This is a genomic window from Nocardioides sp. (genome assembly GCF_035503875.1).
Classification (GTDB): domain Bacteria; phylum Actinomycetota; class Actinomycetes; order Propionibacteriales; family Nocardioidaceae; genus Nocardioides.
In genome coordinates this window covers 1-113,831 of the sequence record NZ_DATJTA010000087.1, presented here as the reverse complement: position 1 = coordinate 113,831, position 113,831 = coordinate 1, and the positions used below count along the sequence as shown (strand labels likewise).

At 71.5% G+C, this 113,831-nt stretch carries 104 protein-coding genes (1 of these 104 running past the window's edge); 60 read left to right on the top strand and 44 right to left on the bottom strand.

Annotation, left to right across the window (positions count from 1 at the left end; all coding sequences use genetic code 11):
- Positions 1–37, top strand: the final stretch of a protein-coding gene (locus VMF51_RS20660; RefSeq protein ID WP_325476359.1) for a phage tail protein. The gene continues 440 nt to the left of window position 1, outside the view; only the last 37 of its 477 coding nucleotides appear in the window; its start codon lies beyond the left edge, outside the window; its stop codon occupies positions 35–37.
- Positions 38–304: 267 nt separating this feature from the next.
- On the opposite strand, the gene VMF51_RS20655 is transcribed toward VMF51_RS20660, so the two are convergent.
- A complete protein-coding gene (locus VMF51_RS20655; protein ID WP_325476358.1) occupies positions 305–2,716 on the bottom strand; it encodes a hypothetical protein in 2,412 nt (803 codons plus the stop codon).
- Between the two features lie 292 nt (positions 2,717–3,008).
- Here VMF51_RS20655 and VMF51_RS20650 point away from each other — a divergent pair, with 292 nt between their 5' ends.
- The 7 genes from VMF51_RS20650 to VMF51_RS20620 are packed head-to-tail and all read left to right on the top strand — an operon-like array spanning position 3,009 to position 10,027.
- Positions 3,009–4,064, top strand: coding sequence for a hypothetical protein (locus VMF51_RS20650; protein ID WP_325476357.1), 1,056 nt, complete (start codon positions 3,009–3,011; stop codon positions 4,062–4,064).
- A complete protein-coding gene (locus tag VMF51_RS20645) occupies positions 4,064–4,720 on the top strand; it encodes a LysM peptidoglycan-binding domain-containing protein (protein ID WP_325476356.1) in 657 nt (218 codons plus the stop codon). The genes VMF51_RS20650 and VMF51_RS20645 overlap by 1 nt, the downstream gene beginning before the upstream one ends.
- Positions 4,720–6,486 (top strand): phage baseplate assembly protein V, encoded by a 1,767-nt coding sequence (locus tag VMF51_RS20640; RefSeq protein WP_325476355.1) that lies wholly within the window; start codon positions 4,720–4,722, stop codon positions 6,484–6,486. Before VMF51_RS20645 ends, VMF51_RS20640 begins: the two co-directional genes overlap by 1 nt.
- Positions 6,486–6,920, top strand: a complete 435-nt coding sequence (locus tag VMF51_RS20635; RefSeq protein ID WP_325476354.1) for a GPW/gp25 family protein — start codon at positions 6,486–6,488, stop codon at positions 6,918–6,920. Before VMF51_RS20640 ends, VMF51_RS20635 begins: the two co-directional genes overlap by 1 nt.
- 13 nt (positions 6,921–6,933) lie before the next feature.
- Positions 6,934–8,886, top strand: coding sequence for a putative baseplate assembly protein (locus VMF51_RS20630; protein ID WP_325476353.1), 1,953 nt, complete (start codon positions 6,934–6,936; stop codon positions 8,884–8,886).
- Entirely contained in the window at positions 8,883–9,470 is a 588-nt protein-coding gene (locus tag VMF51_RS20625) for a phage tail protein (protein WP_325476352.1), read from the top strand. Before VMF51_RS20630 ends, VMF51_RS20625 begins: the two co-directional genes overlap by 4 nt.
- A complete protein-coding gene (locus VMF51_RS20620; RefSeq protein ID WP_325476351.1) occupies positions 9,467–10,027 on the top strand; it encodes a hypothetical protein in 561 nt (186 codons plus the stop codon). Before VMF51_RS20625 ends, VMF51_RS20620 begins: the two co-directional genes overlap by 4 nt.
- A gap of 607 nt (positions 10,028–10,634) precedes the next feature.
- Here VMF51_RS20620 and VMF51_RS20615 read toward each other — a convergent pair.
- Positions 10,635–11,105, bottom strand: a complete 471-nt coding sequence (locus tag VMF51_RS20615) for a thioredoxin family protein (protein WP_325476350.1) — start codon at positions 11,103–11,105, stop codon at positions 10,635–10,637.
- 189 nt (positions 11,106–11,294) lie between these two features.
- Here VMF51_RS20615 and VMF51_RS20610 point away from each other — a divergent pair, with 189 nt between their 5' ends.
- Positions 11,295–11,495, top strand: coding sequence for a hypothetical protein (locus VMF51_RS20610; protein ID WP_325476349.1), 201 nt, complete (start codon positions 11,295–11,297; stop codon positions 11,493–11,495).
- Between the two features lie 452 nt (positions 11,496–11,947).
- On the top strand, positions 11,948–12,166 hold the full coding sequence (locus VMF51_RS20605; protein WP_325476348.1) for a hypothetical protein: 219 nt from the start codon (positions 11,948–11,950) through the stop codon (positions 12,164–12,166).
- On the opposite strand, the gene VMF51_RS20600 is transcribed toward VMF51_RS20605, so the two are convergent.
- The 4 genes from VMF51_RS20600 to VMF51_RS20585 all read right to left on the bottom strand — a co-directional run bounded on the left by VMF51_RS20600 (position 12,160) and on the right by VMF51_RS20585 (position 18,119).
- The gene (locus VMF51_RS20600; protein WP_325476347.1) at positions 12,160–13,449 is read right to left on the bottom strand and encodes a DUF1501 domain-containing protein; all 1,290 of its coding nucleotides are present in this window, start codon (positions 13,447–13,449) and stop codon (positions 12,160–12,162) included. The two genes, VMF51_RS20605 and VMF51_RS20600, sit on opposite strands and share 7 nt — an antisense overlap.
- An 8-nt stretch (positions 13,450–13,457) precedes the next feature.
- Positions 13,458–15,080: a DUF1800 domain-containing protein gene (locus VMF51_RS20595; protein WP_325476346.1), complete on the bottom strand. Its 1,623-nt coding sequence runs from the start codon at positions 15,078–15,080 to the stop codon at positions 13,458–13,460.
- 7 nt (positions 15,081–15,087) lie between these two features.
- Positions 15,088–16,377, bottom strand: a complete 1,290-nt coding sequence (locus VMF51_RS20590; protein WP_325476345.1) for a DUF1501 domain-containing protein — start codon at positions 16,375–16,377, stop codon at positions 15,088–15,090.
- Between the two features lie 128 nt (positions 16,378–16,505).
- Positions 16,506–18,119, bottom strand: a complete 1,614-nt coding sequence (locus VMF51_RS20585) for a DUF1800 domain-containing protein (RefSeq protein ID WP_325476344.1) — start codon at positions 18,117–18,119, stop codon at positions 16,506–16,508.
- Between the two features lie 429 nt (positions 18,120–18,548).
- On the opposite strand from VMF51_RS20585, the gene VMF51_RS20580 reads away from it, so the two are divergent.
- The 5 genes from VMF51_RS20580 (at position 18,549) to VMF51_RS20560 (ending at position 23,318) form a co-directional block, all read left to right on the top strand.
- Positions 18,549–19,025 (top strand): DUF4395 domain-containing protein, encoded by a 477-nt coding sequence (locus VMF51_RS20580; protein ID WP_325476343.1) that lies wholly within the window; start codon positions 18,549–18,551, stop codon positions 19,023–19,025.
- 87 nt (positions 19,026–19,112) lie between these two features.
- Positions 19,113–19,961 (top strand): sulfurtransferase, encoded by an 849-nt coding sequence (locus VMF51_RS20575; RefSeq protein WP_325476342.1) that lies wholly within the window; start codon positions 19,113–19,115, stop codon positions 19,959–19,961.
- Entirely contained in the window at positions 19,961–20,257 is a 297-nt protein-coding gene (locus tag VMF51_RS20570) for a DUF1416 domain-containing protein (protein ID WP_325476341.1), read from the top strand. The genes VMF51_RS20575 and VMF51_RS20570 overlap by 1 nt, the downstream gene beginning before the upstream one ends.
- Positions 20,258–21,028: 771 nt before the next feature.
- A complete protein-coding gene (locus VMF51_RS20565) occupies positions 21,029–21,451 on the top strand; it encodes an Ig-like domain repeat protein (protein ID WP_325476340.1) in 423 nt (140 codons plus the stop codon).
- 121 nt (positions 21,452–21,572) lie between these two features.
- Positions 21,573–23,318, top strand: coding sequence for a DUF4012 domain-containing protein (locus VMF51_RS20560; protein WP_325476339.1), 1,746 nt, complete (start codon positions 21,573–21,575; stop codon positions 23,316–23,318).
- Positions 23,319–23,383: 65 nt separating this feature from the next.
- Here the strand turns inward: VMF51_RS20560 and VMF51_RS20555 are convergent, their stop codons facing one another.
- Both VMF51_RS20555 and VMF51_RS20550 read right to left on the bottom strand, forming a co-directional pair.
- Positions 23,384–24,760: a polysaccharide biosynthesis tyrosine autokinase gene (locus tag VMF51_RS20555; RefSeq protein WP_325476338.1), complete on the bottom strand. Its 1,377-nt coding sequence runs from the start codon at positions 24,758–24,760 to the stop codon at positions 23,384–23,386.
- A 163-nt stretch (positions 24,761–24,923) separates the two neighbouring features.
- Complete coding sequence (locus VMF51_RS20550) at positions 24,924–25,883, bottom strand: asparaginase (RefSeq protein WP_325476337.1); 960 nt, start codon at positions 25,881–25,883, stop codon at positions 24,924–24,926.
- A gap of 40 nt (positions 25,884–25,923) precedes the next feature.
- Between VMF51_RS20550 and cysC the strand changes: the two genes are divergently transcribed.
- A complete protein-coding gene (gene cysC, locus VMF51_RS20545; protein ID WP_325476336.1) occupies positions 25,924–27,963 on the top strand; it encodes an adenylyl-sulfate kinase in 2,040 nt (679 codons plus the stop codon).
- On the top strand, positions 27,960–28,955 hold the full coding sequence (locus tag VMF51_RS20540) for a sulfite exporter TauE/SafE family protein (RefSeq protein WP_325476335.1): 996 nt from the start codon (positions 27,960–27,962) through the stop codon (positions 28,953–28,955). The genes cysC and VMF51_RS20540 overlap by 4 nt, the downstream gene beginning before the upstream one ends.
- Here the strand turns inward: VMF51_RS20540 and VMF51_RS20535 are convergent.
- On the bottom strand, positions 28,940–30,106 hold the full coding sequence (locus tag VMF51_RS20535; protein ID WP_325476334.1) for a nucleotide sugar dehydrogenase: 1,167 nt from the start codon (positions 30,104–30,106) through the stop codon (positions 28,940–28,942). The two genes, VMF51_RS20540 and VMF51_RS20535, sit on opposite strands and share 16 nt — an antisense overlap.
- A gap of 226 nt (positions 30,107–30,332) precedes the next feature.
- Here VMF51_RS20535 and cysD point away from each other — a divergent pair, with 226 nt between their 5' ends.
- The 5 genes from cysD to VMF51_RS20510 all read left to right on the top strand — a co-directional run bounded on the left by cysD (position 30,333) and on the right by VMF51_RS20510 (position 36,556).
- A complete protein-coding gene (gene cysD / locus VMF51_RS20530; protein WP_325476333.1) occupies positions 30,333–31,247 on the top strand; it encodes a sulfate adenylyltransferase subunit CysD in 915 nt (304 codons plus the stop codon).
- Entirely contained in the window at positions 31,247–32,524 is a 1,278-nt protein-coding gene (locus VMF51_RS20525) for a sulfate adenylyltransferase subunit 1 (protein ID WP_325476332.1), read from the top strand. The genes cysD and VMF51_RS20525 overlap by 1 nt, the downstream gene beginning before the upstream one ends.
- A gap of 413 nt (positions 32,525–32,937) precedes the next feature.
- Positions 32,938–34,146, top strand: coding sequence for a polysaccharide pyruvyl transferase family protein (locus VMF51_RS20520; protein WP_325476331.1), 1,209 nt, complete (start codon positions 32,938–32,940; stop codon positions 34,144–34,146).
- Positions 34,147–34,222: 76 nt separating this feature from the next.
- Positions 34,223–35,263, top strand: a complete 1,041-nt coding sequence (locus VMF51_RS20515) for a nitroreductase family protein (protein ID WP_325476330.1) — start codon at positions 34,223–34,225, stop codon at positions 35,261–35,263.
- Between the two features lie 57 nt (positions 35,264–35,320).
- The gene (locus VMF51_RS20510; RefSeq protein WP_325476329.1) at positions 35,321–36,556 is read left to right on the top strand and encodes a hypothetical protein; all 1,236 of its coding nucleotides are present in this window, start codon (positions 35,321–35,323) and stop codon (positions 36,554–36,556) included.
- On the opposite strand, the gene VMF51_RS20505 is transcribed toward VMF51_RS20510, so the two are convergent.
- The 4 genes from VMF51_RS20505 to rfbA form a co-directional block, all read right to left on the bottom strand.
- Positions 36,462–37,784, bottom strand: coding sequence for an O-antigen ligase family protein (locus VMF51_RS20505; RefSeq protein WP_325476328.1), 1,323 nt, complete (start codon positions 37,782–37,784; stop codon positions 36,462–36,464). The genes VMF51_RS20510 and VMF51_RS20505 overlap by 95 nt on opposite strands.
- Before the next feature lie 47 nt (positions 37,785–37,831).
- Positions 37,832–39,025 carry a glycoside hydrolase family 99-like domain-containing protein gene (locus VMF51_RS20500; protein ID WP_325476327.1) on the bottom strand — a complete coding sequence of 398 codons (1,194 nt, stop codon included), beginning with the start codon at positions 39,023–39,025 and terminating at the stop codon, positions 37,832–37,834.
- A 23-nt stretch (positions 39,026–39,048) separates the two neighbouring features.
- Complete coding sequence (locus VMF51_RS20495; protein WP_325476326.1) at positions 39,049–39,927, bottom strand: glycosyltransferase family 2 protein; 879 nt, start codon at positions 39,925–39,927, stop codon at positions 39,049–39,051.
- Between the two features lie 214 nt (positions 39,928–40,141).
- Positions 40,142–41,005 (bottom strand): glucose-1-phosphate thymidylyltransferase RfbA, encoded by an 864-nt coding sequence (gene rfbA, locus VMF51_RS20490; RefSeq protein ID WP_325476325.1) that lies wholly within the window; start codon positions 41,003–41,005, stop codon positions 40,142–40,144.
- Positions 41,006–41,118: 113 nt separating this feature from the next.
- Here rfbA and rfbB point away from each other — a divergent pair, with 113 nt between their 5' ends.
- Positions 41,119–42,117, top strand: a complete 999-nt coding sequence (gene rfbB / locus VMF51_RS20485; RefSeq protein WP_325476324.1) for a dTDP-glucose 4,6-dehydratase — start codon at positions 41,119–41,121, stop codon at positions 42,115–42,117.
- A gap of 122 nt (positions 42,118–42,239) precedes the next feature.
- The gene (locus tag VMF51_RS20480) at positions 42,240–43,646 is read left to right on the top strand and encodes a bifunctional dTDP-4-dehydrorhamnose 3,5-epimerase family protein/NAD(P)-dependent oxidoreductase (protein WP_325476323.1); all 1,407 of its coding nucleotides are present in this window, start codon (positions 42,240–42,242) and stop codon (positions 43,644–43,646) included.
- A gap of 159 nt (positions 43,647–43,805) precedes the next feature.
- On the opposite strand, the gene VMF51_RS20475 is transcribed toward VMF51_RS20480, so the two are convergent.
- From VMF51_RS20475 to VMF51_RS20450, 6 genes are all read right to left on the bottom strand, one after another.
- Complete coding sequence (locus VMF51_RS20475; RefSeq protein ID WP_325476322.1) at positions 43,806–44,156, bottom strand: phosphomannose isomerase type II C-terminal cupin domain; 351 nt, start codon at positions 44,154–44,156, stop codon at positions 43,806–43,808.
- 152 nt (positions 44,157–44,308) lie between these two features.
- On the bottom strand, positions 44,309–44,596 hold the full coding sequence (locus tag VMF51_RS20470; RefSeq protein WP_325476321.1) for a DUF2516 family protein: 288 nt from the start codon (positions 44,594–44,596) through the stop codon (positions 44,309–44,311).
- Between the two features lie 116 nt (positions 44,597–44,712).
- Positions 44,713–46,170, bottom strand: coding sequence for a sugar transferase (locus VMF51_RS20465; RefSeq protein ID WP_325476320.1), 1,458 nt, complete (start codon positions 46,168–46,170; stop codon positions 44,713–44,715).
- 167 nt (positions 46,171–46,337) lie between these two features.
- The gene (locus tag VMF51_RS20460) at positions 46,338–47,285 is read right to left on the bottom strand and encodes a GDP-mannose 4,6-dehydratase (protein WP_325476319.1); all 948 of its coding nucleotides are present in this window, start codon (positions 47,283–47,285) and stop codon (positions 46,338–46,340) included.
- 1 nt (position 47,286) lies between these two features.
- On the bottom strand, positions 47,287–48,267 hold the full coding sequence (gene gmd, locus VMF51_RS20455) for a GDP-mannose 4,6-dehydratase (RefSeq protein ID WP_325476318.1): 981 nt from the start codon (positions 48,265–48,267) through the stop codon (positions 47,287–47,289).
- A 570-nt stretch (positions 48,268–48,837) separates the two neighbouring features.
- Positions 48,838–49,008 (bottom strand): hypothetical protein, encoded by a 171-nt coding sequence (locus VMF51_RS20450; protein WP_325476317.1) that lies wholly within the window; start codon positions 49,006–49,008, stop codon positions 48,838–48,840.
- 165 nt (positions 49,009–49,173) lie between these two features.
- Here VMF51_RS20450 and galE point away from each other — a divergent pair, with 165 nt between their 5' ends.
- From galE to VMF51_RS20435, 3 genes are all read left to right on the top strand, one after another.
- A complete protein-coding gene (gene galE / locus VMF51_RS20445; protein ID WP_325476316.1) occupies positions 49,174–50,178 on the top strand; it encodes a UDP-glucose 4-epimerase GalE in 1,005 nt (334 codons plus the stop codon).
- 192 nt (positions 50,179–50,370) lie between these two features.
- On the top strand, positions 50,371–50,769 hold the full coding sequence (locus VMF51_RS20440; protein WP_325476315.1) for a helix-turn-helix transcriptional regulator: 399 nt from the start codon (positions 50,371–50,373) through the stop codon (positions 50,767–50,769).
- A gap of 29 nt (positions 50,770–50,798) precedes the next feature.
- On the top strand, positions 50,799–51,413 hold the full coding sequence (locus tag VMF51_RS20435; protein ID WP_325476314.1) for a hypothetical protein: 615 nt from the start codon (positions 50,799–50,801) through the stop codon (positions 51,411–51,413).
- A gap of 82 nt (positions 51,414–51,495) precedes the next feature.
- On the opposite strand, the gene VMF51_RS20430 is transcribed toward VMF51_RS20435, so the two are convergent.
- A complete protein-coding gene (locus tag VMF51_RS20430; RefSeq protein ID WP_325476313.1) occupies positions 51,496–52,107 on the bottom strand; it encodes a TetR/AcrR family transcriptional regulator in 612 nt (203 codons plus the stop codon).
- A 194-nt stretch (positions 52,108–52,301) separates the two neighbouring features.
- Between VMF51_RS20430 and VMF51_RS20425 the strand changes: the two genes are divergently transcribed.
- The 6 genes from VMF51_RS20425 (at position 52,302) to VMF51_RS20400 (ending at position 57,893) form a co-directional block, all read left to right on the top strand.
- Positions 52,302–53,192 carry a glucosyl-3-phosphoglycerate synthase gene (locus tag VMF51_RS20425; protein WP_325476312.1) on the top strand — a complete coding sequence of 297 codons (891 nt, stop codon included), beginning with the start codon at positions 52,302–52,304 and terminating at the stop codon, positions 53,190–53,192.
- Complete coding sequence (gene folP, locus VMF51_RS20420; protein WP_325476311.1) at positions 53,189–54,052, top strand: dihydropteroate synthase; 864 nt, start codon at positions 53,189–53,191, stop codon at positions 54,050–54,052. The genes VMF51_RS20425 and folP overlap by 4 nt, the downstream gene beginning before the upstream one ends.
- Before the next feature lie 14 nt (positions 54,053–54,066).
- A complete protein-coding gene (locus VMF51_RS20415; RefSeq protein WP_325476310.1) occupies positions 54,067–54,570 on the top strand; it encodes a hypothetical protein in 504 nt (167 codons plus the stop codon).
- Positions 54,571–54,572: 2 nt separating this feature from the next.
- Positions 54,573–55,250, top strand: a complete 678-nt coding sequence (locus VMF51_RS20410; RefSeq protein ID WP_325476309.1) for a dihydrofolate reductase family protein — start codon at positions 54,573–54,575, stop codon at positions 55,248–55,250.
- Positions 55,251–55,482: 232 nt separating this feature from the next.
- Positions 55,483–56,889: a cytochrome ubiquinol oxidase subunit I gene (locus VMF51_RS20405; RefSeq protein WP_325476308.1), complete on the top strand. Its 1,407-nt coding sequence runs from the start codon at positions 55,483–55,485 to the stop codon at positions 56,887–56,889.
- Positions 56,886–57,893 carry a cytochrome d ubiquinol oxidase subunit II gene (locus tag VMF51_RS20400; RefSeq protein WP_325476307.1) on the top strand — a complete coding sequence of 336 codons (1,008 nt, stop codon included), beginning with the start codon at positions 56,886–56,888 and terminating at the stop codon, positions 57,891–57,893. Before VMF51_RS20405 ends, VMF51_RS20400 begins: the two co-directional genes overlap by 4 nt.
- 164 nt (positions 57,894–58,057) lie before the next feature.
- Here VMF51_RS20400 and VMF51_RS20395 read toward each other — a convergent pair whose 3' ends face one another.
- Complete coding sequence (locus tag VMF51_RS20395; protein ID WP_325476306.1) at positions 58,058–58,357, bottom strand: GIY-YIG nuclease family protein; 300 nt, start codon at positions 58,355–58,357, stop codon at positions 58,058–58,060.
- Between the two features lie 345 nt (positions 58,358–58,702).
- Here VMF51_RS20395 and VMF51_RS20390 point away from each other — a divergent pair, with 345 nt between their 5' ends.
- Positions 58,703–59,464, top strand: a complete 762-nt coding sequence (locus VMF51_RS20390; protein ID WP_325476305.1) for an enoyl-CoA hydratase-related protein — start codon at positions 58,703–58,705, stop codon at positions 59,462–59,464.
- Positions 59,461–60,519, top strand: a complete 1,059-nt coding sequence (locus VMF51_RS20385) for an App1 family protein (RefSeq protein ID WP_325476304.1) — start codon at positions 59,461–59,463, stop codon at positions 60,517–60,519. The genes VMF51_RS20390 and VMF51_RS20385 overlap by 4 nt, the downstream gene beginning before the upstream one ends.
- Positions 60,520–60,694: 175 nt before the next feature.
- Here the strand turns inward: VMF51_RS20385 and VMF51_RS20380 are convergent, their stop codons facing one another.
- The 4 genes from VMF51_RS20380 to VMF51_RS20365 form a co-directional block, all read right to left on the bottom strand.
- Entirely contained in the window at positions 60,695–61,408 is a 714-nt protein-coding gene (locus VMF51_RS20380; protein ID WP_325476303.1) for a helical backbone metal receptor, read from the bottom strand.
- 10 nt (positions 61,409–61,418) lie between these two features.
- Positions 61,419–61,913 (bottom strand): thioesterase family protein, encoded by a 495-nt coding sequence (locus VMF51_RS20375; protein WP_325476302.1) that lies wholly within the window; start codon positions 61,911–61,913, stop codon positions 61,419–61,421.
- A 399-nt stretch (positions 61,914–62,312) separates the two neighbouring features.
- Entirely contained in the window at positions 62,313–65,456 is a 3,144-nt protein-coding gene (icmF, locus tag VMF51_RS20370; protein WP_325476301.1) for a fused isobutyryl-CoA mutase/GTPase IcmF, read from the bottom strand.
- Between the two features lie 452 nt (positions 65,457–65,908).
- Positions 65,909–66,409 (bottom strand): MarR family winged helix-turn-helix transcriptional regulator, encoded by a 501-nt coding sequence (locus VMF51_RS20365; RefSeq protein WP_325476300.1) that lies wholly within the window; start codon positions 66,407–66,409, stop codon positions 65,909–65,911.
- A gap of 52 nt (positions 66,410–66,461) precedes the next feature.
- Here VMF51_RS20365 and VMF51_RS20360 point away from each other — a divergent pair, with 52 nt between their 5' ends.
- From VMF51_RS20360 to VMF51_RS20345, 4 genes are all read left to right on the top strand, one after another.
- Complete coding sequence (locus tag VMF51_RS20360) at positions 66,462–67,781, top strand: MFS transporter (RefSeq protein ID WP_325476299.1); 1,320 nt, start codon at positions 66,462–66,464, stop codon at positions 67,779–67,781.
- A 145-nt stretch (positions 67,782–67,926) separates the two neighbouring features.
- Positions 67,927–68,817 carry an LLM class flavin-dependent oxidoreductase gene (locus VMF51_RS20355; protein ID WP_325476298.1) on the top strand — a complete coding sequence of 297 codons (891 nt, stop codon included), beginning with the start codon at positions 67,927–67,929 and terminating at the stop codon, positions 68,815–68,817.
- 31 nt (positions 68,818–68,848) lie between these two features.
- A complete protein-coding gene (locus VMF51_RS20350) occupies positions 68,849–69,763 on the top strand; it encodes an LLM class flavin-dependent oxidoreductase (protein ID WP_325476297.1) in 915 nt (304 codons plus the stop codon).
- A gap of 38 nt (positions 69,764–69,801) precedes the next feature.
- Positions 69,802–70,431, top strand: a complete 630-nt coding sequence (locus tag VMF51_RS20345; RefSeq protein WP_325476296.1) for a hypothetical protein — start codon at positions 69,802–69,804, stop codon at positions 70,429–70,431.
- A gap of 15 nt (positions 70,432–70,446) precedes the next feature.
- On the opposite strand, the gene VMF51_RS20340 is transcribed toward VMF51_RS20345, so the two are convergent.
- The 4 genes from VMF51_RS20340 to VMF51_RS20325 form a co-directional block, all read right to left on the bottom strand.
- On the bottom strand, positions 70,447–70,869 hold the full coding sequence (locus tag VMF51_RS20340; protein WP_325476295.1) for a hypothetical protein: 423 nt from the start codon (positions 70,867–70,869) through the stop codon (positions 70,447–70,449).
- 28 nt (positions 70,870–70,897) lie between these two features.
- Positions 70,898–71,902, bottom strand: a complete 1,005-nt coding sequence (locus VMF51_RS20335; RefSeq protein WP_325476294.1) for a TIGR03617 family F420-dependent LLM class oxidoreductase — start codon at positions 71,900–71,902, stop codon at positions 70,898–70,900.
- 70 nt (positions 71,903–71,972) lie between these two features.
- Positions 71,973–73,328, bottom strand: coding sequence for an MFS transporter (locus tag VMF51_RS20330; protein ID WP_325476293.1), 1,356 nt, complete (start codon positions 73,326–73,328; stop codon positions 71,973–71,975).
- A 29-nt stretch (positions 73,329–73,357) separates the two neighbouring features.
- Entirely contained in the window at positions 73,358–73,699 is a 342-nt protein-coding gene (locus VMF51_RS20325) for a DUF1330 domain-containing protein (protein ID WP_325476292.1), read from the bottom strand.
- A gap of 87 nt (positions 73,700–73,786) precedes the next feature.
- Here VMF51_RS20325 and VMF51_RS20320 point away from each other — a divergent pair, with 87 nt between their 5' ends.
- The 13 genes from VMF51_RS20320 to VMF51_RS20260 all read left to right on the top strand — a co-directional run bounded on the left by VMF51_RS20320 (position 73,787) and on the right by VMF51_RS20260 (position 89,268).
- Positions 73,787–74,569 carry a helix-turn-helix transcriptional regulator gene (locus VMF51_RS20320; protein ID WP_325476291.1) on the top strand — a complete coding sequence of 261 codons (783 nt, stop codon included), beginning with the start codon at positions 73,787–73,789 and terminating at the stop codon, positions 74,567–74,569.
- 360 nt (positions 74,570–74,929) lie between these two features.
- Entirely contained in the window at positions 74,930–75,871 is a 942-nt protein-coding gene (locus tag VMF51_RS20315) for an SDR family NAD(P)-dependent oxidoreductase (protein WP_325476290.1), read from the top strand.
- Positions 75,868–77,655: an AMP-dependent synthetase/ligase gene (locus VMF51_RS20310; RefSeq protein WP_325476289.1), complete on the top strand. Its 1,788-nt coding sequence runs from the start codon at positions 75,868–75,870 to the stop codon at positions 77,653–77,655. The genes VMF51_RS20315 and VMF51_RS20310 overlap by 4 nt, the downstream gene beginning before the upstream one ends.
- Positions 77,652–78,506: an enoyl-CoA hydratase-related protein gene (locus VMF51_RS20305; RefSeq protein ID WP_325476288.1), complete on the top strand. Its 855-nt coding sequence runs from the start codon at positions 77,652–77,654 to the stop codon at positions 78,504–78,506. The genes VMF51_RS20310 and VMF51_RS20305 overlap by 4 nt, the downstream gene beginning before the upstream one ends.
- 65 nt (positions 78,507–78,571) lie before the next feature.
- Positions 78,572–80,122, top strand: coding sequence for a sugar ABC transporter ATP-binding protein (locus tag VMF51_RS20300; RefSeq protein ID WP_325476287.1), 1,551 nt, complete (start codon positions 78,572–78,574; stop codon positions 80,120–80,122).
- Positions 80,119–81,171: an ABC transporter permease gene (locus VMF51_RS20295; protein ID WP_325476286.1), complete on the top strand. Its 1,053-nt coding sequence runs from the start codon at positions 80,119–80,121 to the stop codon at positions 81,169–81,171. Before VMF51_RS20300 ends, VMF51_RS20295 begins: the two co-directional genes overlap by 4 nt.
- A 98-nt stretch (positions 81,172–81,269) precedes the next feature.
- Positions 81,270–82,412: a sugar ABC transporter substrate-binding protein gene (locus tag VMF51_RS20290; RefSeq protein ID WP_325476285.1), complete on the top strand. Its 1,143-nt coding sequence runs from the start codon at positions 81,270–81,272 to the stop codon at positions 82,410–82,412.
- Positions 82,409–83,584 carry a thiolase family protein gene (locus VMF51_RS20285; protein WP_325476284.1) on the top strand — a complete coding sequence of 392 codons (1,176 nt, stop codon included), beginning with the start codon at positions 82,409–82,411 and terminating at the stop codon, positions 83,582–83,584. Before VMF51_RS20290 ends, VMF51_RS20285 begins: the two co-directional genes overlap by 4 nt.
- 4 nt (positions 83,585–83,588) lie before the next feature.
- Positions 83,589–84,629, top strand: a complete 1,041-nt coding sequence (locus VMF51_RS20280; protein WP_325476283.1) for an LLM class F420-dependent oxidoreductase — start codon at positions 83,589–83,591, stop codon at positions 84,627–84,629.
- Positions 84,626–85,822: a CaiB/BaiF CoA-transferase family protein gene (locus tag VMF51_RS20275; RefSeq protein ID WP_325476282.1), complete on the top strand. Its 1,197-nt coding sequence runs from the start codon at positions 84,626–84,628 to the stop codon at positions 85,820–85,822. The genes VMF51_RS20280 and VMF51_RS20275 overlap by 4 nt, the downstream gene beginning before the upstream one ends.
- Complete coding sequence (locus VMF51_RS20270) at positions 85,819–86,988, top strand: acyl-CoA dehydrogenase family protein (protein ID WP_325476281.1); 1,170 nt, start codon at positions 85,819–85,821, stop codon at positions 86,986–86,988. The genes VMF51_RS20275 and VMF51_RS20270 overlap by 4 nt, the downstream gene beginning before the upstream one ends.
- Positions 86,989–87,224: 236 nt before the next feature.
- On the top strand, positions 87,225–88,031 hold the full coding sequence (locus tag VMF51_RS20265; RefSeq protein WP_325476280.1) for an enoyl-CoA hydratase/isomerase family protein: 807 nt from the start codon (positions 87,225–87,227) through the stop codon (positions 88,029–88,031).
- Positions 88,032–88,059: 28 nt separating this feature from the next.
- Complete coding sequence (locus VMF51_RS20260) at positions 88,060–89,268, top strand: thiolase family protein (protein WP_325476279.1); 1,209 nt, start codon at positions 88,060–88,062, stop codon at positions 89,266–89,268.
- Between the two features lie 72 nt (positions 89,269–89,340).
- Here the strand turns inward: VMF51_RS20260 and VMF51_RS20255 are convergent, their stop codons facing one another.
- The 3 genes from VMF51_RS20255 to VMF51_RS20245 are packed head-to-tail and all read right to left on the bottom strand — an operon-like array spanning position 89,341 to position 91,484.
- Positions 89,341–89,718 carry a nuclear transport factor 2 family protein gene (locus tag VMF51_RS20255; RefSeq protein WP_325476278.1) on the bottom strand — a complete coding sequence of 126 codons (378 nt, stop codon included), beginning with the start codon at positions 89,716–89,718 and terminating at the stop codon, positions 89,341–89,343.
- Between the two features lie 28 nt (positions 89,719–89,746).
- A complete protein-coding gene (locus VMF51_RS20250; protein ID WP_325476277.1) occupies positions 89,747–90,637 on the bottom strand; it encodes an acyl-CoA thioesterase in 891 nt (296 codons plus the stop codon).
- The gene (locus VMF51_RS20245) at positions 90,615–91,484 is read right to left on the bottom strand and encodes a 3-hydroxyacyl-CoA dehydrogenase family protein (protein ID WP_325476276.1); all 870 of its coding nucleotides are present in this window, start codon (positions 91,482–91,484) and stop codon (positions 90,615–90,617) included. The genes VMF51_RS20250 and VMF51_RS20245 overlap by 23 nt, the downstream gene beginning before the upstream one ends.
- 88 nt (positions 91,485–91,572) lie before the next feature.
- On the opposite strand from VMF51_RS20245, the gene VMF51_RS20240 reads away from it, so the two are divergent.
- Genes VMF51_RS20240 through VMF51_RS20230 form a run of 3 tightly spaced genes read left to right on the top strand, consistent with a single transcriptional unit; the run spans position 91,573 to position 94,354 of the window.
- Positions 91,573–93,099 carry a class I adenylate-forming enzyme family protein gene (locus VMF51_RS20240; protein WP_325476275.1) on the top strand — a complete coding sequence of 509 codons (1,527 nt, stop codon included), beginning with the start codon at positions 91,573–91,575 and terminating at the stop codon, positions 93,097–93,099.
- The gene (locus tag VMF51_RS20235; protein WP_325476274.1) at positions 93,096–93,911 is read left to right on the top strand and encodes an enoyl-CoA hydratase/isomerase family protein; all 816 of its coding nucleotides are present in this window, start codon (positions 93,096–93,098) and stop codon (positions 93,909–93,911) included. The genes VMF51_RS20240 and VMF51_RS20235 overlap by 4 nt, the downstream gene beginning before the upstream one ends.
- Positions 93,911–94,354, top strand: a complete 444-nt coding sequence (locus VMF51_RS20230; protein WP_325476273.1) for a PaaI family thioesterase — start codon at positions 93,911–93,913, stop codon at positions 94,352–94,354. Before VMF51_RS20235 ends, VMF51_RS20230 begins: the two co-directional genes overlap by 1 nt.
- Positions 94,355–94,923: 569 nt before the next feature.
- Here the strand turns inward: VMF51_RS20230 and VMF51_RS20225 are convergent.
- Complete coding sequence (locus VMF51_RS20225) at positions 94,924–96,507, bottom strand: class I adenylate-forming enzyme family protein (RefSeq protein ID WP_325476272.1); 1,584 nt, start codon at positions 96,505–96,507, stop codon at positions 94,924–94,926.
- A complete protein-coding gene (locus VMF51_RS20220) occupies positions 96,504–97,523 on the bottom strand; it encodes an LLM class F420-dependent oxidoreductase (protein WP_325476271.1) in 1,020 nt (339 codons plus the stop codon). Before VMF51_RS20220 ends, VMF51_RS20225 begins: the two co-directional genes overlap by 4 nt.
- 143 nt (positions 97,524–97,666) lie before the next feature.
- Between VMF51_RS20220 and VMF51_RS20215 the strand changes: the two genes are divergently transcribed.
- Both VMF51_RS20215 and VMF51_RS20210 read left to right on the top strand, forming a co-directional pair.
- Complete coding sequence (locus VMF51_RS20215; RefSeq protein WP_325476270.1) at positions 97,667–99,547, top strand: AMP-binding protein; 1,881 nt, start codon at positions 97,667–97,669, stop codon at positions 99,545–99,547.
- A complete protein-coding gene (locus VMF51_RS20210) occupies positions 99,544–100,209 on the top strand; it encodes a nitroreductase (protein ID WP_325476269.1) in 666 nt (221 codons plus the stop codon). Before VMF51_RS20215 ends, VMF51_RS20210 begins: the two co-directional genes overlap by 4 nt.
- A gap of 6 nt (positions 100,210–100,215) precedes the next feature.
- Here VMF51_RS20210 and VMF51_RS20205 read toward each other — a convergent pair whose 3' ends face one another.
- Genes VMF51_RS20205 through VMF51_RS20185 form a run of 5 tightly spaced genes read right to left on the bottom strand, consistent with a single transcriptional unit; the run spans position 100,216 to position 105,218 of the window.
- Positions 100,216–100,950, bottom strand: coding sequence for an ABC transporter ATP-binding protein (locus tag VMF51_RS20205; protein WP_325476268.1), 735 nt, complete (start codon positions 100,948–100,950; stop codon positions 100,216–100,218).
- 40 nt (positions 100,951–100,990) lie between these two features.
- Positions 100,991–102,211 carry an ABC transporter substrate-binding protein gene (locus VMF51_RS20200; protein ID WP_325476267.1) on the bottom strand — a complete coding sequence of 407 codons (1,221 nt, stop codon included), beginning with the start codon at positions 102,209–102,211 and terminating at the stop codon, positions 100,991–100,993.
- Between the two features lie 50 nt (positions 102,212–102,261).
- Complete coding sequence (locus tag VMF51_RS20195; RefSeq protein ID WP_325476266.1) at positions 102,262–103,446, bottom strand: branched-chain amino acid ABC transporter permease; 1,185 nt, start codon at positions 103,444–103,446, stop codon at positions 102,262–102,264.
- Positions 103,439–104,338 carry a branched-chain amino acid ABC transporter permease gene (locus tag VMF51_RS20190; RefSeq protein ID WP_325476265.1) on the bottom strand — a complete coding sequence of 300 codons (900 nt, stop codon included), beginning with the start codon at positions 104,336–104,338 and terminating at the stop codon, positions 103,439–103,441. The genes VMF51_RS20195 and VMF51_RS20190 overlap by 8 nt, the downstream gene beginning before the upstream one ends.
- Before the next feature lies 1 nt (position 104,339).
- Positions 104,340–105,218, bottom strand: a complete 879-nt coding sequence (locus VMF51_RS20185) for an ABC transporter ATP-binding protein (protein ID WP_325476264.1) — start codon at positions 105,216–105,218, stop codon at positions 104,340–104,342.
- 271 nt (positions 105,219–105,489) lie between these two features.
- Here VMF51_RS20185 and VMF51_RS20180 point away from each other — a divergent pair, with 271 nt between their 5' ends.
- Together VMF51_RS20180 and VMF51_RS20175 are read left to right on the top strand one after the other, a co-directional pair.
- Positions 105,490–106,152, top strand: a complete 663-nt coding sequence (locus VMF51_RS20180) for a TetR/AcrR family transcriptional regulator (RefSeq protein ID WP_325476263.1) — start codon at positions 105,490–105,492, stop codon at positions 106,150–106,152.
- Positions 106,153–106,191: 39 nt separating this feature from the next.
- Positions 106,192–106,947, top strand: a complete 756-nt coding sequence (locus VMF51_RS20175; RefSeq protein ID WP_325476262.1) for a hypothetical protein — start codon at positions 106,192–106,194, stop codon at positions 106,945–106,947.
- Between the two features lie 287 nt (positions 106,948–107,234).
- Here the strand turns inward: VMF51_RS20175 and VMF51_RS20170 are convergent, their stop codons facing one another.
- From VMF51_RS20170 to VMF51_RS20150, 5 genes are all read right to left on the bottom strand, one after another.
- Entirely contained in the window at positions 107,235–108,269 is a 1,035-nt protein-coding gene (locus VMF51_RS20170) for a LacI family DNA-binding transcriptional regulator (RefSeq protein ID WP_325476261.1), read from the bottom strand.
- 19 nt (positions 108,270–108,288) lie between these two features.
- Positions 108,289–109,761, bottom strand: coding sequence for a glycoside hydrolase family 1 protein (locus VMF51_RS20165; protein WP_325476260.1), 1,473 nt, complete (start codon positions 109,759–109,761; stop codon positions 108,289–108,291).
- Entirely contained in the window at positions 109,758–110,585 is an 828-nt protein-coding gene (locus VMF51_RS20160; protein WP_325476259.1) for a carbohydrate ABC transporter permease, read from the bottom strand. Before VMF51_RS20160 ends, VMF51_RS20165 begins: the two co-directional genes overlap by 4 nt.
- The gene (locus VMF51_RS20155) at positions 110,582–111,583 is read right to left on the bottom strand and encodes a sugar ABC transporter permease (RefSeq protein ID WP_325476258.1); all 1,002 of its coding nucleotides are present in this window, start codon (positions 111,581–111,583) and stop codon (positions 110,582–110,584) included. Before VMF51_RS20155 ends, VMF51_RS20160 begins: the two co-directional genes overlap by 4 nt.
- A gap of 107 nt (positions 111,584–111,690) precedes the next feature.
- Positions 111,691–112,992 (bottom strand): ABC transporter substrate-binding protein, encoded by a 1,302-nt coding sequence (locus VMF51_RS20150; protein ID WP_325476257.1) that lies wholly within the window; start codon positions 112,990–112,992, stop codon positions 111,691–111,693.
- 284 nt (positions 112,993–113,276) lie between these two features.
- On the opposite strand from VMF51_RS20150, the gene VMF51_RS20145 reads away from it, so the two are divergent.
- Positions 113,277–113,831, top strand: a 555-nt coding sequence (locus VMF51_RS20145; RefSeq protein WP_325476256.1) for an ATP-binding cassette domain-containing protein, incomplete at its 3' end; no start/stop codon positions are given.

Sequence of the window (113,831 nt, the reverse complement as noted above, 5' to 3'; positions counted from 1 at the left end):
CACGCATCACGGTTTTAGAGCGAAGACCCAGACCTGAGACCCCTGCGCGTGACACCCTGGCAGCGATCATGACCGAGATGACGACCGAGGCTCCCCCCGCTTCGCCCAGCGAAGAGCCGTCGCACTGGCTGGGCGCCGCTGCCGTGCGCCGGATGCGGCTGCCCGGACCGCCGCTGGGACGTCCGCTGCCGTCGCGGATCGGCAGCCTCGCCTCCGGCGTCTCGCGCTTCGCCGCGTCGACCTCCCGTCCGGTCGAGGTACGCCGCGCGCTGGCCGGCCCTGACCCGTCCGCCTCGCTCACCGGCTACGTCCGCCCGCCGCGCTGGTGGGTCCCGATGCCCGCCTCGCCGGAGGTCGCCGCCGCTCCGGCCGAGGCTCCCGGCCGGGCCGTCGGGCTGCGCCGCTCGGTCGCGGCCGCCACGTCGGCCCCGCGCTGGCTCGCCCCGTCGCGGTCGGTGCCGGTCGAGCAGCTGGGCGGTCGGGAGCTGCCCCGGGCCGCCCGGTCGGTCCCGAACGAGCAGAGCTGGAGCCCCGGCAGCATCGTCGGCGGCCTGCAGGCCGAGGTCGCGAACGTACGCCGCCACACCGAGACCGCCGCCGCCGGCCCGATGCTGATGGCCGCCGACCAGGCGCGCCTGCACGCCGCGACCGCGGCCCGGAAGGCGGCTGAGGCCGCCGCGGCACCGTCGGCCCCGGCGCCCGCGGTTCGTCGTACTCCCGCGGCGGCGCCGCCGGCTGCGTCGGCGCCGCCCGCTGCTTCCGCCCCGCCGGCCGCTCCCGTCGCGCCCACCGCGCGGGTCGCGCCCCGGACTCCGGGTGACTCGGGGGCGCGGACGAGCGGTCCCGCGTCCTCCTCGCGTTCGAGCGCCGGCGACGCCGGCGCGGAGGGTGAGCGCGGCGGTCCTTCCGGTCCGTCGCCGGTCTCGGCCACCGCCCCGTCGACCGCGGGCTCGGCCTCGAGCGCTGCGGCCAGTCCGTCCGCCGAGGTACGCCGCTCCGCCTGGCAGCTCTCCCCGTCGCGTCCCCGGTTCACCAGCGTCGTACGCCGAGCGCCCGTCGCCGGTCGCGGTCCGCAGGCGGTCGAGCAGCTTGCGACCGCGCCGACCAGCACCGGCGACCGCCACCTCACGTCGGCCGTGTCGTCGCCGGTCGCGATCCGGCCCGGCGGCTCCGACCTGATCACCCGCTCGCACACCGCCGCCCCGTCCTCCCGCCGCGACCTGTGGGGCGCCACCAGCGTGGTCATGCGCCAGGCGGCGATCCGGCGCGAGGCCGCTGCGGCAGCACCAGCACCAGCACCAGGGGCTGCGCCCGCGCGCCCGACGGCCGCAATTGCAGCCGTTGGACAGCCCGTGGCAGGCATCTCCCGCTCTACGGCCGCAATTGCAGCCGTGGAGCGCGCTGCCGAGGACGCTGCCCCGAGCGCGTCCGCCGGCGCGGCGGCGAAGCCGAGCTCCGGTGGCACTCCCGCGATCGTCCCGTCCGCGCCGGCCGCGAGCGCCTCCGCACCCGCCGCGCCGGACTCCCACGCGCCGGCCACCTCCGCACGTGTCGCCCCCGAGCCCTCGGCGACGACCGTTCCCGGCGGTCCGACGATCCACCGCCTGCCCGCCGACCCGTCCGCTCCGGTCCCGGCGAGCGAGGCAGCGCGGTCCGTCGGCACGGGTACGGCGAGCGCGGCCGCCGCTCCTGCTGCTCCCGGGGACGCGGCCGGTCCTGCGACGTCGGCTTCCTCGGCGGCTCCGGCGGCTCCGGTGACGCCGGCTCCCCAGCAGACGGCTCGCGAGATGCTCGCAGCGCCGCTCGGCGGTGTGCCGGGCAACCTGTTCCGCACGACGGCGCGCTCGATCCGGCGGATGTGGAGCCCCGAGGTCGTCGACACGGCGATCCGTCCGGCCACCCAGGTCGGGCGCTCCACGGTCGCCCCGGGGATCGCAGCCGCGGCGGCCACCACGTCCGCCGGTTCGGCGCCTGTCGTTCCTACCCCTTCCGGATCGGGCCGGCCGGCCGCGCCGGCGCAGCCGGCGTCCGGCAGCCGCACTACGAGCCCGACGGCCTCCGCCGCCGCTCCGACCGAGATCCGACGCACCCCCGCCGGCCCGGTCGCTCCCAGCACGGTCGCTCCCAGCACGGCCACTCCGAACCCGGTCGCTCCCAACCCAGCCGGGTCCAGTCCTGCCGCGTCGGCTCCGGCGACACCGACGTCGACCACGCCGACCTCGGCGACACCGTCCCCGTCCGCACCGTCCCCGGCCATCCCGGCCTCACGTGCGTCGACCTCGGCCACGTCGACCTCGGCCACGTCGACCTCGGCCACGCCGACCTCGGGCACGCCGACCCCCGGCTCCTCGGCTCCCACCTCCCCGGGAGCGGCTCCGGCCTCGTCGGTCACGCAGGCCCCGGCGGCCGCGACCAGCACGGACTCGCCGGGCGCGTCGATCGCGACGCCGTCGGCACCCGCGGCGGTCCGCCGGGTCGCGGACCTCGGAGTCGCGCCCACCCCGGCTCCGACCCACCAGCCGGGAGCCCCGCGCCCGGTGGCGTCCCTGCTCTCCGGCGCGATCGCGCACGCCGCGCCCACGACGGGCGGGGCGATCGCGATGCCCGAGCTGATGACCGTGCGACGGCGGGCCGCGTTCGGCGTCGACGGCACCCGTTCCCTCGCGTCCGGGTTCGCCGGTGCCGCGGCGATCCGCCCGGTCACCGGTGCGACCACGGCCGGGTCCGTCGGCCGCCCTCTCGTCACACCCACGCCGCGCGCGCACCCCGCGCACGCCGCAAGTCCGTCCGCGACGTCGACGAACCGGTCTGCCGCACCCGCAGGGACGGCTCCCGCGGGGTCGCCCACCCCGTCCGCCTCCACCCCCGCAGGTCCGGCGCTACGCCGCACCCCGACTTCGGCGCCTGCTGCCTCGGCGCCTGCCGCCTCCACGGCTCCCGCCCCGACGACCACCACCGCCGCCGACGTGTTCCGGAGCACGCAGACCGCCCTCGAGGCGCCTCCGCGGTTGATCGATCGCTCGACCAACGCGCCGACCACCCCCGGCAGCCCCGCAGGTCCCGCTGGTCCCGCAGGTACGACCGCACCGACGTCGACGCCGGCGGGCTACCCCACCCCGGCGCCCCCGCGCGAGATCGCCACCCCGGCGACCTCCCCGAGCACCGTCCTGCGCTGGGCGCACATGGTGCCACGCACGCCAGGCACGCCCGGCACGGTCAGCGGCCACGCCGCGCCCACCCTCGGCATCGCCCGCGCAGCCGCGGCCGCACCGCCGATGCCGGGCGGTGTCCCCGTCCCCGGTCTGCTCGCCCGCGCCGAGCGCGGCGGCGAGCCGCTGCGCCGTACCCCCGCAGGCCCCGCGAGCACCCCGACGGCGCGCTCGGCCGTGAGCCCCGCGACCACCCCCGTGCCGAGCGCGGCAGGCCCGTGGACCACCGCGACGCCGACCGATGCGCCTACCGGCCCGCCGGTGCCGGCCGTCGGCCGGCTCACCCCCAGCGGCGCCGGCCCCGCCGCGAGCCCCACCGCGAGCCCCGGCTCCTCCAGCTCGGCCGGCGACGGCGGCCGGATCAGCCGGATGACCGTCGCCCCGCCTCGGATCAGCATCACCCCGGGCCGCAGCGACGGCGCCCCCGCACCCGCGGTCCCCGCGGTCGCGACGAGCAGCGCCCCCACGGGAGCGACGCCCGCCAGTGCTCAGCCCGGCGCCGCCCGCTCGCTGGTCGAGTCCACCGCCCACCTGTTCAGCTCGGTCCCCGAGGGCGTCGTACGACGTCTCCTCGACGAGGGAGGAACCCCCATGTCCGGTCACCAGCACGAATCGTGGTCGTCCGAGGGGCCGGCCCCGTCCACGCCGGGCACCGTGGTCCGCCGCTGGGCGACGCCGTCCGGTGGGTCGTCCGCGACCACCCTGACCGGCCCGGGGCCGTCCGAGACGAGCGAGGCGCTGCAGCCGGGCGGCGCGCTGGACGCCCTGGTCGACGCGGTCGTGGAGCGGGTCGAGCAGCGCGTCATCGACGAGCTCGAACGGCGCGGCCGGCGCCAGGACTGGGCGGCGTTCTGATGGCCGAGCTGGAGAAGGCGTTCCTGGAGACCGAGGACGGCACCCGCCTGCCGTGCCTCTACAACCCCGAGACCCTCAGCATCGGGCGCCGCAACAACTGGGTCGCCAACCCGATGCCGGGCAAGGGCGTCTCGACCCTGAAGTACGCCGGCGCCGGGTCCGGCTGGATGGCCCTGGACCTGATCTTCGACACGACCGACGTCGGCACCGCGGTCACCGCGCACACCGGCAAGATCCTGCAGCTGATGGAGATCGACCCCAACCTCCCCGGCTCCGACGAGACCACCAACAACGCCCGCCCGCCGACGGTCACCTTCCACTGGGGCGACCTGCACTCCTTCAAGGCGGTCGTGCAGGACCTGCGGCTGAGCTTCACCTACTTCTCCTCCTCGGGCGTCCCGCTGCGCGCGCAGCTGCACCTGGAACTGATGCAGTACGAGCGCTCCAACGCGTTCGGCCCGCAGAACCCCACCTCCGGCACCCCCAAGCCGAGCCGCGTCCACCGGGTCCTGCCGGGGGAGACGCTGGACCGGATCAGCGCCCGCTACTACGGCGACGCCACCCGGTGGCGGGTGCTCGCGAACGCCAACGGTCTCGAGGACCCGCTGGCCGTGCGGCCGGGTGCGCTCCTCGACATCCCGCGGCTGGAGGGCTGATGGCCGACACCGTCGCCGACACCGCGCCGGTCCTCAAGGTCGCGGGCGCCCCGATGTCCGCGCGGGCGCTCGACAGCCTGCTCAGCGTCCGGGTCGACCGGGCGCTGGGGCTCGTCGGCCGGGCCACGCTGCGCTTCGTCGACCATGGCTATGCGCTGGCGTCCTCCGGAACCTTCGCCGTCGGCAAGGAGGTCGAGGTCCTCGCCGGGACCAAGTCGCTCTTCAAGGGCGAGGTGACCGGCGTCGCGCTGGAGCAGGACGAGCGCTTCAACCCCGAGCTCGTCGTCACGATCGACGACAAGGCCCACCGCCTCGGCTCCTCGGCCAAGAGCCGCGCCTTCCTCAACCAGACCTTCGGCGACGTGATCAACAAGCTGGTCGCCGGCACCGGCCTCTCCGCGTCGGTCTCGGGAACCACCACCACCCACCCGTACCTCCTGCAGACCGGCACCGACCTGGCCTACCTCAACGCGGTCACCGCTCGCGCCGGCCTGGTCTGGTACGTCGACGGCACCAGCCTGAAGGTCGAGAAGGCCGGCACCTCCAGCGGCGAGGTGCCGCTGGAGCTCGCCAAGGCCGGCGAGCTCCGTTCGTTCTCGGTGCGTGCGACCGCCTCAGGGCCCGACAAGGTGTCGGTGACCGGGTGGGACCAGGCCCAGCAGGCGGAGGTCCTGAGCGAGGTGTCGACCGGCGGTACGGCCGAGTCGGACTTCGTCGGCAAGGCCTCCGGTCGCAGCGGCGGCACCAGCCGGGGGTGGAGCGGCACCGCCCTGGTCGCCGACCCGACGCCGCTGGACGCGAACGAGGCGAAGATCATCGCCACCTCGATGCTCGCCGAGTCCCAATCGTCGGCCGTGGTCGCGCGCGGTACGGCGTACGTCAACGCCGGGCTCAAGCCGGGCGTGACCCTGAAGGTCGCGAACGCCGGACCCGCGTCGGGCAAGTACCTCATCAGCCACGTCGAGCACGTCTACAGCGCGTCGGGCTTCGACACCCGCTTCACCGCCGGCCCGCACCGGCCCTCCGGTCTGGTCGACGTGCTGGGGTCCAGCCGGCCCGACCCCGGCTTCTCCATGCAGGGCGTGCTCCCCGCGCTGGTCACCGACCTGAAGGACCCGGACAAGCAGGGTCGCGCCAAGGTGAAGTACACGACGATCTCCGGGGCGATCGAGTCGCACTGGGCCCGCCTGGTCATCCTCGGCGCCGGCAAGGAGCGCGGCATCGCGTGGCACCCCGAGGTCGAGGACGAGGTGCTCATCGCCTTCGAGCAGGGCGACACCCGGCGGCCGGTGATCCTCGGCGGGCTGTTCTCGAAGAAGAAGGGCGTGCCGACCACCGACGACGTCGACCAGAACAAGGTGAAGTTCCGCCGGATCACCTCGCGGCTCGGTCACGTGATCGAGCTGGCGGACGGCGACAAGCCCGCCGAGCAGCACCTCCTGCTGACCCTGAAGGGCAAGAAGCACAGGATCCGGCTGGGCGAGGACAAGTTCGACATCGAGGTGGACAAGAAGCCGGTGACGATCACCAACGGCCAGGCCACGATCAAGTTCAGCGACAGCGGGGACGTCACGATCGAGGGCAACAACATCACGCTCAAGGCCAAGCAGAAGGTCCAGGTCAGCGGCGGCACCGAGGTGGGCGTCAAGGGCACCACGAAGGCCTCCCTCGAGGGTGCCCAGGTGGAGGTCAAGGCCAGCGCCATGGGCAAGGTCGAGGCCGGCGGAGCGCTGGCCATCAAGGGCGCGACGGTGGCGATCAACTGATGTCCGAGATCGCCGTACCCGGCAACACCGGGGATGCCAGCGCGTTCGTCGGGCGCGGCTTCGGCTGGCCCCTCGGTGTCGACCACACCGGGTCGATCCGGCTCTCCGACGGCGTACCCGAGCTGGACCGCTCGATCGAGATCGTGCTGATGACCGCGCCCGGCGAGCGCCTGATGCGCCCGCAGTTCGGCTGCCGGATCTGGGACCTGCTCTTCGAGCCCGTGACGCCGAACCTGCTGGGCCTGATCTCCCAGGCGGTCCGCGACGCGCTGGCCCAGTGGGAGCCCCGGGTCGTCGTCGAGGACGTCAACCCGACGCCCGACCCGGACAACCCGTCGCTGGTCCTGATCGACATCACCTTCCGGGTGCGGGCGACCAACGACCGCCGCAACCTGGTCTACCCGTTCTACGTCATCCCGCACGACGCCGAGTGAAGAGCGAGCCCTGATGCCACTGCCGACCCCCGGACTCGACGACCGGACCTTCCAGGACATCGTCGACGAGGCGAAGCGGCTGATCCCGCGCTACTGCCCCGAGTGGACCAACCACAACGTCTCCGACCCGGGCGTGGCGCTCATCGAGCTGTTCGCCTGGATGAGTGAGATGGTGCTCTTCCGCGTCAACCAGGTGCCCGAGCGGCTCTACACCCACTTCCTCAACATGGTGGGCATCGAGCCGTTCCCGCCGGCGGTCGCGAGCACCAACCTGACCTTCTGGCTCTCCGCGGTCCTCGACTCGCCCGTCGTGGTGCCGGCCAACACCGAGGTGATGACGGTCGCCGGCGCCGCGGAGCGGGCCGACGCCGTGGTGTTCAGCACCGACACCGAGCTCGTCATCGCCCCGCCCGTCCTGGAGTCCGCCCAGGTCGTCACGGTCGGCGACGGCCGGACGCGCGACGTGTGGGAGGACCTGCGGTTCAACCCGGCGGGGGTCCCCGTCTTCGCGTCCGAGCAGATGACTCCGGGCGACGCGTTCTGCCTGGGCTTCCGCGACTCGCTCGCCGGCATGGTGCTGCGCATCTCGGTCGAGGCCGAGGCCGAGGGCATCGGCGTGGACCCGCGGCGTCCCCCGCTGGTGTGGGAGGTCTGGAACGGCGACGCCTGGATCGCCACCGACATCTACGAGGACACCACGGGCGGGCTCAACCGGGCCGGCGAGATCGTGCTCATGGTGCCGACCGTGCACGTGCCGATGAGCGTCGGCAACCACTCGGCGTACTGGCTGCGCACCCGGCTGCTCGCGCCGATCAGCGGGCAGCCGACGTACAAGGCCTCGCCGCGGGTGCAGAGCATCGAGGTCGCGGCCCTGGGCGGCACCGTGCGGGCCGAGCACGCCGAGACCGCGCCGTCCGAGGTGATCGGCCGCAGCGACGGGGCGGCGGGACAGGTGTTCGGGGTGTCCCGGGTGCCGGTGCTCCCGCGCCGGTCCGACGAGGTGGTCCGGGTCGTCGACGGCGACCACACCCAGGACTGGACCGAGGTCGCGGACTTCTCGGAGTCGCGCGCCGGCGACCAGCACTACGTGTGGGACAGCGGCGCCGGCACCATCCACTTCGGCCCGCGGGTGCGCTACCCCGACGGGTCGGTGCGCCAGCACGGCGCGATCCCGCGCGACGGAGCCCGGATCGAGGTCACGTCGTACCGCCACGGCGGCGGCACGCGCGGCAACGTCGGCGCCCGCACGCTGAGCCTGCTCCGGACGACGCTGCCGTTCGTCAGCGGTGTGGTGAACCTGGAGGCGGCGACCGGCGGCGTGGACGCCGAGACGGTCGCGGAGGCGAAGGTCCGCGGGCCGCTGACGCTGCGCACCGGGCAGCGGGCGGTCACGGCCGGCGACTACGAGCGGCTCACCCTGGAGGCCTCGCCGCAGGTGGCGCGGGCGCGGTGCCGCTCGGCCCGCCGCGGCAATGGCACCGTGCAGCTGCTGGTCGTCCCGCACGCGCGCGGCGACGTCGGCGGGCACCAGATCGACGACTACGCGATCTCGCAGGAGCTGATGGAGGAGATCTCCGAGCACCTCGACCAGCACCGGGTCATCGGGACGGCCGTCGAGGTGACGACGCCCTTCTACCAGGGCGTGTCGGTCGTGGCGCGCGTGTACGGCGCCGCCGGACGTCCGCCGGGCATCGTCCGGCAGCGCGCCGTCGACGCCCTGAACCGCTACATCAACCCGCTCGTCGGCGGCCCCGACGGCACCGGCTGGCCCTTCGACGCCGACCTCAACATCGCGACGGTCACCCAGATCCTGGAGTCGGTCGAGGGCGTGGACCGGGTCGAGGAGGCGCTGCTCTTCGAGTACGACCTGCGCTCGGGCCGTCGTCTCGGCGCCGCCAAGGACGTGATCCGGCTGGACCGGCAGTCGCTGTTCCTGTCGGCCGTGCACCAGGTCGTGGTGCGGTGACCTCCCTGGTCCGGGCGTCCGCGGCCCTGACCAGCGGGCACCGGACACCGCGGCGGGCCGACGACTGGATGCTGCGCCAGCTGCCGGTGCAGATGCTGAGCGAGGACTTCTTCGTCCGGTTCGTCTCGATCTTCCAGGAGGTCGCCACCACCCTGCTCGAGGACGCCGACAGCGTCGAGCACGTCGCCGACCTGACGGTCGCGCCGGAGGGCTCGATCGCCTGGCTGGGCTCGTGGATCGGCGTGGACAGTCTGGACAACTCGATGCCGGTGGCCCTGCGGCGACGTATCGTTGCGACCGCGGCTCACACCCTCGCCACCCGGGGGACCGTGAGCGGTCTGCGTTCCTTCCTCGAGCTGCTCAGCGGCGGCCCTGCGGAGGTCCGGGAGGGCGGCGGCGTGTGGCGAGCCGGCGACGTACCGGACGACACCGCGTGGGTCTCCATGGCCGTCGAGGACACCGGCTCCCTGGAGCGGGAGGCGTTCGTGGACATGGTCAAGGACGAGGTTCCGGCGCACGTGCGGGCCGAGTTGTACGTCGGCTCCGAGCGGGTCTGGAGCTCCGAGGAAGACGAGGACTGGTGAGCGACACGATGAGTGCGGGCAAGCACCTCGGCGACGACCCGTCGGTCGAGCCCCCCGCGGTCGAGCCCCCCGCCCCCGCCGACGACACGATCGTCTTCAGCGAGACCCAGGGCGCCCGCCGCGAGGTGGTCTGCCCGGAGTGCGGCACGACCGCCACCATCACCGTCAACCGCCGCGAGGCCGAGGACTTCTGCCGCCGCTGCGACTTCCCGCTGTTCTGGACCCCTGCCGCGATCGTCCTCGACACCTCCAGCGGCCCGTCCTCCGACGCCCTGCGCCGCCTGCCCGGCACCGCCGGTCGGGTGACGGTCGGCAAGCTGGACTGCCCGCACTGCCGGGAGTCCAACCCGGTCACCGAGACCCACTGCCTGCGCTGCCAGGGCGACCTGCACCCCGTCATCGCCCCACCACCCGCCCCGCCCGTCGCCCTCCCCCCGCCCCCCACCCCCGAGCCCGCCCCCGAGCCGGACCCGGTCACCCCCTGGTGGGTCTGGGCCGGCATCGCCCTCACCGTCCTCCTCGCGATCGCCCTGGTCATCTACTTCATCCAGCGCTGACCCCGGTGGTCGAGCAGCGAAGGACGGAGTCCTGAGCGCCCGTCGAGACCCCCGCAGCGTGCAGGTGACCGGCGGTTCCCGTCGTACGTCGGCCCACGGGGTCTCGACGGGCGTCAGGCGCAGAGCGCCTTCCTGCTCGACCACCGGAGTTCGGCGTCGGCGCTATCGGTGGTCGAGCAGCGAAGGACGGAGTCCTGAGCGCCTGTCGAGACCCCCGCAGGGTGCAGGTGACGGTGGTTGCCGTCGTACGTCGGCTCACTGGGTCTCGACGGGCGTCAGGCGCGCGGGCATCGGTGGTCGAGCAGCGAAGGACGGAGTCCTGAGCGCCCGTCGAGACCCCCGCAGCGTGCAGGTGACGGTGATTGCCGTCGTACGTCGGCCCACTGGGTCTCGACGGGCGTCAGGCGCAGAGCGCCTTCCTGCTCGACCAGCGGAGTTCGGCGTCGGCGCTATCGGTGGTCGAGCAGCGAAGGACGGAGTCCTGAGCGCCCGTCGAGACCCCCGCAGGTAGCAGGCGACGGTGGTTGCCGTCGTACGTCGGCCCGTCGGGTCTCGACGGGCGTCAGGCGCAGGGCGCCTTCCTGCCCGACCCCCGCTGGCTCGCCACTCAGTCAACAGGCAGCGCGGCGAGCACCTGCTCCTTGCGGGGCGCGCCGGCCGCGCGGGCGATCTCGGCGCCGGAGCCGTCCAGGATCAGCGTGGTCGGGGTGCGCAGGATGCCGAGCGTGCGGACCAGGTCGAGGTGATGCTCGGCGTCGACCTCCACGTGGGCCACGCCGGGGACGAGCTCGGCGATGTCGGCGAGGGTGCGACGGGTCGCGCGGCACGGCGCGCAGAAGGCGCTCGAGAACTGCAACAGCGTCGCTCGGTCGCCGGGGGAGGCACCCGGGAGGGCACGGGTGACGGCGGTCCAGAGGGTGTCGGTCGGGACGGCGGGGTTCGAGGCTCGCTCCTCAGGAATCGTTGGTTCCGGCGTGGTGTGAACAGCACGGAAGCGGCCATCGGCGTACTGCCGGTAGAACCCGAAGGCCACCGCCAGTACGACGGCGACGACAGCTGTCCAGAGTCCGGCGCTCACCTCAGGTCGAGCGTCGGGGAGTCGATGGGTATTCCTGGACGACCGATCTACCGGCCCCGAGCCGGGAATCGGGCGTCGGAGGGCGGGATCCCGAGTCAGACCGGGACCCTCGCATCGAGCGCCCCACCGCGGACCGGGTCCACGGTGGGGCGTTTCGATCGGGTGCGGCCCGCTCCCTAGGATCGGTCCATGCGCCGCGACCTCGCACTCGTCGTGGCAGCCGCGCTCACCGGCCTGATGATGCTGCTGATCGCCGGTCATGGTCCGTGGGCCGGGGACGTGATCTGGTCGCTCGGGGGCGGTCACGGGCTGAACAGCGGCGACCTGCCGGTGCTGGGATTGTGGGTCGTCGGCATGGCCGCCACGGTGCTGCTCGCGCGGCGCGACTGACGGCCGGGCGCGCCGCCGTACGGCGCCGACTGGCGTCACCTGCTGGCTGCGGGGGTCTCGACGGGCGCTCAGGACTCCGTCCTTCGCTGCTCGACCACCGGTGCCTGAGGGCCGGGCGCGCCGCCGTACGGCGCTGACTGGCGTCACCTGCTGGGTGCGGGGGTCTCGACGGGCGCTCAGGACTTCGTCCTTCGCTGCTCGACCACCGGTGCCTGAGGGCCGGGCGCGCCGCCGTACGGCGCCGACCGGCGTCATCTGCCGGTTGCGGGGGTCTCGACGGGCGCTCAGGACTCCGTCCTTCGCTGCTCGACCACCGGTGCCTGGTCTCGACGGGCTCGACCACCGGTGCCTGGTCTCGACGGGCTCGACCACCGGTGCCTGACCCTCCCCGAAATAGGGGAGAAGCAGCGATCCCCCTTCACCCCGCGCCGGCCGGGGAGGTGAATGGTTCCATGAGCCTCCTGTCGCACCGGGCGCCGAAGCTGTGCCCGACGTGCCAGCACCCGGCGACGGGTGTCGTGGGTCGGCTGGTCGAGCCGCTGATCTGGGCGAACGCCTGCTGCCACGAGCTGGTCGAGGACCCGTGGTCGTACCACGGCGGCGACGAGTGCGGGTGTCGCGACGAGGCCCACGGGCCGCGTACCCGGGCGTCGCGGGCCGGCGCCTACTGACCGACCATCACCCCGACCCGTTCGCGCTGGAACCCGGGGAAGACCGCCGCGGTGGACGCCGACGTCCGCGCGGCGACCACCTCGGCGAGCACGCTGCGGTAGTCGGTGGTGACGGCGAGGTCGGCGTCGAGGGTGTTCTGCAGGCCGGGCCAGGTGCCGTAGTACCGGCCGCCCTTCACCCCGGCGCCCGCGACGAGCATGACGTTGCCCCAGCCGTGGTCGAGGCCCTGGTTGGCGTTCTCCTGCACGCGGCGGCCGAACTCGCTGACGGTCACCAGGGTCACCCGGTCGCCGACCGGACCGAGGTCGGCGAAGAACGCGGCGACCGCGTTCGCGAGCTCGGTGGTGTTGCGGACCATCCACCCGGACGTGGCGGTGCCCATGCCGACGTGCATGTCCCACGACTGGGTGTCGATGGTGACCGCGGTGACGCCGAGGTCGGCGCGCAGGGTGCGGGCGACGGAGGCGAGTCCCTTCCCCAGGTCGCTGGAGGGGTACGACGCCGCGCGGTCGGCCTGCGCCTTCGCGGCGTCCAGGTCCACGACCGCTCCGAGCGCGGTCCGCATCCCGCCGCCCAGCTCGCGACCGCCGGCTCCCCAGAGGGTCCGGAGCGACTTCAGCCGGGTGCCGTGGGTGTCCCACTTGTCGTCTCCGGCGACGACGGCGGCGTCGAGGGTGCGGAAGGACATCACCGTCTCGGGACCGAGCAGGGCCGTGGGCAGCGAGCTGCCGACGGCGACGGCCTGGAGCGCACCGGTCCCGGTGTCGGCGCCGACCATCCGGTTCAGCCAGCCGACCCGGGCGGCGGAGCCGGGATCGGCGTCCTCGAGCTCCTCCATCGCGGAGAAGTGCGAGCGGTTGGCGACCGGCAGGCCGGTGGCGTGTACGGCGGCCAGCCGGCCCGAGCTCCACAGCGGCAGCAGCGGGGCGAGCGCGGGATGCAGCCCGAAGAACCCGTCGCGGGCGAGCAGCGACTCCCGCGGTACGGCGATCCCGGGCCGCGCCGCGTAGTACGCCGGGTCTCCGTGCGGCACGACCAGCGAGAGCCCGTCCGCCGCCCCGCGCAGCGAGATGACGACGACGACCGGCCGGCCGGTGGCCGGGGCGGCCGCGGCGGGAGCGGAGGTCATGGTCACGACGGTCGAGCCGAACATCGTGCTCATCCCGGCGAGCGCGGCGGCGCCGAGCACCCCGCGCCGGGTCGCCCCGAGACGGCCGGCGGCCAGCGCCGTACCCTCCGGGCACGCGCACTCGGTGAGGTCCGTGGCTGTGGTGGCGGTCATCGGGATCCTCAGTGGTAGTAGAAGTCGGGGCTGTCGAGGAACACCGCGCACAGCCGGACCCAGCGCCAGGTGAACAGGTCGGACGTCGCCGTCACGACCTTGGTCGGCGTGCACTCGGTGGCCGCGCAGCAGGCGCGCAGCAGCGCCTCGGTCGACGGGCGCTGGAGGAAGAGCCGGGACAGGTGGTCGACCAGGTCGCGGAACGGCAGGGACCGCGCCGGCAGGTACGACGGCGGCAGCTTCCGGGTGAGCTCGGCCTTGGGCCAGTAGCCGCCTGCCATGTTCCAGTGCAGCGACAGCGACGCGAGGGCCCGGGTCGGGGACGACCAGGCCGCGTTGGCGACGGGCTGCCCGTCCGGGCGCGGCCAGTTGTACGGCGCGAGCCCGAGCGCCGAGACCTGCCAGTTGACCTGGTTGGCCGCTGAGCTGCCGCTCGCGGGCCGGCTCGGGACCGCGCCGAGGACCCGGTACGTCGCGGCGACGTCCTCGTCCGCGTCGCGCAGCCGGCCGTCGACCGCGGCGGCGAACTCCGGCGCGCGGACGAGCGCCCGCAGGACCGGCTTGATGGCGGTGTCGTGGTCGAGGTAGACGGCGGCGAGCCGGTCCACCAGCGCGGCGGGCGCGACGTCGGAGACGAACTGGCGCACCAGCTTCGTCGCGATCCGGCGCGCGGTGTCCGGGTGGCGCGCGAGGTAGGTCAGGTAGCGCGTCGTCAGGTCGCGGCCGTCGGCGGCCGTGTTGGGATCGCTGAACTCCTTGACCCGGACCTCGCCGGTCCAGTGGTCGGAGGCGCTGTAGTACGGCTCCCAGGTGCCGTACGTCCGCGCCCGCCAGCCGGTGAGGATGCGCGCCGAGTTCTTGACGTCCTCCTCGGTGTGGTTCCCGAGGCCGACCGTGTGCAGCTCGAGGAGCTCGCGGCCGAGGTTCTCGTTGGGGTGCCGCTTGGTCGAGGAGGTGTTGCCGAGGTACCACAGCATCGCCGGGTGCAGGACGGCCGCGGACAGCAGGTCGGCGAACCGACCGAGCGCGCCGGCCCGGATCACCTCGCCGTACGCCGCCCGGTAGACCGCGATGTTGTCGGCGTTGGTCGGCACGTGCAGGTGGTTCTCCCAGAACTCCGTCATCACCTCCAGCACCTGGTCCGGGGAGGTGATCCGGCGCATCATCGACCGGCGGCCGATGTCGTGGGCGACCTCCCAGGTGCCGCGGACCTTGTCGACCTGGCGCTGGTACATCGTCTTGGCGTCCAGGGTCAGGTCGGGCCACCACGCGTCGTACGGGTCGGTGCGCGGGCGGCGCTCCAGCTGCTGGTCGAACCACGCCAGGTGGCCGCCGGCGGCGGTGACCTCGCGGGTCAGGCCGGGCGTGATGCCGTAGCTGAACCGGTTGACCAGGTGCCGGGCCGCGGTGGGGAGGACGGGCGTGGCGGCGTACCGCCCGGGGGCGTACGACGTCGGCGGCTTGGGGGCCTTCGGCGGCCGGGGCTTCGGCTTGGGCTTGGGCTTGATCTTGGACTTGTGCCGCCGCTTCTTCGGCCTCTTCTTGGGCCGGGTCCTGCCGCGGTGCTTGCGGGGCGGGCGCTTCCGCTTCCGCTGGGGCTTGGGGCGCGCGGCGCCGAGGGGATTCGACATGACGCCGCTACCGGCCGGCCATCACGCCGACGTGCTCGGGCCGGAAGCCGGGGAACACCGCCGCGGTGGAGGCGCCCATCCGTGAGGACACGACCTCGGCGAGCACGCTGCGGTAGTCGGTGGTGACGGGGAGGTCGGCGTCGAGGGTGTTCTGCAGGCCGGGCCAGGTGCCGTAGTACCGGCCGCCCTTCACCCCCGCGCCCGCGACGAACATGACGTTGCCCCAGCCGTGGTCGAGGCCCTGGTTCGCGTTCTCCTGCACCCGGCGGCCGAACTCGCTGACCGTGACGACGGTGACCCGGTCGCCGACGGAGCCGAGGTCCTTGAAGAAGGCGGCGAGGCTGCGCGCGAGGTCGGTCGCGTTGCGGACCATCCAGCCCGAGGAGTGCGTGCCGAGCTCCAGGTGCATGTCCCAGTCGCCGGAGTCGACGGTGACGGCGCGGACGCCGACGTTCGCGCGCAGGGTCCGGGCGACCGAGGCGAGCGAGAGGCCGAGGTCGGAGTTCGGGTAGAGGCCCGCGCGGTCGGCCTGGGCCTGGGCGGGGCCGAGGTCGCTGACGGCGCCGAGGGCGGTACGGAAGGCGGCGCCCATCTCGCCGGGCGCGTGCGCCCACTGCTTGCGCATCGAGGCGAAGCGGGCGTTGGAGGAGCGGGCACGCAGGTTGACCCCGGCCACGCCCGCCGAGTCCAGGGAGGAGAACGACATCACGGCGGCCGGGCCGACGAGGGAGGTCGGCAGGGTACTGCCCAGCGCGACGGCGCCCAGGGCGCTGCGCCTGCCGGACGCGCCGACCATCCGGTTGAGCCACCCGACTCGGGCGGCGGAGCCCGGGTCGGCGTCCTCCAGCTCCTCCATGGCGGCGAAGTGCGAGCGGTTGGCCACCGGCAGACCGGTGGCGTGGACGGCGGCCAGCCGGCCGGCGTTCCAGAGCGGGAGCAGGGGAGCCAGGGCGGGGTGCAGCCCGAAGAAGCCGTCCGCCGCGACCAGGCGCTCCTTCGGTACGGCGATCTTGGGCCGCGCGGCGTAGTACGCCGGGTCGGCGTGCGGGACGACCAGCGAGAGCCCGTCGGCGGCGCCGCGCAGCGAGATCACGACGAGCGCGGCTTCGGAGGTGGCGGCGCCCGCGGCCGCGGGCGCGCCGCTCATGGTGACGACGGTCGAGCCGAACATCGTGGTCGCGCCGGCGAGGGCGGAGCCCTTCAGTACGCCGCGGCGGCTGGCCCGCAGGGTGGAGGTGAGCGGGCCGCCGTCGGGGCAGCCGCACTCGGCGACGTCGGTTGCTGCGGTCGTGGTCATGGTCGTTCTCCGTGGGGTGGGTGCTGCGCAGTGGGGTCGTGTGGGGTCGTCGAAGCGCCGCTGGTCGCGGGCAGCGGTGGCGGCCGGGCGGGGTGGCCGGTGAGACGTGTGGGGTCAGGTGGGCGGGGTCAGTGCTGGAAGAAGGCGGGACTGTCCAGGAAGGTCGTGATCAGGCGCTGCCACTTGCCGCGGAACAGGTCGGACCTGGCGGTGACCCGGTCCTTCGGGGCGTAGCCCGTCGCTCGGCAGCAGGCCTTCAGCAGCGCCTCGTTCGAGGGCCGTTGGAGGATCCGCCGCGAGAGGTGGTCGACGAGGTCGCGGAAGCGCATCTCGGGCTCGGGGAGGAAGTCGACGGGGCGGGTGAACCTGATCTGCGACGCCGGCCAGCGCCCGGCCAGCTCCCAGTGCAGCGAGATCGAGGCCAGCACGCGGGTGGGCGAGGCCCACGAGCGGTTGTCCAGCGGCTGCCCGTCCGGGCGTGGCCAGGTGAACGGCGAGAGCCCGAGGGCGCCGGCCTGCCAGAAGGCGGTGTTGGCGGCGGAGAACTCGTCCTTCGGGCGGGTCACCCGCGCGCCGAGCAGCCGGTACGTCGCCACCACGTCCTCGTCGGCGTCGCGGACCTTGCGGTCGACGGCGTTGGCGAACTCACGCGAGCGCACCAGGGCGCGGAGGACGGGCTTGATCTGGGTGTCGTTGGCCAGGTAGACGGCGGCGAGCCGGTCGACCAGAGTGGCCGGCACGTCGTCGGAGACGAAGACCCGCACCAGCTTGGTCGCGATCCGCCGTGCGGTTTGCGGGTGGTGTGCGAGGTAGCGCAGGTAGCGGATGGTGAGGTCCCGGCCGTCGGCCGCGCCATTCGCGTCGGCGAACTCCTTGACCCGCACCGGGCCGGTCCAGTGGTCGGGAGCGCTGTAGTACGGCTCCCAGGTGCTGTAGAGCCTGACCCGCCAGCCGGTCAGGATCCGCGCGGAGTTCTTGACGTCCTCCTCGGTGTGGTTCCCGATGCCGACGGTGTGCAGCTCGAGGAGCTCGCGGCCGAGGTTCTCGTTGGGGTGGGTCCTGGTGGAGCTGGCGTTGCCCAGGTACATCAGCATCGCCGGGTGCAGCACCGTCTCGCGGAGCAGGTCCTCGAAGCGACCCAGCGCGCCGGCCCGGATGCGCTCGCCGTAGTCGGCCCGGAACACCGCGACGTTGTCCGCGGTCAGCGGGACGTGGAGGTGGTTCTCCCAGAACTTCGTCATCACCTCCAGCACCGGCCGGGGCGACTGCATCCGCCGGACCATGGTGCGCGAGCCGATGTCGTACCCCACCTCCAGCGAGTGCCGGACCATGTCGTTCTGCCGGCGGAAGACGGTGGCCGGGGGCAGGGCCAGGTCGGGCCACCAGTTCCGGAAGCCGTCGGCGCTGCCGTCGTACGCCGTGGCCAGCTGCCGCTCGAACCAGGCCAGGTGGCCGCCGGCCGCTCTGACCTCGGCGGTGAGCTCGGGGGTGATCCCGAAGCTGAACCGGTTGACCAGGTGCCGGGCGGGCCGCGACAGCACGCGGGTCCGCCGGTAGCGGCCGGGGGCATACCTGCGCTTCCTGCGCCTGCCCCTCCGCTTCTCCTCCAGGGTGAGCGGGGCGGCGCCGGCCTCGGGAGCGGCGAGCGGAGAGGTGGTTCCGACCGCGCCGACGGCGGCGGCTGCGCCTCCGGCGAGTCGCAGTGCGCGACGGCGTGAGGGCATGGCGAGATTGCTCGACATGGCGTGTGCCTTCCTTGGCGTATCACCTGTCCCGGTTCCGTCCGGGATGTGTCGCCTAGGAATCGACCGTAGGACCGGGCACTTGAGGTGGTGCCCGTCGAAAGCGCACTCTCCTCAACGTTGGGGAGGCCTGAGACACGGCCTCCGATGCGCGTCGATCTCAGATCGTGGTACGACCATCCAGGATGCGAGATGCCGATTCAGCGGGTTGTGGGTCCGCGCTCTACCGTGGACGCATGTCCTCGACCTGGCTGACCAAGCGACGCGCAGTGGATCACTGCCGCGTGCGCTCGTCGCTGTGTCGGATGTCCTGACGGGATCGGTTCCCAGCTTCTTTAAGTCGAGCAAGTTACTGCAGTAATGTCGCAGTCCTCGACGCTGACCGATCCCGTGCCTCGCGCCCGGGCCCGTTCCCTGCAGGAGACCACCATGAGCACCACCATCGACCGTCACACCGCCGTCTCGGCGCGCATCGACGCGCGCGGTCCGCAGTTCACCGCCGCGGTCACCGCGCTCGTCCTGATCGCCGTCCTCGCCCTGCCCACGCCGGCGGCCACCGTGCTGATCGGCGTGCAGGCGTTGCTGTTCGCTGCCGGCGCGCTGCTGGGCGTCCAGCACACGCCGACCGCGTGGCTCTTCCGCCGCGTCGTCCGCCCGCGCCTCTCCGGCACCACCGAGTTCGAGGACCCGCGCCCGCCGCGGTTCGCCCAGGCGGTCGGCCTCGGGTTCGCGGCCGTCGCGTTCGCCGGCTTCGCCAGCGGCCTGGACGCCGTCGGCCTGGTCGCGACCGGCTTCGCGCTGGTCGCCGCCCTGCTCAACGCCCTGTTCCGCTTCTGCCTCGGCTGCGAGCTCTACCTCCTCCTGAAGCGAGCCACGGTGGTCGAGCAGCGAAGGACGAAGTCCTGAGCGCCCGTCGAGACCCCCGCAACCCACCACAGACCTCCATCACCCACAGACCCCGCGTCGACCACGACGCAACAGAAAGGTAGAAAAATGACTCGCGAGAACTCCCTCGTCTCGACCCAGTGGGTCGAAGACAACCTCGGCAAGGACGGCATCGTCTTCATCGAGGTCGACGAGGACACCACGGCGTACGACAAGGGCCACATCAAGGGCGCCATCAAGCTCGACTGGACCACCGACCTCCAGGACCAGGTCCGCCGTGACTTCGTGAGCAAGGACCAGTTCTCCGCGCTGCTGTCCGAGCGCGGCGTCTCTAACGACGACACCGTCGTGCTCTACGGCGGCAACAACAACTGGTTCGCCGCCTACGCGTACTGGTACTTCAAGCTCTACGGCCACCAGGACGTCAAGCTCATGGACGGCGGCCGCAAGAAGTGGGAGCTGGACTCCCGCGAGCTGGTCTCCGAGCTGCCGACCCGTGCGGCGACGACGTACACCGCCTCCGAGCAGGACCGCTCGATCCGCGCCTTCCGCGACGACGCGGTCGCCGCCATCGGCGTACAGAACCTGATCGACGTGCGCAGCCCCGACGAGTACGCCGGCCGCCTCCTCGCGCCGGCCCACCTCCCGCAGGAGCAGTCGCAGCGCGCCGGCCACGTCCCGACGTCGCTGAACGTCCCGTGGAGCAAGAACTGCAACGACGACGGCACCTTCAAGTCCGACGCCGACCTGAAGGCGCTGTACGCCGAGGCCGGCATCGACGAGAGCAAGGACACCATCGCGCTGTGCCGCATCGGTGAGCGCTCCTCGCTGACCTGGTTCGTGCTCAAGGAGCTCCTGGGCCACCAGAACGTCAAGAACTACGACGGCTCGTGGACCGAGTACGGCTCCCTCGTCGGCGTTCCGATCGCGCTCGGCGACGAGCCCGGTGACGCCTGATGTGCGGCGCGACTGAGGGCGGGCTCTCCCTGGACGGCGTGAACGTCGCCAAGGAGGCCGTCATCCAGGGCCAGGTCCTGCGCGGCGACGCGCCGGTCGGCAACGCCTACGTCCGGCTCCTCGACCGCAGCGGCGAGTTCACCGCCGAGGTCCCCACCTCCGCGTCCGGCCACTTCCGGTTCTTCGCCGGCGAGGGCGAGTGGACCCTCCGCACCCTCGCCCCGAAGGCCGACCCCGTCGACCGCACGGTGCAGGCCGCGATCGGCTCCGTCGCCGAGGTCACCGTCAACATCTGACGGCCGGTGGTCGAGCCCCAGCCGGTGGTCGAGCAGCGAAGGACGAAGTCCTGAGCCCCGTGCCCGGTGGTCGAGCAGCGAAGGACGAGGTCCTGAGCGCCCGTCGAGACCCCCGCAGCCCGCCCACCACCAGTAGTCGAGGTGCGAGGCGCTGGTTGAGGTGCAAGGAACGCCACCCGCTGGTCGAGGTGCGAGGAGCTAGCGCGGCCACCCGCTGGTTGAGGTGCGAGGAGCTAGCACGGCCACCCGCTGGTTGAGGTGCGAGGAGCGCTAGCGACGAGCCTCGAAACCCCGCAAGCCAACAATCGGCCTCCACCACGCACGGCCGCGACATCGAAACAAAACACGAGCGCCGCCCGGATCCCCGGGCGGCGCTCGCTGCGTCCGAAGCGGTTCGGAGTGCATTCCACCCCTTCTCGAGAGAATGGGACCTCCGTCGAACTCGCACTCTCGCAGCCACACGGATCGAGCCGCCGGTCGTGGGCCGGATGCGACCGACCTGGTCCTCCGGGCGCCGCAGAGGTGCTGCCCAGGTCCCGCTTCAGGCCGCCAGCGCTAGACCAGTGGTGTAGTGCACACGCCCGCGCCCCGCCCGCGCGAACCCCAGGTAACGTGCGGGTTTCACCGGAAACCCGTCGTATTAAATTCCTCAGCTTCAGCGCCCGGATCCCGAAACCCATGTGCGGGACTCTGTCCGCCTGTGGTTTCCTGAGACCTCGAAGTATTCAACGGGCACCACCCTCCAGTGCCTACCACGGGGAGTCTGACACCATGAAGAAGCTCATCGCCGGCCTGTTCGCGGCCATCCTGACGACGGCCGGTCTCGTGGCCGTGACCTCCACCGCACCCGCCTCCGCGGCCTGCACGCGGTACGTCTGCAACAACACGAGCTCCACGGCCAAGCCGGCCCCGAAGACGATCAAGGCCGGCAAGCCGGCCAAGGTCAAGGTCGCGGTGAAGACCCGCGGCAACGTGAAGCCCAAGGGCACCGTCACGATCACGATCAAGGGCCCGGGCGGCGTCAACAAGACGATCCGTAGGGCCTACAACGGCAAGAACCTGAACCTCAACCTGGGCAAGCTCCGCAAGGCGGGCAGGTACAAGGTGACCGTGACCTTCAAGGGCGCCGAGGGCTTCAAGGACTCGAAGTCCACGACCACGATCACCGTGAAGAAGGCGAAGAAGCGTCGCTGACCGCGCACTCGCAGCTTGACCGATGGCCCCGCGGAACTGACCGCGGGGCCATCGGTGTCCTTGGGTACAGCGCCGGGGGATCCGCCGCGCGCGGCCCCCGCTGATCGATAGGGTCCCTGCCATGCGACGGATGCCCTCGTGGCGAGCCCTGCTCTTCATCGTCCTGGGGTTGGCCCTCGTCGGAGGCGTCTGGGCGGGTTGGCAGGTCTGGCAGGTCAACAAGGACCTCAACGCCGCCGTCGACGAGGTCGACCTGCTGCGCTCGGCGGCGGAGTCCGGCGACGTCGAGGCCATGGACGACTCGCTGGACCACCTGGAGGAACGCAGCGCACGTGCTGACGCCCGGACCTCGGGCGTCACCTGGTCGGCGCTGACCTACGTGCCCTGGGTCGGGGACGACGCGCGCGGGGTCCGGGTGGTCAGCTCGGTCGTGCACGACCTCGCCGCCGAGGGGGCTCGCCCGCTGGTCGACGTCTCCCGGAGCCTGGAGGACATCCTCCCGCGCGGCGGCCAGGTCTCGGTCGAGGCGGTGGCCGAGCTCCAGGAGCCCGTCGCCGAGGCGGAGCGCTCGCTCGCGGCGGCGGAGGCCGCGCTCGGCGAGGAGGATCCCGCCGGCTTCGTGCTGAGGCTCCGCGACAAGTACCGGGACCTCGCCGGCACCGTGCGGAGCACCCACCGTTCCTTGGCATCTGCCTCGACGGCGTTGCAGGTGATGCCCACCATGTTGGGCGGCGACGAGGGGCGGAACTATCTCCTGGTCTTCCAGAACAACGCCGAGATCCGCGCCACTGGCGGCCTGCCCGGGGCCGTGGCCCTGCTCCGGGCCGCCGACGGACGCATCGAGCTCGCGCGGCAGGTCGGCGCGAGCTCGATCAGCAGCCCCGGCCGGCCCTACCTGCCGCTGACTGCGGCCGAGGAGGAGCTGTACGGCGACCTGCTCGGTACCTACTTCGTGAACGCCAACATGACGCCCGACTTCCCCCGTGCGGCGAGCCTGATGAAGGCCGGCTGGGAGAGCGAGCTCCCGGAGCGGATCGACGGCGTCATCGCGATCGACCCGGTGGCCCTGTCGTACCTGCTCGCGGTCACCGGCCCGGTCCAGGTGCGTGACACGACCGTCACCGCCGAGAACGTGGTCGACGAGCTCCTGCACGGCGTCTACCTGCGCTACGAGGATCCTGCCGACCAGGACGCGTTCTTCCAGGAGGTGGCGAGCGCCGCGTTCGACCAGGTGCTCGGTGGCGCGGACGAGCCCCAGGGGGTGCTGCGGGCGCTGGCCCGCGGCGCGGACGAGTCCCGGATCTACGTGCACTCCTTCGACGCCGCCGAGCAGGATGTCCTGAGCGGGAGCGCGGTGGCCGGCGAGCTGGCGACCGGTCGCGCCGAGCAGCCCGAGGTCACGGTCGCGCTCAACGACTCGACCGGCGCCAAGATGTCGTACTTCCTGCGGTACGACGTGCGCGTGGAGGCGACGTCCTGCGGAGACGGGGTCCAGAGCTACGTCGGCAGCGCGGTTCTCGAGTCGACGGCGCCGGCCGACGCGGCCACCACTCTTCCCGACTACGTCACCGGTGGTGGGTTGCTGGGGGCGGACCCCGGCACCCAGTTCGTCAACGTCCAGATGTTCGCCCCTGCCGGCGGCTCGGTGACGGACCTGCGGGTCAACTCGTCGCGGATCGAATCGGCGGTGGTGGACCAGGACGGACGTCCGGTCGACACGCTCGCCATCCAGCTGGAGCCGGGCCAGAAGGTCCGGGTCGGCTGGCGGATGACCTCGGGTCCGGAGCAGGTGGGGGCGACCCAGGTCTCGGTCACCCCGGGCATCGAGGCGCGGGGATACTCGTCGATCGCGCCCTCGGCCTGCTGAGGCACCTGGCCCGGGAGCGACCCGCGGGTTCCGGGCGGGCTCAGCGCTGAGCGGCGCGGGCCGCCTCAGGCCTCGGAGGCCTGGGGCGCGTAGCCGTATCCGTAGCCGTATCCGTAGCCGTAGCCGTACCCGCTGGCCTTCCGGTTCGCCGGCACCATGTTGAGCACGACGCCGAGCGGCCTGGCGCCGACCTGCTCCAGCCGCTCGAGCGCGGAGCCGAACTGGTCGCGCGTGGTCTTGCCCCAGCGCACCACGACGACGGCCCCGTCGGCCTGCGAGGCGAGGAGGGCGGCGTCGGTGACCGGCAGCAGCGGGGGAGCGTCGATGATGACGTGGTCGTAGTCGGCGCGCAGGCCGGCCAGCATGTCGGCCATCGCCCGCGACTGCAGCAGCTCGGCCGGGTTCGGCGGTACGGCGCCGCTGGCGAGCACGTCGAGGCCGCTCGGCTCATGGCGCTGGAGGGCGTCGCGGACGGAGACCTTGCCGACCAGGACGGTGGTGACGCCGACGGCGTTGTCGATCCCGAGGGCGCCGGTCGCCTTCGGGCGGCGCAGGTCGCACTCGATCAGCAGGGTCCGGCCACCTGCTTGGGCCAGGGTGAGCGCGAGATTGAGGGCGGTGGTCGTCTTCCCCTCCTCGGGGACCGCAGACGTGACGACGAAGACCTTGGACTGCTGGTCGACGTCGACGAACTGGATGTTGGTCCGGAGCACCCGGAACGCCTCGACCCGGGGTGCGTGCGGCTCCAGGTCGGTGACCAGCGGACGGGCGCGGGTGTTGGCGTCGTAGGCGATCCCGCCCAGCAGCGGCGCATCCGTGCGGCTCGTGAGGTCCTCGGGGGTCTTGACCGTCGTGTCGAGAAGCTCGCGCAGCACCGCGAGACCCACGCCGAGCAGCAGGCCGAGGACGAGGCCGAGGGCGAGGTTGCGCACGGGCTGCGGGGAGAAGGGGTTCTCAGGGAGCGTCGCGGGGTCGACGATCGTCGCCTTCAGCACCGCTGTCGTCTCGCCGGGAGGGGTCTCGAGCTCGTCGACGAGGTCCTGCATCTGCTCGGCGTACTTCTGGGTGATCCGCTGGGCCTCGCGCGCATCGGGGTCGGTGACCCGGATCAGGAGGTTGTTGGTCTCCGGAGTGACCTCGGCGGAGACCTTGGCGGCCAGCTCGTCGGCCGCGAGGTCGAGGTCGAGGGCGTCGATCACGCTCCGAGCGCGGGTCTCGCCCTTGACGAGGTCGGCGTACGACGAGACGCGCTGGGTGGTGAGGTTGCTGCCCTGGATAGCGTCGGTGGCAGACGTCGTCGAGACGAACAATCGCGCCGTGGACTGGTACATCGGCGTCGCGGTGAACGTGTAGGCGCAGGCGAGCACCGCCACCACGGCGGTGACCAGCGCGATCATCAGCCATCGGCGTCGCAGGATACGAAGGTAGTCCCGCAGTTCCACGAAGGCTCCGTTCGCTTGGTGACCGACGCAGACCCGCCGGTGGAGGCCGGCGAGTCTGTGCTCGGCACTCTATCGGTGCGAGCGACGACGGTCGGCAGCGTTTGGGAGTGACGTGTTCAACGTCGGCGGCGCCGCCGTCGTGGCTCGTCGGCGCGTGAGACGCCTAGAAGACAGCCCGGATCTCGCCGACCGGGATGCCGCCGCCGAGGAGCGGGTGCGCCCCCGTGGACCGGACCGCGGCGACGTCCACTCCCTCGGCCAGGTCGATTCCGGCCCTGCGGAGCGCGGCGGCCATCAGCACCGGCCGCGCCCGTGGTGCGCCGTCGTCCGTCTTCAGCGCGAACGCTCGTCCGTCGGGGAGCGCGACGGCGTAGCAGGACTCGGCGCCGGCCTTCCCGATGGCACCGGGGATGGCGCCGAGCAGCGTCCGCTCGTCGCGGTGGGTGCCGGAGACGTACGCCGGGTGGCTGCGGATCGCGTCGGCGATCCGATGCTCGAGCCCGCTGGTCGCGACGGCGAGAGTCCGGAAGGCACGCGCCAGGCCGACGAGCGACGTCGACAGGAGCGGGGCGCCGCACCCGTCGACGGCCTCGACCTCGATCGACTCTCCGGTGAGCTCGGCGAAGGTCGAGGCGATCCGCTGCTGGAGCGGATGGTCGGGGGCCAGATAGGTCGAGGTGTCCCAGCCGTTGACCACGCAGGTCGCGAGCATGGCGGCGTGCTTGCCGGAGCAGTTCATGTGGATCCGCGACCGGCCGCCACCCGCCCGCAGCAAGTCATCGCGGACTGCGTCGTCGAGCGGGTAGTCCTCGGGAGTCTGCAGCGCATCCTCGTCCAGCCCCACCGAGGCCAGGATCCGCCGTACGCCCGCGACGTGGAAGTCCTCCCCGGAATGCGACGCGCACGCGAGTGCGAGCAGGTCAGCAGGCAGGTCGAGCCCCGCCCGGACCATGCCGAGCGCCTGGATCGGCTTGTTGCACGAGCGCGGCAGGATCTGGTGCTGCGCGTCGCCGATCGACCACGCGACGGAGCCGTCGGTGTCGAGCGCGACGACCGAGCCGTAGTGGCGGCCCTCGACGAAACCCGAGCGCACGATCTCGGCCACGACCACCGGTGATGACATACAGCGAGCCTAGGTGGCGGCGCGTGTCAGGATGACGCCCGTGCCTCCTGCCGTCCCGCAGCACTGTCCGACCCCCCGCGAGCTCGACGACCTCGAGCTGCTCGTGTCCGGAGCGCTGCACCCAACGCAGCGGTACGACGAGCCCGCCAGCCCGGTGACCCTGAGCCTGCCGCCGGCGGTCGAGGCGGAGGCGCGGGAGGCGGGACAGGTCGAGCTCGTCGACCCCGAAGGTCTGCCGCTGGCGCGGGTGAGCTTGCCGGGCGGTGAGATCGAGCCGCTGACGCACGCGCAGTTCGGTCCCTTCCGCCGGCTCTACCTCTCGCCCGCGGTCGCCCGTGAGCGTCTCGCCGGCCGCACGTTCGTGCCGGTCGTCGACGCCCTGACGACGGGGCAGGTCGAGGCGCTGCGCGCGGTCGGTCCGGTCGCCCTCGTGGCCCTCGTCGGTGCGGGGACGCCCGAGCTGTCGCCCGTCGCGCTGATCCGAGCCACCCTCCGGGCGGCCGACCTGCTGGCGGACGCCGAGGTGCTCGCGGTGCCGCTCGCGGCACACGACGACCCGGAGGCCGACCACGAGCTGGGCGCGCGGGTCCTCGCGAACTACGCCGGGCCGGACCCCGTCCTCGGGCTCGCCGAGGCGGCCGAGGACGACGAGCTGCCGCCCACGGTGGCCGAGGTGGTCGAGCAGGACCAGCCGGCCGCGGACCGGCAGGGTCTGGTGCTGTTCTTCACGGGACTCTCCGGCAGCGGGAAGTCCACGCTCGCCCAGGCGCTGATGGACCGGCTCCTGGAGCAGGGCACCCGGACGCTGACGAGTCTCGACGGCGATGTCGTACGCCGGAACCTCTCGGCGGGCCTGACCTTCTCCAAGGCGGACCGGGAGACGAACATCCGTCGCATCGGCTGGGTTGCCGCGGAGATCTCGCGGCACGGCGGCGTGGCCGTCTGCAGCCCGATCGCTCCCTTCGACGAGACCCGGCAGCAGGTCCGGGCGATGGTCGACGAGGCCGGTGGGGCGTTCTTCCTCGTCCACGTGGCGACGCCGCTCGAGGAGTGCGAGCGCCGCGACCGCAAGGGGCTCTACGCGAAGGCCCGGCGGGGGGAGATCCCGGAGTTCACCGGCATCTCTTCGCCGTACGAGGCGCCGACGGACGCCGATGTCGTCGTCGACACCACCGGGCGCACGATCGAGGACGCGCTCCAGGACGTGATTGCCGGGCTGCGAGAGGCGGGGTATCTCGACCTGACGGAGGGCGCGGAGGCTGCGGGGGTTTCGAGGCTCGTCGCTAGCGCTCCTCGCACCTCAACCAGCGGTGGGGCCGACGCTGGCGCTCTTCGTACCTCAACCAGCGGTGGGGCCGTGGCTGGCGCTTCTCGCACCTCAACCAGCGGTGGGGGCGTCGCTGGCGCTCCTCGCACCTCAACCAGCGGTGGGGCCACCTCGACCAGCGAGTCGGTGGTCGAGCAGGGAGGAGCGCCAGCGACGAGCGCCCGTCGAGACCCCCGCAGCCCGCAAGCGACCTCGGCCGAGCCGACGACCCCCCTCAACGTCCTCTTCGTGTGTACGGCGAACATCTGCCGCTCGCCGTTCATGGAGCGGCTGGCCCGCCACCTGGCAGGCCCGGATGCGCCCGTCGTCTTCGCGAGCGCCGGCACGCACGGCTTCCGTGCGCACGCCATGGACGAGGTCATGGCCGCGACCATGGGCTCGCGCGGCGTGGCGGACGACGGCACCTTCGCGTCACGACCCCTCGATCGCGACATCCTCGAGGCCGCCGACGTGGTGCTGACCGCCGAGGCGGCGCACCGGACGTTCATCCTCGACGAACAGCCCCAGCTGTTCCGCAAGGTCTTCACCCTCGGTCAGTTCGCCGAGGCCGTCGGGGCGCTCGACCCCGCCCTGTCGGGTCGTGAACTCGTCACGGAGGCCGCGCGCCGACGGGGAGCGGCCGACGCGCAGCTGGACGTCCGCGACCCGTACCGCCTCGGGCCGGACGCCGCCGAAGCGGCCGCGGCAGGGATCGAGACCCTGCTGCACGTCGTCGTCCCGGCTCTCGCCGGAACCCGGGTCTCCGCCTCATGAGCGACCTCGTCACGATCACCGCACTCTCGATCCTGGTCGCGGGCTTCCTGGTCGGGATCGTCGTCGGTCTGACGGGGATGGGCGGCGGCGCGCTGATGACGCCGGCGCTGATCTTCCTCGGTGTCGGCGAGACCGCGACGGTGGTGACCGCCGACCTGACCGCGGCTGCGATCTACAAGTCCGGCGGCGCCGTGGTGCATGCCCGGGAGGGCTCGCCCAACCTCGGGCTCGCCAAGTGGCTGATCATCGGCTCCGTGCCGACGGCGCTCCTGGGGCCGCACGTCCTCGCCTGGTTCACCGATCCGGACGAGCTCGACCAGGCCCTGATCATCAGCATCGGCTTCGCCCTTTTGCTGGCGGCGTCGACGTACGCCCTACGGCTCTACCTCAACCTGCGCCGGGTACGCGCCGGGGGACCCACCGGCGACCCTGACCCGCCCGTGCGGCCGATCCCCACGCTCCTGGTCGGTGCGCTCGGCGGCCTGCTGGTCGGCATCACGAGCGTCGGCTCGGGCTCGGTGATCATGGTGGCCCTGCTGATGCTCTACCCCGGGCTGTCCGCGGTGAAGCTGGTCGGCACCGACCTGGTCCAGGCCGTGCCCCTGGTGCTGGCGGCGGCCATCTCCAACATCGCCCTCAACGGCATCGACTTCGGCATCCTCATCCCGCTCGTCCTCGGCTCGGTGCCCGGCACCCTGATCGGCAGCACGATCGCGCCGCGGGTGCCGCAGTCCTACATCCGGCGCGGCATCGTGGTCGTCCTGACGATGTCCGGCGTCGCCCTGCTCGACAAGTCGAACTGGTCGCTGCTGGGTGCCGACGAGACCCACCCGATGCTCATCGCCGGGGTCGGGATCGCCACGCTGGTCCTGGTGCCGATCGTGTGGGGCTTCCTACGCAAGGAGCAGGGGCTGCCGATGTTCGGCGCGCCCACGGTGGCCCAGCTCGAGGACCCCGAGTATCTGGCCCGCGAGCGTCAGTCGCGACCGTAGATGTCGCGGGTGTAGACCCGGTCGGCGACATCGGCGAGGACGTCGGTACGCCGGTTCGCCACGATGACGTCGGCGCGCTTCTTGAACTCGTCGAGGTCGCGCACCACCTCGGAGTTGAAGAAGAGGTCGTCCTCCAGCGCCGGTTCGTAGACGACGACCTCGACGCCCTTGGCCTTGATCCGCTTCATCACGCCCTGGATCGACGACATCCGGAAGTTGTCGGAGCCGGCCTTCATGATCAGTCGGTAGATCCCGACCGTCCGCGGCTGCCGGCTCAGGATGTCGGAGGCGATGAAGTCCTTGCGCGTGGTGTTGGCCTCGACGATCGCGCTGATCAGGTTCTGCGGCACCTTGCGGTAGTTGGCCTGCAGCTGCTTGGTGTCCTTCGGGAGGCAGTAGCCGCCGTACCCGAAGCTCGGGTTGTTGTAGTGGCTGCCGATCCGCGGGTCCAGCCCGACGCCCTCGATGATCTGGGCGGTGTCGAGTCCGTGCGTCAGTGCATAGGTGTCGAGCTCGTTGAAGTACGCCACCCGCAGCGCCAAGTAGGTGTTGGCGAAGAGCTTGATCGCCTCGGCCTCGGTGGAGTCGGTGAGCAGCACCGGGACGTCCTCGGCCTCGGCGCCCTCGACCAGCAGGTCGGCGAAGGCCCGGCCGCGCTCGCCGCGGTCGCCGACCACGATGCGCGAGGGGTAGAGGTTGTCGTAGAGCGCCCGGCCCTCGCGGAGGAACTCCGGGCTGAACAGGATCGCCGCCTCCGGGTGCTGCTCGCGCATCCGGGCGGTGAAGCCGACGGGGACCGTCGACTTCACGACCATGGTTGCGGTGGGTGCCAGCTCCAGGACGTCGGAGATCACGGCCTCGACGGACCGAGTGTCGAAGTAGTTGGTCCGGTCGTCATAGTCGGTCGGTGTCGCGATGACGACGAGGTCGACGCCGGCGTAGGCCTCCCGCTTGTCGAGGGTCGCCAGCAGCTGCAGCGGGCGCTCGGCGAGGTACTCCTCCAGCTCGGGGTCCTCCAGTGGGGACTCGCGCCGGTTGACCATGGCGACCTTCTCGGCGTCGAGGTCGATGGCCCGCACCTCGTGACGCTGGGCGAGGACGACCGCGTTGGAGAGGCCGACGTACCCGATACCCGCGATGGCGATCTTCACGGTCCGAGGGTACGGCGCCGCCAGGTGGCCGTTGTGAGACCCGCAAGAACGTCACCACATCGGGCGAGCACGCCGCGAGGTGCCCCATCCCACACGACCACCCTTCGGGACTCGGTCGACGGGTCAGAAGTGAGCCAACACACTAGGACTTGTCCGCTTTGAGGGCGCAGGCGCGCCGGCGGATACGATGGTCGCTGCTGTCCCGACGAGAGGTCCCCCGTCAGTCATGACCGAAACGCACGCCGACTACCGGCTGAGTCAGCTCGACCAGCTGGAGGCGGAGTCGATCCACATCTTCCGTGAGGTCGCCGCCGAGTTCGAGAAGCCCGTCCTGATGTTCTCGGGCGGCAAGGACTCCATCGTGATGCTCCGGCTGGCCGAGAAGGCCTTCTACCCGGCCAAGATCCCCTTCCCGGTGCTTCAGGTCGACACGGGCCTCGACTTCCCCGAGGTCCTCTCGACACGCGACAACTGGGTGAACCGCCTGGGCGTCAAGCTCGTCGTGGCGAGCATCGACGACGCGATCGCCAACGGCGTCGTGGTCGACGACGGGAAGACCTCGCGCAACCGCCTGCAGATCGGCACCCTGCTGAACGCCATCGAGGAGAACGGCTTCACGGCCGCCTTCGGCGGCGGCCGGCGTGACGAGGAGAAGGCGCGCGCCAAGGAGCGGGTCTACTCCCACCGCGACGAGTTCGGCCAGTGGGACCCGAAGAACCAGCGCCCCGAGCTGTGGAGCCTCTACAACGGCCGCCTGCACGCCGGTGAGCACATGCGCATCTTCCCGATCTCGAACTGGACCGAGCTCGACATCTGGGACTACATCGGCCGCGAGGGCATCGAGATCCCCCAGATCTACTTCTCCCACCAGCGCCGCGTCTTCGTGCGCGACGGCATGCTGATGAGCGAGACCCCGCTGAACCCGCTGCGGGAGGGCGAGGTCGTCGAGGAGCGGACCGTGCGGTTCCGCACGTGCGGTGACATCACGCTGACCGGGTGCGTGGAGTCCACGGCCTCGACCATCCCCGAGATCATCGACGAGATCTCGATCGCCAAGCTCACCGAGCGTGGTGCCACCCGTGGTGACGACCGGTTCTCCGAGGCCGCCATGGAGGACCGGAAGAAGGAAGGCTACTTCTGATGAGCGCCACGAACCCCGCCACGAACATGGACCTCCTCCGCTTCGCCACCGCGGGCTCCGTCGACGACGGCAAGTCCACGCTGATCGGGCGCCTGTTGCTCGATTCGAAGTCGATCTTCGAGGACCAGCTGGAGGCCGTCGAGGCCACCAGCCAGTCCAAGGGCTACGACTACACCGACCTGGCGCTGCTGACCGACGGTCTCCGCTCGGAGCGCGAGCAGGGCATCACCATCGACGTGGCGTACCGCTACTTCGCGACGCCCAACCGCAAGTTCATCATCGCCGACACCCCGGGCCACGTGCAGTACACCCGGAACATGGTCACCGGCGCCTCGACCGCCGACCTCGGCCTGGTGCTGGTCGACGCCCGCAACGGCCTGACCGAGCAGTCGCGCCGGCACGCGGTCATCCTCAGCCTGCTGCGGGTCCCGCACCTGGTGCTCGCGATCAACAAGATGGACCTCGTCGACTACTCCCAGGAGGTCTACGAGCGGATCCACGCCGAGTTCACCCAGTTCGCGACCAAGCTGAACATCCCCGACCTCGAGGTCATCCCGATCTCGGCCCTGGCGGGCGACAACGTCGTGAACCGCTCGGAGAACATGAGCTGGTACTCCGGTCCCACGCTCATGCACCACCTCGAGCACGTGCACGTGGCCTCGGACCGCGACCTGATCGACGCGCGCTTCCCGGTCCAGTACGTCGTACGCCCGAAGTCGGACGAGCACCACGACTACCGCGGCTACGGCGGCATGGTCGCCGGCGGCGTCTTCAAGCCCGGCGACGAGGTCGTCGTGCTGCCCTCGGGGATGACCTCCACGATCGCCGGCATCGACCTCTTCGACCGCGAGATCGCCGAGGCCTTCCCGCCGATGAGCGTGACGATCCGGCTCGAGGACGACGTCGACGTCTCCCGCGGCGACATGATCGCCCGCGTCCGCAACGCTCCGCAGCCCAGTCAGGACATCGACGCGATGGTCTGCTGGATGACCACAACCCCGCTCAAGCCCCGGCAGAAGCTGGCCATCAAGCACACCACCCGCACCGCGCGTGCGCTGGTCAAGGACATCCAGTACCGCCTGGACGTCAACACTCTGCACCGCGACCAGGAGACCAAGGAGCTCGGCGTCAACGAGATCGGCCGCGTCCAGCTGCGCACCACGGTGCCGCTGCTGTGCGACCCGTACTCGCAGAACCGGACCACCGGGTCGTTCATCCTGATCGACGAGGCCACCGGCGTGACCGTGGGGGCCGGGATGATCAACAGCGGGTCCTGAATAGCCCCGGGTGCCATCGCTGACGCGGGCGCCTCACCGTTCGGTCTGACCGCCCGTCCGGCGGTCAGACCGATGTGCGCTCTCGTTGACCATCGAGTGGCGAAGGACCCCAGTGTTGTGGCAACAGCCCGGAAATGATGCGCTGGAAGGGTTAGTGCTGTGGGTCGGTACTTGCAGGAGTCGACGGACCTCATCCGTCGACTCCCCGATGAGAGCCGCGGCGGTCAAGGCAGTCCTCACGCGCCGGTTCGATCAGCCACGGGACGGGGCCGCGCGCGACTTCGGCCACAAACGCCCGGTATCGGCTCCCGGCGTAGCCGTGCCCGACTACCGTCCTCTGTCGAGGCAGCAACTCCGCCCCCACGTCAGAAGGAGCCACAGCAGATGATGCACCCGGCCCGGCAGGAAAGCCGGTGAGCGGCCAGAAGCGCCTCGTCGTGGGTCTGCTCTCCCACTACCTGGAGGACGCGAACCTCGGTTGCGTTGCCTTATCGGTCAGCAACATGGCCCTGATGGACGAGGTGGCCAAGCAGCAGGGGATCGACTTGGAGTACCGGATCCTTCTGAACGAGAAGGCGCCAGCGGCCGCACCCACGCACTCGGCCACCCCGTATGAGTACCGACGGTTCGACAGCAGCAAGCAGACCCTGCGCCACCCGCTCCGGTATTGGCGCAGCTCGGTCTTCGATGGCTGCGACCTCGTCGTCAACATCAACGCGGGTGACGGGTTCACCGACCTGTACAGCTTCAATCGGATGATTTCCGAGAGCTACATGATGCTGCTTGCCCAGCGCAAGAAGGTCGCGACCGTGATGGCCCCGCAGACGATCGGCCCCTTCGAGAAGCCCGCGTCGCGGGCTATTGCGCGACGGGTCATGAGCCGATGCGTCACGGTCTTCTCGCGTGACCGCCTGTCTACCCAGCTCGCGGAGTCGCTGTCGGCTCGTGGCAACGTCGTTGAGGTCATCGATGTCGCATTCGCGCTGCCCTTCGAAAAGACGCCTATTGAGCCGCTTCCCGGCCAAGCGCTGCACGTCGGTATCAACGTGTCGGGGTTGCTCTACCGGGGCGGATACAACGGCGACAACTACTTCAACCTCGCCATCGACTACAAGGCCTTCATTCACGCGCTCATCACTGAGGTGCAGGCCCAGGGCCACCGCGTCCACCTGATCTCGCACGTCATTGCCGAGCCCGGTTCCGTCGAGGACGACTACTCGGCGTGCGAGGAGGTCGCGAAGCACTTCCCCGAAGTCGTCGTCGCCCCACGGTTCGAGGACCCGATCGCGGTGAAGAACTACATCGCATCGCTCGACTTCTTCTCGGGCGCGCGCATGCACGCCACCATCGCCGCGTTCTCGTCTGGGACCCCCGTCGTACCTATCGGCTACAGCAAGAAGCTCAACGGCCTTTACGACACGTTGGACTATCCCTACTACCTGGACATCCGAGACTCCCAGTGGACCGTCGACGGTGCCGTGAAGCAGTTCCTGACCTGGCTCGACGGTAGGTCGGAGCTGAGCTCCCGGCTCGCCGAGAGGCGCCCTGTCTTCGCTGACCGCCTCGAGATCTACAAGAACAACCTGCGCAGCCTCATGACGGCCGCGGCCCGCATCCATTGAGGCCGCTCGGTCGCGGCGCCCGCGCCGACGTGCACCGGACCCCGTCGTCGTCGAAGGATAGGTAAGGAAAGCCGCAGTGGAACTTTCGCCCCAGACCAAGTCGAGGATCAAGCGCCTGCTCCCGAAGCCGGCGATGTTCCTGTTCCGCCACGCGACGCTCCGGTCGGCCTACCGACAGGACAGACGGCGTTACATGCGGTACTCGTCCTCGCTCCAACCGGAGAGTTCGCAGGAGAATCTGGCCGCTTGGATCACCATGCTGTACCACAACATCGAAAAGGGCCTCTCCTTGCCGGCTCCGCGCCCGGGTTTCGGCCGGGAGGCGGTGGGCCGCCTAGCCGACTACCTCGATCGATACATCATCCGGTTCGGGCACGACGAGATCTCGGCCTATGCACTGGGCGCACTCGACGGCTACGTGCGCTTCAACCAGCGCTCCGGTCTGAATGTCGACGAGATCCCGGAGTACGACCGGATCGCGGCTCTGCTGAGCAGTTCGCCCGACGTCCGGGGAGGGACCAAGGAGATCGCCCGTGAGGACTTCCTGCGCCCGAGTCGCGACGTGTCGCTCGACTTCTTTTCTGGCCGCTCCTCGGTCCGACAGTTCGATGACCGGCCGGTGGGCCAGGAGGACTACGAGTTCGCGGCCAGGGCCGCGCAGAAGACGCCAGCGGTCTGCAACCGGCAGTTCTCCCGGATCTACGTCACCACGGAGCGGGACGCCATCGCCAAGGCGTTGACGATCCAGGGCGGCGCGCGTGGATTCGCCGAGAACGTGCCAGCGTTGGCGGTGATCACGACGTCAACGCGCGCCTACTGGAACGCCGGAGAGCGGATGCAGCCGTGGACCGACGGCGGGATGTTCGCCATGTCCTTCGTGCTGGGCCTTCACGCGCGCGGCCTGGGAAGCGTGTGTCTCAACTGGAGCAAGACGGCCAAGGACGACGAGGTCTTCCAGTCGGCGTTCGCGATCCAAGCCGACGAAGTGATCGTGATGCTCGTGGCGTTCGGTCATGTTCCGGACAACTTCGAGGTCGCGTTGTCGCCGCGCATCCCTCTCGATCAAACGCTCCGAACGCTGAGGCCTCATCACGACGGTGCGAACAGCGGCAGGTAAGGACAGGCCGGACGACGAGCACTGCTGTCGCCGTAGTCGCCCATTGACGTGCAGACGATGAAGAGCAGCCGATTCCAGACTGGCCGTACGCAGGCCGTCCTGTCGATCGCCGACCAGGTGCTGTCGAGCCTGACGAATCTAGTGGTCGGCATTTTCGCTGCACGTGCACTCGGTGTCGCCGACTTCGGAGCATTCTCGTCCGTCTTCATCCTGTACACGATCCTGGTCGGTGGTGTGGCTGCGACGGTCGGACAGGTCGTAGTCCTGGGTGACTACGGCGATCGTGAACTGGTGGAACGGGCTCGGGAGGGGATCGCGTTCTCGCTGATCCTCGGCGTCTCGTGTGCCGTGGTCATTGCGGTGGCCGCGGTCGGCATCGATTCGGTGCGCGGCCCCCTCTTGGCGCTCGCGGCGTTCCTGCCGCTGCTGTTGGCGCAAGATTCACTTCGTTACGGGGCCTCTGCCTTACAGCGGATGGAAATCTCCGTCCTGTCCGACGGGCTGTGGCTCGTGCTGCTGGTCGCGACCTTCCCCATCCTGTCCGTGCTGGACGTTTCGATATCGCCGGCGTCCGCGATCTTCGTGTGGGGTGCGGCCGGGGCGTTTTCCGGTCTGGTGTGCTATCCGATCCTCTGGAGCTTCACTTCACGGCCCGACCTGAGCGCGTTCAGGCGGCGAGACTTCCTTGGATATCGCTTTATTGGGGAGTACGTGGCTGTCCGAGCAGCCAGTCAGGGCTTCATCCTGCTCCTGGGAGCGCTCACCGGCCTCGCCGCCACGGGCTCTGTGCGTGGCATCGCCACGCTGTACGGGCCCCTTGCGGTGGCGATGGCGGCCGCGGCCTCGTTCGGCGCCCCGCTGATGCGCAGGGTGCCCCCGCATCGTCGCGACCTGTTCCTGATCCTCCTGACCACGTTGCTCGTCGGTGTGTGCGCCTTGTTCAGTGTCGCCCTCGCGCTGACACCGACCGCGGCCGGGGACGCAGTCCTAGGCGACAGCTGGTCCGGTGCCATGGACTTCCTGCCCGCGATGGCGACCCAGGTGGTGTTCGCAGCCGTCACCACAACGTCCTACCTCGCCCTCAGGCTAGTGGCGCCCCGGTCGACCTTGCCGATTCGGCTCTGGACCGCTGCTGTCGTGCCACCGGCCTTCTTCGTCGGCTACGCGACCGGCGGCGCCGTGGGCGCGTTGTGGGGGCTCACGTGTGCCTCCGCAGTCCAGGCTGCGGTCGGTAGTGCCCGCTACCTCCAGCTACGTGCGCGTGGGACCGGACTGGCTCATCTGGACGGCTGAGGTCCTCGGCGGCTGGTGGGCGGCTGATCGCCCACGCGGCCACCACCAGCATGACGGCGACTGCGGGGAACTCGATAGGGCTAGTGACGAGCGCCGAGACGCTGAGCAGAGTCACGACCGCGAGGACCAAGGGATTCCCGGCGCGCAAGTAGTGCTCGCGCAGGAGAGTGGCCCACGCCGCCACCACCAGCATCAGCCCGATCAGTCCGAAGTCCACGAAGACGTCGATGAGGGCGTTGAGGGAGTTGATCTGTACGCCGAAAAGACGAGAGTTGATTTCGGAGATGTATCCCGGCCCGCCGCCAAAGAGGAGCTGGCCGACGGAAGCGGTGTCCCACGTGTAGCTGACGTCCAGCGCCCACCGGTCGAGACGACCGGACGAAGCGTCGGAGGTGTTGCGCGAGCCGGCGACCAGGCCGCTGCCGATCGACAGGGCCACAAGTGAGAGGACACCAGCGATGAGGAAGGTCGCCTTGGCACTTCGGCGGCCCACGGTGAGGCCGATGAGCGAGATGATGAAAGAGATCGCCGTAGCCAGGATGTAGGTCCGCACCTGCGACTGGAAGATGAAGAAGACGTTCGTCGTTACCAGGAGGGTCATGAGGAAGCGATGACGTCGTTGCCGGATCTCGTTGATCAGCACGATCGAACAGGCCCCGAGGATCCCGGCGAATGCAAACGGGTGGTAGAAGTAGCCGAAGTACTCCTGCGGCAGCTCGATGTAGTAGCGGTTGGCCGCGAACTGACCCGTGAGGGCTCGGGCAAGGACGGCCTGCCCGACGGTGAATAGGTTCACGACGATGACGAGCTTCGTAAGTGTCCGGTCGATGCCGGGGCCGGCGAGACTGGTGAAGCACAAGAACAGCAGCAGGGGGAGAACGAGCTTGCCGACGCCCTCTGCGAAGACCGGGAAGTTGTCGCTCGTGACGGCTCCGGCCGCCGAGACCGTCACGACGGCTGCAACGGTCCATCCGTAAGCAGAGCTGGCTGACCGCGGCGAGCTGAATACGAAGCGCGCTCCGCAGAGCGCCAGGAGCAGGAGGATCGCCCACACCTGGACCGTGGCTCCGCCGTACGTGCGGGGGAGTGGTGGGTTGGTGGTGAACGCATAGGGACTCACGTCGGTCCCGGGCGAGAAGATGAGCACCTGGCTAACGATCAGCAGGACGGTCGCGGCGACAACCGAGAACCTGGCCCACCTGCCGGAGGCTGGCTGACCTTCGGTCACGGGCACACGTCCCGCTTCGGCGGCATGCTCGGTCCTATTTGGGGGCGTCAACGGCCCGGCGGTCTGAGCAGCGATGACTTGGCACGGCGCGCGAGGTTGAGGACGCTTCCGGCTGCGGATTGAGCGATGCTGGCTAGCTGCGGAAGGCTCCACCACCAGGAATGGTCGGGGTGGAGGGGCGCGTGACGTGTCGACTCCTCGCCCGACATCGATTCAAGGAAGGTCTTTCCGTTCGTCTGGTCCGGCTCGAGGTAGGCGCCTTCGGCCCACTCGTTCCAGGCGTTGATGAAGACAAGGCCGCGCGAACCCCGGGCCCGCGTCTCGCGATCTATCGCTGTTCGCGCCCAGGCGCCGAAGAGTTGCGGCGTTGCTCCCGCATAGATCGTGGCGTTCGCGCCGCGCCGCGCCGTGTTGTCCCAACCAGGCATGATTCCGGGATGCCGCACGAACGCTGGCGGCCGGCGCCGCTGAAAGCGGCGTGCCAGGCGACGGTACGACATCAGACGGCCGCGGAACTCGGGCGAGATGCCCTTGACGGGTCTGAGGTATGCGGCGCTGATGGTGTTGGCGCCCACGGGAGGGAACTCGGCCACCGCATCGAAACCCAGCGTGGTGGGATCGATGCCCGGCTTCGTCTCCGCGGCGACGAGGTAGAGGCCCGGAATCCGGGCCTCTACGGCCAGCTCTCGCATGCGGGAAGCAAAGGTCCGCGGCGACGGAATCAGGTCCGCGCGGTGGACCACGAGGATGGGGCGGTCATCGACGCGCAGGTAGTGCGGCGCCTCGAAGTGCGGCAGGACGTCCTCGAAGAACTGCTTCTCGTAGCCATCGTCGTAGGTCTGGGGCATGAGCACGTCGTGCTCCTTGCCGTCCCACCGTCGCGTCCACGCCTCGTTGGCCCACGACACGCAGTAGGGGAGCAGGTCTGGTCGCTCGCGCCACTGGTCCAGGGGCTTCTCGAGCAGCCGCTGTCCGTTGAACCAGTAGAAGTACATGCAGAACGCATCGATGCCGGCCGAGCGCGCCAACGCCGACTGCTGATCCTTGATGGCGTCCTGCGTCAGGTCGTACTCCCCGAGGTCAGCGGCCACCCTCGGATGGTCGTGTCCGGCGTACTGCGGTTCGGCACGACGGACGTTCACCCACTCGGTGAATCCCTTGCCCCACCATTCATCGTTCTCGGGGATGGTGTGGAACTGCGGGAGGTAGAAGGCGACCACTCGGGCCTGCTTCGCATCCACCGGTCGCGTACCTGCTTCCCGCGTCACGACACTCCTCGACCCTCGGGAGCGTGGGTGTTGATCGTCGCCGGCCTCCAGAGTTGGGAAGCGAGCCCGGCGAAGCGGCCAGACTCGTACCGCCTGCGAGTGAGCAGGAGCTCCGGGTAGTCCCGATAGAAGATCAACGCCGAACGCAGCTCATGCTTCCAAGGGGCAAGCCTGAAGCTGGTGGTCTCCCGCTGCCATGCGTGAATCCATCGACTGTCCGGGTCGAGGATGACCGGATGCCCCTGTTGCCACGCTCGAAGCCCCAGGTCGTGGTCCTCGTAGTAGATGAAGTAGCGGCTGTCCCACCCGCCAAGCTGGTCGAAGATCGCACGTGGCCCGCAGATCGCCGCGCCCATGGCCCAGGCGATGTAGGTGGGAGATTCGAATGAGGCGCGTGTGTACCTGGATGTGTCGATGCGCCGGGCTCCCAGACCTCGGTTGGCCAGCTTCTGCGGAACAGTGGGAAAGCCTCTCGCGTTCGGCTGGAAAGAACCGTCGAAGTTCACCAGCTGCGGAGCTATCAGCGCGGAGTGGGTCGACGACAGCTTCTCGATCCGTTCCAATGAACGAAGGTCTGGCGTGAGGTCGGGGTTGACGAAAGCGATCCACTCCGAGGTCGCCATTTCAAGGCCGATGTTGTTGGAGGCGGAGAACCCGCGGTTGTCGCTACGCCGCACCACTTCGGCCCCGAGGGACTCGGCCACCTGGGCCGAGTTGTCGGTCGAGTTGTTGTCGATGACGAGCCATCGATGGCCCGCCAGGTCGATTCCTGACCAGGACTCGCGAAGCTGAGAGGCGTTGTTGTACGTCACGGTGACGAACGTCCAGCCGGGAGGCTCGGCCCCGTGCTCGGAGCCATGTGAGTCCGGATCCATCTGGTTGCACCTCATGCCTGGTGGGAACTAGCGATGACCGCACTGCCAGCGGCTGAGAATAGTCGTAGGTGCTGGACTCCAGCGCGGATTGGGCGCAAGTCACACTCTGGGCCGGACCAGGCAGTGGCGCGTCTGAGTCACGTTCATTTGCTGGACTGCGCGCCGCGTTACGCCCGATGTCAGCTGAGGATCACTCTCCGCGTGCTGGTCACCCCTAGTCGTGGAGCAAATCCATCAGGTAGGCGCCGTACCCGCTCTTCATCAGCTTCGACGCCCGCTCAGCGAGGCCGTCGTCGTCGATGAAGCCGAGCCGCCAGGCGACCTCTTCGGGGGCGCCGATCTTGGTGCCCTGGCGGTGTTCGATGGTGCGCACGAAGTTGCTGGCGTCGTTCATGTCGTCGAACGTCCCGGTGTCGAGCCAGGCCGAACCGCGCGGGAGCACCTCGACCTGCAGACGGCCGGCCTCCAGGTAGATCCGGTTCAGGTCCGTGATCTCCAGCTCGCCACGAGCGGACGGCTTCAGGTCCTTCGCGTAGCCGACGACGTCGTTGTCGTAGAAGTACAGCCCCGGGACCGCGTAGTTGCTCTTCGGCTGCGCGGGCTTCTCCTCCAGGGACAGGGCCACGCCGTTGTCATCGAACTCCACGACGCCGTACGACGTCGGATCCGCCACGCGGTAGCCGAAGACCGCCGCGCCGTCGAGGTTCTCGAAGCGTCGCAGCCGAGTGCCCAGCCCCTCGCCGTAGAAGATGTTGTCGCCGAGGACGAGCCCGACCTTGTCGGAGCCGATGTGCTCCTCGCCGATGACGAAGGCCTGCGCCAGACCGTCGGGGCTCGGCTGCTGGGCGTAGGTGATCGAGATGCCGAACTGCGAGCCGTCACCGAGCAGCCGCTCGAAGAGCGACGCCTCGTGGGGCGTCGTGATGATCAGGACGTCCTGGATCCCCGCTAGCATCAGCGTGGAGAGCGGGTAGTAGATCATCGGCTTGTCGTAGACCGGCACGAGCTGCTTGCTGATCCCCAGGGTGATCGGGTGCAGGCGCGAGCCCGTGCCGCCGGCCAGGATGATTCCACGCATAGGCGAACACTATGCGGAGCGACTGGTTGCGGGTGGCCGGTTCCGATGTGAGGTGGCTCCCCAATCCCGCCTGACCGCACACCAGAAAGAGCGCGGTCTCTAGGATCGACCCCATGCAGCGCATCCTCGTCACCGGCGGCGCCGGCTTCATCGGCTCCAACTTCGTGCACCACCTGGTGGAGCACACCGACGCCACGGTCACCGTCCTCGACAAGCTCACCTACGCGGCCAGCCGCGAGTCGCTCGCGGGGCTCCCCGAGGACCGGGTGTCGCTCGTCGTCGGCGACATCGCAGACGCCTCCGTCGTCGAGCCGCTGGTCGCCAATCATGACGCGGTGGTCCACTACGCCGCCGAGTCGCACAACGACAACTCCCTCAGCGACCCGAGCCCCTTCGTGCAGACCAACCTGATCGGCACGTTCACGCTGCTCGAGGCGGTCCGCAAGAGCGGAGTGCGCTTCCACCACATCTCCACCGACGAGGTGTACGGCGACCTCGAGCTCGACGACCCGGAGCGGTTCACCGAGCAGACGCCGTACAACCCGTCGAGCCCCTACTCGTCCACCAAGGCCGGCTCCGACCTGCTGGTGCGGGCGTGGGTCCGCAGCTTCGGGGTGCAGGCGACGATCTCGAACTGCTCGAACAACTACGGGCCGTGGCAGCACATCGAGAAGTTCATCCCCCGTCAGATCACCAACGTGATCGAGGGCATCCGTCCCAAGCTGTACGGCGCCGGCCTGAACGTCCGCGACTGGATCCACGCCGACGACCACTCGTCGGCGGTCTGGACGATCCTCAACAAGGGCGAGATCGGCGAGACCTACCTGATCGGCGCCGACGGCGAGAAGAACAACCTCGAGGTCGTGCAGATGATCCTGGAGCACTTCGGGAAGGCCGCCGACGACTTCGACCACGTCACGGACCGCGCCGGACACGACCTGCGCTACGCGATCGACTCGACCAAGCTGCGCACCGAGCTCGGCTGGCAGCCTCAGTTCGCCGACTTCGACGCCGGCCTGGCCAACACCATCCAGTGGTACGTCGACCACGCCGACTGGTGGCGCCCCGCGAAGCAGCAGACCGAGGCCTCCTACGCCGCGAAGGGCCAGTAGCCCGCCTCGGTGGTCGAGCCGTCCCCGGCGGTCGAGCAGCGAAGGACGAAGTCCTGAGCGCCCGTCGAGACCCCCGCAGCCACCAGCGAGAATGATCCAGACCCGACGGAAAGCAGCGCCGCATGAGCCTCCCCACCCTCGAGACCACTCCGATCCCCGGCCTCGTCGTGCTCCGGCTCGACCTGCGCGAGGACGCCCGCGGCTGGTTCAAGGAGAACTGGCAGCGCGAGAAGATGATCGCGCTCGGGCTGCCCGACTTCGGCCCCGTGCAGAACAACATGTCGTTCAACGCCAAGCGCGGCACGACCCGGGGCATCCACACCGAGCCGTGGGACAAGTTCGTCTCGGTCGCCAACGGCCGGGCGTTCGGCGCCTGGGTCGACATGCGCGAGGGCGACTCCTTCGGTGCGGTCTTCACCGTCGAGCTCGACCCGGCGACCGCGGTCTTCGTGCCGCGCGGCGTGGGCAACAGCTACCAGACCCTCGAGGACGGGGTGACCTACTCCTACCTCGTCAACGAGCACTGGCGACCGGCGACGCCGTACCCCGCTCTCAACCTGGCCGACGAGACCGCGGCGATCCCGTGGCCGATCCCGCTCGCGGAGGCCGAGATCTCCGAGAAGGACCTCGTCAACCCGTCCCTGGCCGCCGCCGAACGGATGTCTCCGAAGAAGACGCTGATCATCGGCGCCAACGGTCAGCTCGGCCGCGCGCTGAACGCCGAGTTCCCGGGCTCGGACCTGGTCGACATGGTGGCCGCCGACGGCGTCACCGTCCTCGACCTCACCGACGCCGCCGCGGTCGCGGCGTGGCCGTGGCACGAGTACGCCCTGGTCCTCAATGCCGCGGCCTACACCGCGGTCGACGCCGCCGAGACTCCCGAGGGACGACGGATCTCCTGGGCGGCGAACTCCGGTGCGCCGGCCACGCTGGCCCGACTCGCCGCCGAGCACCACTTCACCCTGGTGCACTACTCCTCGGAGTACGTCTTCGACGGCACCGCCGAGCTGCACACCGAGGACGAGCCGCTGAGCCCCCTCGGGGTCTACGCCCAGACGAAGGCCGCGGGCGACATCGCGGTCGGCCTGGCTCCGCGCCACTACCTGCTGCGGACCTCGTGGGTGATCGGCGACGGCAAGAACTTCGTGCGGACCATGCAGACCCTCGCGGGCAACGGCGTCTCCCCGACGGTCGTCGACGACCAGGTCGGTCGTCTCACCTTCACCGGCGAACTCTCCCGCGCCACGCGGCACCTCCTGGACAGCGGAGCGTCGTACGGCACCTACAACCTGAGCAACGGCGGCCCCGCGATGTCCTGGTGCGACCTCGCCAAGGAGGTCTTCCGGCTGAGCGGGCGCTCCGCCGACGACGTGACCCCGGTGAGCACCGAGGAGTACACCGCGGGCAAGGAGATGGCGCCGAGGCCCGTCAACAGCGTGCTGGACCTGGCCAAGATCACCGCTACCGGCTTCGATCCGGAGGACGCCCTGACCGCGCTGGCGCGCTACTGCTCACCTGACGCCGGCTGACGCCCGATCGACACGCGACTGCTCAGTTGGCGCCGGCCGAAGTCCGGCCGACGCGCAGCCATCCATCCGACGCTGGTTGCGGTGCGAAGGACGAAGTCCTGAGCCTCGAAACCCGGTGAGCCGCACGCCGACCTCGACCATCGGCCGGCCACGAAGCGATCAGGCGTTGCGGCCGTAGTCGTCCTCGAGGCGGACGATGTCGTCCTCGCCGCAGTATTCGCCGCGCTGCACCTCGATGACGACGAGCAGCTCGTCCTCCATGTTGGTGATCCGGTGCGGCTGCTTGAGATCGACGTCGACGCACTCACCGGGGCCGACGATGACCGTCTCGCCGCTGACGATGCAGGTCGCCTTGCCGGAGACGATGACCCAGTGCTCGCTGCGGTGCTCGTGGGTCTGGTAGGACAGCCGCGAGTGAGGCTTCACCTCGATGCGCTTGACCTTGTAGCCGTGGCCCTCATCGAGGATGTGCCACGAACCCCACGGTCGCTCTTCGGAATCGCCGATCATCGCTTCCCTCAGCCCCCCAGCTGGGTAGTCGGGCCAGCCTCCCAGGCCCGGTTCCCTCACCCTAGGGGAGTCAACCGTCCCCTTCGCTGGAGAAGATCGATCTTGTTAACAGAGCTGGGCAACTTGTTAATCAGGTGAGTAGAAAGTGTCGGTCAGCGCCGACGCAGGCCCGCGAGCGCAGGACGGACGTCCGCCAGGAACACCAGGGCCGCTATCAGGAATGCGAGGCTGATGAAGAACGGCAGGCCGATCCCGATGACGGACAGCAGCGCGCCGAGCCCGAGGACGATCGTCCAGCCCTGCTTGGTCCACTTGCCGGCGGCGTCGTAGGCCTGGGGAGAGTAGGTCAGGCTCACCACGAACGCGAAGATCGAGACGACGATCACCGCGAAGTGCACGAGGAGCATCACGAGGCCTACCCCGGTGTCGACATCTGGCATGGGCACAGCCTACCGACCGGTCGCGGAGGGAGGAGAAGGGCGACGGTGAACCCGACGAGGCTGCCGGGTCGGTGCCCCTTCGCTCCTCCTTGAAGGTCCCACTGCGGACGGCAGGGTCAGTACGCGCCGCGACTGGAGAACACCGCGCCGAACGTACGGGCGAGGATCGAGAGATCCTGCACCATCGACCAGTTGTCGACGTAGTAGAGGTCGAGCCGGATGGCCTCTTCGGGGCTCAGGTCGTTGCGGCCCGACACCTGCCAGAGGCCGGTCATCCCGGGCCGGACATGCAAACGCCTGCTCATGGCGTTGTCGTACAGCTCGACCTCGCGGGCCACCTGCGGGCGCGGCCCGATGAGGCTCATGTCGCCGCGGAAGACGTTGAAGAGCTGCGGAAGCTCGTCGACCGAGAAACGTCGGAGCCACCGTCCCGGCTTGGTGATTCTCGGGTCGTCCTTCATCTTGAACAGCAGCGCGCTCTGGCCCAGCTCCTCCTGGAGCTTGGCCACCATCGCCTCGGCGTTGACGACCATGGTCCGGAACTTGAAGCAGCCGAACGGCTGCCCGTCCTTGCCGATCCTGGTCTGCCTGAAGAAGATCGGGCCGCGGTCGAACACCCAGATCCGCAGTGCCGCGATCAGGAACAGCGGGGTGAAAGCGAGGATCAGGCCACCGGATCCGACCATGTCGAAGGTCCGCTTGCCCCAGCGGGATGCGTCGCTCCACGCGGGCGGGTCGATGTGGATCAGCGGCAGACCCCCGACCGGGCGCACCCGGACCCGCTCGCTGGAGATGTCGGTGACGCTCGGGGCCACAACCACCTGGACGTCGTGGTGCTCCAGGTCCCAGACGACCTTGCGCATCTGGTTGGCCGAACTGAGCGCGCCGCCGGCGAAGAACACCACGTCGGCGCCCGAGTCCAGCACGACCGAGGTCGCCTCGTCGGAGTTCCCAAGGACCGGCACGCCGAGGCGGGTCTCCTCGGTGACGTCGTGAGCAGGGGTCAGGCACCCCACGACCTGGTAGCCCAGCCAGGACTCGCGCTGGAGCACGCCCGCGATCTCGTCCACGTGGGAGGGGGATCCGGCGATCAGCACCCGGTGGCGAAGGGCGCCCCGGCGGCGTGCGGAGTGCAGCGTGCGCCGCAGCAGCCCCCGGCCGAGCAGCAGCAGCGGCAGGGCCAGGCCGAACACGAGCACGAAGAAGCCGCGGCTGAGCTCGGCCTTGAGGATGTAGCAGCCGACGCCGACCAGCGCCGCGGCGATCAGGGTGCTGTTGGTGACTCGCTTGAACTCGTCGGTGCCGTCGCCGAACACGCTCTTGTCGTAGGCGCCGAAGAGCAGGAGTACGAGCAGCCAGCCGGCGGCGATGAACGGTCCTGCGACGGCCACGGCGGCCGAGACGTCCGCCGGGTTGTCGAAGAAGCCGAACTCCTTGCGGCCCAGCACGGCGATGACCGTGCAGGCGCTGATGATCGTGAGGTCGAGGAGGAATGCGGAGGCGGGTAGGTAACGAAGAGAGCGGCTGGGCGTCGCCGAGACCGTGCGCGCGCGCTGCTCGGAGAGGATCGACATATGTGTCCTGGAGGTTCACCCGGGCGAGGGTGGAGCCGATGAGGGCTGGCATCGTTGCCGTTCATCATTCTGGCGGAGGGGCACCGAATGCGCACCAGATTCGTCCCATCAACCTCGTGACCTTGTGCACGGACGATCGTTAGCGCGCCCGGCATCGCAGTGTGCGGTCAGATCGCGGTCAGATCGGCTTCGACCATCCGCCCCACGATCTCCTCGAAGCTCACGGTGGGGCGCCAGCCGAGTCGCTCCCGCGCGAGGGTCGCGTCCGCCGTGAGGTCCGATGGATCGGCGGGTCGGACGAACGTGGGATCGACCCGGACGTGCCGCTCCCAGTCGCCGATGCCGACGTGACCCAGTGCGGCGGCGACGAAGTCGCGGACGCTCCGTCCCACTCCGGTGCCGACGACGTAGTCCGTCGCGCTCTCCGCGCGAGCAGCCCGGACCATCGCGTCCACGTAGTCGGGTGCCCAGCCCCAGTCCCGGCGGGCGTCCAGGTTGCCCAGGGTGATCGTGTCGGCCTCGCCGCGCGCGATCGCCGCGGCCCCGGCGGTGATCTTGCGGGTGACGAACTGCGCGGGCCGCCGGGGGGACTCGTGGTTGTAGAGGATCGCGCTGACCGCGTGCAGCCCCCGACCGCGGTAGACGCCGGTCATCAGGTGGGCGTAGGCCTTCGCGGCGCCGTACGGGTTCACCGGGCGCAGCGGGGTCTCCTCGTCCTGCGGCGAGGTCGCCGGCTCCCCGAAGATCTCGGCGCTGGACGCCTGGACGAAGCGCACCGCACGACCGGTCGTCTCCTGGGCCTGCAGGGCGCTCTCGAGCAGGCCGACGGCGGCCAGGCCGTTGACCCGGGCGGTGAGATCCGGTTCCTGCCACGAGCGGGCGACCGAGCTGATCGCGGCCAGGTTGTAGATCTCGTCGGGGCCGATCTGGACGAGCAGGCTGCGGACCCGGTCGACGTCGGTCAGGTCGCCGCGGTGCAGGACGACGCCGGGGCAGTGGGGGGACGGCTCGCTGGAGAGGCTCAGCGCGTGGACGTCGTACCCCTCGTCGATGAGTCGCTCGGCGAGGTAGCTGCCGTCCTGCCCGCTGATCCCGGTGATGAAGGCGCGGGGCATCTCACCAACCCTGGCGGATGGCGTCGAGATCGGCCTCGACCATCATGGTGACGAGCTCGGCGAACGAGACCTTCGGCTTCCACCCGAGCACGTCGCGAGCCTTGCTCGCGTCGCCGATCAGCATGTCGACCTCGGCAGGCCGCATGAAGCGGGGGTCCTGGCGCACGTGCGGAGTCCAGTCCTCGATGCCGACGTGCCCGAACGCCACGTCGAGGAAGTCGCGGATCGAGTGGGTCTCCCCGGTCGCCACGACGTAGTCGTCCGCGGTGGGCTGCTGCAGCATCAGCCACATCGCCTCGACGTAGTCGCCGGCGAAGCCCCAGTCCCGCTCGGCGTCGAGGTTGCCGAGCACGACGTCCTCCTGGAGCCCCAGGTGGATCCGGGCGACGGCCTGGCTGATCTTGCGGGTCACGAACTCCGGGCCGCGGCGGGGGGACTCGTGGTTGAACAGGATCCCCGACGACGCGTGCATGCCGTACGACTCGCGGTAGTTGATCGTCATGTGGTGCCCGAAGACCTTGCTCACGCCGTACGGCGACCGCGGCCACAGCAGGGTGCGCTCGTGCTGCGGGGTCTCCTGCACCTTGCCGAACATCTCCGAGCTGGACGCCTGGTAGAAGCGGACGTGCTCGGGCCGGTCACCGGTGTGCAGCCGGAGCGCCTCCAGCAGGTTGAGCACGCCCTTCGCGGTCACGTCGGTCGTGAGGTGGGCGTTCTCCCACGAGTAGGCGACGAAGGAGACCGCGCCCAGGTTGTAGACCTCGTCGGGGTCGGAGTCCCGCAGTGCCCGCAGCAGGCTGGACATGTCGGTGAGGTCGCCGTGGTGGAGCCGCACGTCCGGCAGGTGCTTCTCGACCAGCCAGCCCTTCGGGTTGTTCTGCCCCCGGACCAGGCCGTGGACGTCGTACCCCTTGGAGAGCAGGAGCTCGGCGAGGTACAGGCCGTCCTGACCGGTGATGCCGGTGATGAGCGCGGTGGGCATGGACGGATCATGCCAGCGCGGGCAGCCGGATGACCGGCGCTGGGACCGATCGCCGCGTCTGTGATCCCTTACCCATCTCGCGACTTCTCCGTCCAAGAGAGCGCCCGGCTGCCACACTCGAGAACGCACGGGGGCTGAGTCTGTTGAGTGTTCCTGGAGGGGGAATCACGGTGGCGGAAGCCTGCCCGAGGTGCGGTCATGATCAGGTCCACGAGCTGAAGAAGAGCGACCGGCTGAAGCGGCTGCTGCCGGGCTTCAAGCCGGAGCGGGCGACGTGCGGGGTCCACACGGATACGTGGGCATGCCCCTGCCGCAGCAGGTTCCACGTCGGGGTGAGCGTCTCGCGCACCGGCTGAGCCGGCGGGGCGCCGAGGGAGGGGCCCGGGTCGCGCACACGGGGATACACGCGACCCGGGTCTGTCGACCGAGCTCCCTCCCAAACCCAGAGCTGGGCGACGGGAACATCATGGCTGGGACGGCAGACGGTCGCCAACCAATCACCCCTACTTACTCCTAAACCACCCAGATGGGTCCCTCGAACCCTGGGGTAGGGCTGGACCGGGGCTCGGGTCAGCCGGCAGCGGCGGTGGCCGAGGCGGCCTGGGCGGCCTCGAAGCGCGGCCAGGCGTTGCGGGACTCGGGGTGGACGCCGTGCTCGCGGCACCAGTCCTCGAACGGCGTGGTGAGCTTCTCCTCGACGTGGTCGAAGAGGTGACCGAGGAAGAGGTCGAAGCTCGCCATGGGACCTCGATGCCCGGGTGTGACGGTCGTCAAACGCCGAGCGGCCTCGGGGCTCGGGATCGGTGGTGGGTTGCGGGGTCTCGACGGGCGCTCAGGACTTCGTCCTTCGCTGCTCGACCAACGGTGTCGGGCTCGGCCGGCCGGGGGAGTGAATAGGCTCTCGGCATGAAGGTCCTGGTCACCGGCGGCGCCGGCTACATCGGTTCGATCACCTGTACGGCGCTCGAGGCGGCGGGGCACACGCCGATCGTGCTCGACTCGCTGCTTGTCGGCCCGCGCCTGTACGTCGGCGACCGGATCTTCTACGAGGGCGAGATGGCGGACCGTGCGCTCCTTCGGCGGCTTGTCGACGAGCACCCCGATCTGGACGCGACCATCCACATGGCCGCGCGGATCATCGTGCCCGAGTCGGTCCAGCAGCCGTACGACTACTACCGCGGGAACGTGGCCGACTCGCTGGAGATGTTCGACGAGCTCACCGCGCTCGGGAAGGGTCGGATCCTGTTCTCCTCCACGGCCTCGCTCTACGCGCTGAAGCCGGACTTCGAGGTGACCGAGGAGGACGCGGTCGAGCCGACCTCGCCGTACGCCCGCACCAAGCGGATGATGGAGATGATCCTGGAGGACCTCTCCCGCGCCACCGACCTGCGCGCGATCATCCTGCGCTACTTCAACCCGATCGGCGCCGACCCGGACCTGCGGACCGGCTACCACCTGCGCGACGCCACCCACGTCGTACCCCTGATGGCGCAGGCGGCGCTCGGCCTGCGCGACACCTTCACCCTCACCGGCACCGACCACCCGACCCGCGACGGCACGGGGATCCGCGACTACATCCACGTGTGGGACCTCGCCCGCGCCCACGTGCGCGCGGTGGAGCAGTTCGACGCGGTGCTGGAGCGCGTGGACGCGCCGTACACCTACATCAACCTCGGGTCCGGCGACGGCGTCACCGTGCGCGAGCTGCTCGCAGCCGTCGAGCGGGTCGTCGGCCGCCCCGTGCCCGTCGTCGAGGCGCCCGCCCGGCCCGGGGACGCCGCCGGTGCCTACGCCAACGCCGACAAGGCCGCCGAGCTGCTGGGCTGGCGCACCGAGCTCAGCCTCGACGAGGCGATCGCCTCCGCGCTCGCGTGGGGGGAGAAGCGGCAGTCGGTGCTGGGCTACGCCTGATCGTCGGGGGAGTCATCGAGGTCGCTGGTGGGTGCGGGGGTCTCGACGGGCGCTCAGGACTTCGTCCTTCGCTGCTCGACCACCGGGGGCGCTCGACCACCGGGGCGCTCGACCACCGATGGGACGGGGATCACGGCCGAAGTGCTTGCTGGCTGCTTGCAAATTGCTAGCAGCAGCTAGCACACTGGAGGCATGGCGAAGGGCAAGGTCGGCAAGACCGTCGAGACGCTCGGCGACTACCTGCGCGAGCAGCGCACGGGAGCACAGCTCTCCCTGCGGCAGCTCGCGGAGCTTGCCGACGTCTCGAACCCCTACCTGAGCCAGATCGAACGCGGACTGCGGCGGCCCTCGGCCGAGGTGCTGCAGCAGATCGCGAAGGCGCTGCGCATCTCCGCCGAGCAGCTCTACATCCGGGCGGGGATAGTGAGTCCCGAGGACGGAGTCGGGGGAACGGTCGAGCTGGCCGTCCTCAACGACACCGGCCTCACCGAGCGCCAGAAGCAGTCGCTGCTCGACGTGTACGCGTCGTTCCTCGCGCTCAACGCGTCGAGTACGGCGGACCGGGCCGACGAGCCGAGCGACGAGAACTGACCCCACGAACCGATTCCAAGGAGAACGACATGGCCAAGACCACGTTCGACATCAAGTCCACCCTGTACGCCGGCGCCGGCGTCGCCGACCTCGCGGTCGAGACCGTGCGCGAGTACGTCGCCGACGTGCAGAAGCGGTTCGCCGCGATCGACCTGAACCCCGAGGCGCTGCGCGAGCAGGCCCGGAGCGTCGTCAATGAGCGCGTCGACGCCCTCGCGAAGGACGCCAAGTCCCGCCGGAGCGCCATCGAGGCCCGCGTCGCCGAGCTGCAGGGCGAGGCGAAGGTCCTCCCGACGAAGGTCCAGGGCTTCGTCGACGGCAACGTCGCCACTGCGACCAGCGCGTACGGCGACCTGGCCAAGCGCGGCGAGGTGCTGGTCACCCGGATCCGCCGCCAGGAGTCGACGGCCGCGACCGCGACCGCGGCGAAGACCACGGCCGCGAAGGCGAAGACCACGCGCACGCAGGCCGCCAAGGCGACCAAGACGACCGCGAAGAAGACGTCGACCACGGCGAAGAAGACCGCGGCCAAGAAGTCCGCCGCCCCGCAGAGCAGCGCCAAGGCCACCGCTACGGCTGCCAAGAAGACCGCCGCCTCGGCTGCGGAGGCGACCACCGACGCCGCGACGAAGATCGGCGACTGAGGACTGCTGTCGCTGGTGGGCGGCGGGGGTCTCGACGGGCGCTCAGGACTTCGTCCTTCGCTGCTCGACCACCGGTTCTGCGTCAGGTGCGGCCGGCGAGGACGAAGTCGACGAGCTCGGTGACCCGGCGGCGGATCTCCGCCTCGGGGAGCTGACGCTCGGAACCGGCGAGGGTCAGCGTCTGCATGGTGACCGCGCCGTACAGGCAGAGGACCAGGGGCGCCGCGGGCAGGTCCCGCGGCGCCTCGCCGCGTTCGATCGCGCGGGCGACGATCGCCAGGACGGCGGCGGTGTGCTGCTCGGCGAGCCGGGCGCTGACGGTGCCGAGCGACGACGGCGACGTGGCGGCGTCGACGGCCAGGCGCAGCGTGGCCCAGCCGGCGGGGTCGAGGTAGTGGCGGTACAGGTTCGCCGACACCTCGACCAGGTCGCCGTGGAAGCTGCCCGTGTCGACGTCCTCGATGCTCCCGGTGCGGGCGGCGACGGCGTCGATGAGCAGCGAGTCCTTGTCCTGCCAGCGCAGGTAGACCGTCGACTTGCCCACGCCGGCGCGGCGAGCGACGGCGTCCATCGTGAAGCCCGACCAGCCGCGCTCGCCGTACTCCTCGAGGGCGGCGTCGAGGATCCGTCGCTCGGCACCCGGATCGCGGGGCCGGCCCCGGGTCTTGCGCTCAGCGGGCTGCGGGGACGACACCTGAGCATTCAAGCAGTCCTCGAGATGGCCAGGTCCCAGGGGTTGTGCAGGCGAGCGGCACTCAGCGCGTGCGCTGGCAAGGCGGAGGAGGGAGGCATGACGGAGTCATGGCGACCGACGACAACGCCGCCAGCGTGCGCACTGAGCGCCGCGGAGCGTGCAAGCCCTGGGACCTGGTCATCTAGTGTCGCGACGTGACGTGGTTCGAGCGCAACACCCATCGCTGGGACGAGTGGACGCTCGACGACCTGCTCGCCGCGAAGGGTGAGCAGCGGGTGAGCCTGGTGGTGCCGGCCCGCAACGAGGCCGCGACCGTCGGCGACGTGGTCACCCGGGTCCGGGAGGCGCTCGTCGAGACCGTCGCGCTGGTCGACGAGATCGTGGTCATCGACTCCGACTCCACCGACGACACCCACGCCGTCGCCTCCGACGCGGGCGCCGTCGTGCACCGCGCCGCCGAGATCCGTCCCGAGCTCGGGTCGCACCCGGGCAAGGGCGAGGCGATGTGGAAGTCGCTGTTCGTCACCGGCGGCGACGTCGTCGTCTTCATGGACGCCGACCTGCTCGACTGGGACACCCACTTCGTACCCGGCCTGCTCGGGCCGCTGCTGACCCGCCCCGAGGTCGGGCTGGTCAAGGGGTTCTACGAGCGGCCTGGTGCGGACGGTGCCTACGAGGGTGGCCGGGTCACCGAGCTGGTCGCCCGCCCGCTGATCGCGCTGCTCTTCCCGCCGCTGGCCGGCCTGGTGCAGCCGCTCGCCGGCGAGTGGGCCGTGCGACGGTCGCTGTTCGAGACGCTCTCCGTACCGACCGGGTACGCCGTAGAGCTGGCCGCCCTCATCGACACGTGGCGCGCCCACGGGATGGACGCGATCGCGCAGGTCGACCTCGGCCGCCGGGCGCACCGGCACCAGGCGCTGCTCGACCTGGGCGCGATGGCGACCCAGATCCTGACGGCGAGCTGGGCGCGCTCCACGCACAGCCACCACGCGGACGACATCCCGCTGACCCAGTTCGGTCCGGGGCGGGAGCCGCGGCAGCACGCCGTACCCGTGATCGAGCGACCGCCGGCGGTGGGCGCATGACGCTGAAACTGGGCCGCCACCACTTCCCCGACGACGCGACGCTGATGATGGCGATCGTCAACCGCACCCCCGACTCGTTCTACGACAAGGGCGCCACCTGGGCCGAGGACAAGGCCTTCGACCGGGTCGCGCAGGTCGTCGAGCAGGGCGCCGAGATCGTCGACATCGGCGGCATCAAGGCGGCCCCCGGGGAGCACATCGACGAGGACGAGGAGAAGCGGCGGGTGGTCGACTTCGTCGCGCGCGTGCGGGCGGCGTACCCCTCCCTCGTCATCTCCGTCGACACCTGGCGCGCCTCGGTCGGCCGGGCGGTCTGCGAGGCCGGGGCCGACGTGCTGAACGACGCATGGGGCGGGGCCGACCCGGGCCTCGTGGACGTCGCGGCGGAGTACGACGCCGCCATCATCTGCACCCACACCGGCGGCGCGACGCCGCGGACCCGGCCGTACCGGGTGGAGTACGACGACGTCGTGCGCTCGGCCATCGCGGACACGGTCGCCTACGCCTACCGGGCCGTCGCCGCGGGCGTCGACCGGCGCTCGGTCGTCATCGATCCCGCCCACGACTTCGGCAAGAACACCTTCCACTCGCTGGAGCTCACGCACCGGCTCGGCGAGATGGTGGAGACCGGCTGGCCGGTGCTGGTCTCGCTGTCCAACAAGGACTTCGTCGGGGAGTCCCTCGACCTGCCCGTCGGCTCGCGGCTGACGGGGACGCTGGCCGCGACGGCGGTGTGCGCGCTGGCGGGGGCACGGATCTACCGCGTCCACGAGGTGGTCGAGACCCGGCAGACCGTCGACATGGTCAACACGATCGCGGGGCGCCGGATGCCGGCTCGGGCGATCAGGGGACTGCAATGAGACGCTTCGCGCTGGTGCCCGGCGTGCTCGCGCTGCTGCCGGAGTACGCCGGCCTCTCCGACCCGGTCCTCGACCTGCGGCTGGCCTGCCTGGACGCGGTCCGCTGGCTGGGGTCCTCGGGAGATGGCGTCGTCGTGGTGGGGGATGCGCAGGGGAGCCGTGTGGGCGAGGCGCTCCTGTCGGCTGGGGGGGGCTCGACGGGCGCTCAGGCGCAGAGCGCCTTCGCTGCTCGACCACCGGCGGTACTGGTGGTGGGGAACGGCTCGGCCCGGCGCTCCGAGAAGGCGCCGGGCCACCTGGACGAGCGGTCCTTCGCGTTCGACGACGCGCTGCGGGCGGCGCTGGTGTCGGGGGACGCGAGCTGGACCGACGACGGGCTCGGGGAGGCGTTGCTGGCGTCGGTGGACGGGATTCACCGGCTGTTCGGCCTGCTGCCGGCCGGGACCGAGGCGCAGGTCGACTACGACGACGACCCTTACGGTGTGCAGTACTGGGTGATGAGGTGGGAGGTCGGTTGACGATGCGGGTGCTGATCGGGCCGGGAGCAGCCGGCGAGCCGGACCTCGACGCGGCGTACGCCGTCCCACGGCTCCCGTGGCTGCGCGTCAACATGATCAGCACGCTCGACGGCGCCGCGACCGGTGCCGACGGGCGCAGCGGATCGATCAACAACGCCGCCGACCATCAGGTCTTCGCGACCCTGCGCCGGCTCGCCGACGCGATCCTGGTCGGTGCGGGGACGGCGCGGGCGGAGAGGTACGGGCCGGCGGACCGGCCGATCGTCGTCGTGAGCCGCCGCGGCGAGGTGCCGCCCACGCTGCGCGACGCGGACCCCGGCCGCGTGCTGCTGGCGACCTGCGGCGCCGCGCCCGGCCTGACGACGGCGCGCGAGCAGCTCGGCGACGAGCACGTCCTGGTCTGCGGCCAGCACCGCGTCGACCTCCCGCTGCTGCGCAGCCGGCTGGTCGCCCGCGGCTGGTCCAGCCTGCTCGCCGAGGGCGGCCCGCACCTGCTCCGCGACCTGCTCGACCAGGGCGCTGCCGACGAGCTCTGCGCGACCATCGTGCCGCGGCTGGTCGGCGGCGACCACGCGCGGATGACGGCCGGCCCGCCGGTCGACGTACCGCTGGAGCTGACGGGGCTGCTCGAGGCCGACGGCACGCTGCTGGGTCGCTGGCTGGTGGCGCGGGAGCGGTAGACCGCGCGCGTGCGGGGCCGCCCAACGGCTGCAATTGCAGCGGTTGAGCAGGGTGGCGGGGCTGGAGCCTGCCCAACGGCCGCAATTGCGGCGCTTGGGCAGGCCGCGGCTGGCGCACCCGCTATCACCCGCATCCGGACCGCTCGCACGACGCCCGACCCCTGCCAGCCAACTTCGTGAAAGAGTTCACAAAGTTCGTTGAACGCGTTCGAGACCACGTACGGTCGTCAAGGTGGGAACGACCAACCTGCTGCTCACCGCCCTGTCCTCGGAGCTCGCCGACCCCGCCGGGCTGATGCCCGCGCGCCAGCAGATGGCGCTGTCCCTGGGGTGGCACATCGTGCTGGCCTGCTTCGGCGTCGCGCTGCCCGCGATGATCTTCGTGATGCACTGGCTCGGCGTACGCCGCCGCGACGACACCGCGCTGCTGCTCGCGCACCGGTGGGCGAAGGTCTCGGCGGTGCTGTTCGCTATCGGGGTCGTGTCCGGCACCGCGCTGGCGTTCCAGATGGGGCTGCTGTGGCCGGGCCTGATGGGCACGTACGGCGACGTGGTCGGCCTGTCGTTCGCGTTCGAGGGGCTGGCCTTCTTCCTGGAGGCGATCTTCCTCGGGATCTACCTCTACGGCTGGGGCCGGATCGACCCCCGCAAGCACCTGTGGTTCGTCCTGCCGATGGCGATCACCGGCATCATCGGCACCTACTGCATCCTCACCGTCAACGCGTGGATGAACGCCCCGGTCGGCTTCGACATCATCGGCGGCGAGGTCACGAACATCGATCCGTGGGCGGTGCTGTTCAACCCCAACGCGATCTGGCAGTTCCTGCACATGTGGGTGGCGGCGTACATGGTCGCCGGCTTCTCGGTCGCCGCGGTGTACGCCGTCGGGCTGCTGAAGGGGCGTCGGGACCGCTACCACCGGCTCGGCTTCACCCTGCCGTTCGCGTTCGCCAGCGTCGCCGCGGTCCTGCAGCCGCTCGTCGGTCACCTGCTCGGCGCCCGGCTCGCGGAGACCCAGCCGGCCAAGCTCGCGGCGTTCGAGCTGGCCACGGAGACCGACGACGGCGCCTCGCCGCTGCGGATCGGCGGCTTCCTCGTCGACGGCGTCGTGAAGTGGTCGATCGACATCCCGTACCTCGGCTCGCTCATGGCGCGGAACTCCTTCACCAAGCCGGTCCAGGGCCTCGACACCATCCCGGTGGAGGACCACCCGCCGGTCAACATCACGCACTGGGCCTTCCAGTCGATGATCGGGATCGGGATCCTGCTGATGCTGGCCGCCGTCGTGTTCTGGGTGGCCCGCTGGCGGGGGCGCGACCTGCTCGAGCAACGCCTGTTCCTGCGGTTCGTGGCGATCTCCGGCGTCCTCGCCGCCATCGCGATGGAGGCCGGCTGGATCGCGACCGAGGTCGGCCGGCAGCCGTGGATCGTCTACGGGATCATGCGCACGCCCGAGGCCGCCGGCGACAACTCCGGCCTGTGGTGGCTGCTCGGCACCACGATGGTCGTCTACACGCTGATGACCATCGGGGCGGCGATCGTCATCCGCTCGATGGCCCGACGATGGCGCGACGGCGAGCAGGACCTGCCCTCGCCGTACGGTCCTCGCGCCGACCAGCTGTCCGGGCGTGCGTCGTGACCCTCGAGATGGCGGTCGCGGCCGCGATGTTCGTGGGCGTGGTGGCGTACGCCCTCTTCGGCGGCGCCGACTTCGGCTCCGGGTTCTTCGACCTCACCGCCGGCGGGTCCGAGCGCGGAGCGGAGCTGCGCACCCAGATCGACCGGAGCATCGGACCGGTCTGGGAGGCCAACCACGTCTGGCTGATCTACGTGCTCGTGACCTGGTGGACGGCGTTCCCCGAGGCGTTCGCCGCAGCCATGAACACGCTGATCGTGCCGATGTTCCTGGCGCTGTTCGGGATCGTGCTGCGCGGGGCGAGCTTCGCGTTCCGCAAGTACGCCGCCACGCTGGCGCAGGCGCGGCTGTTCGGCGTGGTCTTCGCGCTCTCCTCGGTCGTCACGCCGTTCTTCTTCGGCACCGTGGCGGGGGCGATCGCCTCCGGCCGAGTGCCGATGGACGGGCGTGGCGACCTGATCGGGTCGTGGGTCAACCCGACCTCGCTGTTCGGTGGCGTGATCGCCGTCGGCACCTGCGCCTTCCTCGCCGGCGTCTTCCTCACCGCGGACGCCGACCGCGCCGGCGCCACCCGGCTGGCCGAGATCCTGCGGCTGCGCACGCTCTCGGTCGGGCTGGTCACCGGCGCCGTGGTCTTCGCCGCGCTGGTCCCGATCGAGCGCGACGCCCCGACCCTGGCCGACGGCCTCGAGACCCGGGCCGCGCCGCTGATCGTGCTGTCGTTCCTCGCGGGCGTCGGCACGCTGGTACTCCTGGTACGCCGCCGCTACGCGCTCGCCCGCCCCGTCGCCCTGCTCGCCGTCGCCGCCGTCGTCCTCGGCTGGGGCGTCGGCCAGTACCCCTGGCTGCTCGTCGACCAGATCACCATCGCCGACGCCGCCGGCGCGCGCGCCACGCTCCAGGGCGTCCTGATCGCCGGTGCCGTCGCCGCCGCCCTCGTCCTCCCCTCGTTGGCCTACCTCTACCGCCTCACCCAGACCGAGGAGTGGACCCGCCCCGAGCACTGACGCCGTTGGTCGAGCAGCGAAGGACGAAGTCCTGAGCGCTGGCTCCGGGGGTCGAGCAGCGAAGGACGAAGTCCTGAGCCCCGGCTCCGTGGGTCGAGCAGCGAAGGACGAAGTCCTGAGCGCCCGTCGAGACCCCCGGAACCCGCCGACCACGCCGACCCCGGTCACTCGAGCGGAGGCAGCGTCCTCCCGCGCGCGAGCCCCGGCAGGTCGTCCAGCCGACCCTCGATCAGCGCGATCCGCTTGGCACGCCCCCAGCTCTGGATCTGCTTCTCGTAGGCGAAGGCATCGTCGACCCGCGCGAAGTCGGCGCACCACACGAGCCTGACGGGTCGACGACGCCGGGGACGCGTGTACGCCGCCCCCTCGCCGCTCTGGTGCTGGCTGAGTCGTCGTTCGAGGTCGACGGTGCTGCCGACGTAGAGCGATCCGTCGGCGCACTCGAGGATGTAGGTCCAGGGCATGTGGGAAGGCGTCCCCGGAGGAGGGTGGTGGGCAAACCGCGGGTGGGGTGGCCTGTGGATGACGAGGTCGGGGTTGCTTGCTGGCTGCGGGGGTCTCGACGGGCGCTCAGGACTTCGTCCTTCGCTGCTCGACCACCGGGTGAGCTACTACTACCCGGGGGTCGAGCAGTGAGGCCGCGCTAGCGGGCGAGCGCCCGTCGAGGCCCCAGCACCCGAGCGGCGACCTCGCCCGGCCCATCGAGACATCGACGTCGCCGGCGCGCGAGGGGGGTCTCGACGGGCGCTCAGGACTTCGTCCTTCGCTGCTCGACCACCGGCTCCGGCGCGGTCGGTACCCTCCGTGCTGTGAGTGACGACGACCTCCTCATCCGCCGGTCCGAGGGCGTGGTCGAGGTGACGTTCAACCGGCCGGAGCGGCGCAACGCGTTCACGAAGGCGATGTACGCCGGGCTGCGGGAGCTGTGCGCGGAGCTGCGGGACGACACCGCCGTACGCGCCCTCGTGCTGCGCGGCGCGGGCGGAAAGGCGTTCGCGGCGGGGAACGAGATCAGCGACTTCGTCGACGCCGACGCGGTGGCGTACGAGGGCTGGATCCGCGAGCTCCTCGAGGAGCTGTTCGCGCTTCCGCAGGTCACCATCGCGGCGGTCGACGGCGTGTGCGTGGGCGGCGGGCTGGCCGTCGCGTCGCACTGCGACCTGCGGCTGGCGACGCCGGGGAGCCGGTTCGGCTACCCGATCGCGCGCACCCTCGGCAACGCGCTCTCCGCCTCGATCGTCTACCGCACCGCCGCCGTCTTCGGGGAGGCCCTGACCCGCGAGATGCTGCTCGCGTCCCGGCTCGTCGACGCCGATCGGGCGTACGCCGTCGGCGCGCTGCTCGCCGTCGTCGACGACCTCGACGCGGAGCTCGCCGTACTCCTCGACGGGCTGTCCGCCGCGTCGGCCGTGACGCTGCGGACCACCAAGGCGCAGCTCCTCGCCCGCGCCCGGGTCGCCGAGGCCCCGCCGCGCGACGACGAGGCGATGCTGCGCGAGGTCTACACGGGGCCGGACTTCGTCGAGGGGGTGCGGGCCTTCCTGGCGAAGGAGAAGCCCGCCTTCGGATGAGCCGGGCGCGCTCGATCCTCGGTGCCGTCGAACGGCGGTGGGACCGTGCGCGCCGAGCCCGCTGGGGCGACAAGGTCGCCGCGGACTTCCGGATCGTGGCGTACGTCGGCCACGGCCGCGTCGGCCCCTCCGGCACCGGGACCGCGATCGTGCGGGGCCGGGTGCTCGACGACGCCGAGCCCGCGGAGACGATCGCGGGGGAGAGCCCGTGGGCGGCGGTACGGCGCAGCGTCGCCGGCTTCCTGACGACCGAGCTGCCCGGCGTGCACGTGCGGATCGAGGTCGGTGGCGTCGCCGTCGACGCGGTCACCGACGACGACGGCTACTTCCGCGCGGAGCTGGCCGACGCCCGGCTGGTGGCGCCGTGGACCGAGGGCACGATCAGCCTGACCGCGCCGTACCGCGGGGTCGACGAGGCGCGCGCCGTCGCGCGGATCCGGGTCGACGACGGCGGGGCGCGGCTGGGCGTGCTGTCGGACGTCGACGACACGATCCTGGTCACCGGCGTGCAGCGGACCTGGACGATGATCCGCCAGACCCTGACCGGGTCGGCGCTGACCCGGACGTCGTTCGCCGGCGCGCCGGAGCTCTACCGGGCGCTGGCGGGCGCGGACGGGAGCAACCCGTTCTTCTACATCTCCTCCAGCCCGTGGAACCTGCACGACTTCCTGCTCGGCTTCCTCGCCCATCGCGGCTTCCCGCCCGGCCCGGTGCTGCTGCGCGACCTGGTGACCGGCGGGCACAAGCGGGAGCGGATCGACGAGGTGCTGACCCTGCACCCCGACCTGCGCTTCGTGCTGATCGGCGACTCGGCCGAGCACGACCCGGAGATCTACGCGGAGACGGTCCGCCGCTACCCGGGCCGGGTCCTCGCCGTCTGCATCCGCGAGGTGCGCCTCGACCCCTTCGACGGCCGGGTGGAGGCGGTCCAGGCGGACTGGGACGCCTCGGTCCCGTTCGTGCTCGCCGCCGACTCGGCGGGCATCGCGCGCGAGCTGGCGCGGCTGGGGTTGCTGAGCGACGCGGACGTCGCCGCGGTGGCCGGCGCGAGCTGACGTCCGGGTGCGGGGGTCTCGACGGGCGCTCAGGACTTCGTCCTTCGCTGCTCGACCACCGGCGGGCCGCTGCTCGACCACCGGGTCCGTAACGCCCCGGCCCGCGGCTCGTTGATCCAGGTAGAGCGGACGGTGGGTCGAGGCCCGTGGGGGTGGTCTCGACCCGCCGTCGCGTTCACCCCGTGGTTCGGGCGAGGGAGGCGTGCGCCTCGACCAGCGACGGGCCGTACCAGGTCAGCAGCCGGCCGCTGACCAGCTCGGTGGGGGTGGCGAAGACACCGTCGGCGGCGGTGAACTCGTACGGTTCGTCCGGCAGGAGTACGACGTCCGCTCCGCGCGCGTCGATGTCGTCCAGGGAGACGTGCGGGTAGCGGTCCGGGTGCGACCCGAAGACGTTCTCCAGGCCCAGCCGGCGGGCCAGGTCGCCCGTGAAGGTCCGGGAGCCGACGACCATCCACGGGTCGCGCCAGATCGGGATGGCGACGCGGCGGCGTACCGGCGGGAGCGGGCCGAGCCACAGCGACCGGGCCTCCTCGAGCCAGGGCGGGCGCGGCCAGTCGAGCACGTCGTCGAAGAGCTCGTCGAAGCAGGAGATCGCCTGCGGCACGGTCTCGATCACCGTGACGTGGACCCGCACGCCGGCGTCGCGGAGGCGGCGTACGTCGAGCTCGCGGTTTTCCTCCCGATTGGCGATCACCAGGTCGGGGGAGAGGGCGCGGATCGCGGCCAGGTCGGGGTTCTTGGTCCCGCGGACCCGGGCGACGCCGTACGACTCGAGGTCACCCGGGTGGGTGCACCAGTCGGTCGCGCCGACCAGTGCCTCGGGCCGCACGCTGGCGAGCGCCTCGGTGATCGAGGGCACCAGCGACACGACCCGCTGTCGGCTCATCGCAGTACGTTCACCGCAGGGCGATGGACCCCGACAGCGTCGGCTCGAACGGCAGCTTGCCGTGCTCGGCGACCCGGGCGTCGACCAGGGCGGCGACGTCGGCCGGCCACGGCGAGCTCTTGCGGGTGGTCATGTCGATGTGGAGGAAGATCTCCTCCATCACGTAGCTCAGCTGCTTGCGGGTCTCGTCGACCAGGTAGACCACGGCGTGGATCGCGCGCTCCGAGCGGCCGACCAGCCGCACCCGCACCGAGACCTGGTCGCCGGTCAGCAGCTCGTTGACGTAGGTCAGGTGGTGCTCGGCGGAGAAGACCGCGAAGCCCTTGTCGACCCAGTTGGTGGGGATGCCGACCTCGGTCAGCGAGTCGTCGAGGCCCTCGCTCGCGATGCCGATGTAGTGGCGCACGTTCATGTGCCCGTTGATGTCCTCGAAGGCCACGGGCACGCGGCGCTCGCTGTAGGCGGGGAGGTCGGCCAGCTGGTCGTACGTCGGCAGGGTGGTCACGACGGGCAGGGTACCCAGTGCCGCAGGTCGGCGCCTCGCCGGTGGTCGAGCAGCGAAGGACGAAGTCCTGCGCGCCCGTCGAGACCCCCGTAGCGCGCTGGTGGCGTCGGTGTCCCGATGAGGCGGGGGAGAGGTCGCTGTTCGGGTGCTGGGGTCTCGACGGGCGCTCGCCCGCTAGCGCGGCCTCGCTGCTCGACCACCGGGGTAAGTCCTGAGCGCCCGTCGAGACCCCTGTAGCGCGCGGGTGCCGTCACCGGGCGGTGGTTGAGGTGCGAAGGCGCTCAGCGCCTGAGCCTCGAAACCCGGTGAGTCGACCCTCGGCCTCGATCACGGCCGACTCTCCGGTCGCCGGGTTTCGAGGCTCGCTGCGCTCGCACCTCAACCAGCGCAGGGGCGACCTCACACGTTGCGGCGGTAGGCCCCGCCGACCTCGAAGAACGCCTCGGTGACCTGGCCTAGCGAGCAGACGCGCGCCGCGTCCATGAGGACGGCGAAGACGTTCTCGCCCGAGGTCGCGGCCTCCTTGAGGCGGGCGAGCGCGGCGGCGGCCTCGTCGGTGTTCGCGGCCTGGAAGTCGCGGACCCGGGTCAGCTGCGACTCCTTCTCCGCCTCGGTCGCGCGGGCCAGCTCGACGTGCGTGGGCGTGGCCCCGTCGGCGTCCTTCTTCAGGAAGGTGTTCACGCCGATGATCGGCAGGGTGCCGTCGTGCTTGCGGTGCTCGTAGAGCATCGACTCGTCCTGGATCCGGCCGCGCTGGTAGCCGGTCTCCATCGCCCCGAGTACGCCGCCGCGCTCGTTGATCGCGTCGAACTCGGCGAGTACGGCGGCCTCCACGAGGTCGGTCAGCTCGTCGATGATGAACGAGCCCTGGAGCGGGTTCTCGTTCATCGCCAGGCCCCACTCGCGGTTGATGATCAGCTGGATGGCCAGCGCGCGGCGTACCGACTCCTCGCTCGGGGTCGTCACCGCCTCGTCGAAGGCGTTGGTGTGCAGGCTGTTGGCGTTGTCGTAGATGGCGATCAGCGCCTGCAGCGTGGTGCGGATGTCGTTGAAGTCCATCTCCTGCGCGTGCAGGGAGCGGCCCGAGGTCTGCACGTGGTACTTCAGCTTCTGCGAGCGCTCGTTCGCGCCGTACTTGTCCCGCATCGCCACCGCCCAGATCCGGCGCGCGACCCGGCCGATGACGGAGTACTCGGGGTCCATCCCGTTGGAGAAGAAGAACGACAGGTTGGGCGCGAAGTCGTCGATGTCCATGCCGCGGGCGAGGTACGCCTCGACGTACGTGAAGCCGTTGGCGAGGGTGAAGGCGAGCTGGCTGATGGGGTTCGCCCCGGCCTCGGCGATGTGGTAGCCGGAGATGCTCACGGAGTAGAAGTTGCGCACCCCCTGCTCGATGAACCATTCCTGGATGTCGGCCATGCAGCGCAGGCTGAACTCGGTGGAGAAGAGGCAGGTGTTCTGGCCCTGGTCCTCCTTGAGGATGTCGGCCTGGACCGTGCCGCGGACCGTGCGCAGCGCCTCGGCTGGGGCGATGCCGCGCTCGCGCGCCTGGTCCATCGCGGTGTTGAGGTAGAAAGCCAGCACGGTCGGCGCGGGGCCGTTGATGGTCATGCTGACGCTGGTCGTGGGGGCGAGCAGGTCGAAGCCGTCGTAGAGCTGCTTCATGTCGTCGAGCGTCGCCACCGAGACGCCGGACGTGCCGACCTTGCCGTAGATGTCGGGGCGCTCGTCGGGGTCGCGGCCGTACAGCGTCACCGAGTCGAACGCGGTGCTCAGGCGGGTCGCCTCGTTGCCCTCGGAGAGGAGCTTGAAGCGGCGGTTGGTGCGGGCCGGGTCGCCCTCGCCGGCGAACATCCGCGCCGGGTCCTCGCCCTCCCGCTTGAACGGGAACACCCCGGCGGTGAACGGGAAGAAGCCGGGCAGGTTCTCCCGACGGAAGAACCGCACCAGCTCGCCGTGGTCGGTGAACCGGGGTACGGCGACCCGCGGGACCGTGTTGCCTGAGAGCGACTCGCGGCCGGGCTTGTCGGCGTACGCCTGGACGACGAAGGGCCAGTCGGCCAACTGGTCGCGGAGCTCCGACGGCAGCTGGGTCTCGATACGCTCGCTGGCGCTCGCTACTCGACCGACGAGGTCGTCGTCGGCGAGGTCGTCGGCCACCAGCCGGTACGCCTGCGCCCGACGGGCCGCGGCGGCGAGCTCCTCGGTGCGGGCGTGGTAGCCGCGGACGGTCTCGGTGATCTCGGCCAGGTAGCGCACCCGCTCCTGCGGGACGACGGCGCGGATCCCGGACGAGTGCTTGACCTCGACCGGCTCGAGGACGCCGGCCTCCAGCGGGAGGCCCTGCTCGGCGAGGGTGCCGCGCAGGTGCTGGTAGAGCGCGGTGACGCCGTCGTCGTTGAAGGTGGCGGCGCTGGTGCCGAAGACCGGCATGTCGCTCGGCTGCTGGCCGAACGCCTCGCGGTTGCGGACCAGCTGGCGGCCCACGTCGCGCAGCGCGTCCCGGGCGCCGCGGCGCTCGAACTTGTTGATCGCGACGACGTCGGCGAAGTCGAGCATGTCGATCTTCTCCAGCTGCGAGGCGGCGCCGAACTCGGGCGTCATCACGTACAGCGAGGTGTCGACGAAGGGCACGATCGCCGCGTCGCCCTGGCCGATACCGGGGGTCTCCACGATGACGAGGTCGAAGCCCGCCGCCTTCAGCACGGTGATCACGTCGGCGAGCTGGTCGGGGATCTCGTGCGCACCGCGGGTGGCCAGGCTGCGGAAGAACACCCGGTCGCCGTCGAGGGAGTTCATCCGGATCCGGTCGCCGAGCAGCGCGCCGCCGCCCTTGCGCCGGGTGGGGTCCACCGCCACCACGGCCACCCGGAGCTTGTCCTGCTGGTCGACGCGGAAGCGTCGTACGAGCTCGTCGGTGAGGGACGACTTGCCGGACCCGCCGGTGCCGGTGATGCCGAGGACCGGCGCGTGGCTGCGTCCCGCGGCGTCGGCGAGCGCGGCGCGTACGTCGGCCGGCAGCCGGCCCTGCTCCGCGGCGGTGATCGCCCGGGCGATCGCGAACCGGTCGCCGCTCAGCACCTGCTCGGCGCCGACCTGCTTGGCGCCCCAGAGGTCGGTGTCGCACGTCTTCACGACGCTGTTGATCATCCCGACCAGGCCCATCCGCTGGCCGTCCTCGGGGGAGAAGATCGTGACGCCCGAACCGCGCAGCCGCTCGATCTCGTCGTGCACGATCACCCCGCCGCCTCCGCCGACGACCTGAACGTGGTCGGCGCCCTGGGCGCGCAGCGACTCGACGAGGTACTCGAAGTACTCCACGTGGCCGCCCTGGTACGACGACACCGCGACCCCCTGGACGTCCTCCTCCAGGGCGGCGTCGACGACCTCCTGGACGGAGCGGTTGTGGCCGAGGTGGACGACCTCGCAGCCCTGGCTCTGGAAGATCCGCCGCATGATGTTGATCGAGGCGTCGTGCCCGTCGAACAGGCTGCTCGCGGTCACGAGCCGGACGGGGTGCTGAGGGGTGTGCAGGTCGGTCATGGGGGTCCTTCGATGAGTTGGTTGGACGTCCAACTATTCGAGGATAGGTCGTGGGTGCGCTACGGGGAAGTAGTTGGGACCGGGCTCGCGCGCGGGGAGTCGCAGGGGCCTCAGGGGTCGCGGCTTCATCACGGTATGCAGACGAGTTCTCGCCTCCCATGGTGGGTACGCCGTGGGAACCGCCGGCTCGTCTGCATACCGTGATGTGCCTGCAGCCCGGCCCGGCCCCCGACCCCACCCGCCCCGATTACTCGAATTTGATGACGACGGAACGTGACCCAGGTCATAGCGTTTTGCTCAGGGTGTTCGACGCTCATCGGGTGTGGCGCGCGGCTCTGGAGGGAGCCATCCGTCACGGGCGACCTGCTGATGCTCGGCCCCGCTGGTCGGCTCCGGAGTTCCGCGTTCCCGTGGTTCGAGCTCCGGAGCCGGCCGTTCAACGGTGCATGCGGTCAGTCCACCCGGTCGCCCGCCTCGGCGCGCACCGCGCCGAGGAGCTCGGTCAGGGAGGCGACCTGCTCGGGCGTGATCCCGGGGCGCTCGAAGACCTGCCCGTTGAGGCCCTCGGTCGCGGTCTCGACGACCGCGCGTCCGGCGTCGGTGATCGAGGCGACGATGACCCGCCGGTCGTCGGTACGGCGGACGCGCTCGACGTACCCCTGCTTCTCCAGCCGGTCCACGGCGCTGGTGACGCTCGTGGGGTGCACCTGGAGCAGCGACCCGAGCCGGGTCATCGGCATCCCGCCCGCCCGGGAGAACGACAGCAGCCGCAGCACCTCGTAGCGGGCGAAGGTCAGACCCAGCGGCCGAAGGACGGCGTCGATGCGCTCCATCAGCAGCTGCTGGACCCGCACGACCGAGGTCACCATCGCCATGCCGTCGGCGGCGTCGGCCCAGCCGTGGCGGGTCCACTGACGGTGCGCCTCGCGGATCGGATCGCGGTCGGGACTCACGGGCGACAGCGTAGGCGGAATGGAATCGGGGTCCGCCCGGTTGCCGCCAGACATGGTGGACGACTCTCGGCGGATCTCGGTGCTGCTCGGTCTGCTGTTCGGACTGGCGGGCATGGGATCGGCGTCGGCGGCGGTCGCTCTGCCCATGCTCGGCGACCATTTCGACATCGGCGTCGGGCAGTCGACGTGGGTGATCAGCCTGTACGCGCTGATGCTCGCGGTCACCACCGCGGTCTACGGCCGGATCTCCGACCTGGTCGGCGTGAAGGGACCGCTGCTGGTCGGCATCGGCCTGATGACCGCGGGTGCACTCGTCGCGGCCGCGGCACCGTCGTACGGCGTCCTGCTGGTCGCTCGCCTCTTCCAGGGCGCGGGCGCGGCGGCCGTGCCGACGCTGGGGGTCGCGATCCTCAGCTCCCGGTACGACGGGGCGATCCGCGGCCTGGCCCTCGGCCGACTGGCCGCCGTCGCCGCGGCGATCTCCTGCCTCGGCCCGCTCGTCGGCGGCGTCGTGGAGCACGCCTTCGGCTGGCGCGCGGTGCTGGCGGTCCCGATCCTCGGCGCCGCCGTGATCCCGTTCCTGTGGCGCGCCCTGGTGGGCGAGGGCACGGGGGCCGGGCTCGACATCCTGGGTGCCGTCCTCGTCGCGCTGACCGCCGCGGGCCTGGTGCTGCTGGTGCAGTCACCGTCGACCGGCCTCGTCGTCGCGCTCGTCGGCGTCCTGCTGCTCGTGCTCGGCGCGCCGCTCGCCGCCCTGCAGGTACGGCGCCGGCCGCTCGACGGCTTCCTCCCGACGGCGGTGATCGGCAACCGGACCGTGGTGCGCAGCGCGCTGGCCGCGGCGGCGGTTCCGGCGGCCTGGTTCGGGCAGCTGATCGCCGTGCCGGCGGTGCTGGTGCACGACGGCTGGGAGCCGTGGCAGGTCGGGCTGCTGCTGGTCCCGAGCGCCGTCGTCGCCATGTTCGTGCCGCGGATCGTGGGTCCGTTGCTCGCCCGGACTGGTTCGGCGATCACGCTGGCCGTGGCGGGCTCGACCGCGACGTTCGCGCTGCTCGTCACGGGGCTCGGGGCTGGCCTGGACTCCGCGCCGGTGCTCGGCGTCGGCGTGCTGCTGGTGACGGTGGCCTTCGGCATCGGTCAGCCGGCCATGACGGCGGCCGTGAGCTCGGCGGTGCACCAGGACGTGCGCGGGGTCGCCCTCGGCATCGCGACGCTGGTGTTCATGACCGGCGGCTCGGTCGGCTCGGCCGTCGTCGGCGGGGCCGGCGGCGTCCTCGGCGTACCGCTCGCGCTGGCGCTGCTCGCGCTCCTGCCTGTCCTGGGGCTCGTCGTCCTGATCCCCGAGCTGCGCCGGCAGGCCGTGCCCGCCTGACGCCGGCGTCCGGCTCGCCGGGTCTCGACGGGCGTCAGGACTTCGTCCTTCCTGCTCGACCACCGATCCCGGTCATCGGGATCCCGGCCGGCGATCCGACCGGCGCCGGACCGACCCGTGCCAGGGTGGCCCCGTGCAGGTGGGGATGACGCTGCCCGTGATGGAGCCGGACCTGTGGGCCGCCGACGGGGTCCTGGAGGCGTGGGCCCGGGCGAGCGACGAGGGACCGTTCTCGTCGGTCTGCTTCGGGGAGCGGATGGCCTTCGACAACCCCGAGACGCTGACCCTGCTCGGGGCGGTCGCGGCGTGGACCCGGCGGGTGCGGATCGTGACCACGGTCGTCGTACCCCAGCTGCACGACCCGGTGCTGCTCGCCAAGTCCCTCGCGACCGGCGACCGGCTCAGCGGCGGCCGTCTCACCGTCGGGCTGGGCGTGGGAGGCCGGGTCGAGGACTACCGCGCGGTCGGCGCGGACCTCGGCACCCAGCGGATGCGCGAGCTGGGCGACCGGGCCGCCGTCATGCGCCGGGTCTGGCGCGGCGAGCGGGTCGGCGAGGACGTGGGGCGGGTCGGTCCGCCGCCGGTGCAGGAGGGTGGCCCGGAGCTGTTCGTCGGGACCACCGGTCCCCGGACGATCCGGTACGCCGCCGGGTGGGCCGACGGCCTCGCCGGCGTCTCGCTCGACCTGTCCCTGGAGCGGGTCGGCGAGCTGTTCGACATCGCCCGGAAGGCGTGGGCCGAGGAGGGTCGGCCGGCACCGCGGCTGACGACCTCGTTCTGGTTCGCGCTGGAGGAGACCTCCGGCGGCCGGGCGCGCGAGCAGGTGCACCGGCACCTGCGCCACTATCTGAGCTGGCTCCCCGGCGACCTCGTCGACGCGATGGCGCCGACGACCGGGTTCGCCGGCACCGTGCCCGAGCTGGTCGACCTGCTGCGGCGCTTCGAGGACCTCGGCACCGACGAGGTCCAGCTGATCCCGACCGGGTCCGACGTCGAGCAGGTGCACCGGGTGGCCGAGGCCCTGCACGGGGGCTGACCGGACGGACCGGTTCTGGCACAGTTCCGCCATGAAGCTCGGGATGTCCTTGCCGGTGACGGTGGACGGACTCTGGGATCCCCTCGACACCCTCGAGCAGTGGGCCCGCGCGATCGACGAGGGCCCGTTCGCCTCGACGACGATCGGCGGCCGGGTCGCCGGGGACAGTCCGGACATCGGCGCGCTCCTCGGCGCGGTCGCCGCCTGGACGAGCCGGGTCGAGATCGTCGCGGCCATCACGCCCCAGCTGTACGACGCCGTCCTGCTCGCCAAGTCGCTCGCGACCGTCGACCGGCTCAGCCAGGGCCGGCTGACGGTCGCGCTCGGCGTCAGCGCGCGCGACGACGACTACCGCGCCCTCGGCGTCGACCTGCGCACCCAGAACGTGCACCAGCTCGCCGACCGTGCCCGCACCATGCGCTGGGTCTGGCGGGGCGACCACCTCACCGACACCGTCCGTCCGGTCGGCCCGCGACCGGTGCGCGACAGCGGACCGCTCCTGCTGATGTCGTTGTTCGGACCGCACGCGGTCCGCAGCGGCGCGGCCTGGGCCGACGGGGTGCAGCACGTGATCGAGAGCCCGGACGAGCCGTGCCTCGCCGAGCTGGCCGAGATCTTCGACCTGGCGCGGGCGAGCTGGGCCGATGCGGGTCGTCCGGCGCCGCAGCTGCGGACGTCGTTCTGGTTCGCCCTCGACGAGACCGCGCCCGCAGGAGCGCGGCAGCAGATCGAGGACCACGTACGCGACTACGTCGACTGGGCCAACCCGGGCTACGTCGAGGAGACCGGCCGCGTCGCCGGGTACGCCGGGGACGCGGCGGGTCTCGTCGACGCCCTGCGGCGCTTCGAGGACCTCGGCGTCGACGAGGTCAACCTGATCCCCACCAGCGCCGACCCCGCCCAGGTGGGCATCGTTGCCGAGATCGCGGGAAAATTGCTCGGCTAGACCCCGGTCGCGGGTGCCGCGCGCCCTACGGTGTGCGAGTGCGCAACGACTGGATCCCGGGCGCCGCGGCCCTGCTCGTCACCGGGGCGATGGCGCTCGCGCTCGCCACGCTGCTGACGCCCACCGGCTCCTCCGGGCCTGAGACGCTCCAGCTGGTGCGCGAGCACGACAGCCGCTGGCTCGCGGTGTCGGCGATCTACTTCCTCGCCGCCGCGATGCTCATCATCGGACTGCCCTCACTGCTGGTGCTGGTCCCGGACCGGGGCCGGAACGTCGCCTTCGCCGCCACGGTCTCGCTCGCCGTGGGGTTCATCGGCGTCGCCGGCTACGCGATGCTGCTCGTCTTCTTCCGCGCCCTGGCCGTCACCGACGCGCTGCGCGACCACAGCATCGACGCCGTGACGGAGGAGACGGGGCTGCGGGTCTTCCTCTACGGCTGGATCCTGGCCTTCTACCTCGGCGAGCTGCTGCTCGCGATCGCGTTCCTGCGGGCCGGATCGGTCCCGCGCTGGGTGCCGGCGCTGTTGCTGCTGCACGTGCTGACCCTGCCGCTCGGCCCGCTGCTGCCCGAGGCGGTCGCGCGCGGTTCGATCCTGGCCTTCGCGCTGGCCTTCGCCGGCGCGGGCATCCGGGCCGCGAGCCCGCCGCCCGGGACCAGGCCGCGTTGAGGTCTCCCGGCCCGACTACGTCGACTCGCCGGACACGAGCCAGCGTCCATCGGCGTAGAGCATCCAGAACCTCCTGACCTCGCCTCCGCCGGTCGGGGCCTCCACCAACGCCTCGCCGGACGGGTCCCAGGCCGGCACCTCCATCGCCGCGTCCGCCGGAGGGAGCCGAATCCGGCCCATGCGTGCCGCGCGCTCGGGACAGCTCGTCCCCGGACCGCCGAGCGAGGGGTGTCGGCGGAGCAGGTCGGCGTGGAGCCCGGACCCGGGTGCTTCCAGGTCGCACACGCCCGGGTCGCTCGCGGCCGCGGCGGCCAGCCAGTCCCGCAGCCCGTCCTCGGCGGCGTCGTAGGAGTCCTCCGACCCGCAGCCGGTCAGCGCGAACCCGGCGGCCACGCAGGCCGCCAGGAAGAGCAGGCCACGACGCACGGGATCGGACACGGGACTCCTTCGGGCGAGGTTGTCGGGATCAGGCCGCGTTGAGGGCGGCCGCCAGCTCGCCGACCTGGGCCAGCGGGGCGTCGTACCCGGGGAAGTAGCAGCAGACCCGCTCGGCCACCGCGCCGAACCGGCGGTCGAGCTCGGCGGCGCACTCCTCCGGGGTGCCGCGCACGCCGATCGTCTCGACCATCTCGTCGGTGACCAGGGCCATCATCGCGGCGACGTCGCCGCGCTTGGACAGGGCGTTCAGCTCGGGCTGGAGCTCGCCCCAGCCCTCCACGTCGAGGACGGAGCGGTACGCCGGGGTCGAGCCGTAGAACGCGAGCAGCCCCCGGACGCCGAGCGTGGCCGCCTCGAGCTCGGCCGGTGTGCGGCCCATCGCGAGGATGGCCTGCGGGAAGATGCCGATCGACTCGCGGCCGGCCAGCTCCAGGCCCTCCTGTACGGCGGGGAGCGTTCGCTCGGCGAAGTGGCGCCGGCTGTGGAAGGGCATCACCAGCAGCCCGTCGGCCACCTCCGCCGCGGTCCGGGTCATCACCGGTCCGAGCGCGCCGAGCAGCACCGGCGGGGCGCCGTACGGGTTCGGGCCGGGGACGAACGTGGGCGGCATCAGCGTGTGCCGGGTGTGCTCGCCGCGGAAGTCCAGCGGCGTGCCGTGCTGCCAGGAGCCGAGGATCGCCTTCACGGCACCCACGATCTCGCGCATCCGAGCCGCGGGCGGCGACCAGGTGGCGCCGTACCGCTTCTCGATGTGCGGGCGGATCTGCGAGCCCAGCCCGAGGCGGAAGCGGCCCTTCGACATCAGCTGCAGGTCCCACGCGGTGTGCGCCAGGTGCATCGGGGAGCGTGGCATCGCGATGGCGACGTTCGTCATCAGGTCGGTCTCGACCACGCCGGCGGCGGCCGCCAGGGGCAGGAAGACGTCGTGCGGCCCCTCGAAGGTGAACAGGCCGTCGACCCCGGCCGCGACGAGCTCGCGGGCGCGGTCGGCCGCGACGTCGGGTCGGGCGTCGAGCTGGACATCGAGGAGCATGGTGGGATCCTCACCCGGGTGGCGGCGGGAGACGATGGGAGTCCCGCTGAGTTGAAGTGTCCGTCAGGACTCAGGCCGGGGGTACCCGGCGGCTCAGCGCCGCGCTCGCGAGCGCGGCCAGCAGCCAGACCCCGGCCACCGTGAGCAGTGCGCCACGGAAGCCCGCCTCGCCCGGGCCGCCGCCGTACACCGTCATCAGCGCGACGCTGGACGCGCTGCCCACCGCGAAGCCGATGTAGCGCAGCACCTGGTTGAACGCCATCGCGCTGCCGGTCTCGGCGCGCGGCACGTGCGGCACCATCAGCGCCGCGAGCGAGGAGAAGGTGAAACCGCTGCCGAGGCCGCCCACCGCCATGCAGGCGAGCACCTGCCAGAGGTGGTCGTGCTCGACCGCCAGCAGCACGGTCGCGGCGAGGAAGACGACGCAGCCGGTCGGGAGCAGCACCGCGTCGCCGAACCGGCGGCCGACCGCCTGGGCCAGCCTGCTCCCGACGACGCTCATCACGGAGTACGGCACCAGCACCAGGCCGGCGACGGTGACCGGCTCGCCCAGTCCCCAGCCCGGCACGTCGGACTGGACCAGGACGATGACCAGGGTCAGCAGGCTGTACATCCCGATGCCGGCCACGACCGCGACCAGGTTCGGACCCGCGAGACCGGGCCGGACCGCGAGCCGGAGGTCGACGAGCGGATGCGGACTGCGCAGGGTCCGGCGTACCCAGGCCGCGAGGAGGAGTACGCCGAGCGCGGCCGCGCCCGTCGTACGCCCGGAGGTCCAGCCCCAGGTCTCGCCCCGGCTGACGGCGAGCAGCACGCCCACGAGGCCGAGTGCGACCAGTGCTGCGGCCGGCCAGTCGACCGGGCTGGGCTCCTCGCCGGCGGCGCTCGGCACGAACGCCCACGCCATCAGCAGGGTCAGCCCCGTGAGGGCGGTGCCGAGCCAGTACGCCGCCGCGAGTCCCCAGCTCTGCGCGACCAGGGCGGTCAGCGGGTAGCCGAGCCCCGCGCCCGCGACGGTCGCCACCGACAGCATCGCGACCACCTGGGGGAGCCGCGGCCCGGGCCAGACGTCCCGGGCGACCGCGAACGCCAGCGGCACCAGCGCCAGGCCGACGCCCTGCAGGGTGCGCCCGGCGAGCAGGGTCGGCAGGCCGAACGGCAGCGCCGCGAGCGTGGTCCCGAGGGTGACGACGAGGAGGCCCGCGAGGATCGTCGGTCGCCGGAGCCGCCCGCTGCCGAACCGGCCCACGACCGGCGTACTCACCGCGCCCGCGACCATGGTGGCGGTCAGCGTCCACTGCGCGTCCTCGAGCGGTACGTCGAGGTTCGCCGAGATCGCCGGCACCAGCGGGGCGCCGAGGCTGCTCACGACCGCCGTGATCGTGGTGAGGAGGACCAGCGTCACGAAGGTGAGTCGCCTGGCCACTCCGCGACGCTAGTCGGCGCGTCCCGGCGTCAGGCGAGCAGGGTGGTCAGCTTGTCGACGGCGCGGTAGCCCGGCGGGAGTCCGGTGAGGACGGCGGCCCGCGAGTCGCTGTGCTCGGTGCGCAGCGGCAGGATCGCCTGGTAGGCGGGCGAGTCGTACCAGGCCAGGGCGGCGTCGCGGTCGGGGAAGGCGATGATGACGATGTCGCCCGGCCACTCGCCCTCGACGGCGTGGACCGGGCCGCCGTGGACGAGGAAGTGGCCGCCGTACGGCGCGAGCGTCGCGTCGATGCGCTCGATGTAGTCGATGATCTCTTCGCCGAGGTCGACGTCGCGGAGCTCGGCGATGGCGTAGGCAGGTGTGGTGGTCATGTCCGGAAGTCCACCGCTCCGAGGTCATGGCGTCGATGACCTCGGAGGTAGTCGGCGCGACCGGCGAGGGCGTCGTACCGTCCGTGCATGACGCCGAGCGCCGAGCACGCGGGGGACCTGATCCGGAGCTGGCGGCGGCGCCGCCACCTGTCCCAGCTGGAGCTGGCCCACCGGGCCGACGTCTCCAGCCGGCACCTCAGCTTCGTCGAGACCGGCCGGTCCCGCCCGACGTCCACGATGATCCTGCGGCTGTGCGAGCAGCTCGACGTACCGCTGCGTGAGCAGAACCGGGTGCTGCTCGCGGGCGGGTTCGCACCCGAGCACCCCGAGCACGCCCTCGCCGACCCGCCGATGGCCGACGTCGCCGCCGCGATCGACGGCATCCTGACCGCGCACCTGCCCTTCCCCGCGTTGGTGGTGGATCCCGGCTGGGACCTGGTGTCGGCCAACGACGCCGTCTACGCGCTCCTCGACGGGGTCGCTCCGCGCCTGCTCGAACCGCCCGTCAACGTCATCCGGCTGACCCTCGACCCCGACGGCCTCGCCCCGCGGATCGCCAACCTCGACGAGTGGCGCGAGCACCTGCTCGTCCGGCTGGCCCACGAGCACGACGCCACCGGCGACCCGCGCCTCGCTGCACTCCTGGACGAGCTGGGACCGGTCGGCCGGGTCGGCGCCCGGACTCCCGGGCTCGTGGTCCCGTTGCGCCTGCGCACCCCGGGCGGCGGCGAGCTGTCGTTCCTGTCCACCACCACCGTCTTCGGTACGCCGCGCGAGGTCACCCTCTCCGAGCTCGCCATCGAGGCCTTCTACCCGGCTGATGCCGCCACGCGGGCCGCGCTGTTGGTGCCGGGGGTTGCTGCGGGCTGAGGGGCGGGAGCGGGCCGACCCGCGGCCTGTCAGGAGGCCGCAATTGCAGCGGTTGGGCATGCCGGGAGCGCGCCGACCTGTCCAAGCGCCGCAATTGCGGCCGTTGGACATGCTCCGGGCGGACGACCCCGTCATGCGGCCGCAATTGCGGCGGTGGTGCGCGGTGCCGGCCGCGGGCCGTCCTACGGCCGCAATTGCGCCGTCCGTGCAGATCGGCGGCGCCAGAACCCGTCCTACGGCCGCAATTGCGGCCGCCGGACAAGCCACCGAACCGCCCCCGCACACCATTGCTAAACAAACAGACGGTTGGTAGCGTCTCTGTGACCCCGCTCTCACTCTCGCTGAAGCTGAAGGAGTCCTATGGGACAGCTGGATGGCCGGATCGTCGTCGTCACGGGCGGAGGTCGCGGCCTCGGCCGCTCCCATGCCCTGCTGCTGGCGGCGGAGGGGGCGCGGGTCGTGGTCAACGACCTGGGGGCCGGGCTCGACGGGCAGGGCGGGGACGGCGGGCCGGCGCACGACGTGGTCGACGAGATCGTCGCTGCGGGCGGGGAGGCGACGGCCGACGGCTCGGACATCTCGACGCGGGAGGGTGCCGCGGCGCTCGTGGCGCGGGCGGTGTCGACGTACGGCCGGCTCGACGTCGTGGTCAACAACGCCGGCATCCTGCGGGACGCGCCGATCTCGCGGCTGTCGTACGACGACTGGGACGCCGTCCTGGGAGTGCACCTGCGGGGGCACTTCGCCGTGGTCCGCGAGGCGGTCGACCACTGGCGTCCCCGGGCCAAGGCCGGCGAGGACGTCCGCGCGTCGGTGATCAACACCGTGTCGGCGTCCGGCACCACGCACGTCCTCCCCGGACAGGCCGCGTACGCCGCCGCGAAGTCCGGCATCGCCGCCTTCACCCAGGTCGCGGCCGCCGAGCTCGGCCGGATCGGCGTCCGGGTCAACGCCGTCTCGCCGGGTGCGCGCACCCGGATGACCGCGTCCACGCCGGGCGAGATCGGCGAGCTGATGGCGCGCCCGGTGCCGGCGGGCGAGCTCGACGTGTTCAGCCCGGACAACGCCGCCCCGCTGGTCGCCCACCTGGCGGCGGCGGACACCGCGATCACCGGTCGGGTCTTCGCCGTGCGCGGCGGACTGATCGAGGAGCTGCTGCCGTGGTCGGTCCGGCCGGGCTGGGAGCTCACGCACGACCACAACTGGACGACCGGACTGGTCGCTCGCGGGATCCAGGAGCAGGACGCCCTCGCCGCACCCGACCGCGGGTTCGTGGCCGACCGAACGGGAGCACACGCATGACGACCATGACGCAGACCGCGGAGCCCTTCGAGGCGCTGGCCCGGCCCGGGACGCTGATCGACGCCTTCGAGCGGGTCGTCGCCGCGCGGGCCGACCGGACGGCGGTGCGCAGCCACGACGGCCGGATCTCCTGGACGTGGTCGGAGCTGGCCGAGCGCGTCACCGCGATGGCGCGCGGCTTCGTGGCCGCCGGGATCGCGCCCGGCGACAAGGTGGCGCTGCTGATGCGCAACCGTCCGGAGTTCTACGTCGTCGACCTCGCGCTCGTCCGGATCGGCGCCGTGCCCTTCTCCCTCTACGCCTCGTCGTCGCCGGAGCAGAACGACTACGCCCTCGCCGACTCCGGCGCCGTCGGCGTCGTGGTGGACCCGGCGTACCAGGCCATGCTGAACGGCGTCCGGCTGCCGCAGCACCGCCTCCAGCTCGACGGGGAGCCGGCCGAGGGCTGGCGGCTGCTCGCCGACGTGGCCGCCCAGGGCGAGGGGGTCGACCTGTCCGCGGTCGCACCGCCGGGCCCCGACGACGTGGTCACGATGATCTACACGAGCGGCACGACCGGGACCCCCAAGGGCGTCCTGCTCTCGCACCAGAACCTCCTGACCTGCGCCGAGGCGACCCTGCTGACCCAGGAGATCCCGGCCGGCACCGTGACAATCTCCTGGCTGCCGTCGGCGCACGTCGGCGACCGGCTCGGTGGGTACGCCATCCCGCTCTACCAGGGCTTCGAGGTCGTCACGCTCGACGATCCCCGCGAGGTCGTCGCCACCGTCGCCGACGTGCACCCGGGCTACTTCTACGGCCCGCCGCGCATCTTCGAGAAGCTCCGGGCCGGGTTCGACACCTGGGTCCTCGGTCTCGACGACGAGGCGGCCGAGCGCACCCGTCAGGCGCTGAGCCGCGGGTTCGAGCGCGTCGACGTCGAGCAGGCGGGAGGTACGCCGTCGCCCGAGCTGCTCGAGGCGACCGAGCGCGACCGTCGCGAGGTCTTCCGGCCGTGGCTGGAGTCGGTCGGCCTCGAGCGCCTCCGGGTCGTCGTGGTCGCCACCGCCCCGAACCCCGGCCCGCTGATGGGCTTCTTCCACGCCCTCGGCGTACCGATGGGTGAGGCGTACGGCGCCACCGAGACGAGCGGCGGAGGGACGGCGGCGCGGCCGGACCGGATCCGGATCGGCACCGTCGGCGAGGTCAGCATGCACATGGAGCTGCGCCTGCTCGACGACGGCGAGGTGCTGCTGCGCGGCCCCCAGGTCATGCAGGGCTACCACGGTCGTCCGGAGGCGACGGCCGCCGCGATCGACGCCGACGGGTGGCTGCACACCGGCGACCTCGGCAGCCTCGACGAGGACGGCTACCTGCGCATCGTGGGTCGCAAGAAGGAGCTGATCATCAGCTCCTCGGGCAAGAACATCTCGCCCGTCACGGTCGAGTCGGCGATCCTCACCTCCAGCCCGTTCATCGGGCAGATGTGCTGCCTGGGCGACGCCCGTCCCTACAACGTGGCGCTGATCGTCCTCGACGGCGAGTACGTCCGCGAGTGGGCGCGCGCCAACGGCCTGGAGTCGGCGGACCTCGAGACGCTGAGCCGCGACCCGCGGGTGGTGGCCGAGGTCGAGGCCGGCGTGGCGCAGGGCAACGCCCGGCTGAACCGGCCGGAGCAGATCAAGAGGTTCCGGATCGTCCCGGGGGAGTGGCTGCCGGGGAGGGAGCTGACCGCCACCTCGAAGATGCGGCGCTCGGTGATCGCCGAGCAGTACGAGGCCCTGGTCGAGGAGATGTACGCATGAGTGAGTCCACCGAGCCGCTCGTGCTCCTCGACGTCGCCGACGGCGTCGCCCTGCTGACGCTGAACCGACCCGACCGGCTCAACGCCGTCGACAACCACCTCATGGACCACTTCCTGGCCCGGCTCGACGAGGTCTCCGCCCGCGAGGACGTGCGCGTCGTCGTGGTGACCGGGGCCGGGCGAGGGTTCTGCGCCGGTGCGGACCTGAGCGTCCTCAACGACCTCGGGAGCGGCGAGCAGGGGGTCGAGATGCCGGGGATGGACTACCTTGGCGCCCGGACGGTCCCCAAGCCCGTGATCGCGGCCGTCAACGGGCCGTGCGCCGGCCTCGGGCTGATCCTCGCGCTCACCTGCGACCTCCGGTTCTCCACCCCCACCGCACGGTTCGGCACGGGGTTCGCCCGGATCGGGCTCGTGGCGGAGCAGGGCCTCGCCTGGCTGCTGCCCCGGGTGGTCGGGCCGTCGCGCGCCCTGGACCTGCTGTACACCGCGCGCCTCTTCGACGGTGCGGAGGCGGCGCAGATCGGTCTCGTCGACCGGCTCTTCCCGCCCGAGTCGCTGCTGGAGGAGACGCTCGCGTACGCCCGCTCGATCGCCGCGTCGAGCTCCCCGGTGTCCCTCGGGGTGATCAAGTGGCAGGTGCAGCGCGCCCTGGAGACCACGCTCGAGCAGGCCATGGCGGACGCCGATCCGCTCACCCGCCGCTCCCTCGCCGGCCGGGACTTCACGACCGTCGGGGCCTACCTGCGCGGCGGCGACGTGCCGTCGTACCTGCCGCTCGCGACGGACCAGCGGCTCGGCGACGAGCCCCCCGTCGACCTGATCGCCACGGACGTCCCCGTGCCCGGCTAGTCCATGCGGATAGTTACGACCTTTTTCATTGACAACCAAACGGTTGGCAGACTAGAAAGGCGCTTGTGATCAGCACCACAGCAGAGGACCCCGAGCTCTCGCCGACGGCGGCGCCGGCCGACCCGCGCGCGGCCCTACGGGTCAGGGGCCTGAGCAAGACGTTCGGCACCACCCAGGTGCTGCGCGACGTCGACCTGGAGATCCGCGCCGGCGAGATCCACGCCTTCGTCGGCGCCAACGGCTCCGGGAAGTCGACCACGATCAAGGTGCTGGCCGGCTACCACGGCGCCGACCCGGGCGCCGAGGCCGAGCTCGACGGGACGCCGCTCGACCTGGGCGCCCGGGCGGTCAAGCGCCACGACGACCTGCGCTTCGTGCACCAGGACCTCGGGCTCGTGCCCGACATGAACGCCGTCGACAACATGGCCCTCACGCACGGGTTCCGACACGGCCGGTTCGGCCGGATCGACTGGGCGGCCCAGCGGGAGTTCACCCGCCAGGCCCTCCAGCGGTTCGGGACGAGCATCGACATCGACACCCCGCTGGAGTCGCTGAGCGCGGTCGTCTGCACCGAGATCGCCATCGCCGCCGCCATGCACGGCTGGGAGGCCGGCCAGGGCGTCCTCGTCCTCGACGAGCCGACGGCGATGCTCCCCCCGGCGCAGGTCGGCCGGCTCTTCGAGATCGTCCGCCAGGTCCGGTCCTCCGGCGCGAGCGTGCTCTACGTGTCGCACCGCCTCGACGAGATCTTCGAGCTCGCCGACCGGGTCAGCGTGATCCGCGGCGGGCACATCGTCGCCACCCGCGACGTGAGCACGCTGACCACCGACGAGCTGGCCGACCTGATGGTCGGCCAGGAGGGCTCGTCGGCCCGCAACGTCGGCAAGAGCGCGCCGGGCTCGGAGGTCGTGCTGCGTGCCGACGAGCTCACGGGCAGGACCATGCGCGGGGTCAGCTTCGAGCTGCACCGCGGCGAGGTGCTCGGCATCGCTGGCCTGGTCGGCTCGGGCTCGGAGGAGGTGCCGTACGCCGTCGCCGGCCACCTCGGCTCGCTCCTCGGCGGCCGGATCGACCGGATGACCGACGGCGGCGGCCGACGTCGCCGCGCCGTACCCCTGGTCCCCGCCCACCGGCTCCAGGAGGGCGTGTTCCTCGAGGCGAGCGTCGCGGAGAACCTGAGCATCTCCTCCCTGGGCTCGCTCTCGCGGGGGCCGCGGCTGAGCGCCCGCGCCGAGGAGGCGATGGTCGACGGCTGGATCGACCGGCTCGGCATCGACGCCCCGCACGGCGACACCCTGATCGCCACCCTGAGCGGCGGCAACCAGCAGAAGGTCGTCCTCGCCCGCTGCCTGAACCAGGATCCCGAGATCCTCGCGATGAGCGAGCCGACGGCGGGCGTCGACATCGCCACCCGCTCCCGCATCTACGACCTCGTCGCCCGGGAGGCGGCCGCCGGGCTCAGCGTCGTCGTCACCTCCTCGGACCTGCAGGACCTGGTGGCGATGTGCACCCGCGTCCTCGTGATCCGCGACGGCCGCGTGGTCCAGGAGCTCCTCGGCGAGGCCGTCACCGAGACCGACATCATCCGCGCGATGGAAGGAACGACCGCAGCATGAGCGACTCCTTGACCGAGGTCGTCGAGCGCCCCGCTCGCAACGGCCCCACGCCGCCCCCGCCGAGGGCGCGGAAGCCGTGGTCGCGACACCTGGCCTTCACCAACATCGGTGCCGTCTACGTGCTCATCGCGCTCGTCGTGGTCTTCGGCGTGTGGGTGCCCGACACCTTCCTCACCCTCGACACGTTCCGCCAGATCCTGAACAGCAACGCGGTCACGGCGCTGGCGGCGCTGAGCATCATCATCCCGCTGTCCGCACGGGTCTTCGACCTCTCGATCGGCGGCACCATCACGCTCACCGGCGTCGTGGTGACCCAGCTGATCGTCGAGCGCGGCCTGAGCGTGCCGGTGGCCATCGCGCTCGCGCTGGTCGTCGGCATCCTGATCGGCACGCTCAACGCCGTGATCGTGGTGGTGCTCAAGATCGACTCGTTCATCGCGACGATGGCGAGCGGGGCGCTGCTCGCGGCCTTCACGACGATGGTCACGGGCGACGTCGACGTCACCGGCGTCGAGCTGAGCGAGGGCTTCGACGAGTTCGGGCAGCACCTCGTCGGCGGCTTCGCGCTGCCGGTCTACTACGCGCTCCTGGTCGCCGTCGTGCTGTGGTTCGTGATGCAGCAGACCGCCTTCGGCCGGCGCATGTACGCGACCGGCTTCAACAAGGACGCGGCGCGCCTCGCCGGCGTACCGACCGAGACCCTGCGCTTCGTCTCGCTGATGATCTCGGGCGGCATCGCGGGCCTCGCCGGCATCGTCCTCGCCGGGACGCTCGCCGCCGGCTCTGTGACCGCCGGGGCGCCGTACCTGCTCGGTGCCTTTGCGGCCGCCTTCCTCGGCGCGACCCAGCTGCACGGCGGCAAGTTCAACGCGTTCGGGACCCTCATCGCCGTCCTGCTCCTGGGGACGGGCGTCGTCGGTCTCGGTCTGGCCGAGGCGCCGACCTGGTCGCACGACCTGTTCACCGGCGTCGTCCTGATCGTCGCGCTCGTGGCCACCCGCTACCAGCGCAGCAACCGCAAGCAGGGAGCGGCGAGCTCCGCCGACTGACCCCCTCTCGCCTCCTCCATCCCTGCCCGGGCCGGGCCGGGCAGCTCTGCCATTCCCTCATCCAGCTCGTCATGTCATCCAGAAGGAACGTGGTCACCATGCACTCCACTACCCGACTCAGCGGAGGTCGCCTGCGGGCGATCGGTCTCGGCGCCGTCGCCCTCACGCTCGTGCTGGCCGGTTGCGGCAGCGACTCCAACGCCGACTCCGGCGAGGAGGGATCCAGCGCCGACCAGCTCGCCGAGGCGCGGACCATCACCGAGGAGTCCATGCAGCGGCCGACCACGATCCAGGACCTGGGCCCGATCGGCGCGCCGGTGCCGACCGGCAAGACCATCGCCAGCATCCTGTGCGGCCTGAAGAGCTGCGAGGAGCTCAACAGCATCTTCATCGACGCGGCGGAGGTGCTCGGCTGGAAGGTCGTCACCATCCCGACGACCGGTGCGCCCGAGAGCGTCAAGGCCGCCTGGCAGCAGGTCGTGCAGATGCAGCCGGACGGCGTGATCGCCTCCGGGCACGACACCTACCTCTACGCGGACGAGCTGGAGAAGGTCGTCGACGCCGGGATCCCCGTGGTCCAGAACTCGCTCACCGAGGAGGCCACCGAGGAGAACGGCCTGCTGGCGTCGTACAACAACTCGCAGACGACGCGCGCGGGCGGCCTGGCGGCGGCCTTCGTCGTCGACCACTCCCAGGGCAAGGCCAACACGCTGTACGTCGACCTGCCCGCCTTCAAGGTGCTGGAGGCCGTGCGCGAGAACTTCGAGGAGGAGTACGACAAGCTCTGCCCCGGGTGCGGCTACGAGACGATGGACGTCGCGCTGACCCAGGTCGGCAAGGAGATCCCCAACCTGCTGGTCTCCAAGCTGCGCGCGAACCCGGACATCAACTACGTGCAGATGCCCACCGGGGCGATGAGCGCCGGCGTCGGCGCCGCGCTGAAGGCCGCCGGTCTGGCCGAGAAGGTCAACGTCGTGACCACCGCGTCCGGTGCCACGAACTTCGCCGCCGTCGCCGCGGGTGACGAGCTGGCCGCGCAGGCGCTCGGCTTCTACGAGCTCATGTGGCTCGAGGCCGACACCCTGGCCCGTTTCTTCGCCGGCGCCGAGGTCGGGGACCGCAACGCGATCCCGATGATCCGCCAGACGCTGGTCGAGGACAACGTCGTCGAGACCAACGGTCTCTACCCCCTCGTCGAGGACTACGACGCGCAGTTCAAGGCCCTGTGGGGCATGGAGTGACGGCGCTGCACGGACGCCGTCCGGTCATCCTGGGCGCGACCCGGACGCCGATCGGTCGCGGTCACCTCGAGAAGGGGGTGTTCCGCGACGAGCACCCCGCGGCGCTCCTGGGCCGGACCTACCGCTCGCTGCTCGACCAGGTCGGGCTCGACCCCGCGGCGGTGGACGACGTGATCGCCGGCTGTGCCCAGCAGATCGGCGTCCAGTCGGCCAACATCGCGCGTACGGCGTGGCTGCACGAGGGCCTCCCCGTCGAGACCGCCGCGACCACCGTCGACCGGGCGTGCGGCTCCTCGCAGCAGGCGGTGAACACGGCGGCCGCCGTCACGGCCTGCGGGTCCGCGGACGCCGTCATCGGGGCCGGTGTCGAGCACATGGGCCGGGTGTCGTTCGCGGCCGGCCCGGACACCCAGCGCACCTGGGGCGAGCCGTACACCGAGCAGGTCCTCGCCCACCACGCCCTCGTCGGGCAGGGCGAGGCGGCGGAGATGATCTCCGACGACCGCGGCATCACCCGGGCCGAGATGGACGAGCTGGCGGTGCGCTCGCACCGGCTGGCGGCCCGGGCGGTCACCGAGGGCCGCTTCGACCGGGAGCTGACGCCGGTCGAGACCGCGCACGGTGTGGTGGAGGCCGACCAGGGCATCCGCCCGTCGACCGACCTCGACGCACTGGCCGGCCTGCGCCCGGCCTTCCGGCCCGACGGCCGGATCACCGCGGGGAACTCCTCGCAGATCTCCGACGGGGCCGCCGCCGTACTCGTTGCGGACGAGGGCTGGGCGCTCGAGCGCGGGCTCCGGCCGCGCGCCCGGATCGTCGACGCGGTGACGGTCGGCTGCGACCCGGTCCGGATGCTCGAGGGGCCGATCCCGGCGACGCGGAGGATCCTCAAGCGCAACGGCCTGAGCATCGACGACATCGACCTGTTCGAGGTCAACGAGGCGTTCGCCGCGATCGTCCTGGCGTGGGAGCGCGAGCTCGGACCAGACCGGGACCGGGTCAACGTCAACGGCGGCGCCATCGCCCTCGGTCACCCGCTGGGCGCCTCGGGTGCCCGGCTGATCACGACCCTGCTGCACGAGCTGGAGCGGGACGACAAGGAGCTCGGCTTGGTCACCATGTGTTGCGGCGGCGGGTTCGGCACGGCCACCCTCATCCAGCGGATCGGCTGACCGGATGAGGATCGGGTTGAGCGTCGGGGCCGGCGGCATGGGCGGCTCGCCCATCGCCGCGCTGGCCGTCGTACCGGAGGCCGAGCAGCTGGGCTTCGAGTCGGTCTGGGTCGGGGAGGCGTACGGTGCCGACGCCGTCAGCTCCATGGCCTGGCTCGCCGCCCACACCGAGCGGATGCGGCTCGGGACCAGCGTCATGCAGATGGTCGCGCGCACCCCGGCGATGACCGGGATGACGGCCGCCGGCCTCGACCAGGTCTCCGGCGGGCGCTTCGTCCTCGGCCTGGGCACCTCGGGCCCGCAGGTCGCTGAGGGCTGGCACGGCGTCTCGTTCGACCGGCCCGTCGCGCGGTCGCGGGAGTACGTCGACGTGGTGCGCGCCGTCCTGGCCCGCGAGGTCGTCACCTACGAGGGCCGGCACTTCCGGCTCCCGCTGCCCGACGGGGCCGGCAAGCCGCTGAAGCTCGCCACCTCCACCGTGCAGGACCGGGTGCCGATCTACCTCGCGGCGATGGGACCGAAGAACATCGAGCTGACCGGCGAGATCGCCGACGGCTGGCTGCCCATCCTCTTCAGCCCCGAGCACGCCGGCATCTTCCGGCGCTCCCTCGAGGCGGGAGCCGCGCGCGCCGGCCGCGACGTCGGCGAGGTCGCGATGACCCCGATGGTGAGCATCGTCGTCACCGACGACGTGGACGCCGGGCGCGACGCGCTCCGGCCGTTCCTGGCGCTCTACATCGGCGGCATGGGCTCGCGGGAGAACAACTTCTACCTCAACCTCGTCGCCGAGTACGGCTTCGAGGAGAACGCCCGGAAGGTCCAGGACCTCTACCTGGCCGGCAGCAAGCGGGAGGCCGAGGCCGCGGTGAGCACGGAGCTGATCGACGCGCTCACGATCGTCGGTCCGGCCGCCGCGGTGGCCGAGCGGCTGACGGCGTACGCCGACGCCGGGATCGAGACGATGGTCTTCAACTCGGCGCCGGGCATCGGCGTCGAGGCCCACCGCGCGCAGCTGCGCGCCCTCGCCGAGGCGGCGAGCCTGTGAACCCGCTGCTGTCCGGCGTCCGGGTCCTCGACCTGAGTCGGATGCTGCCGGGCGGGGTGATCTCCCAGATGCTGGCGGATCTCGGCGCGGACGTCGTGAAGGTCGAGCGGCCCGGGGTCGGAGAGGAGTCGCGGGCGTTCGGCGTACCCGTCGCCGGGACGACGGCCGGTCACGCCTTCCTCGACCGGGGCAAGCGCTCGGTCGCGCTGGACCTCCAGGACCCGCGCGGCGTACGGGCCGTGCACGCGCTGGCGCAGGACGCGGACGTGGTGCTCGAGTCGTTCCGTCCGGGCGTCGCCGACCGGCTCGGCGTGGGGTACGACGACCTGATCGCGGTCAACCCGCGGCTGGTCTACTGCTCGATCAACGGGTACGGCACGGGCGGTCCGCGCGACCACGAGCCCGGCCACGACCTGAACTACCTCGCGTACGCCGGCGCCACGGGCTTCGGCGGCAGCCGCACCCACGGCCCCGCGATCGCCGGGGTCCAGACGGCCGACATCGTGGGCGGCCTGACCGGAGGCGTCGGCCTGCTGGCCGCGCTCCTCGGCGTCCGTGCGGGCGGCGACGGGTGCCACGTCGAGGTCGGGCTCGCGGACGCGGCGCTCTGGGCGCTCGGCATCCACGTCTCGTCCTGGCTCGCCGGTGACGAGGCGCAGGGTCCCGAGTCCACCGCCGTCACGGGTGCGACGCCGTCGTACCGGGTCTACGAGTGCGCCGACGGCCGCCACCTGGCGGTGGGCGCGGTCGAGCCGCGGTTCTGGGCCGAGTTCACCGAGGTCCTGCACCGGCCCGACCTGGCGGCCCGCCAGCACGACCCGCAGGCCATCGCCGAGGTCGCCGACGTCGTCGCGACCCGGACGCTGGACGAGTGGGCGAAGCTGCTCGAGGGTCGGGAGACCTGCGCGACGCCCGTGCAGGACTTCGCCGAGGTCGCTCGCGACCCGCAGTTCCTCGCCCGGCAGATGGTCGTCCCCGTCGCCGGAGCCCCCGACCACCAGCAGATCGGCACGCCCGTCCACGTCGACGGCCGACCGCCGGCCCGAGTCGGACCCGCGGCCGTCGGCGTCGGCCAGCACAACGCCGAGATCTTCGCGTCCCACGACCTCGACCCGGACGTCCACGCGGCGGTCCTGTCGTGGGCGCCGGCGTCCGGCCCGTCCCTGAACGACACCCCCGAGGAGAGCGCATGACGACCGTGCACGCCAGCCCCGTCGAGTCGACCTACGAGCCCATCGGCCCGGACGAGCGCGCCGCGCTCACCGAGCTCGCCTTCGGCATCGGACGTCGCTACGAGACCCGCGGTTTCGGCGACCTCGACGCCGCGCGCGACCACTGGCGCGAGGTCACCGAGGCCGGCCTGGCCGCGATCTCGCTCCCCACCGAGTACGGCGGCGCCGGCACCATGTCGGATTTGCTCCTGGTGGCGGAGCGGCTGGCGGCGGGCGGCTACCCCGCCGGGAAGCTCACCATCTCCAGCGCGATGGGTGGCGCCGTACTGCTGCGACACGGCAGCGAGGAGCAGCGCCGGCGCTGGGTGCCCGCGATCGGCGACGGTTCGCTGCGCTTCTGCTTCGCGCTGACCGAGCCGGGCGCCGGGTCCAACGCGGCCCGGATGACGACGACGGCCACCAAGACCGACGGCGGCTGGCGGATCTCCGGCGAGAAGACCTACATCTCGGCCGTCGACGACTCCGACATGATGCTGGTCGTCGCGAAGGACGCCGCCTCGGGCGGGTTCTCCCTCTTCTCCCTCCCGCTGCCCTGTGACCGGCTCCAGCTGCAGCCGGTCAAGGTGCTCGCGCCCGTGCCCGAGCGGCAGTGGACGGTGTACTTCGACGACGTCGAGCTCCCCGACGACGCGCTCGTCGGCGAGGCCGGCGGGGGTGGCCGGGCATTGTTCGACGGCCTCAACCCCGAGCGCCTGATCGTCGCCGCCCAGGCGGTCGGCATCGGTCGCTGGTGCCTGGAGAAGGCCGCGGCGTACGCCGGCCAACGGGTCGTCTTCGACGTGCCGATCGGCCAGCACCAGGCCGTGCAGCACCCACTCGCCGAAGCCCTGATCGACCTGGAGGCCGCCTGGGCGATGATCGAGCGCGGCGCGGCGGCGTACGAGAGCGGCGACGACCCGCGCGCCGCCGGCCTCGCCTGCAACATGGCGAAGGTCAAGGCGTGCGACGCCGGTCTGAAGGCCGCCGACGCCGCCCTGCAGACCTTCGGCGGCAGCGGCTTCACCTCCGAGTCGATGCTCTTCGACCGCTTCGGCTACCTCCGCCTGCTGAAGTCCACGCCCGTCTCCCGCGAGCTGGCCCTCAACCAGGTCGCCGTCTCGGGCCTGGGCCTGCCCCGGTCGTACTGAGGCTCGGCCGGCCAGCCGGCTTGTAACGCGATGTTCGCCGCACTACCCGCACGCTGCAACGGGCGTCTAGTGCGGCGAACGTCGCGTTACAGCTCACCCGCGCCCGCCCATCACAATCAAACGGTTGGTTGACAAGCGCGCATCGCGAGCGTTGAATGACCGTGGCCCCACTCGCGGGCCCCCGCGGCCTGAGGACTCGGCCGCCCACTCGTCTCCCAGCCCTCCGAAGGGACCTCATGAGCACCGATGTCGTCACCCCGTCCGTCACCGAGACCTTCGGTCCGGTCCGCCTCGACCTCGCCGACGGCGTGGCCACCGTCCTGGTCGACAGCCCGCCCGTGAACGCGATGGGCAAGGCCGTCCTGCAGGGCCTGGACGACGCCGCCCGCTGGCTGGCGGACTCGCAGGAGGCCCGCGTCGTCGTCCTGACCGGCGGCGGGACCAAGGCGTTCATGGCGGGTGCCGACATCTCGGAGTTCGAGGAGCTGCGCACGCGGCCGGACGGCATGCGCGAGCACAGCGCCTGGGCCGGGGGAGTGCTGGCCGCCTGGGCCGCGCTGCCGCAGCCGGTGATCGCCGCGGTCCAGGCCAGCGCGGTCGGGGGCGGCCTCGAGATCGCCATGACCGCCGACCTGATCCTCACCGAGCCGACGGCGAAGTTCGGCCTCCCCGAGGTCAAGCTCGGGCTGATCCCCGGGGGCGGCGGCACCCAGCGGCTCCCGCAGCGCGTCGGGCGGCCGCTCGCGCTCAAGCTGATGCTGCTGGGCAGCGTCGTCAAGGCGGCCGAGGCCGCCGAGGTGGGGCTGGTCGACGGGGTCAGCGAGCCCGGCCGGGTGGTCGACGAGGCCCGCGAGCTCGCCCTGCGCATCGCCGCGATGCCCCGCGTCGCCGTCCAGGCGCTCAAGCGCGCCACCCGGCCCGCGCTCGACGACGCGCTCGTCGAGGAGCGCTCGATCTTCCTCGAGGTCGCCGCCGCCGAGGACTTCAGCGAGGGCCTCGCGGCCTTCGTCGAGCGGCGTGCGCCCGTCTTCACGCACCGCTGAGCCCACCACCCCGAACGCGAGGAGAACCATGACCGACCATCCCGACGACGTGCTGCTGGTCGGCGGCACGCGTACGCCGTTCAGCCGCTTCGGCGGCGCCCTGCGTGAAGTGCCCAGCGTCGACATCGCGGCCTTCGCCATGCGCGCCGCGATGGAGCAGGCCGGCATCCGCCCCGAGGACGTCGACGAGGTCTACAGCGGTGTCACGATCCCGAGCGAGGAGTCGCTCGAGGGGTCGATCCCGGCCCGGGTCGCGATGCTGCGCGCCGGGATCCCCGAGGACCGGCTGTCGCTGACGATCGACCGCGCCTGCTGCTCCTCGATGACGGCCGCGCACCTCGGCACCCGGGCGATCCGCGCCGGCGAGGCCGACGTCGTGCTCATCGGCGGCGCCGACAACATGGGCCGCGCGGCGTTCCTGATGAACCCGACGATCCGGTGGGGCATCAAGCGCGGCGGCCCGAAGCTGAAGGACCCGATGGCCGAGCCGGGCGCCGACATCGGCGGCAAGCCCGTCGCCGTGGACGCCGGTGAGGTGGCGGTCGAGCACGGGGTGACCCGCGAGGAGGCCGACGAGTTCGCGCTGCGCAGCCACCAGACGTACTTCGAGGCCAAGGCCCGCGGCTTCTACGACGGGGAGATCACGCCGATCACCCACGACCTCGGCGACCTGGCCGAGGACGAGGGGCCGCGCGCGGACTCCTCGCTCGAGCGGCTCGCGCGGCTCCGGACGATCTTCGACGGCCCGCTCGTCACGCCCGGCAACGCGCCGGGCCAGGACACCGGCGGCTGCTACGTCGTCCTCGCCCGGCGCCGCTGGGTCGAGGAGCGGGGTCTGACCCCGCTCGCGCGGATTGCCGGCCTCGGCAGCGCCGCCCGGGCGCCCCGGGAGATCCCGGTCGCGCCCGCCGACGCCATCAACCGCGCCCTCGGCGCCAGCGGCTGGGACCTCGACAGCATCGACGGCTTCGAGATCAACGAGGCCTTCTCGTGCGTCCCGCTGGTCAGCGCCCGGGTGCTGGCCGACGGCCGCACCGAGGTCGAGAAGCGGGTCCTCGACCGCCTCAACGTCAACGGCGGCGCGGTCGCGATGGGTCACCCGCCGGGCGCGTCGGGTGCCCGGATCCTGCTGACCCTTGCGCGTCAGCTCGCCGCGCAGGGCGGCGGCCGTGGCGTCGCCTCGATCTGCGGCGGCCTGGGCCAGGGCGACGCCGCCGCGCTGGAGGCGGTCGGCTGAGCCGGACCGGCCCACGAAGAAGCCCTCCGGACCCATCGGGTCCGGAGGGCTTCGTCGTCGTACGAGCCGCGCCTAGCTCTCCTTGCGGATCTGCGGGACCACGGCGGCGGTGTCGTACCAGGACACGACCCGGGTGATCCGCTCGCCGTCGGTGTCGATCACGTCGGCGGCCGGGAAGGTGATCTCGGTGCCGTCGGGCAGGGTGCCGACGAAGGTGATCTCGACGGCCGCGCTGTCGCCCTCGACGATGAAGCGGGTCGGGCGGTCCTCGTGCTCGGCGAACTGCGCGACGACCGCGGTGAGCAGCCGGATCGCCTTGTCGCGGCCGCTCGTCGAGAGCGTCATGCCGTGCTGGATCGTCACGTCGGGGTGGAAGACGGCCACGAGGGTGGCCCAGTCGTGGGTGTTGACGGCGTCGAGGTAGCGCTCGACGAGGGAGCGGGTGGACATCAAGATCTCCTGGGAGTGAGGTCGGGGGTCAGGTCGGTCGGATGGAGCCCAGCTGGGCGACGCTGCACAGCAGCTCGCCGTCGCGGGCGAACAGCTGGGCGTTGCTCAGGCCGCGGCCGTCGCGCTGCCCGGGCGAGCGCTGGTCGAGCAGGAGCCAATCGTCGACCCGTGCGGGGGCGTGGAACCAGATGCTGTGGTCGAGGGAGAACCCCGACGCGCTCTGGCCGAACCACAGGCCGTGCGGCTGGATGCAGGCGTCGAGCAGGCACATGTCGGTCGAGTACGCCAGCAGCGCCGCGGCCAGGGCGCGGTCGCGCGGCGGCGTACCGGCCGGCCCGAGCCAGACCCGGGAGGCCGCCTCGGCGCCGGCGCCGTCCTGCAGTCGCGGCGGGGTGCTGACGTAGCGCAGGTCGAACGGCGAGTGCTCGTCCCACGGCCGGAACGTGTCGGAGTACGCCGAGAGCTGCGTGCCGATGTTGGGCAGCGACTCGGGAGCGGGCGCCGGGGGCATCGCCGCCTGGTGGGTCGGCCCCTGCCCGTCGGCGCCGAACATCGCGTCCATCCGCAGCAGCAGCCGCTCCCGCTGCAGGACCTCGATGGTGCGCCAGCTCGAGGAGCGGCCGGCGTGCACCGGCCGCACCTCGATGTCGACGCTCTCGTCGCCCCGGCCCACCTGGAGGAAGTAGGCGTGCAGGCTGCGGATCCACTGCCCCTCGGGGACCGTGTCGGCCGCGGCCGCGAGCGCCTGGCCGACCAGGAGGCCGCCGTACGGCACCCCCCAGTCGACCAGCGGTGCCTCGCCGCTGTAGAACAGCGTGCCCTGGCGGACCGGGGTGAGCAGCGTGCAGAGCTCGTCGAAGGCCGCCCGCGCCGAGCCGTGCGCGGGACGGGCCTCGTTACTGGGCGGAGCCGTAGTCACTGAAGCCGCGCCCCGTCTTGTAGCCGTAGTGCCCGGCGTTGACCAGGGCGCGCAGGCCCTGGGTGGCGCGGAAGTGGTCGCCGTAGTTCTCGGCCATCGCGGCGGCGGCCTTCACGAAGGTGTCGAGACCGCCCATGTCGGCGGTGTGCAGCGGGCCCATCGGGTGGTTGAACGCGAGCTGGCAGGCCCGATTGATGTCGTCCGGGCTGGCCACGCCCTCGTCGGCGACGCGCATCGCCTCGGAGATGAAGGCCATGATCAGCCGCGAGGTGACGAAGCCCTGGGTGTCCTTCTGGCAGACGATCGCCTCCTTGCCGTACCGCTCGCAGAGCTCGAGTGTCGTCTGCAGCGTCTCGTCGCTGGTCTCCACGCCGCGCACGACCTCGATCAGCTTCATCAGCGGCGGCGGGTTGAACCAGTGCGTCCCGATGACCCGGTCGGGGCGGTTGGTGGCGTTGGCGATCTTGGAGATCGCGAACTGCGAGGTGTTCGACGCGAGGATCACCTCGGGCCGGCAGACCTCGTCCAGGCGGCGAAAGACGTCGCGCTTGACGTCGACGTCCTCGACGATCGACTCGATCGCGTGGTCGGTCTCGCGGCCGGTCGCCTCCAGGTCGGTGCTGGTGGTGATCCGCTCGCGGGCCTCCTTGGCCTCGACGTCGCCGAGCGTGCTCTTGCGGACCATGCGCTCCAGGCTCCGCTCGATCCGGGCGATCCCGCGGTCGAGGTCGCCCTGCGCCACGTCGACGAGCGTCACCTCGAGCCCGGCGACCGCCGCGACCTGGGCGATTCCGTTGCCCATCTGGCCGCCACCGCCGACCACCATGACCTTGTTGATCTCGCTCATCTGTGCCTCTTTCCGGGCTGGTTGATCGATGCGCTCGACGCATCGATGACGTTGACCTTCTTACCAACCGATTGGTAGTTTGCGCAACATGTCAGGTATCAGTCAGTGGTCCCGCTACTGGGCGCGCTTCGGGGGCGGCCGGACCGCTCTCCTCTCCGACACGGGCGATCGGACCTGGGCCGAGCTCGAGCACGGCTGCGCCGAGGTCGCCGCCGGGCTGCGGGCGATCGGCGTCGTCAAGGGCGACCGGGTCGGCGGGCTGATGCGTAACGCCCCGGAGCACTTCGAGGTGGTCCTCGCGTGCGCCCGCCTCGGGGCGATCTTCGTGCCGCTCAACCCGCTGCTGACCGCGGTGGAGCTGCGCGACGTGGCCACGGACGCCGAGCTCTCCGTCGTGGTGACCGACGCCGACTTCGTCCCCGTGCTCGCGCCCCTGGAGGAGATGGTCGGCACCGACCGCATCTTCTTCGTAGGTACGCCGCCCGCCGGCGCCCGCGCGTACGCCGAGCTGCGCACCCACGGCACGGTCGACGACGACGCGGGCGTCGAGCCGTCCGACCCGCTGATGATCTGCTACACGAGCGGGACGACGGGCCGCTCCAAGGGCGCGGTCCTCACACACGCGAACATGGAGGGCGTGGCCGCCAGCGCGATCGCCGTCGACGCGCTCACCTGCCACGACCGCGCCATCGTGACCGTCCCGCTCGCCTTCACTGGCGCGGGGGTCTCCTTCGCCATCCCGTTCCTGCGCTGCGGCGGCTCCATCCTGATCCGTCACGAGTTCGTGCCGTCCCGCGTCCTCGACGACATCGAGCAGCGAGGCGTGACGTTCATCGGTGTGGTCCCGGTCATCCTCGAGCGGCTCTCCGCCGAGCCCGACTTCGCCGAGCGCGATCTCTCGGGCCTGCGGGTCGCCAAGTGCGGCGGGGCCGTCGTACCCGAGCACCTGATCCGGCTTTACATCGACCGTGGCGTGGACCTCGTCAACGCGTACGGACTCACCGAGGGGTCCGGTCTCAACCTGGAGCTGCCGGCCCACGACGCGCTGAACCGGCTCGGCTCGGTCGGCATCCCGCTGCTCGGTCAGGAGGCCCGGGTCGTCGACGCCGAGGGGAGGGACTGCGCGCCCGGCGACACGGGCGAGCTGCTGCTCGGGGGGAGCTGCGTGCTGAAGGAGTACTGGCGCGACCCGGCGGCGACCGCCGCCACGATCCGCGACGGCTGGCTGCACACGGGCGACCTCGCGACCGTTGACGCGGACGGCTACTTCCGGATCGTCGACCGCTCCAAGGACATGATCATCAGCGGCGGCCTCAACGTGTACCCCGCCGAGATCGAGGCGGTGCTCAGCGAGCACCCGGACATCGTCGAGGTCGCCGTCGTGGGGATGCCCGATGAGCGCTGGGGTGAGACCCCGGTCGCCTGCGTGGTCAGCACCGACCCGTCGCTCGACCTCGAGCGGCTCACGGAGTACGTCGCCGACTCGCTCGCGACGTACAAGCGCCCGCGCCGGCTGGAGCTGCGCGACAAGCCGCTGCCCCGGGGGATGAGCGGCAAGATCCTCAAGCGCGAGCTGCGGGCCGACCTCCTCGCGGATACGGCGGCCGAGCGGTGAGCGCCGACCTCGACAGCATCGAGGTCGAGCGTCACGGCCCGGTCACGGTGCTGACGTTGAACCGGCCCGACCGGCTCAACGCCCTCTCGCACGGGCTGTTGCGGAGGCTCGACGACCTGCTCGACGACCTGCTGTACGACTACCAGCAGCGGGTGCTGGTGCTCGCCGGCCACGGCCGGGCCTTCTGCGCGGGCATGGACCTCAAGGGTCAGGCCGCGGGTGACGCCTGGGTCGAGGACGCCGGACCCCGGCAGGCGCTCTACGCGCTCCAGGAGGCGGTCGGGCGGATCATCACCAAGCTCCGGGACGTCCCGCAGCCGGTGATCGCCGCCGTACACGGGGTGGCGGCCGGGGGCGGGCTCTCGCTGGCCTGCGCCTCCGACCAGCGGATCGTCGAGCCCGAGGCGCGCTTCATGGCGTCGTTCGTGAAGCTCGGCGTCTCCGGCGGCGACATGGCCTCCTCCTGGTTCCTGCCTCGGATCGTGGGCTGGGAGCGGGCCGCGGACATCCTCTACACCGGGCGCGAGGTCGGCGCCGAGGAGGCGCTCGCGATGGGCCTGGTCTCCCGGGTGGTCGAGCCGGGCACGGCTCGCGAGCAGGCGATCGAGCTCGCCGAGCGGATGTGCGCGACCGCGCCGTTCGGTCTGCGGATGACCAAGTCGCTGCTCAACCAGTCCCGCGACGGTCTCTCCCTGCACCAGCAGATCGAGCTCGAGAACCGCACCCAGGTGCTGCTCACGACGACCGACGACTTCGCCGAGGGGACGCGGGCCTTCGCCGAGCGTCGCCCCGCCGTGTTCCGGGACGCCTGATGACCGAGCAGCTCGCCCCGATCCGCGACGGCGCGGACCTCGAAGGCTTCCGGGACTACTTCAACGACCTCGCCGTGATCCGCGGCCTGTCCCTGAGCTGCGTCTCGCTGTCGCCCGGCCGGGCCGTCGCCGAGATGGTGGTCGACGACCGGCACCGCAACCCCGACGGCCCGGTCAACGGCGGCTACCTGCTGGCCATCGCCGACGTCACCGCGGGTGCCGCCGTGGTGACGAGCGACCCGCCGGTGACCCGCTCCGCCACCACCGACCTGACCATGCACTTCCTCGCCCCCGCGGTCGCCAGCCCGCTGACGGTCACCGCCGACGTGGTCCGCCGGGGTCGGAGCACCTGCGTGCCGACGGTCCGCATCACCGACGCCCGCGGCGTGCTGTGCGCGATCGCCACGGGCACCTGGGCACTGCGGCCCGCGTCCTCCGGCTGAGGCGCGAGCGGAGAGGGACGCCGGTCGAGGCGGGACCCGAGCGGCGAGTGACGCTGGTTGAGGTGCGAGCGGAGCGAGCCTCGAAACCACCGCAGGCTGAGAGGCAGCGGTGGTCGGGGTCGTCGTACGGCTTGCTGGGTTTCGAGGCTCAGGACTTCGTCCTTCGCACCTCAACCAGCGTTGTCGTCGGTTCAGGCGAGCCGAACGGCGAGTGACGCTGGTTGAGGTGCGAGCGGAGCGAGCCTCGAAACCTCCGCAGCCCGGGAGTCGGCCGGGGTCGGGGTCGTCGTACGGCTCGCTGGGTTTCGAGGCTCAGGACTTCGTCCTTCGCGCCTCAACCAGCGTCAGGCAACGCTGGTTGAGGTGCGAGCGGAGCGAGCCTCGAAACCTCCGCAGGCTGAGAGGCAGCGGTGGTCGGGGTCGTCGTGCGGCTTGCTGGGTTTCGAGGCTCAGGACTTCGTCCTTCGCACCTCAACCAGCGGCAGCGGTTCAGGACTTCGTCCTTCGCACCTCAACCAGCGGCAGCGGCTCGGGACTTCGTCCTTCGCACCTCAACCAGCGTCGTCGGGTCAGGCGAGTGAGCCGGCGGCGTACGCCTCGCGGATCCGGGCCTTGACGATCTTGCCGGTGGGGTTGATCGGCAGCGGGGTGCGGACGACCAGGACCTCCTTGGGGCGCTTGTAGTCCGCGAGGTGTGCGGCGCAGGTCGCGAGCACCTCGGCCGGGTCCAGGTCGACGCCGTCCACCGGGCGTACGACGGCGACGACCCGCTCGCCCCAGTGGTCGTCCGGTACGCCGATCACGGCGACCTCGCCGACCCCGGGGTGCTGGTGGACGACGTTCTCGACCTCGGCCGGGTACACGTTGTAGCCGCCGGTGATGATCATGTCCTTCAGGCGGCCGGTGACGTAGAGGTAGCCCTCCTCGTCGGCGTACCCGAGGTCGCCGGTGTGCAGCCAGCCGTCCTGGATCGCGCGCTCCTGCGGCCGCTCCCAGTAGCCCGCCATGATCGACGGCCCCGAGACGCAGAGCTCGCCGATCTCGCCGGGCGTGGCCTCCCGGCCGCCGACGAAGACGCGCACGTCGCTGTACATCAGCGGTCGGCCGATCGATCCGACCTTGCGCAGGGCGTCCTCGGGCATCAGGCAGGTCGAGAACCCGCACGACTCGGTGAGGCCGTAGCCCTGCACGAAGACCGACAGCCCGCGCTCGCGGAACCGCTCGATCAGGCTGACCGGCATCGAGGCCGCCGCCGACAGGACACGCTGGAAGCAGGTCAGGTCGAGGTCGTCGAACGCCGGGTGGTCCAGCAGCGCCTTGAAGACCGTCGGCACGCTCGCCATGTACGACGGCCGGTAGTCGCGGATGGCCGCCGCGATCAGCTCGGGCGTCGACTGCTCGAGCAGCCGGATGCTGCACCCGAGGTGCAGGAACGGCAGGATCCCGGCGAGCATCGCGCCGGAGACGCTGATCGGCAGCGACACCAGGGGCCGGTCGGCGACGGAGAACCCGAGGTCGACCGCGAGCGACGTCGCCACCGAGCGGATGTTGCCGTGCGTGATGATCGCGCCCTTGGGGAGCCCCGTGGTGCCGGACGTGTAGAACATGCCCGCCGGGGAGTCGTCCCCGAACGCGCCCACCGCGAACGGCGTCGCGTCGGCGCCGGGCTCCGGCCACGGCGAGGCGTCGCGTACGCCGGCAGGGGCGGGGCCGTCGGTGAAGAAGCAGGCCGGCGTCGCCGTCCCGAGCAGGGCCGCCAGCCGAGGAGCGGCGGCGACCTGGGTCACGAGCGCGACCGGCCGGGAGTCGCGCACCAGCGCGGCGAGCTCGGCGTCGGCCAGCCGGGGGTTGAGCGGCACGTAGACCGCCCCCAGGCGCATGATCGCGAGGGTCGCCGGCAGGAACTCGGGGTGGTTCTCGTGGAGCAGCGCGACCCGGTCGCCGACCTGGACGCCGGCGGAGCGGAGCGCCCGCGCCACCTGCCAGGTACGCCGCTCGAGGTCGCCGTACGTGAGCGTGGTCGAGTCGAGGACCAGCGCCGGCCGGTCCGGGGTGCGGTCGGCGTGCCGGGTGATCCAGGACGCGATCCCCGGGCGGAAGCGCAGCTGGGCGGCGGTGAGCTGCCGGCCCGCCGTCGGGGCGAGCGCGGTCACAGGCCGACCTCCGCCGCGACGGCCTTCAGCGACGGCTCGTCGCGCAGGTCCATCATCACGACCGTCGTCACCCGCGACGCGCGCCACAGCTCGAGGCGCTCGCGGATCCGGCCGGGTGGCCCGATCAGCGAGGTGCCGTCGACCAGCTCGTCGGGGATCCGCTCGACCGCCTCCTCGCGGCGACCGGAGAGGAACAGCTCCTGGACGTCGTGGGCGACGTCCTCGAACCCGGCCCGGGCGACGGCGTCGAAGTGGAAGTTGGCGCCCCGGGCGCCCATCCCGCCGACGTACCAGGCCAGCGGCTCCTTGGCCCGGCGGAAGGCCGCGCGCAGGTCGTCGTCGACGAAGGTGTTGACGTTGGCGACGATGTCGAAGCCCTCGGGTACGTCGGTGAGCAGTGCGCCGTACATCGCTTCGAACTGCTCGATGTGCACGAAGGCGGGCATCCAGCCGTCCGCGACCTCCAGGGCCAGCTGGGTGTTCTTCGGCCCCTGCGCGCCGAGGTAGATCGGGAGGTCGGAACGCAGCGGCTGGGTGATGAGCTTGAGCGGCTTGCCCAGCCCGGCGCCGCCCGGGTAGGGGAGCGGGTAGAACTCGCCCTCGTGCGTGACCGGCTGCTCGCGTGCCCAGATCGCGCGGAGCACCTCGACGTACTCGCGGGTGCGCGCGAGCGGGCGGGGGAACGGCCGGCCGTACCAGCCCTCGATGATCTGGGGACCAGAGACGCCCAGGCCCAGGCGCAGCCGGCCGCCGCTCAGGGCGTCGAGCGTCATCGCGGTCATCGCCGCGTTGGCCGGGGTGCGGGCGTCGATCTGGGCGATCGAGGTGCCGAGTCCGATCCGCGAGGTGCGGGCGGCGTACCAGGTCAGCGGGGTGAAGGCGTCGGAGCCGTACGCCTCGCCGACCCACACGGAGTCGTAGCCGAGCGCCTCCGCCGCGACGACCGTGTCGGTCTCGTCCCGGGGGCTGCCCTGCCAGTAGCCGAGTCCGATCCCGAGGGCGAGGTCCGTGGTCATCTGCGTGCTCCTGTCCCGGCCGCGCTGGCGGCGCAGCGTCCGACGGCAATATGATCATGAATCGAAGCATCAGACTACCATCCGTTTGGTTGTGTAACGTGGCGCCGGTCACGATGACGCCAGGCGATCAGGAGTGGGTGGGCATGGACGTGTTGAGGCCGGTCGAGCACTGGGCGCAGCGCCGCGGCGACGCCGTGGCGGTCCGCGACGACGACGGTGACCTGACCTGGACGCAGCTGCTGGAGGCGGCGCGGAGCGAGGCGACCCGGCTCGTCGGGCTCGGCGTGCGGCCGGGGGACCGGGTGGGCGTGCTGACGGCCAACTCCCGGCAGTTCTGCGTCAGCGTGCTGGCCGGGTTCGCCGCCGGGGCGATCGTCGTCCCGGTGAACCATCGCCTGCACGCCACGGAGGCCGCCGACCAGCTGCGCGACGCCGGCGCCGTCGTACTCAGCCACGACGAGACGTACGCCGCGACCGCCGCCGCCGTCGCGGCCGAGCTGGCGATCGCGTTGCGCCACCCGGTGCCGGCCGACTGGACGGGCGGTACGCCGACGCGGGTCGTCCGCGAGCTCGACGACATCGCCGTCCTGCTCTACTCCTCCGGTACGACGGGCCGCCCGCGCGGCGTCGCCGTCAGCCACCGCAGCATCGTCGCGATGGCCCACGACCGGATCGTCAACGACGGCTGGAACCGCGACACCCGGACCTACGTGCCGTACCCGCTGGCGTTCTCCGCCGGCATCCTCGCCTCGTGGCTGGCGACCGTCGTCGCGGGCGGGATGACGGTCGTCGACGCGGCCTTCGACCCGGGTCGCGCGCTGCGCCGGTTCGAGGAGGACCGGATCACCGTCTTCATGGCGGTGCCGGCCGTCTGGCAGGCCATCGTCGCCCACCCCGACGTCGAGTCGACCGACGTGTCGTCGCTGACCACGGTCTCCGCCGGCGGCGCGATGGTCACGCCCGAGCTGATGCGGCTGCTCAGCGACCGGGGCATCCGGCTCTCGCAGGGCTACGGCCTGACCGAGTCGTCCGGCGTCGCGACCGCGCTGCGACCCGAGGACATCGACCGCAAGCCCGGCTCGATCGGCCGGCCGATGATGATGACCGAGTCGCGGGTCGTCGCCCCCGACGGCACCGACTGCCCGGCCGGGGAACCCGGCGAGCTCTGGCTGCGCGGACCCGCGGTGATGACGGGCTACTGGGTCGACGGTGCTCCGGACCCGGGGTCGCTGCGCGACGGCTGGCTGGCCACGGGCGACGTCGCCACCATGGACGAGGAGGGCTACCTCTACGTCGTCGATCGGCTCAAGGACATGATCATCACCGGCGGCATCAACGTCGTCCCCGCCGAGATCGAGCGGGCGCTCGAGGCGCTTCCCGGCGTGGTCGAGTGCGCGGTCGTCGGCGTACCCCACGCGCGGTGGGGCGAGACGCCGTACGCCTATGTCGTCGTGGACGACGACGAGGTCACCGCCGCCACGCTCGAGGCGGGTCTGCGCGAGCGGATCGCGGGCTACAAGGTCCCCCGCGTGATCGAGGTACGACGAGCGGCCCTGCCTCGCAGCGCCAACGGCAAGGTGCTCCGCCGGCACCTGCGCGCGGAGGCGACGGCGGCGCCGGCGACCACGCCGGAGGACGCGATCCGGGACCTCGTGACGCGCTACTTCGCCGCGGTGAACGCCCGGGACTGGAAGGCCTTCGCCGCGACCCTGCACCCCGAGGTGACGATCCGCCAGGGCGAGCTGCTCGGGGCGTCGGGGGTGGACGACGTGACCCGGCTCTACCGCGCGATCGTGGCGCAGTACGACGAGCACGAGGACCGTCCCACCCGCATCCTGGTGGACGGCTCGCGGGCCGCCGTCGAGATCACCTTCCGCGGCCGGCTCCGCGACGGGACGCAGCTGACCTTCCCGGCGTTCGACGTGATCGACGTCGAGGACGGAGCGATCCGCACGGTGTCGACCTGGTACGACACCCAGGTGGTCGTCCCGCTGATCACCGGCGCGCCGGCGGCCGTCCGGTGACCGCCTCCCTCGACGCGCTCCTGGCGGAGCGCTACAGCTGCCGGGCGTACGGCCCGGAGGAGGTGCCCGAGGAGACGGTGCGCGAGGTGTTCGGCCTCGCGCAGCGGACCGCCTCGTGGTGCAACACCCAGCCCTGGCAGGCGGTCGTCACCCGGGGCGACGCGACCCGGGACCTCGCGACCGGGCTCGCGGCCCACGTCGCCGGGTCCGCGCCGTCGTCCGACCTGGACCTGCCGGCCGGCTATAGCGGCGTGTACGACGAGCGGCGCCGTACCAGCGGCTTCGCGCTCTACGCCAGTCTCGGCATCGAGCGGCACGACCGGGAGGGTCGCGCTCGCCAGACGATGCGGAACTTCGACTTCTTCGGGGCGCCCCACGTGGCGATCGTGACGACCGACCGCGAGCAGGGGACGTACGGGGCCGTCGACTGCGGCGGGTACGTCGCCACCCTGCTGCTGGCGCTCCGCTCCCGCGGGATCGACTCGATCGCCCAGGCGGCGATCGCCATGTACTCCGACGGCGTGCGGGAGCTGCTCGCGCTGCCCGAGGACCGGCTGGTGGTCTGCGCGGTGTCCTTCGGGTACGCCGATCCGGACCACCCCGCCAACGCCTTCCGCACCGAGCGGGCGGGCGTCGACGACGTGATCCGGATCGTCTCCTAGGGTCCGTCAGGTCGCGACGAGGCCGCCGCCGAGGTAGGCGGCCGACAGCTTGTCGTCGTCGAGCAGCTCGTGCGCGGGACAGGCGGCGACGACCCGGCCGTTGGCCAGGACCACCGCCTGCCGGCTGATGCTCAGGGCGAGCCGGGCGTTCTGCTCGACGAGCAGGACCGTGACCCCGCTCGCCGCGATCTCGGCCACCACGACGCCGATCCGCTCCATCATCAGCGGCGACAGGCCGAGGCTGGGCTCGTCGAGGAGCAGCACCCGCGGCTTCTTCAGCGTGGCCCGCCCGATGGCGAGCATCTGCTGCTCGCCACCGGACAGGTAGCCGGCGCTGGTATCGGCCTTCTCGCGCAGCACGGGGAACTGCTCGAACGTGCGCTCCACGGCCTCCGCCAGCTCGGCGCGGCCCAGGCCCTGCCCGCCGACCAGGAGGTTGTCGCGCACCGACAGGTCGGTGAAGATGTGCCGGCCCTCCAGCACCTGGGCCAGCCCGAGCCGGACCAGCGCCCAGGGCGGCAGCGCGTGGATCGGCTTGCCGTCCAGGGTGATGCTGCCGGACCGGATCGCGGCGCGGTACTGCGGGAGCAGCCCGCCCACGGCGCGGAGGAGACTGGTCTTCCCGGCGCCGTTCGCGCCGAGCACGGTGGTCACCTCGCCGGTCGGCACGCTGAGCCCGACCCCCCGGAGCGCCTCGGCGCCTCCGGGATAGGTGACCGTCAGGTCCTGCACCTCGAGCATCTGGGTGCCTCTCGTCGTGGGTGGGCCGGTCCGGGTGCGCTCAGTCGAGCGAGACGTTGGTCGCGGCGGGGCTCTCGGCCCAGTCGGCGAGCAGGGTCACGCCGTCGTCCTCGTCCTTGGTGACGCCGCAGATCCGGCTCTCGCGGAACGGCGTGCGGTCGTTGATGTCCTTGCCGTACGTCATGTCCGGCGTCAGGCCGTCGGTCGAGATGGTCGCCTGCTGGGCGGCCTTCACGATGCCGGCGGGCGTGACGTCCCCGTCCTCGATCGCCTGCTCGATGAAGCCGGCGATCGTCTGACCGGCGATCCAGCCCAGCACGATCGTGCCCTGGGGCGAGACCGAGGGGTCGAGCGCCTCGTGGAAGGTGGCGTTGCCCGGCGACTCGTCGTCCCACAGCGGGTAGGAGCAGGACACGGTCATGTTCTTCTCCATCGCCGGCCCGACGGGCAGGTCGAGGAGGGCGCGGTTGTACGCCGTCCCGGGCGAGAGCAGCTTCGCGTCGTACCCGAGGGCGGACGCGGCACCGACGCCCGCGATCGTGCCGCCGGGTCCGACGCCGAGCACCACCGTGTCGGCGCCGGCCTTGCGCATCGAGGTCACCTGGGCGGTGAGGTCGGTCGCGGTGGCGTCGGCGCTGGCCTCGGCGACGACCTCGAGCCCCGTCTCCTCGCTGACCGCCTCGACGCCACGCAGGATCGCGTCGCCCATCGCGTCGGCCTGGTAGATGACGCCCACCTTGGCGTCGGGGTCCTCGTCGAGGACGTGGCTGAGCAGGTTGGCGGTGTCGACCTCGAAGGCCGTGCCCTGGGCGAAGGTGTTGTCCTCGGCGTACGGCCCCTTGAAGCCGAGCGAGAGCACCTGGTCGTCGGCGGTGAACGGCCGGATCGCGTCGGTGGTCGGCGTGCCGTAGGTGATCAGGGCCGCGATGTCGTTCTTGTCGGCCTGGTACGACTGCACCGCGAGCTGGGGGTTGTACTGGTGGTCGACGGTCTTCAGCTCGATGGTGCGCCCGTCGATGCCGCCCTCCTCGTTGAGGTGGTCGAAGTACGCCTCGATGCCGGCCTGGACGGGCTTGCCGCCCGACGCCGCCGGCCCCGAGAGATCGGTCAGCGACAGGACGGTGATCGTGTCGTCCGTGACGCCGTTGCCGGTGGCGAGCCCACCGTCGGAGGAGCTGTCGCTCGGCGCTGCGGTGCAGGCCGAGGTGGCGATCGCGAGGGCGGCGAGGCCGGCGATGAGTGGGCGGCGGAGCTGGTGCATGGCCGTGTTCCTTCGACTCGGGTGCGGGTGGGGTGCGGAGTGACCGGCGGTCACGCCGAGGTCCGTGGAGCGCGCGGTCCGCGACCGCGGAGGAGAGGGGCGAGCCGGCCGAGTCCGCCCGCGATGCCCCGGGGGGCCAGCGCCATGACCATCACGATCACGAGGCCGTAGGCGACGAGCGCGAGGGTGCCGGTGTTGAAGCTGCTCGAGGTGCCGCTGGCCGCCTCGACCAGGCCGAGGCGGAGCGAGACCTCGGTGAGGATGGTGGGGAGGGCGGTGATCAGCACGGCGCCGACGACGGCGCCGCTCACCGAGCCGAGGCCGCCGATGACCACCATGGCGAGGAACTGGATGCTCTGCTCCAGCCCGAAGCTCTCCGGGTTCAGGAAGCGCAGGTAGCCCGCGAGCAGTGCCCCCGACAGCCCGCCGAGCGCGGCCGACAGCGCGAACGCGGTCACCCGGGCGCGGGTCACGGCGATACCGGCCGCGGCGGCCGAGTTCTCGTTGTCCCGGATCGCCACCAGGGCGCGGCCCCAGCGCAGGCGGAGCAGCGAGGCCACGCAGACGCCGACCAGGGTGACGACCACGAGCAGCAGGGCGAACCACTTCATGTCGCTGGTCACCAGCCGGCCGGCGAGCACCGAGCTCTGCGACATCTCGATGCCGAACAGGCTCGGCGCCTCGACGATCCGGCCGGCGCCGCCGCCGGTGAGGCTGCGCAGGTTCACGAACAGGTGCTCGCCGACGTACGCGATGCCGATCGTGCCCACCGCGAGGTAGAGCCCCGACAGCCGGAGGGCCAGCGGCCCGATCGTGAGGCTGGCGAGCAGGGCGACGACCATCGCGGCCACGGCGGCGAGCAGGAACGGCACGCCGTGGTCGCCCAGGACCGCGGCGGTGAACGCCCCGAAGCCGACGAAGACGGCATGTCCGAGCGACATGATCCCGGTCGTCCCCATGGCGAGGTTGAGCCCGATGGCCGCGACGGCGGCGATCAGCCCGAAGTTGAGGACCGAGAGGAGGCGTTCCTGCCCGGAGGCGAGGACGCCGAGGGCGGCGACCAGCGTGATCAGGGCGGCGACCTTGCCGCCGGCGGTGCCGAGCAGCGTGACGTGCGCGCGGGACTCGCGCGGGTCGAGGCGCCGTACGGCGGGGGCGCCGGCCGGCGACGCGGCGTCGGCCGGGCCGTCGCCCTCGACGGTCGTGGACGGGGTGGCGGCAGCGGTCTCAGGCACGGATGACCCTCTTCGTTCCGAACAGTCCCTGGGGGCGGACGAGGAGCACGACGACGAGCACCAGCCAGGGCACGATCACGTGGAAGTTGTGACCCACGACCCCGGACCACGGGCCCTCGTAGCCGGCGATGACGGTCTGGATGATCCCGATCGAGACGGCGCCGACGACGGCGCCGTTGAGCGAGTCGAAGCCGCCGAGCACGGCTCCGGGGAAGGCGGCGAGGGCGATCAGGCCCATGTGTGGGTCGATCGAGCGCGGGTAGCCGGCGAGGAACACCCCGGCGAGCACGGCGAGCGCCCCGGCGGTCGCCCAGACGACGGCGGTCATCAGCCGGGTGTTCACGCCGAGGGCCGAGGCGGCGACGGGGTCCTGCGACATCGCGGTGATCGAGACGCCGGTGCGGCTGCGGCGGAACCAGATCGCCATCGCGCCGATGACCATGCCGGTGACCAGGATCGCCAGGATGCTCGACGTGGTGATGGTGACCCCGGCGACGCTCAGGGTCGAGTCGCCCCACGGGTCGCCGATGCCGAGCTTGTCGGTGCCGAACGCCGCGGTCAGCACCGCCCGGATCAGGATGCCCAACCCGAGGGTCCCGATCAGCACGGCTTCGTGTGAATGGGCGGCGAGGTGGCGCACGAGCGCCCACTGGATGAAGACCATGAAGACGGCGGCCCCGAGGATCGCCAGCGCCACGGCCAGGCCGAACGGGAGCTCGAAGCGCCCGGGGCCGAACCAGTAGACGAGGAACGCGCCCATCGCCATCACGTCGCCCTGGGCGAAGTTCAGTTGGCCGGTGGACTTGTAGATCAGCACGAAGCCGACGGCGACGAGCGCGTACACCGCGCCGAGCGCGCCGCCGCTCACCACGAGCTGGACCAGGTCCCGCATGTCAGATCTCCTCGGAGAGGGGGGAGAGGTGGTCGGGGGTGTGCTCCGCGTCGAGGGACACGGAGTTGCCGAGATAGGCCTCGCGGACGGCCTCGCTGTCGCGGATCGCGGCGGGCCGGCCCTGGGCGATCACCTGGCCGAAGTCCAGGACGGTGATCCAGTCCGCGACCTCCATGACCATGGCCATGTCGTGCTCGACGACGAGGATCGCCAGGTCGCGCTGGGCGCGGACCCGGCCGATCGTCTCGGTGAGCTCCGCGGTCTCGGTCGGGTTCATGCCGGCCACCGGCTCGTCCATCAGCAGCAGGCGCGGCTCGGAGGCGAGGGCGCGGGCCAGCTCGACCCGCTTGCGGGTGCCGTACGGCAGGCCTCCGACCTCGGTGTTGCGCAGGTCGAAGAGGCCGAGCAGGTCGAGTACGTCGGCGACCGCCTCGCGGTGCGCGACGTCCTCGGCCCGCGAGCGGCGCCAGCGCAGCAGGTTCCCGGCGATGCTGGAGCGCATCAGCGGGTGCCGGCCCACGAGGGCGTTCTCCATGACGGTCGCCCCGGGGAACAGCGAGAGGTTCTGGAAGGTACGGCCGACCCCGGCCTGCGCGATCGCGTGGCGGCGTGCGGTGCCGAGGTCGAGACCGGCGAACGTCAGCGTGCCCTCGCTGGGGCGGGAGAAGCCGCTGACGCAGTTGAAGAGCGAGGTCTTGCCGGCCCCGTTCGGGCCGACCAGCGCGACGACCTCACCGCTGCGCACGGTGAAGGAGACGTCCTTCAGGGCGGTGACGCTGCCGTAGCGCAACGTCACCGACGCGGCCTCGAGGACGACGTCGGCCGGCCGCTCGTCGGCGTCGACGGCGGAGGTCGAGGCCGCGGTGGCGGAGCTGGTCATCGGGGTCGTCCTTTCGGGCGGTGGTGGGTCCGGGGGCGGCTGCGAAGCGAGGCCCGAGGAGTCCCACGAGGCTAATGATGTGCATCAATGCGCCTGTGCATCAGATCACACCGGATCGGCGCCGACAAGACTTTTCGGCACCTTATTCAAACGAATGGTTGGCAGATTAGGGTGGAGTCCGGGCGGCTCGCGGCGACCGGGACGAGAGTCGCGTCGGGGTCGGAGGGTCTGCGACAATCGACCGGTTGGTTCGAGGGATACGAGGAGCACGGTGAAGAAGCGGTCCGATGACCAGAACGTGGCGGAGGCCGACTCGGGCAAGCGCACCCAGCGCCGGTTCGACCGGACCGAGCTGATCATCGACGCGGCCGCGTCGATCTTCCGCCGCAAGGGGTACGACGCGACGAGCCTGCAGGAGATCGCCGACGAGGTCGGGATCCTCAAGGGCAGCATGTACCACTACATCGACACCAAGGAGGATCTGCTCTTCGCGATCATCCAGCGCAACCACCAGCGGATCATCACCGCGGACCCGGAGTGGCGGAAGCTGGCCGACGACCCGGTCGCGGCGCTGCGCTCGTTCATCGAGGGACACATGCGGCGCTCGCTCGAGCACTCCGCCGACTCGATCATCTTCTTCCGCGACTTCCGGGCGCTGAGCCCCGATCGCGCGGCCGAGATCGTCCAGGCCCAGCACGAGTACGACCAGGACTTCCGCGACCTGGTGGATCGCGCCGCCGCGGAGGGCCTGCTGCGACCGGGCGTGAACTCGACGTTCGCCGCGCGCGCCGTCTTCGGCATGGCGAACTGGATCCACTACTGGTACGACCCGCGCGGCTCGATCTCCGCCGAGGAGGTCGTCGCCGAGCTCTCGACGTACGCCGTGGCGAGTCTGCTGGCGACCCCGCCGGCGGTCGAGGCGACGGAGGCCTGAGGCTTTCCAAACGAATGGTTGGCAGATTACGTTGCCACCATGAGTGCTGTCGCGGTCCCCTGGGCCAAGCGGGTCATGCAGTTCCAGCCGAGCGCGCTGCGCCCACGTGAGGAGTCCGAGGCGCACTACCTCGGCGTGCACAGCCCGTGGGCGGTCACGACGTTCCGCGACATGCCGGAGGTCGTCGGTTACCACACCAACCTGCTCGTCGGGCAGTGGGACCTCACCGGCGGGTTCGGCCGGGTGCCGGACCTCTGGCGCTACGCGACCATGCGCTACGAGCCGCCGGGCATGGAGTTCTCGCGCGACGTCGGCGGGATGCTCGCGCACGACCACCAGAACTTCCTCCGGGACCTGCGGCGCTTCGACGTCGAGGAGACCGTGATCCGCGAGCGGTCCGGTCCCGCGCTCTGCGCCGAGAAGTACGTCGTCGTGCTCGACCGGCCCGAGGGCCTCGACGCGGCTGCCGCCTCGGCGGCCGTGGACGAGGTGGTCGGGGTCCTCGCCGACGCCTTCGACGCGACGTACGGCGCGCGCCGGATGACCTGCGACCGGGTGCTCCTCGAGCGGGAGAACGCCCCGATGCGCGAGCCCGGCCAGCTCCCGACCGGGCGCCGGCTCGACGAATCGCGCCGGCTCGCCTTCGTCGAGCTCTACCTCGACCACGAGATGTGGGGGAGCGAGCTCTTCCGCCGGCCCGAGGTGCTGTGCCTGCAGCAGGACTCGGTCTTCGCGCCCGACAGCATCGCGGCGTACCGGGTCCTGGAGCGGGCGGGCCACGACCGGAGGGAGTAGGCGCCCGCGCGGGGCCGCCCGGAGGCTGCAATTGCGGCCGTTGGGCAGGGTGGGGGCGCGCTGGTCTGTCCGGGGGCTGCAATTGCGGTGGCTGGGCAGGGTGGGGGGCGCGCTGGTCTGTCCGGGGGCTGCAATTGCGGCGATTGAGCGGGCTGGCGTTGCGGGAACCTGTCGGCAGGCTGCAATTGCGGCCGTTGGACAGGGCTGCCGCGCGAAACCCTGTCCGGAGGCCGCAATTGCGGCGGTTGGGCGGGCCCCGAGACCCCGCCCCTCCCCGCCGCCCCGGCTCAGGCCGTCCCGCGGCGGACCAGGGAGGGCGGGAAGATCACCCGCATGGCGGCGGCCGGGCGCTCGCCGTCGACCTGCTCGAGCAGCAGCCGGGTGGCCTGCTCGGCCATCTCGCGGATCGGGTTGCGCATCGTGGTGAGCGCCGGCTCGGTCCGCTCGTGGACGCCGAGGTCGTCGTACCCGATCACGGCGACGTCGTCGGGCACCCGCCGGCCGAGGGTCGCGAGGGTCTTCAGGGTGCCGGCGGCCATCAGGTCGGAGGCGACCACGATGCCGTCGAGGTCGGGGTGCCGCTCGAGGAGGGCGGCGGCCGCCCGCTCCCCGCCGGCCTCGGTGAAGTCCCCGTGCACGACCGCGTCGTCGGCGAGACCGGCGGTGCGCATCGCCGCGTACCAGCCGTCGAGCCGGTCGACGCTGGCCGTCATGTCGGCGGGGCCGGCGACCGTGCCGATCCGCGAGCAGCCGCGGTCGACGAGCGCCTGGGTGGCCTCGCGACCGCCGGCGATGTTGTCGGTGTCGACGTACGCGACCTTGTCGGCGCTGGTCCACGGCCGGCCGACGAACGCGCACGGCAGGTCGAGCGCGGCGAGGTGGTCGGCGAGGCTGTCGCTGCGGTGGTGGGAGACCACGAGGGCGCCGTCGATGTGCCGGTTGCGGAGGTAGCGCAGCATCCGCTGCTCCTCGTCGCCCGGGCGCGCGAGCAGCAGCACCAGCTGGACGTCGCGCTCGTTGAGCACCCGGGTCGCGCCGCGCAGGGTGTGGGCGAAGAACGGGTCGGTGAAGACCCGCTCGTCCGGCTCGGGGACGACGAGCGCCACGGAGTCGGTACGGCGCGTCACCAGGCTGCGGGCCGCCGGGTTGGGCGTGTAGCCGAGCGTGCGCACGGCGGCGTCGACCGCCGACTGGGCCGCGGCGCTGACCCGGTTGCCCCCGTTGATGGCCCGCGACGCGGTCGCCCGCGAGACCCCCGCCAGCCGCGCGACCTCGTCGAGGGTGGGCGAGCCCCCGGGGCCGAGGCCGTTGCGGCTGTTCACCCGAGCCACGCTACCGACCTCACGGGGTCCCCTCCGGAAGGCGTCCGGTGCGCGCGGCCTCGGCGTAGAACCGGGCGCTGGCCTTCGGCGTACGCACCTGGGTGTCGTAGTCGACGTGCACGATGCCGAACCGCTGGCGGTAGCCGTAGGCCCACTCGTAGTTGTCCAGTAGCGACCAGGCGAAGTAGCCGCGCACGTCGACGCCCTGCTCGATCGCGTCGTGGGTGGCCCGCAGGTGCGCGTCGATGAACCGCAGCCGCTCGAGGTCGTCGACCGTCCCGTCGGGGCCGACCTCGTCGTCGTACGCCGCGCCGTTCTCGGTGATGTAGAGCGGGGGCGCGGCGTACTCGTCCCGCAGCCGGACCAGCAGCCGGGTCAGCCCCTCGGGCTGCACCTCCCAGTCCATCCCGGTGACCGGCAGGCCGCGCCGCGGGAAGCGGATGTCGCCGCCGCCCGGGTACGGCGAGAGGACCGGCCGCGACGGGTGCTCCACCCGCGCGCCCAGCAGCTGGGTCCCGTCCTCGACGACCCGGCCCGATGCCGCGTCGCCGTGGTAGTAGTTCACGCCCAGCACGTCGATCGGCGTGCTGATCAGGGCGAGGTCGCCGTCCTGCACGAAGTCGTGCCACGCCTTGCCGTCGAACGTCATGCCCGCGGTGTCGCCGGCCAGGTCGTCGGCGTACCGGCCGCGGAGGATCGGGTCGAGGAAGACCCGGTTGAAGAAGCCGTCGACGCGGCGGGCCGCGTCGACATCGGCCGGCTCGGCCGGGTCGAAGGGGTCGGCGACCGTGAGGTTGAGCGTGATGCCCAGCTCGGCGGTGGTGCCGCGCCGGCGCAGCTCGTCGATGACCAGGCCGTGCCCGAGCATCAGGTGGTGGGCGGCCACGACCCCGGCGACACCCTCCTGGCGGCCGGGGGCGTGCTGGCCGCCGGTGTGGCCGAGGAACGCCGAGCACCACGGCTCGTTCATGGTGGTCCAGTACGGCACGCGGTCGCCGAGGGCGTCGTACAGGGTGAGGGCGTACTCGGCGAAGCGGTACGCCGTGTCGCGGTTCGTCCAGCCGCCCGCGTCCTCGAGAGCCTGCGGGAGGTCCCAGTGGTAGAGCGTGACCCAGGGCGTGATGCCGTTGCCGAGCAGCTCATCGACCAGCCGGGTGTAGAAGTCGACGCCGGCCCGGTTGGGCGCTCCGCCGTCGGGGCGGACGCGCGGCCACGCGGTGGAGAACCGGTAGGCGTTGAGGTGCAGCGAGCGCATCAGCGCGACGTCCTCGGGGACCCGGTGGTAGTGGTCGCAGGCCACGTCGCCGGTGTCGCCGCCGAGCACGGCGCCGGGGACCCGCGCGAAGGTGTCCCAGATCGACGGCGTACGCCCGTCCTCGGCGGTGGCGCCCTCGATCTGGTACGCCGCGGTCGCGGCGCCCCAGAGGAAGGCGGGCGGGAAGACCAGCGGCCCGGTGGTGGTGGGCGCTGTCTGGAGTGGGGTGGAGTTCATCCCTTCACGGCTCCTTGCATGATGCCGGCGACCAGCTGGCGGCCGGAGAGGACGAAGAGGATCAGCAGCGGGATCGTGGCGAGCCCGGTGCCGCAGAGGACGAGCGCGTAGTCGGTGGTCTGGCCCTGGCCGCTGATGGCCAGCTCGTCCAGCGCGACCTGGAGGGTCTGGTTGTCCTTCAGGGCGACGAGCGGCCACATGTAGTCGGTCCAGACCGTCATGAAGGTGAACAGGAAGAGGATCGCCATCGCCGGGCGGGCGGCCGGGACGGCCACCGTCCAGAAGGTGCGGATCATCGAGGCGCCGTCGACACGCGCCGCCTCGATCAGCTCGTCGGGGATCGCGTCGAGGAGGTACTGCCGCATGAAGAACACGCCGAACGCCGTGACCAGGGAGGGCAGGGCGACCGCCATCAGCGTGTCGTACAGGCCGTAGTCGGTGATGATGATGAAGAGCGGCACGATCGCCAGCTGGGTCGGGACCGCCATGGTCAGGATGACGAAGCCCATCAGGGCGTTGCTGCCGCGGAAGCGCAGCTTGGCGAAGCTGTAGCCGGCCAGCGTCGCGAAGAGCACGACCGAGGCCGCGCAGGCGGTCGAGACGATGATGCTGTTGGCCATCGCCTGCCAGAAGTCGATGGTGTCGAAGACCCGGCCCGCGTTCTCCAGGAAGTGCCCGCCCGGCAACAGCGGCGGCGGCATCTCCATGGCCTCGGCCTTGGTGTGCGAGCCGATCACGAACGACCAGTAGAGGGGGAGGGCGGAGCCGATCACGAAGGCGGCGAGCAGGCCGTAGACGACCCAGCCGGGACGGCGCTGGCTCATGACGACCTCCTGGTGAGGTAGCGGGTCAGGACGAAGTTGAGCAGCGCGATCGCGACGATGATCAGGAAGAGCAGCCAGGCGGCCGCCGACGCGCGGCCGTAGAAGCCGTCGACGATGCCGCGGTCGTAGATGTAGAGCGCGGCCGTCATGTACTGGTGGTCCGCGCCGCCCTCACGGCTCATCGAGTCGTCGAAGAGGCGGGGCTCGGTGAAGATCTGCAGGCCGCCGATGGTGCTGGTGACGATGACGAAGATCATCGTCGGGCGGATCATCGGGAGCGTGATCGACCAGAACTGGCGCAGCCGTCCGGCGCCGTCGAGCGCCGCGGACTCGTAGAGCTCGCGCGGCACGGCCTGCATGGCGGCCAGCAGGATCAGGGTGTTGTAGCCGGTCCAGCGCCAGTTGACCATGCTCGAGATGGCGACGTGGCTCCACAGCCGGTCGACGTGCCAGCGGATGGGTTCGAGCCCGAGCTCGCGGAGCGCGGCGTTGATCAGGCCCGACTGGTCGGCGAAGAGGCTGCCGAAGATGAGCGCGGCCGCCGCGGGGGCGACGACGAACGGCAGCAGCACGCTCATCCGCCAGAAGGTGCGGGCGCGGAGCTGGTTGTCGAGGAGCGCCGCGACCCCGACGGCGACGACGATCTGCGGCACCGACGACATCAGGAAGATGCTGAAGGTGTTGACCAGCGCCTTGCGGAAGATCGGGTCGGTGAGGACGAACTCGAAGTTCTCCATGCCGGTGAACTCGCCGCGCTGGCGGTAGAGCTTGTCCCAGTCGTGCACCGACAGGTAGCCGGTGTAGAGCAGCGGGAAGAGCCCGACCAGGGCGAAGAGGATGAAGAACGGCGAGATGTAGAGGTACGGCGAGAGCTTCAGGTCCCAGTGGGACCGGCGCCGCCGGCGGATCAGGCGTACGTCGCGCGGCGGGCTCGGGGGCGTCGTACTCCCGGACTCGGCGGTGTCGGCGCCGGGGCCTGGCCGGTCATCGGTGAGCATCGACGCCCCTCCTGGCAGTTCGTCGGGTGCACGGGTCCGTGCGGGGTGAGCCAGGCCGCCCGGGGGAGAGCCCCGGGCGGCCCGACGGTCCGGTCACGCCTGCTCGGTCACTGGAGCGAGGCGACGTCCTGCTCGAAGGTCGCCCAGGACTTGTCCGGGTCGGTGCCCTGGTCGACGCGGTTGATGGCGTCCTGGAACTTCTGCAGGATGTCGGAGTACAGCGGCCCGTGGTAGGGCTGGACCGTGATCGCCGCGGCGCGGTTGGAGAAGATCTCACCGGCCGGCGCGTTGTTGAAGTACTCGTCGGTGGCCGCGAGGACGGTCTCGGACTGGAGCGCCTCGACCTGCGACGGGAAGTTCCCGGTCAGCTCGAACACCTTGGCCTGCTGCTCGGGCGCGGTGATCCAGGTGATGAACTCCAGCGCCTCGGCCTGGTGGGTCGAGCTCTTGGGGATGGTGAGGTACGAGCCGCCCCAGTTGCCGCCTCCGCCCGGGAAGACGTCGGCGATGTCCCAGACGACGCCGTCGGGAGCCGGGTCGCCGGTGTTCTCCTTGATGTTGTTGCGCATCCAGCCGGGGCAGGCGACGGTGGCGTTGCCCGGCTTCTTGAACGCCGCGGTCCAGTCGGGGCTCCACTGGACGGCCTTGCTGCCGAGGTCGGTGTGGGAGGTGACGGTGTCCCAGACGTTCTTCAACTCGTCGCTGCTGATATCGACGGAGTTGTCGGCCTGCTCGAACGGGAACTCGACCTGGTTCAGCATGGCCTGCGCGATCGAGCCGCTGGCGTCGTAGAAGTTGGCGTCGGAGTTCTTCTTGAACTCCTCACCCAGGGCGAAGTAGTCGTCCCAGGTGGTCATCAGGGCGGCCACCTCCTCGCGGTCGCCGGGCAGGCCGGCCGCCTCGAAGAGGTCCTTGCGGTAGCAGATCGCCTCCGGGCCGGCGTCGGTCGCGTACCCGAGCAGCTGGCCGTCGTCGGTCGTGGCCTCGTCGACCTTGAACTCCAGCCAGCGGCCCTCGACCTCGGACTGGGCCAGGTCGACCCAGACGTCCGGGGCGGCCACCACGGCGGGCATGTAGTCACCCTCGAGGGCGACGACGTCGGGGAGACCCTTGCCTCCGGCCTGGAGGCTGGTGGTGATCTCGGCCTTCCAGTCGTCCCACTTGGACACCTTGGTCTGCTCGACCTGGGTGTCGGGGTTCTCCTCGTTCCACTGCTCGATGAGCGCGTCGTAGCCGAACTCGCCGAACGTGGTGATGGTGATGGCGTCGCCCGCGGCGAGGTCCTCCTGGTCGGCGGACTGCTTCGGGTCGTCGTCGCCACCGCAGGCGGCGGTCAGCCCGAGGACGAGGACGCCGACGGCGGCGCCTGCGAGGGACCGGCGGACCGGTCGAGAGATGGTGTAGCGCACGGTGACACTCCTTGACTGGCACGAGACAGCGATGGTCGGCGTCGATCGGAGGGTCCTGGGCCGGAGGTGGAAGGCTTGTGAGAGCGCTTCCACTGATCGACGTTCCCGACGATGGCATGCGTCACATTGCCTGTCAAGGGATCCCGGTCAGCGTGGCGTAGCTGGTGTGGACGGGTCGTGGAAACGCTTCCACTAGACGCGCTGACGCGGACGTCGTACGGTGCCTGCACCCCATTCACGACGGATCGTCCGGCACGTGCCTGCCGGTGAAGGGAGGACCGGTCATGTCCTCGGTGACCTACCAGCACGCGGAGCGCGTCTACCCCGGCTCGGACACCCCGGCGGTCGCGGACCTGAACCTGGAGATCGGCGACGGCGAGTTCATGGTCCTCGTCGGTCCGTCCGGCTGCGGCAAGTCGACGTCCCTGCGGATGCTCGCGGGCCTGGAGGAGGTGACGGCCGGCGAGATTCTGATCGGGGACCGAGCGGTCACGCACCTGCCGCCCAAGGACCGCGACATCGCGATGGTGTTCCAGAACTACGCGCTCTACCCGCACATGAGCGTGTACGACAACATGGCCTACGGCCTGAAGATTCGCGGCCTGCCCAAGGACGACATCGACCGCCGGGTGCGCAAAGCCGCAAAGACGCTCGAACTGGAGCCGCTGCTCGAGCGGCTGCCGCGCCAGCTCTCGGGCGGCCAGCGCCAGCGCGTCGCCATGGGCCGCGCCATCGTGCGCGCGCCGGCGGTGTTCCTGTTCGACGAGCCGCTCTCCAACCTCGACGCCAAGCTGCGCGTGCAGATGCGGCTCGAGATCAAGCGCCTGCAGCGCGAGCTT

What these genes read in the sequence shown, in the direction of transcription:
- VMF51_RS20590 (WP_325476345.1), bottom strand. Translation starts at nt 16,377, where the DNA reads ATGACCACGACCGCAGCAACCGACGTCGCCGAGTGCGGCTGCCCCGAC.
- VMF51_RS20385 (WP_325476304.1), top strand. Translation starts at nt 59,461, where the DNA reads ATGAGCCGGGCGCGCTCGATCCTCGGTGCCGTCGAACGGCGGTGGGAC.
- VMF51_RS20325 (WP_325476292.1), bottom strand. Translation starts at nt 73,699, where the DNA reads ATGACCACCACACCTGCCTACGCCATCGCCGAGCTCCGCGACGTCGAC.
- VMF51_RS20320 (WP_325476291.1), top strand. Translation starts at nt 73,787, where the DNA reads ATGACGCCGAGCGCCGAGCACGCGGGGGACCTGATCCGGAGCTGGCGG.
- VMF51_RS20305 (WP_325476288.1), top strand. Translation starts at nt 77,652, where the DNA reads ATGAGTGAGTCCACCGAGCCGCTCGTGCTCCTCGACGTCGCCGACGGC.
- VMF51_RS20335 (WP_325476294.1), bottom strand. Translation starts at nt 71,902, where the DNA reads ATGCTCCTCGATGTCCAGCTCGACGCCCGACCCGACGTCGCGGCCGAC.
- VMF51_RS20575 (WP_325476342.1), top strand. Translation starts at nt 19,113, where the DNA reads ATGACTCGCGAGAACTCCCTCGTCTCGACCCAGTGGGTCGAAGACAAC.
- VMF51_RS20460 (WP_325476319.1), bottom strand. Translation starts at nt 47,285, where the DNA reads ATGCCCCGCGCCTTCATCACCGGGATCAGCGGGCAGGACGGCAGCTAC.
- VMF51_RS20160 (WP_325476259.1), bottom strand. Translation starts at nt 110,585, where the DNA reads ATGAGCCAGCGCCGTCCCGGCTGGGTCGTCTACGGCCTGCTCGCCGCC.
- VMF51_RS20355 (WP_325476298.1), top strand. Translation starts at nt 67,927, where the DNA reads ATGACGCTGCCCGTGATGGAGCCGGACCTGTGGGCCGCCGACGGGGTC.
- VMF51_RS20265 (WP_325476280.1), top strand. Translation starts at nt 87,225, where the DNA reads ATGAGCACCGATGTCGTCACCCCGTCCGTCACCGAGACCTTCGGTCCG.
- VMF51_RS20470 (WP_325476321.1), bottom strand. Translation starts at nt 44,596, where the DNA reads ATGCCAGATGTCGACACCGGGGTAGGCCTCGTGATGCTCCTCGTGCAC.
- VMF51_RS20165 (WP_325476260.1), bottom strand. Translation starts at nt 109,761, where the DNA reads ATGAACTCCACCCCACTCCAGACAGCGCCCACCACCACCGGGCCGCTG.
- VMF51_RS20585 (WP_325476344.1), bottom strand. Translation starts at nt 18,119, where the DNA reads ATGTCGAGCAATCTCGCCATGCCCTCACGCCGTCGCGCACTGCGACTC.
- cysD (WP_325476333.1), top strand. Translation starts at nt 30,333, where the DNA reads ATGACCGAAACGCACGCCGACTACCGGCTGAGTCAGCTCGACCAGCTG.
- VMF51_RS20565 (WP_325476340.1), top strand. Translation starts at nt 21,029, where the DNA reads ATGAAGAAGCTCATCGCCGGCCTGTTCGCGGCCATCCTGACGACGGCC.
- VMF51_RS20560 (WP_325476339.1), top strand. Translation starts at nt 21,573, where the DNA reads ATGCGACGGATGCCCTCGTGGCGAGCCCTGCTCTTCATCGTCCTGGGG.
- VMF51_RS20280 (WP_325476283.1), top strand. Translation starts at nt 83,589, where the DNA reads ATGAGGATCGGGTTGAGCGTCGGGGCCGGCGGCATGGGCGGCTCGCCC.
- VMF51_RS20595 (WP_325476346.1), bottom strand. Translation starts at nt 15,080, where the DNA reads ATGTCGAATCCCCTCGGCGCCGCGCGCCCCAAGCCCCAGCGGAAGCGG.
- VMF51_RS20605 (WP_325476348.1), top strand. Translation starts at nt 11,948, where the DNA reads ATGAGCCTCCTGTCGCACCGGGCGCCGAAGCTGTGCCCGACGTGCCAG.
- VMF51_RS20510 (WP_325476329.1), top strand. Translation starts at nt 35,321, where the DNA reads ATGAAGAGCAGCCGATTCCAGACTGGCCGTACGCAGGCCGTCCTGTCG.
- VMF51_RS20350 (WP_325476297.1), top strand. Translation starts at nt 68,849, where the DNA reads ATGAAGCTCGGGATGTCCTTGCCGGTGACGGTGGACGGACTCTGGGAT.
- VMF51_RS20475 (WP_325476322.1), bottom strand. Translation starts at nt 44,156, where the DNA reads ATGATCGGCGATTCCGAAGAGCGACCGTGGGGTTCGTGGCACATCCTC.
- VMF51_RS20435 (WP_325476314.1), top strand. Translation starts at nt 50,799, where the DNA reads ATGGCCAAGACCACGTTCGACATCAAGTCCACCCTGTACGCCGGCGCC.
- VMF51_RS20645 (WP_325476356.1), top strand. Translation starts at nt 4,064, where the DNA reads ATGGCCGAGCTGGAGAAGGCGTTCCTGGAGACCGAGGACGGCACCCGC.
- VMF51_RS20570 (WP_325476341.1), top strand. Translation starts at nt 19,961, where the DNA reads ATGTGCGGCGCGACTGAGGGCGGGCTCTCCCTGGACGGCGTGAACGTC.
- VMF51_RS20230 (WP_325476273.1), top strand. Translation starts at nt 93,911, where the DNA reads ATGACCGAGCAGCTCGCCCCGATCCGCGACGGCGCGGACCTCGAAGGC.
- VMF51_RS20155 (WP_325476258.1), bottom strand. Translation starts at nt 111,583, where the DNA reads ATGCTCACCGATGACCGGCCAGGCCCCGGCGCCGACACCGCCGAGTCC.
- VMF51_RS20295 (WP_325476286.1), top strand. Translation starts at nt 80,119, where the DNA reads ATGAGCGACTCCTTGACCGAGGTCGTCGAGCGCCCCGCTCGCAACGGC.
- VMF51_RS20480 (WP_325476323.1), top strand. Translation starts at nt 42,240, where the DNA reads ATGAGCCTCCCCACCCTCGAGACCACTCCGATCCCCGGCCTCGTCGTG.
- VMF51_RS20310 (WP_325476289.1), top strand. Translation starts at nt 75,868, where the DNA reads ATGACGACCATGACGCAGACCGCGGAGCCCTTCGAGGCGCTGGCCCGG.
- VMF51_RS20290 (WP_325476285.1), top strand. Translation starts at nt 81,270, where the DNA reads ATGCACTCCACTACCCGACTCAGCGGAGGTCGCCTGCGGGCGATCGGT.
- VMF51_RS20255 (WP_325476278.1), bottom strand. Translation starts at nt 89,718, where the DNA reads ATGTCCACCCGCTCCCTCGTCGAGCGCTACCTCGACGCCGTCAACACC.
- VMF51_RS20205 (WP_325476268.1), bottom strand. Translation starts at nt 100,950, where the DNA reads ATGCTCGAGGTGCAGGACCTGACGGTCACCTATCCCGGAGGCGCCGAG.
- VMF51_RS20360 (WP_325476299.1), top strand. Translation starts at nt 66,462, where the DNA reads ATGGTGGACGACTCTCGGCGGATCTCGGTGCTGCTCGGTCTGCTGTTC.
- VMF51_RS20270 (WP_325476281.1), top strand. Translation starts at nt 85,819, where the DNA reads ATGACGACCGTGCACGCCAGCCCCGTCGAGTCGACCTACGAGCCCATC.
- VMF51_RS20190 (WP_325476265.1), bottom strand. Translation starts at nt 104,338, where the DNA reads ATGCGGGACCTGGTCCAGCTCGTGGTGAGCGGCGGCGCGCTCGGCGCG.
- VMF51_RS20635 (WP_325476354.1), top strand. Translation starts at nt 6,486, where the DNA reads ATGTCCGAGATCGCCGTACCCGGCAACACCGGGGATGCCAGCGCGTTC.
- VMF51_RS20630 (WP_325476353.1), top strand. Translation starts at nt 6,934, where the DNA reads ATGCCACTGCCGACCCCCGGACTCGACGACCGGACCTTCCAGGACATC.
- gmd (WP_325476318.1), bottom strand. Translation starts at nt 48,267, where the DNA reads ATGCCCACCGCGCTCATCACCGGCATCACCGGTCAGGACGGCCTGTAC.
- VMF51_RS20380 (WP_325476303.1), bottom strand. Translation starts at nt 61,408, where the DNA reads ATGAGCCGACAGCGGGTCGTGTCGCTGGTGCCCTCGATCACCGAGGCG.
- VMF51_RS20495 (WP_325476326.1), bottom strand. Translation starts at nt 39,927, where the DNA reads ATGGATCCGGACTCACATGGCTCCGAGCACGGGGCCGAGCCTCCCGGC.
- icmF (WP_325476301.1), bottom strand. Translation starts at nt 65,456, where the DNA reads ATGACCGACCTGCACACCCCTCAGCACCCCGTCCGGCTCGTGACCGCG.
- VMF51_RS20220 (WP_325476271.1), bottom strand. Translation starts at nt 97,523, where the DNA reads ATGACCACGGACCTCGCCCTCGGGATCGGACTCGGCTACTGGCAGGGC.
- VMF51_RS20185 (WP_325476264.1), bottom strand. Translation starts at nt 105,218, where the DNA reads ATGACCAGCTCCGCCACCGCGGCCTCGACCTCCGCCGTCGACGCCGAC.
- VMF51_RS20440 (WP_325476315.1), top strand. Translation starts at nt 50,371, where the DNA reads ATGGCGAAGGGCAAGGTCGGCAAGACCGTCGAGACGCTCGGCGACTAC.
- VMF51_RS20610 (WP_325476349.1), top strand. Translation starts at nt 11,295, where the DNA reads ATGCGCCGCGACCTCGCACTCGTCGTGGCAGCCGCGCTCACCGGCCTG.
- VMF51_RS20640 (WP_325476355.1), top strand. Translation starts at nt 4,720, where the DNA reads ATGGCCGACACCGTCGCCGACACCGCGCCGGTCCTCAAGGTCGCGGGC.
- folP (WP_325476311.1), top strand. Translation starts at nt 53,189, where the DNA reads ATGACGCTGAAACTGGGCCGCCACCACTTCCCCGACGACGCGACGCTG.
- rfbA (WP_325476325.1), bottom strand. Translation starts at nt 41,005, where the DNA reads ATGCGTGGAATCATCCTGGCCGGCGGCACGGGCTCGCGCCTGCACCCG.
- VMF51_RS20450 (WP_325476317.1), bottom strand. Translation starts at nt 49,008, where the DNA reads ATGGCGAGCTTCGACCTCTTCCTCGGTCACCTCTTCGACCACGTCGAG.
- VMF51_RS20200 (WP_325476267.1), bottom strand. Translation starts at nt 102,211, where the DNA reads ATGCACCAGCTCCGCCGCCCACTCATCGCCGGCCTCGCCGCCCTCGCG.
- VMF51_RS20550 (WP_325476337.1), bottom strand. Translation starts at nt 25,883, where the DNA reads ATGTCATCACCGGTGGTCGTGGCCGAGATCGTGCGCTCGGGTTTCGTC.
- VMF51_RS20465 (WP_325476320.1), bottom strand. Translation starts at nt 46,170, where the DNA reads ATGTCGATCCTCTCCGAGCAGCGCGCGCGCACGGTCTCGGCGACGCCC.
- VMF51_RS20245 (WP_325476276.1), bottom strand. Translation starts at nt 91,484, where the DNA reads ATGAGCGAGATCAACAAGGTCATGGTGGTCGGCGGTGGCGGCCAGATG.
- VMF51_RS20540 (WP_325476335.1), top strand. Translation starts at nt 27,960, where the DNA reads ATGAGCGACCTCGTCACGATCACCGCACTCTCGATCCTGGTCGCGGGC.
- VMF51_RS20240 (WP_325476275.1), top strand. Translation starts at nt 91,573, where the DNA reads ATGTCAGGTATCAGTCAGTGGTCCCGCTACTGGGCGCGCTTCGGGGGC.
- rfbB (WP_325476324.1), top strand. Translation starts at nt 41,119, where the DNA reads ATGCAGCGCATCCTCGTCACCGGCGGCGCCGGCTTCATCGGCTCCAAC.
- VMF51_RS20315 (WP_325476290.1), top strand. Translation starts at nt 74,930, where the DNA reads ATGGGACAGCTGGATGGCCGGATCGTCGTCGTCACGGGCGGAGGTCGC.
- VMF51_RS20600 (WP_325476347.1), bottom strand. Translation starts at nt 13,449, where the DNA reads ATGACCGCCACCACAGCCACGGACCTCACCGAGTGCGCGTGCCCGGAG.
- VMF51_RS20175 (WP_325476262.1), top strand. Translation starts at nt 106,192, where the DNA reads ATGAGTGCTGTCGCGGTCCCCTGGGCCAAGCGGGTCATGCAGTTCCAG.
- VMF51_RS20260 (WP_325476279.1), top strand. Translation starts at nt 88,060, where the DNA reads ATGACCGACCATCCCGACGACGTGCTGCTGGTCGGCGGCACGCGTACG.
- VMF51_RS20215 (WP_325476270.1), top strand. Translation starts at nt 97,667, where the DNA reads ATGGACGTGTTGAGGCCGGTCGAGCACTGGGCGCAGCGCCGCGGCGAC.
- galE (WP_325476316.1), top strand. Translation starts at nt 49,174, where the DNA reads ATGAAGGTCCTGGTCACCGGCGGCGCCGGCTACATCGGTTCGATCACC.
- VMF51_RS20580 (WP_325476343.1), top strand. Translation starts at nt 18,549, where the DNA reads ATGAGCACCACCATCGACCGTCACACCGCCGTCTCGGCGCGCATCGAC.
- VMF51_RS20525 (WP_325476332.1), top strand. Translation starts at nt 31,247, where the DNA reads ATGAGCGCCACGAACCCCGCCACGAACATGGACCTCCTCCGCTTCGCC.
- VMF51_RS20395 (WP_325476306.1), bottom strand. Translation starts at nt 58,357, where the DNA reads ATGCCCTGGACCTACATCCTCGAGTGCGCCGACGGATCGCTCTACGTC.
- VMF51_RS20410 (WP_325476309.1), top strand. Translation starts at nt 54,573, where the DNA reads ATGCGGGTGCTGATCGGGCCGGGAGCAGCCGGCGAGCCGGACCTCGAC.